At 68.9% G+C, this 108,932-nt stretch carries 113 protein-coding genes (1 of these 113 running past the window's edge); 67 read left to right on the top strand and 46 right to left on the bottom strand.

Annotated elements, in window-relative coordinates:
- Positions 1 to 1,187 carry the 5' portion of a polyhydroxyalkanoate depolymerase gene (locus tag Q333_RS0101070; RefSeq protein WP_029414896.1) on the bottom strand. It extends 94 nt beyond the left edge of the window, so only the first 1,187 of its 1,281 coding nucleotides appear in the window; the start codon lies at positions 1,185 to 1,187; its stop codon lies off the left edge, out of view.
- 86 nt (positions 1,188 to 1,273) lie between these two features.
- A complete protein-coding gene (locus Q333_RS0101065) occupies positions 1,274 to 3,601 on the bottom strand; it encodes a sensor histidine kinase (RefSeq protein WP_029414895.1) in 2,328 nt (775 codons plus the stop codon).
- Positions 3,602 to 3,793: 192 nt separating this feature from the next.
- Between Q333_RS0101065 and obgE the strand changes: the two genes are divergently transcribed.
- A complete protein-coding gene (gene obgE, locus Q333_RS0101060) occupies positions 3,794 to 4,843 on the top strand; it encodes a GTPase ObgE (RefSeq protein ID WP_029414894.1) in 1,050 nt (349 codons plus the stop codon).
- Here the strand turns inward: obgE and Q333_RS16775 are convergent.
- On the bottom strand, positions 4,840 to 5,370 hold the full coding sequence (locus Q333_RS16775; protein WP_051651023.1) for a hypothetical protein: 531 nt from the start codon (positions 5,368 to 5,370) through the stop codon (positions 4,840 to 4,842). The genes obgE and Q333_RS16775 overlap by 4 nt on opposite strands.
- Positions 5,371 to 5,523: 153 nt before the next feature.
- Between Q333_RS16775 and Q333_RS0101050 the strand changes: the two genes are divergently transcribed.
- From Q333_RS0101050 to Q333_RS0101025, 6 genes are all read left to right on the top strand, one after another.
- Positions 5,524 to 6,204, top strand: coding sequence for a nicotinate-nucleotide adenylyltransferase (locus Q333_RS0101050; protein ID WP_029414892.1), 681 nt, complete (start codon positions 5,524 to 5,526; stop codon positions 6,202 to 6,204).
- A 217-nt stretch (positions 6,205 to 6,421) separates the two neighbouring features.
- A complete protein-coding gene (gene rsfS, locus Q333_RS17180) occupies positions 6,422 to 6,847 on the top strand; it encodes a ribosome silencing factor (protein ID WP_407059708.1) in 426 nt (141 codons plus the stop codon).
- 7 nt (positions 6,848 to 6,854) lie between these two features.
- A complete protein-coding gene (rlmH, locus tag Q333_RS0101040) occupies positions 6,855 to 7,319 on the top strand; it encodes a 23S rRNA (pseudouridine(1915)-N(3))-methyltransferase RlmH (protein WP_029414890.1) in 465 nt (154 codons plus the stop codon).
- On the top strand, positions 7,319 to 8,392 hold the full coding sequence (locus tag Q333_RS0101035) for a murein hydrolase activator EnvC family protein (protein ID WP_029414889.1): 1,074 nt from the start codon (positions 7,319 to 7,321) through the stop codon (positions 8,390 to 8,392). The genes rlmH and Q333_RS0101035 overlap by 1 nt, the downstream gene beginning before the upstream one ends.
- A gap of 267 nt (positions 8,393 to 8,659) precedes the next feature.
- Positions 8,660 to 10,030 carry a S41 family peptidase gene (locus tag Q333_RS0101030; RefSeq protein WP_029414888.1) on the top strand — a complete coding sequence of 457 codons (1,371 nt, stop codon included), beginning with the start codon at positions 8,660 to 8,662 and terminating at the stop codon, positions 10,028 to 10,030.
- A gap of 57 nt (positions 10,031 to 10,087) precedes the next feature.
- Positions 10,088 to 11,341, top strand: coding sequence for a UbiH/UbiF/VisC/COQ6 family ubiquinone biosynthesis hydroxylase (locus Q333_RS0101025; protein ID WP_029414887.1), 1,254 nt, complete (start codon positions 10,088 to 10,090; stop codon positions 11,339 to 11,341).
- Between the two features lie 9 nt (positions 11,342 to 11,350).
- Here Q333_RS0101025 and Q333_RS0101020 read toward each other — a convergent pair whose 3' ends face one another.
- Positions 11,351 to 11,545 carry a Trm112 family protein gene (locus tag Q333_RS0101020; protein WP_029414886.1) on the bottom strand — a complete coding sequence of 65 codons (195 nt, stop codon included), beginning with the start codon at positions 11,543 to 11,545 and terminating at the stop codon, positions 11,351 to 11,353.
- Between the two features lie 80 nt (positions 11,546 to 11,625).
- Between Q333_RS0101020 and hisN the strand changes: the two genes are divergently transcribed.
- Entirely contained in the window at positions 11,626 to 12,411 is a 786-nt protein-coding gene (hisN, locus tag Q333_RS0101015) for a histidinol-phosphatase (RefSeq protein ID WP_029414885.1), read from the top strand.
- 3 nt (positions 12,412 to 12,414) lie between these two features.
- Here the strand turns inward: hisN and Q333_RS0101010 are convergent, their stop codons facing one another.
- The 3 genes from Q333_RS0101010 to Q333_RS0101000 all read right to left on the bottom strand — a co-directional run bounded on the left by Q333_RS0101010 (position 12,415) and on the right by Q333_RS0101000 (position 15,241).
- The gene (locus tag Q333_RS0101010) at positions 12,415 to 13,449 is read right to left on the bottom strand and encodes an alpha/beta fold hydrolase (protein WP_029414884.1); all 1,035 of its coding nucleotides are present in this window, start codon (positions 13,447 to 13,449) and stop codon (positions 12,415 to 12,417) included.
- Positions 13,446 to 14,357: a class I SAM-dependent methyltransferase gene (locus tag Q333_RS0101005; protein ID WP_035293468.1), complete on the bottom strand. Its 912-nt coding sequence runs from the start codon at positions 14,355 to 14,357 to the stop codon at positions 13,446 to 13,448. The genes Q333_RS0101010 and Q333_RS0101005 overlap by 4 nt, the downstream gene beginning before the upstream one ends.
- Positions 14,358 to 14,446: 89 nt before the next feature.
- Complete coding sequence (locus Q333_RS0101000; RefSeq protein ID WP_029414882.1) at positions 14,447 to 15,241, bottom strand: class I SAM-dependent methyltransferase; 795 nt, start codon at positions 15,239 to 15,241, stop codon at positions 14,447 to 14,449.
- A gap of 258 nt (positions 15,242 to 15,499) precedes the next feature.
- On the opposite strand from Q333_RS0101000, the gene Q333_RS0100995 reads away from it, so the two are divergent.
- Complete coding sequence (locus Q333_RS0100995; RefSeq protein WP_029414881.1) at positions 15,500 to 15,973, top strand: Hsp20 family protein; 474 nt, start codon at positions 15,500 to 15,502, stop codon at positions 15,971 to 15,973.
- 55 nt (positions 15,974 to 16,028) lie between these two features.
- On the opposite strand, the gene prfA is transcribed toward Q333_RS0100995, so the two are convergent.
- A complete protein-coding gene (prfA, locus tag Q333_RS0100990; RefSeq protein WP_029414880.1) occupies positions 16,029 to 17,096 on the bottom strand; it encodes a peptide chain release factor 1 in 1,068 nt (355 codons plus the stop codon).
- A gap of 181 nt (positions 17,097 to 17,277) precedes the next feature.
- Here prfA and Q333_RS0100985 point away from each other — a divergent pair, with 181 nt between their 5' ends.
- Positions 17,278 to 18,057 (top strand): sulfite exporter TauE/SafE family protein, encoded by a 780-nt coding sequence (locus tag Q333_RS0100985; RefSeq protein ID WP_029414879.1) that lies wholly within the window; start codon positions 17,278 to 17,280, stop codon positions 18,055 to 18,057.
- On the opposite strand, the gene yihA is transcribed toward Q333_RS0100985, so the two are convergent.
- The 4 genes from yihA to rpmH form a co-directional block, all read right to left on the bottom strand.
- A complete protein-coding gene (gene yihA, locus Q333_RS0100980; protein ID WP_029414878.1) occupies positions 18,054 to 18,710 on the bottom strand; it encodes a ribosome biogenesis GTP-binding protein YihA/YsxC in 657 nt (218 codons plus the stop codon). The two genes, Q333_RS0100985 and yihA, sit on opposite strands and share 4 nt — an antisense overlap.
- Positions 18,707 to 20,530 carry a membrane protein insertase YidC gene (gene yidC / locus Q333_RS0100975; RefSeq protein WP_029414877.1) on the bottom strand — a complete coding sequence of 608 codons (1,824 nt, stop codon included), beginning with the start codon at positions 20,528 to 20,530 and terminating at the stop codon, positions 18,707 to 18,709. Before yidC ends, yihA begins: the two co-directional genes overlap by 4 nt.
- 6 nt (positions 20,531 to 20,536) lie before the next feature.
- Positions 20,537 to 20,956: a ribonuclease P protein component gene (locus Q333_RS0100970; protein WP_035293466.1), complete on the bottom strand. Its 420-nt coding sequence runs from the start codon at positions 20,954 to 20,956 to the stop codon at positions 20,537 to 20,539.
- A gap of 161 nt (positions 20,957 to 21,117) precedes the next feature.
- Positions 21,118 to 21,252 (bottom strand): 50S ribosomal protein L34, encoded by a 135-nt coding sequence (gene rpmH, locus Q333_RS0100965; protein ID WP_029414875.1) that lies wholly within the window; start codon positions 21,250 to 21,252, stop codon positions 21,118 to 21,120.
- 140 nt (positions 21,253 to 21,392) lie between these two features.
- Here rpmH and Q333_RS0100960 point away from each other — a divergent pair, with 140 nt between their 5' ends.
- Positions 21,393 to 22,115 carry a TVP38/TMEM64 family protein gene (locus tag Q333_RS0100960; protein WP_029414874.1) on the top strand — a complete coding sequence of 241 codons (723 nt, stop codon included), beginning with the start codon at positions 21,393 to 21,395 and terminating at the stop codon, positions 22,113 to 22,115.
- Positions 22,112 to 23,560, top strand: a complete 1,449-nt coding sequence (locus Q333_RS0100955; protein ID WP_029414873.1) for a sensor histidine kinase — start codon at positions 22,112 to 22,114, stop codon at positions 23,558 to 23,560. The genes Q333_RS0100960 and Q333_RS0100955 overlap by 4 nt, the downstream gene beginning before the upstream one ends.
- A gap of 14 nt (positions 23,561 to 23,574) precedes the next feature.
- Here Q333_RS0100955 and Q333_RS0100950 read toward each other — a convergent pair whose 3' ends face one another.
- Positions 23,575 to 25,074: a phosphomannomutase/phosphoglucomutase gene (locus Q333_RS0100950; RefSeq protein ID WP_029414872.1), complete on the bottom strand. Its 1,500-nt coding sequence runs from the start codon at positions 25,072 to 25,074 to the stop codon at positions 23,575 to 23,577.
- A gap of 155 nt (positions 25,075 to 25,229) precedes the next feature.
- Here Q333_RS0100950 and gpmA point away from each other — a divergent pair, with 155 nt between their 5' ends.
- The 4 genes from gpmA to Q333_RS0100930 all read left to right on the top strand — a co-directional run bounded on the left by gpmA (position 25,230) and on the right by Q333_RS0100930 (position 29,145).
- Positions 25,230 to 25,943: a 2,3-diphosphoglycerate-dependent phosphoglycerate mutase gene (gene gpmA, locus Q333_RS0100945; protein WP_029414871.1), complete on the top strand. Its 714-nt coding sequence runs from the start codon at positions 25,230 to 25,232 to the stop codon at positions 25,941 to 25,943.
- On the top strand, positions 25,940 to 26,563 hold the full coding sequence (gene ribD / locus Q333_RS0100940) for a bifunctional diaminohydroxyphosphoribosylaminopyrimidine deaminase/5-amino-6-(5-phosphoribosylamino)uracil reductase RibD (RefSeq protein WP_029414870.1): 624 nt from the start codon (positions 25,940 to 25,942) through the stop codon (positions 26,561 to 26,563). Before gpmA ends, ribD begins: the two co-directional genes overlap by 4 nt.
- A gap of 63 nt (positions 26,564 to 26,626) precedes the next feature.
- Positions 26,627 to 27,898: a pentapeptide repeat-containing protein gene (locus tag Q333_RS0100935; RefSeq protein WP_029414869.1), complete on the top strand. Its 1,272-nt coding sequence runs from the start codon at positions 26,627 to 26,629 to the stop codon at positions 27,896 to 27,898.
- Positions 27,895 to 29,145 (top strand): pentapeptide repeat-containing protein, encoded by a 1,251-nt coding sequence (locus Q333_RS0100930; protein WP_029414868.1) that lies wholly within the window; start codon positions 27,895 to 27,897, stop codon positions 29,143 to 29,145. The genes Q333_RS0100935 and Q333_RS0100930 overlap by 4 nt, the downstream gene beginning before the upstream one ends.
- 3 nt (positions 29,146 to 29,148) lie before the next feature.
- Here Q333_RS0100930 and greA read toward each other — a convergent pair whose 3' ends face one another.
- On the bottom strand, positions 29,149 to 29,628 hold the full coding sequence (gene greA / locus Q333_RS0100925) for a transcription elongation factor GreA (protein ID WP_029414867.1): 480 nt from the start codon (positions 29,626 to 29,628) through the stop codon (positions 29,149 to 29,151).
- Between the two features lie 64 nt (positions 29,629 to 29,692).
- Between greA and Q333_RS0100920 the strand changes: the two genes are divergently transcribed.
- Both Q333_RS0100920 and Q333_RS0100915 read left to right on the top strand, forming a co-directional pair.
- A complete protein-coding gene (locus Q333_RS0100920) occupies positions 29,693 to 30,922 on the top strand; it encodes a BaiN/RdsA family NAD(P)/FAD-dependent oxidoreductase (protein WP_029414866.1) in 1,230 nt (409 codons plus the stop codon).
- Complete coding sequence (locus Q333_RS0100915) at positions 30,919 to 32,064, top strand: serine hydrolase domain-containing protein (RefSeq protein WP_029414865.1); 1,146 nt, start codon at positions 30,919 to 30,921, stop codon at positions 32,062 to 32,064. Before Q333_RS0100920 ends, Q333_RS0100915 begins: the two co-directional genes overlap by 4 nt.
- Here the strand turns inward: Q333_RS0100915 and rarD are convergent.
- Positions 32,061 to 32,981, bottom strand: coding sequence for an EamA family transporter RarD (gene rarD, locus Q333_RS0100910; RefSeq protein WP_035293463.1), 921 nt, complete (start codon positions 32,979 to 32,981; stop codon positions 32,061 to 32,063). The two genes, Q333_RS0100915 and rarD, sit on opposite strands and share 4 nt — an antisense overlap.
- A gap of 19 nt (positions 32,982 to 33,000) precedes the next feature.
- Positions 33,001 to 34,047 carry an aspartate-semialdehyde dehydrogenase gene (locus tag Q333_RS0100905; RefSeq protein ID WP_029414863.1) on the bottom strand — a complete coding sequence of 349 codons (1,047 nt, stop codon included), beginning with the start codon at positions 34,045 to 34,047 and terminating at the stop codon, positions 33,001 to 33,003.
- A 159-nt stretch (positions 34,048 to 34,206) separates the two neighbouring features.
- On the opposite strand from Q333_RS0100905, the gene zapE reads away from it, so the two are divergent.
- The 4 genes from zapE (at position 34,207) to Q333_RS0100885 (ending at position 37,581) form a co-directional block, all read left to right on the top strand.
- Positions 34,207 to 35,355, top strand: a complete 1,149-nt coding sequence (gene zapE, locus Q333_RS0100900) for a cell division protein ZapE (protein WP_051651022.1) — start codon at positions 34,207 to 34,209, stop codon at positions 35,353 to 35,355.
- A gap of 8 nt (positions 35,356 to 35,363) precedes the next feature.
- Entirely contained in the window at positions 35,364 to 35,903 is a 540-nt protein-coding gene (locus Q333_RS0100895) for a YbjN domain-containing protein (protein WP_029414861.1), read from the top strand.
- A gap of 104 nt (positions 35,904 to 36,007) precedes the next feature.
- Complete coding sequence (phbB, locus tag Q333_RS0100890; protein WP_029414860.1) at positions 36,008 to 36,733, top strand: acetoacetyl-CoA reductase; 726 nt, start codon at positions 36,008 to 36,010, stop codon at positions 36,731 to 36,733.
- Between the two features lie 101 nt (positions 36,734 to 36,834).
- The gene (locus tag Q333_RS0100885) at positions 36,835 to 37,581 is read left to right on the top strand and encodes a DUF4908 domain-containing protein (RefSeq protein ID WP_162175561.1); all 747 of its coding nucleotides are present in this window, start codon (positions 36,835 to 36,837) and stop codon (positions 37,579 to 37,581) included.
- On the opposite strand, the gene Q333_RS0100880 is transcribed toward Q333_RS0100885, so the two are convergent.
- Positions 37,582 to 39,258: a thiamine pyrophosphate-binding protein gene (locus tag Q333_RS0100880; RefSeq protein WP_029414858.1), complete on the bottom strand. Its 1,677-nt coding sequence runs from the start codon at positions 39,256 to 39,258 to the stop codon at positions 37,582 to 37,584. It lies immediately after the preceding gene.
- Positions 39,259 to 39,363: 105 nt separating this feature from the next.
- Here Q333_RS0100880 and Q333_RS0100875 point away from each other — a divergent pair, with 105 nt between their 5' ends.
- Both Q333_RS0100875 and Q333_RS0100870 read left to right on the top strand, forming a co-directional pair.
- A complete protein-coding gene (locus Q333_RS0100875) occupies positions 39,364 to 39,501 on the top strand; it encodes an entericidin A/B family lipoprotein (RefSeq protein ID WP_029414857.1) in 138 nt (45 codons plus the stop codon).
- Positions 39,502 to 39,630: 129 nt separating this feature from the next.
- The gene (locus tag Q333_RS0100870) at positions 39,631 to 40,005 is read left to right on the top strand and encodes a YidB family protein (protein WP_029414856.1); all 375 of its coding nucleotides are present in this window, start codon (positions 39,631 to 39,633) and stop codon (positions 40,003 to 40,005) included.
- Here Q333_RS0100870 and Q333_RS0100865 read toward each other — a convergent pair.
- Entirely contained in the window at positions 40,002 to 40,802 is an 801-nt protein-coding gene (locus Q333_RS0100865; RefSeq protein ID WP_029414855.1) for a potassium channel family protein, read from the bottom strand. The genes Q333_RS0100870 and Q333_RS0100865 overlap by 4 nt on opposite strands.
- A gap of 57 nt (positions 40,803 to 40,859) precedes the next feature.
- Between Q333_RS0100865 and dapF the strand changes: the two genes are divergently transcribed.
- The gene (gene dapF, locus Q333_RS0100860) at positions 40,860 to 41,693 is read left to right on the top strand and encodes a diaminopimelate epimerase (RefSeq protein ID WP_407059706.1); all 834 of its coding nucleotides are present in this window, start codon (positions 40,860 to 40,862) and stop codon (positions 41,691 to 41,693) included.
- Between the two features lie 303 nt (positions 41,694 to 41,996).
- Here the strand turns inward: dapF and purH are convergent, their stop codons facing one another.
- A complete protein-coding gene (purH, locus tag Q333_RS0100855) occupies positions 41,997 to 43,601 on the bottom strand; it encodes a bifunctional phosphoribosylaminoimidazolecarboxamide formyltransferase/IMP cyclohydrolase (RefSeq protein ID WP_029414853.1) in 1,605 nt (534 codons plus the stop codon).
- Between the two features lie 378 nt (positions 43,602 to 43,979).
- Here purH and Q333_RS0100850 point away from each other — a divergent pair, with 378 nt between their 5' ends.
- On the top strand, positions 43,980 to 44,315 hold the full coding sequence (locus tag Q333_RS0100850) for a DUF2794 domain-containing protein (protein ID WP_029414852.1): 336 nt from the start codon (positions 43,980 to 43,982) through the stop codon (positions 44,313 to 44,315).
- Between the two features lie 55 nt (positions 44,316 to 44,370).
- Here Q333_RS0100850 and Q333_RS0100845 read toward each other — a convergent pair whose 3' ends face one another.
- The gene (locus Q333_RS0100845; protein ID WP_029414851.1) at positions 44,371 to 45,117 is read right to left on the bottom strand and encodes a Bax inhibitor-1/YccA family protein; all 747 of its coding nucleotides are present in this window, start codon (positions 45,115 to 45,117) and stop codon (positions 44,371 to 44,373) included.
- Between the two features lie 147 nt (positions 45,118 to 45,264).
- On the opposite strand from Q333_RS0100845, the gene thpR reads away from it, so the two are divergent.
- From thpR to Q333_RS0100815, 5 genes are all read left to right on the top strand, one after another.
- On the top strand, positions 45,265 to 45,801 hold the full coding sequence (gene thpR, locus Q333_RS0100840) for an RNA 2',3'-cyclic phosphodiesterase (protein WP_029414850.1): 537 nt from the start codon (positions 45,265 to 45,267) through the stop codon (positions 45,799 to 45,801).
- On the top strand, positions 45,798 to 46,340 hold the full coding sequence (locus Q333_RS0100835; protein ID WP_029414849.1) for a GNAT family N-acetyltransferase: 543 nt from the start codon (positions 45,798 to 45,800) through the stop codon (positions 46,338 to 46,340). Before thpR ends, Q333_RS0100835 begins: the two co-directional genes overlap by 4 nt.
- 53 nt (positions 46,341 to 46,393) lie before the next feature.
- Positions 46,394 to 46,918: a lipocalin family protein gene (locus tag Q333_RS0100830; protein ID WP_029414848.1), complete on the top strand. Its 525-nt coding sequence runs from the start codon at positions 46,394 to 46,396 to the stop codon at positions 46,916 to 46,918.
- Between the two features lie 45 nt (positions 46,919 to 46,963).
- A complete protein-coding gene (mmcB, locus tag Q333_RS0100825) occupies positions 46,964 to 47,407 on the top strand; it encodes a DNA repair putative endonuclease MmcB (RefSeq protein WP_029414847.1) in 444 nt (147 codons plus the stop codon).
- 263 nt (positions 47,408 to 47,670) lie between these two features.
- Positions 47,671 to 48,468, top strand: coding sequence for a tryptophan 2,3-dioxygenase (locus Q333_RS0100815; protein WP_029414846.1), 798 nt, complete (start codon positions 47,671 to 47,673; stop codon positions 48,466 to 48,468).
- On the opposite strand, the gene Q333_RS0100810 is transcribed toward Q333_RS0100815, so the two are convergent.
- Together Q333_RS0100810 and Q333_RS0100805 are read right to left on the bottom strand one after the other, a co-directional pair.
- Complete coding sequence (locus tag Q333_RS0100810) at positions 48,465 to 48,887, bottom strand: HIT domain-containing protein (RefSeq protein WP_029414845.1); 423 nt, start codon at positions 48,885 to 48,887, stop codon at positions 48,465 to 48,467. The two genes, Q333_RS0100815 and Q333_RS0100810, sit on opposite strands and share 4 nt — an antisense overlap.
- Before the next feature lie 2 nt (positions 48,888 to 48,889).
- Positions 48,890 to 49,777 (bottom strand): SIMPL domain-containing protein, encoded by an 888-nt coding sequence (locus Q333_RS0100805; protein WP_029414844.1) that lies wholly within the window; start codon positions 49,775 to 49,777, stop codon positions 48,890 to 48,892.
- Positions 49,778 to 49,969: 192 nt separating this feature from the next.
- Here Q333_RS0100805 and mdh point away from each other — a divergent pair, with 192 nt between their 5' ends.
- Entirely contained in the window at positions 49,970 to 50,932 is a 963-nt protein-coding gene (gene mdh, locus Q333_RS0100800) for a malate dehydrogenase (RefSeq protein WP_029414843.1), read from the top strand.
- 25 nt (positions 50,933 to 50,957) lie between these two features.
- Here mdh and Q333_RS0100795 read toward each other — a convergent pair whose 3' ends face one another.
- Together Q333_RS0100795 and Q333_RS0100790 are read right to left on the bottom strand one after the other, a co-directional pair.
- Entirely contained in the window at positions 50,958 to 52,016 is a 1,059-nt protein-coding gene (locus Q333_RS0100795; RefSeq protein ID WP_029414842.1) for an NAD(P)-dependent alcohol dehydrogenase, read from the bottom strand.
- Positions 52,017 to 52,094: 78 nt separating this feature from the next.
- Complete coding sequence (locus tag Q333_RS0100790; protein ID WP_029414841.1) at positions 52,095 to 52,850, bottom strand: DUF72 domain-containing protein; 756 nt, start codon at positions 52,848 to 52,850, stop codon at positions 52,095 to 52,097.
- Between the two features lie 100 nt (positions 52,851 to 52,950).
- Here Q333_RS0100790 and Q333_RS0100785 point away from each other — a divergent pair, with 100 nt between their 5' ends.
- The 9 genes from Q333_RS0100785 to Q333_RS0100745 all read left to right on the top strand — a co-directional run bounded on the left by Q333_RS0100785 (position 52,951) and on the right by Q333_RS0100745 (position 61,362).
- Entirely contained in the window at positions 52,951 to 53,850 is a 900-nt protein-coding gene (locus Q333_RS0100785) for a class I SAM-dependent methyltransferase (protein ID WP_029414840.1), read from the top strand.
- A 38-nt stretch (positions 53,851 to 53,888) separates the two neighbouring features.
- The gene (locus Q333_RS0100780) at positions 53,889 to 54,578 is read left to right on the top strand and encodes a pseudouridine synthase (RefSeq protein WP_051651026.1); all 690 of its coding nucleotides are present in this window, start codon (positions 53,889 to 53,891) and stop codon (positions 54,576 to 54,578) included.
- Between the two features lie 47 nt (positions 54,579 to 54,625).
- Positions 54,626 to 55,258, top strand: coding sequence for a phosphoribosylanthranilate isomerase (locus Q333_RS0100775; protein ID WP_029414838.1), 633 nt, complete (start codon positions 54,626 to 54,628; stop codon positions 55,256 to 55,258).
- A gap of 81 nt (positions 55,259 to 55,339) precedes the next feature.
- Positions 55,340 to 56,524, top strand: coding sequence for a tryptophan synthase subunit beta (gene trpB, locus Q333_RS0100770; RefSeq protein WP_407059707.1), 1,185 nt, complete (start codon positions 55,340 to 55,342; stop codon positions 56,522 to 56,524).
- A 2-nt stretch (positions 56,525 to 56,526) separates the two neighbouring features.
- On the top strand, positions 56,527 to 56,961 hold the full coding sequence (locus tag Q333_RS0100765) for a hypothetical protein (RefSeq protein ID WP_051651021.1): 435 nt from the start codon (positions 56,527 to 56,529) through the stop codon (positions 56,959 to 56,961).
- Entirely contained in the window at positions 56,958 to 57,788 is an 831-nt protein-coding gene (gene trpA / locus Q333_RS0100760) for a tryptophan synthase subunit alpha (protein ID WP_029414835.1), read from the top strand. The genes Q333_RS0100765 and trpA overlap by 4 nt, the downstream gene beginning before the upstream one ends.
- A gap of 10 nt (positions 57,789 to 57,798) precedes the next feature.
- Positions 57,799 to 58,698 (top strand): acetyl-CoA carboxylase, carboxyltransferase subunit beta, encoded by a 900-nt coding sequence (gene accD, locus Q333_RS0100755; protein WP_029414834.1) that lies wholly within the window; start codon positions 57,799 to 57,801, stop codon positions 58,696 to 58,698.
- A gap of 4 nt (positions 58,699 to 58,702) precedes the next feature.
- On the top strand, positions 58,703 to 59,980 hold the full coding sequence (locus tag Q333_RS0100750) for a bifunctional folylpolyglutamate synthase/dihydrofolate synthase (RefSeq protein ID WP_029414833.1): 1,278 nt from the start codon (positions 58,703 to 58,705) through the stop codon (positions 59,978 to 59,980).
- Positions 59,981 to 60,222: 242 nt separating this feature from the next.
- The gene (locus Q333_RS0100745; RefSeq protein WP_084175585.1) at positions 60,223 to 61,362 is read left to right on the top strand and encodes a serine hydrolase domain-containing protein; all 1,140 of its coding nucleotides are present in this window, start codon (positions 60,223 to 60,225) and stop codon (positions 61,360 to 61,362) included.
- Between the two features lie 4 nt (positions 61,363 to 61,366).
- On the opposite strand, the gene Q333_RS0100740 is transcribed toward Q333_RS0100745, so the two are convergent.
- A complete protein-coding gene (locus Q333_RS0100740) occupies positions 61,367 to 62,542 on the bottom strand; it encodes an acetyl-CoA C-acetyltransferase (protein ID WP_029414831.1) in 1,176 nt (391 codons plus the stop codon).
- A 180-nt stretch (positions 62,543 to 62,722) separates the two neighbouring features.
- On the opposite strand from Q333_RS0100740, the gene trhA reads away from it, so the two are divergent.
- From trhA to Q333_RS0100725, 3 genes are all read left to right on the top strand, one after another.
- Positions 62,723 to 63,433 (top strand): PAQR family membrane homeostasis protein TrhA, encoded by a 711-nt coding sequence (gene trhA / locus Q333_RS0100735; RefSeq protein WP_029414830.1) that lies wholly within the window; start codon positions 62,723 to 62,725, stop codon positions 63,431 to 63,433.
- 87 nt (positions 63,434 to 63,520) lie between these two features.
- Positions 63,521 to 64,150 (top strand): polyhydroxyalkanoate synthesis repressor PhaR, encoded by a 630-nt coding sequence (gene phaR / locus Q333_RS0100730; protein ID WP_029414829.1) that lies wholly within the window; start codon positions 63,521 to 63,523, stop codon positions 64,148 to 64,150.
- Between the two features lie 3 nt (positions 64,151 to 64,153).
- Complete coding sequence (locus Q333_RS0100725; RefSeq protein WP_029414828.1) at positions 64,154 to 64,516, top strand: hypothetical protein; 363 nt, start codon at positions 64,154 to 64,156, stop codon at positions 64,514 to 64,516.
- Between the two features lie 316 nt (positions 64,517 to 64,832).
- Here the strand turns inward: Q333_RS0100725 and Q333_RS0100715 are convergent, their stop codons facing one another.
- The 5 genes from Q333_RS0100715 to Q333_RS0100690 all read right to left on the bottom strand — a co-directional run bounded on the left by Q333_RS0100715 (position 64,833) and on the right by Q333_RS0100690 (position 66,959).
- Positions 64,833 to 65,525: a rhomboid family intramembrane serine protease gene (locus Q333_RS0100715; protein WP_051651020.1), complete on the bottom strand. Its 693-nt coding sequence runs from the start codon at positions 65,523 to 65,525 to the stop codon at positions 64,833 to 64,835.
- A gap of 78 nt (positions 65,526 to 65,603) precedes the next feature.
- The gene (locus tag Q333_RS0100705) at positions 65,604 to 65,993 is read right to left on the bottom strand and encodes a DUF1801 domain-containing protein (RefSeq protein WP_035293460.1); all 390 of its coding nucleotides are present in this window, start codon (positions 65,991 to 65,993) and stop codon (positions 65,604 to 65,606) included.
- Positions 65,990 to 66,193, bottom strand: coding sequence for a hypothetical protein (locus tag Q333_RS0100700; protein WP_029414825.1), 204 nt, complete (start codon positions 66,191 to 66,193; stop codon positions 65,990 to 65,992). The genes Q333_RS0100705 and Q333_RS0100700 overlap by 4 nt, the downstream gene beginning before the upstream one ends.
- Positions 66,190 to 66,639: an SRPBCC family protein gene (locus Q333_RS0100695; protein WP_245591444.1), complete on the bottom strand. Its 450-nt coding sequence runs from the start codon at positions 66,637 to 66,639 to the stop codon at positions 66,190 to 66,192. The genes Q333_RS0100700 and Q333_RS0100695 overlap by 4 nt, the downstream gene beginning before the upstream one ends.
- A complete protein-coding gene (locus Q333_RS0100690) occupies positions 66,636 to 66,959 on the bottom strand; it encodes an ArsR/SmtB family transcription factor (protein ID WP_029414823.1) in 324 nt (107 codons plus the stop codon). The genes Q333_RS0100695 and Q333_RS0100690 overlap by 4 nt, the downstream gene beginning before the upstream one ends.
- Before the next feature lie 329 nt (positions 66,960 to 67,288).
- Between Q333_RS0100690 and Q333_RS17175 the strand changes: the two genes are divergently transcribed.
- Entirely contained in the window at positions 67,289 to 67,930 is a 642-nt protein-coding gene (locus Q333_RS17175; RefSeq protein ID WP_162175560.1) for a DUF433 domain-containing protein, read from the top strand.
- Positions 67,931 to 67,959: 29 nt separating this feature from the next.
- Positions 67,960 to 68,334 (top strand): DUF5615 family PIN-like protein, encoded by a 375-nt coding sequence (locus tag Q333_RS17485; RefSeq protein WP_157072322.1) that lies wholly within the window; start codon positions 67,960 to 67,962, stop codon positions 68,332 to 68,334.
- Positions 68,335 to 68,346: 12 nt separating this feature from the next.
- On the opposite strand, the gene clpB is transcribed toward Q333_RS17485, so the two are convergent.
- Positions 68,347 to 70,932: an ATP-dependent chaperone ClpB gene (gene clpB, locus Q333_RS0100680; protein WP_029414822.1), complete on the bottom strand. Its 2,586-nt coding sequence runs from the start codon at positions 70,930 to 70,932 to the stop codon at positions 68,347 to 68,349.
- Between the two features lie 418 nt (positions 70,933 to 71,350).
- On the opposite strand from clpB, the gene Q333_RS0100675 reads away from it, so the two are divergent.
- Together Q333_RS0100675 and Q333_RS0100670 are read left to right on the top strand one after the other, a co-directional pair.
- The gene (locus Q333_RS0100675; protein ID WP_029414821.1) at positions 71,351 to 71,995 is read left to right on the top strand and encodes a LysE family translocator; all 645 of its coding nucleotides are present in this window, start codon (positions 71,351 to 71,353) and stop codon (positions 71,993 to 71,995) included.
- 50 nt (positions 71,996 to 72,045) lie between these two features.
- Positions 72,046 to 73,323 carry an ATP-binding protein gene (locus tag Q333_RS0100670; protein ID WP_211249671.1) on the top strand — a complete coding sequence of 426 codons (1,278 nt, stop codon included), beginning with the start codon at positions 72,046 to 72,048 and terminating at the stop codon, positions 73,321 to 73,323.
- A 38-nt stretch (positions 73,324 to 73,361) separates the two neighbouring features.
- Here Q333_RS0100670 and Q333_RS0100665 read toward each other — a convergent pair whose 3' ends face one another.
- The 4 genes from Q333_RS0100665 to phnC are packed head-to-tail and all read right to left on the bottom strand — an operon-like array spanning position 73,362 to position 77,105.
- Positions 73,362 to 74,432: a substrate-binding domain-containing protein gene (locus tag Q333_RS0100665; protein WP_029414819.1), complete on the bottom strand. Its 1,071-nt coding sequence runs from the start codon at positions 74,430 to 74,432 to the stop codon at positions 73,362 to 73,364.
- Positions 74,433 to 74,467: 35 nt separating this feature from the next.
- The gene (gene phnE / locus Q333_RS0100660; protein WP_029414818.1) at positions 74,468 to 75,280 is read right to left on the bottom strand and encodes a phosphonate ABC transporter, permease protein PhnE; all 813 of its coding nucleotides are present in this window, start codon (positions 75,278 to 75,280) and stop codon (positions 74,468 to 74,470) included.
- Entirely contained in the window at positions 75,277 to 76,281 is a 1,005-nt protein-coding gene (gene phnD / locus Q333_RS0100655; RefSeq protein ID WP_029414817.1) for a phosphate/phosphite/phosphonate ABC transporter substrate-binding protein, read from the bottom strand. The genes phnE and phnD overlap by 4 nt, the downstream gene beginning before the upstream one ends.
- Positions 76,278 to 77,105 (bottom strand): phosphonate ABC transporter ATP-binding protein, encoded by an 828-nt coding sequence (gene phnC, locus Q333_RS0100650; protein ID WP_051651019.1) that lies wholly within the window; start codon positions 77,103 to 77,105, stop codon positions 76,278 to 76,280. The genes phnD and phnC overlap by 4 nt, the downstream gene beginning before the upstream one ends.
- A 304-nt stretch (positions 77,106 to 77,409) precedes the next feature.
- Between phnC and Q333_RS0100645 the strand changes: the two genes are divergently transcribed.
- From Q333_RS0100645 to Q333_RS0100635, 3 genes are all read left to right on the top strand, one after another.
- Positions 77,410 to 78,675: a type III PLP-dependent enzyme gene (locus Q333_RS0100645; protein ID WP_029414815.1), complete on the top strand. Its 1,266-nt coding sequence runs from the start codon at positions 77,410 to 77,412 to the stop codon at positions 78,673 to 78,675.
- Between the two features lie 92 nt (positions 78,676 to 78,767).
- Positions 78,768 to 79,190, top strand: coding sequence for a TM2 domain-containing protein (locus Q333_RS0100640; protein WP_051651018.1), 423 nt, complete (start codon positions 78,768 to 78,770; stop codon positions 79,188 to 79,190).
- 115 nt (positions 79,191 to 79,305) lie between these two features.
- Positions 79,306 to 80,364: a 1,9-bis(guanidino)-5-aza-nonane synthase gene (locus Q333_RS0100635; RefSeq protein ID WP_029414813.1), complete on the top strand. Its 1,059-nt coding sequence runs from the start codon at positions 79,306 to 79,308 to the stop codon at positions 80,362 to 80,364.
- A 135-nt stretch (positions 80,365 to 80,499) separates the two neighbouring features.
- Here Q333_RS0100635 and Q333_RS0100630 read toward each other — a convergent pair whose 3' ends face one another.
- Complete coding sequence (locus tag Q333_RS0100630) at positions 80,500 to 81,501, bottom strand: aldo/keto reductase (protein ID WP_029414812.1); 1,002 nt, start codon at positions 81,499 to 81,501, stop codon at positions 80,500 to 80,502.
- A gap of 96 nt (positions 81,502 to 81,597) precedes the next feature.
- On the opposite strand from Q333_RS0100630, the gene Q333_RS0100625 reads away from it, so the two are divergent.
- A complete protein-coding gene (locus Q333_RS0100625; protein WP_029414811.1) occupies positions 81,598 to 82,530 on the top strand; it encodes a LysR family transcriptional regulator in 933 nt (310 codons plus the stop codon).
- On the top strand, positions 82,527 to 82,883 hold the full coding sequence (locus Q333_RS17785) for a hypothetical protein (RefSeq protein ID WP_051651017.1): 357 nt from the start codon (positions 82,527 to 82,529) through the stop codon (positions 82,881 to 82,883). Before Q333_RS0100625 ends, Q333_RS17785 begins: the two co-directional genes overlap by 4 nt.
- 3 nt (positions 82,884 to 82,886) lie before the next feature.
- Here the strand turns inward: Q333_RS17785 and Q333_RS0100615 are convergent, their stop codons facing one another.
- Both Q333_RS0100615 and Q333_RS0100610 read right to left on the bottom strand, forming a co-directional pair.
- Positions 82,887 to 83,738 (bottom strand): HAD family hydrolase, encoded by an 852-nt coding sequence (locus tag Q333_RS0100615; RefSeq protein ID WP_029414809.1) that lies wholly within the window; start codon positions 83,736 to 83,738, stop codon positions 82,887 to 82,889.
- A 135-nt stretch (positions 83,739 to 83,873) separates the two neighbouring features.
- On the bottom strand, positions 83,874 to 84,497 hold the full coding sequence (locus Q333_RS0100610) for an SCO family protein (protein WP_029414808.1): 624 nt from the start codon (positions 84,495 to 84,497) through the stop codon (positions 83,874 to 83,876).
- Here Q333_RS0100610 and Q333_RS0100605 point away from each other — a divergent pair.
- The 9 genes from Q333_RS0100605 to hisS all read left to right on the top strand — a co-directional run bounded on the left by Q333_RS0100605 (position 84,481) and on the right by hisS (position 94,485).
- Positions 84,481 to 86,004, top strand: coding sequence for an ActS/PrrB/RegB family redox-sensitive histidine kinase (locus tag Q333_RS0100605; RefSeq protein WP_157072321.1), 1,524 nt, complete (start codon positions 84,481 to 84,483; stop codon positions 86,002 to 86,004). The genes Q333_RS0100610 and Q333_RS0100605 overlap by 17 nt on opposite strands.
- 85 nt (positions 86,005 to 86,089) lie before the next feature.
- Entirely contained in the window at positions 86,090 to 86,665 is a 576-nt protein-coding gene (locus Q333_RS0100600) for an ActR/PrrA/RegA family redox response regulator transcription factor (RefSeq protein ID WP_029414806.1), read from the top strand.
- Between the two features lie 78 nt (positions 86,666 to 86,743).
- Positions 86,744 to 87,979 carry an NAD-dependent epimerase/dehydratase family protein gene (locus Q333_RS0100595; protein ID WP_029414805.1) on the top strand — a complete coding sequence of 412 codons (1,236 nt, stop codon included), beginning with the start codon at positions 86,744 to 86,746 and terminating at the stop codon, positions 87,977 to 87,979.
- 8 nt (positions 87,980 to 87,987) lie between these two features.
- Positions 87,988 to 88,857 (top strand): Rossmann-fold NAD(P)-binding domain-containing protein, encoded by an 870-nt coding sequence (locus Q333_RS0100590; RefSeq protein WP_035293457.1) that lies wholly within the window; start codon positions 87,988 to 87,990, stop codon positions 88,855 to 88,857.
- Between the two features lie 829 nt (positions 88,858 to 89,686).
- Positions 89,687 to 89,992: a YggT family protein gene (locus Q333_RS0100585; RefSeq protein WP_029414803.1), complete on the top strand. Its 306-nt coding sequence runs from the start codon at positions 89,687 to 89,689 to the stop codon at positions 89,990 to 89,992.
- Positions 89,993 to 90,102: 110 nt separating this feature from the next.
- Entirely contained in the window at positions 90,103 to 90,984 is an 882-nt protein-coding gene (locus tag Q333_RS0100580; RefSeq protein ID WP_029414802.1) for a 3-hydroxybutyryl-CoA dehydrogenase, read from the top strand.
- Positions 90,984 to 91,559, top strand: a complete 576-nt coding sequence (locus tag Q333_RS0100575) for a hypothetical protein (protein ID WP_035293455.1) — start codon at positions 90,984 to 90,986, stop codon at positions 91,557 to 91,559. Before Q333_RS0100580 ends, Q333_RS0100575 begins: the two co-directional genes overlap by 1 nt.
- Before the next feature lie 78 nt (positions 91,560 to 91,637).
- On the top strand, positions 91,638 to 92,873 hold the full coding sequence (locus Q333_RS0100570) for a DUF418 domain-containing protein (protein ID WP_029414800.1): 1,236 nt from the start codon (positions 91,638 to 91,640) through the stop codon (positions 92,871 to 92,873).
- Between the two features lie 112 nt (positions 92,874 to 92,985).
- Entirely contained in the window at positions 92,986 to 94,485 is a 1,500-nt protein-coding gene (gene hisS, locus Q333_RS0100565) for a histidine--tRNA ligase (protein ID WP_029414799.1), read from the top strand.
- A gap of 282 nt (positions 94,486 to 94,767) precedes the next feature.
- On the opposite strand, the gene Q333_RS16765 is transcribed toward hisS, so the two are convergent.
- From Q333_RS16765 to Q333_RS0100540, 5 genes are all read right to left on the bottom strand, one after another.
- Positions 94,768 to 95,403 (bottom strand): hypothetical protein, encoded by a 636-nt coding sequence (locus tag Q333_RS16765; RefSeq protein WP_051651016.1) that lies wholly within the window; start codon positions 95,401 to 95,403, stop codon positions 94,768 to 94,770.
- Between the two features lie 12 nt (positions 95,404 to 95,415).
- On the bottom strand, positions 95,416 to 96,564 hold the full coding sequence (locus tag Q333_RS0100555; protein WP_029414797.1) for a polysaccharide biosynthesis/export family protein: 1,149 nt from the start codon (positions 96,562 to 96,564) through the stop codon (positions 95,416 to 95,418).
- Between the two features lie 74 nt (positions 96,565 to 96,638).
- Positions 96,639 to 97,910, bottom strand: a complete 1,272-nt coding sequence (locus tag Q333_RS0100550) for a glycosyltransferase family 4 protein (RefSeq protein WP_029414796.1) — start codon at positions 97,908 to 97,910, stop codon at positions 96,639 to 96,641.
- Positions 97,907 to 99,313 carry a glycosyltransferase family 4 protein gene (locus Q333_RS0100545; protein WP_211249670.1) on the bottom strand — a complete coding sequence of 469 codons (1,407 nt, stop codon included), beginning with the start codon at positions 99,311 to 99,313 and terminating at the stop codon, positions 97,907 to 97,909. The genes Q333_RS0100550 and Q333_RS0100545 overlap by 4 nt, the downstream gene beginning before the upstream one ends.
- A 110-nt stretch (positions 99,314 to 99,423) precedes the next feature.
- Positions 99,424 to 100,419: a KpsF/GutQ family sugar-phosphate isomerase gene (locus tag Q333_RS0100540; RefSeq protein ID WP_029414794.1), complete on the bottom strand. Its 996-nt coding sequence runs from the start codon at positions 100,417 to 100,419 to the stop codon at positions 99,424 to 99,426.
- Between the two features lie 171 nt (positions 100,420 to 100,590).
- Between Q333_RS0100540 and otsB the strand changes: the two genes are divergently transcribed.
- The 3 genes from otsB (at position 100,591) to Q333_RS0100525 (ending at position 104,627) form a co-directional block, all read left to right on the top strand.
- Positions 100,591 to 101,358: a trehalose-phosphatase gene (gene otsB, locus Q333_RS0100535; RefSeq protein ID WP_051651014.1), complete on the top strand. Its 768-nt coding sequence runs from the start codon at positions 100,591 to 100,593 to the stop codon at positions 101,356 to 101,358.
- Positions 101,355 to 103,148, top strand: coding sequence for a glycoside hydrolase family 15 protein (locus Q333_RS0100530; protein ID WP_029414792.1), 1,794 nt, complete (start codon positions 101,355 to 101,357; stop codon positions 103,146 to 103,148). Before otsB ends, Q333_RS0100530 begins: the two co-directional genes overlap by 4 nt.
- A 66-nt stretch (positions 103,149 to 103,214) precedes the next feature.
- Positions 103,215 to 104,627 (top strand): alpha,alpha-trehalose-phosphate synthase (UDP-forming), encoded by a 1,413-nt coding sequence (locus Q333_RS0100525; protein ID WP_029414791.1) that lies wholly within the window; start codon positions 103,215 to 103,217, stop codon positions 104,625 to 104,627.
- On the opposite strand, the gene Q333_RS0100520 is transcribed toward Q333_RS0100525, so the two are convergent.
- On the bottom strand, positions 104,628 to 105,236 hold the full coding sequence (locus tag Q333_RS0100520; protein WP_029414790.1) for a glutathione S-transferase family protein: 609 nt from the start codon (positions 105,234 to 105,236) through the stop codon (positions 104,628 to 104,630).
- Positions 105,237 to 105,428: 192 nt separating this feature from the next.
- Between Q333_RS0100520 and Q333_RS0100515 the strand changes: the two genes are divergently transcribed.
- A complete protein-coding gene (locus Q333_RS0100515; protein WP_029414789.1) occupies positions 105,429 to 106,139 on the top strand; it encodes a helix-turn-helix transcriptional regulator in 711 nt (236 codons plus the stop codon).
- Here the strand turns inward: Q333_RS0100515 and Q333_RS0100510 are convergent.
- Together Q333_RS0100510 and Q333_RS0100505 are read right to left on the bottom strand one after the other, a co-directional pair.
- The gene (locus Q333_RS0100510; protein ID WP_029414788.1) at positions 106,133 to 107,335 is read right to left on the bottom strand and encodes an acetyl-CoA C-acyltransferase; all 1,203 of its coding nucleotides are present in this window, start codon (positions 107,333 to 107,335) and stop codon (positions 106,133 to 106,135) included. The two genes, Q333_RS0100515 and Q333_RS0100510, sit on opposite strands and share 7 nt — an antisense overlap.
- Before the next feature lie 90 nt (positions 107,336 to 107,425).
- Entirely contained in the window at positions 107,426 to 108,334 is a 909-nt protein-coding gene (locus Q333_RS0100505; RefSeq protein ID WP_029414787.1) for an SDR family NAD(P)-dependent oxidoreductase, read from the bottom strand.
- Positions 108,335 to 108,534: 200 nt separating this feature from the next.
- Between Q333_RS0100505 and Q333_RS0100500 the strand changes: the two genes are divergently transcribed.
- Positions 108,535 to 108,932 (top strand): outer membrane beta-barrel protein (locus tag Q333_RS0100500; protein WP_029414786.1); only part of this gene is annotated, 398 nt, incomplete at its 3' end.

The raw sequence follows: 108,932 nt of genomic DNA, 5'->3' as shown, positions 1-108,932 counted from the left end.
CGCCGCCCGTTGAAGACGCCGTAGTGGCCGACCTCGGGCTGGACGTAAAGCACCCGGCGGTCGTCGGGAATGTTCACACACAGGCCATGCGCCGCCTGGGTCTGGCCGACGCCTGAAATGTCGTCCTTTTCGCCCTCGACCGTCATCAGGCCGATGTCGGTGATCTTCGTCAGATCGACGCGCTGGCCGCGATGCTCGAGCAGGCCGCGCGGCAGAAGGTGCTGCTGGAAAACGATGTCGATGGTTTGGAGATAGAACTCCTCGGTCAAGTCCAGCACCGACAGATATTCGTCGTAGAACTGCTCGTGCTTCTCGACCCCGTCGCCGTCGCCTTTTACCAGGCTGGTGAAATAGTCCCAGTGGGCGTCGGTGTGGCGCTGCTCGTTCATCGACATGAAGCTGTAGAGCTGCACGAAGCCCGGATAGACCTCGCGCCCGAACCCCGGATAGGGCCAGGGCACGGTGTGGATCATGTTCGACTGGAACCAGGTGAAGGGCTTGGCCTCGGCCAGCTGGTTCGTCACCGTCGGCGACAGACGCGCGTCGATCGGCGAGCCCATGAAGGTCATCGACGCGGGCCGGTTCGGATCGTTCTCGGCCGCCATCACCGCGGCGGCGGCCAGAACCGGCGGCCCCGGCTGGCAAACCCCGACGACGTGGGCGCGCGGGCCGATCTGGGCCAGCATCTCACGCACGTGATCGATGTAGTCGTGAAAGTCGAATCGGCCTTCCAGCATCGGCACCTGACGGGCGTTGACCCAGTCGGTAACATAGACGTCGTGGTCCTGAAGGAAGGTCTCGACCGTGCCACGCAGCAGGGTGGCGTAGTGTCCCGACAGCGGCGCCACGATCAGGACGCTGGGCGCCGCGACGGGCTTTCTCGCACGCTTCAGGTCGCCGACATTACGAGCGAAGCGCAGCAGGCGCACCCAGGGGCTTTGCCAGATGACCTGTTCGGTGGTGCGAACCGGATGGCCGTCGACATTGATGACCTCCAGCCCCCAGGCCGGCTTGCCGTAGCGACGGGTCATGCTCTCGAACACCTCGGCCGAGGCGTAGGCCGTGCGCCCTATCGCCGTCTGCGACGCCGGGTTGAAGGGGGACGTCCAGAACCGCCGGGCGAACTGGGCCCCGATCCGGAAAGGCTGCGCCGAGGAATAGGCGAGCTCGTGAAGCGCGTAGAGCATGAAGACCTGTTGTCGGCATTCGCCGGTAGGCGAGAGGGCACCATAGAACGCGCTTCGCTGCAAAAGGATTTATGGGTATTCGCCGCTTACACGGGCCCTTGACCAAGGGCGAGTTCAGGCTCGGCGGCGGCGCCCTTAGTCTCCAGCGGCAGATGCAGGATGAAAGCCGCGCCCTTTCCGGGCTCGCTCTCGACCTCGGCCCAGCCGCCGTGCAACTCCACCAAGGCCTTGACCAGGGCCAGACCCACTCCTGGCCCCCCGCGCTCACGCTTCACGAAGCGGTCGAAGACATGCGCCTGCAGATGGTACGGTATGCCCCGACCGGTGTCCTCGACCCGAATGCGAACCTCGGTGGTGTTGGCTTCGGCCTTCAGGACCACCGCACCGCCTTCGGAAACGGAGCGGGCGGCGTTGTCCAGGAGATGGTCGATCGCTTGCCCTAAACGCCGGGCATCTGCGCGCAGGACCGGTAGGTTGGAGGTAGCCATCGCCTTCAGGCTGGCGCCCCGGCCCTCAATGCGCGGACGATGGCGGACCACGGCCTCGGCGAACAGATCGCGCAGCCGTACGTCGTCTAGGGATAGCTCCATCTCGCCGGCGTCGATCTGGGCCATGTCGAGCACGTCGTCGATTGAGGCCGCCAGCTGACCGGCCGCGACCCGGATGGCACCCGCATGCTGGCGACTGCGTTCCGGCAGATCATCCATCGCTTCAAGCAGTTCGGAATAGCCGACGATGGTCGTGAGCGGCGTGCGCAGCTCGTAGCTGACGGAGCCGACGAACTCCCGCTTCAGCGCCTGGGTTTCCTTCAGTGCTGCCTCACGCTGGGCCAGGGCCTGTTCCAGCTCGCGCCGGGCGGTGACGTCCGAGAAGGCGACCAGGGTGGCCCCGTCCGGCAGGGGCCGGGTCTGCCAGGCGGCGATGCGGTTGTCTGTGGTGCGGCCTTCGCCCGAGACCGGCACGCGGCTTTCGGGATCGGGATCGGCCACACGCGCCTTCAGCTCCAGCCACAGGGCCGCGTCGGGCAAATGGGCCTTCAGAAGGGCGGCGATGGCGTCGAACTCGCCGGCGTCGCGCAGCTGTTCGGCCGACAGCTGCCAGAAGCTCTCGAACGCGTCGTTGTGCAATCTCAGGCGCCCGTCGGAGCCGAACACCGCGACCGCGTCGTTCAACTTGTCCAACGTGGCCGTCTGGACCTGAAGCTGGGCGTTGAACCGGCTCCTCAGATTCAGCTCTCCCGTAATGTCCGAAAACAGCAGAAGGATGCCCCCCAACGGATGCGGCTGGCGCACGACGCGTAGCGTGCGTCCGTCGGGCAGGGACCAGCTCTCATCCGGGGCCACGTCCGCCGAGCCGTAGAACTCCAGCTCGCGCGCCTTCCATCCGGCGTAGTCAACCACCTCGGGCAGCATGCGGCGCTGACGCAGCCGGTCCAGAAGCTCGGCGTGCGTCGGCCGTTCGTCCAGCCAGGCCGCGTCCAGCCCGAACAGGGCCTGGAAGGCTGTGTTGTGGAAGGCCAGCCTTCGCGAGGGGCCGAAGATGGCGACCGCATCGGCCAGATGGTTCAGGGTCTCGTCGTGGGCCTCGACGTGGCGACGCAGCGTGTCGCGCGTCTCCTCCGCCTCCGTGGCGTCCAGGGCGAAGACCAGCACGGGTCCGCCGACACCTCCGATGGGCTCGGCGATGATCTTCCAGGCGCGACGGCGCCCGTCGCCGGGTGTCCAGCGGAATCCCTCCTGCCGGGTCCCGACCCGCCCGGCTTCGGCGGCCAGCTGATCGGCCCCCCGGTCGAAGGACGCCCGACGGCGGCGCGCAGCCTCAAGGCTGTCGCAGCCGGTCTCGTTCATCCATGCCCGGTTGGCCCAGATCAGAGCCCCTTCTCCGTCCAGCACCCAGGCGGGGGACGGCGAGGCTTCGGCGATCAATCCGGCTCCCAGGGAAGGTTCGGCGCTCGCGGGGTCCACGCGTTCGTTCAGTCTCAGCCATGCCACGCCGCCGTCGGTGCGGCCCTCGATCGTCCAGCCGCTTTCGGAATCCCGCGCGCGAAACGGCGTCCCCTCGCCAAGCAGCTGCTCGATCGCCTCGCCGTGGCGCGCATGCAGAGCCTCGGCGATCGCAACCGCCGTCGTCCCCTGGGCGTCTCCCGCCAAGCTCTTTCGCGCCGCGGCGATTTGCGCCTCGCCGCCCAGCAGGATCGGTGTCTCTTCCGGCGTCAGTCCCAGCCGCACCTCGTCGAAGGCCGCCACGGCTCCCAGACCCGCCGCCGCCTGACGCTCGGCGGCGTCGCGAACGGCCTCGGCCGCGTCCAGCCGGGCTCGCGTCTGGGTCTGCAAGCGCCAGGCCCAGGCGCCGACGGCCAGCGCCAGTCCCGCCGCCCCCGCCGCCGCCGCAAATGCGATGTCGGCCTCCGCCATGCCGTCCCGCCCGTTGATGCCGAATCACGACCATAGCGCAGATGGGACGGGGTCGCAGGAGTCCGTCTGTTCTTTCCGTTGTGCTCGTTGTGATGAATCCTTGCCGCCCTCCACGCAGCGGAGCTTCTCGACCAGAGCTCATGCCCCAGCAAAGGAGTCGCCTCCGCCGCAGAACGGTTTAGAACGCCCCCAATGAAGTTCCTCGACCAGGCCAAGATCTACATCCGCTCCGGCAACGGGGGCGGGGGCTCGGTGTCGTTCCGGCGCGAGAAGTTCATTCCCAACGGCGGGCCGGACGGCGGCGACGGCGGCAACGGGGGCCACGTCTGGATCGAGGCGGTCGAGGGCCTGAACACCCTGATCGACTATCGCTACCAGCAGCATTTCAAGGCCGGCACCGGCCACCACGGCCAGGGCCGCCAGATGCACGGTGCCAAGGGCGAGGACGTGGTGCTCAAGGTCCCCGTCGGCACCCAGGTGCTGGACGAGGACAAGGAGACGGTCGTTCTGGACCTGACCGAGGCCGGTCAGCGGGAACTGCTGCTCAGTGGCGGCAACGGCGGCTGGGGCAATGTCCGGTTCAAGGGGCCGGTCAACCAGGCCCCGCGCCACGCCAATCCCGGCCAGGAGGGCCAGGAGCGCTGGATCTGGCTGCGGCTGAAGCTGATCGCGGACATCGGCCTGGCCGGCCTGCCCAACGCCGGCAAGTCGACCTTCCTCGCCGCCGCCAGCGCCGCCCGGCCCAAGATCGCGGACTATCCCTTCACCACCCTGGCCCCCAACCTCGGCATGGTGGATCTGTCGCCCGGCGAACGCTTCGTCATCGCCGACATCCCCGGCCTGATCGAGGGGGCCTCCGAAGGCGCGGGTCTGGGCACGCGGTTCCTGGGCCACGTCGAACGCTCCGCCTCCCTGATCCATCTGGTCGATGGAACCCAGGACGATGTGGCGGGGGCCTGGCGCATCATCCGGGGTGAACTGGACGCCTATGGTGAGGGCTTAGGTGACAAGACCGAGATTCTGGCGCTGAACAAGATCGACGCCCTGACCCCCGAGGCGCGCGAGGAAAAAGCCGCCGAACTGAAGGCCGCGTCAGGCAAGCGACCCATGCTGGTCTCCGGCGTCTCGGGCGAGGGCGTGCCCGAACTGCTCCGCGCCGCCTGGGCCGAGGTCCGCCGGAACCGGGGCGAGATCGACGAGGACGGCGAGGAGCGCATAGCCCCTGGCGGCTGGGCTCCCTAGGCCCTCGTCCACTCCATGATCCAGTTCCAGTCCCAGCTGGCGCCGCCATCCCTCGACACGCCCTGCCGCCAGCGGTGCGAGGTGCCCGTGATCTGGTCCCACAGGCCGCGCACGATCATCGGGCCCTGCTCGTCGGCGGCGGCGGAATCGAACACGCCATCGCCGCCGATGAACCGCCCGGCGACGCCTGCGCCGCCCAGCTTTCCGACCTTTGCGTTCATCCAGTAGTCCAGCCAGACGCCCGCTTCCGGGTCCAGCGTCCGCAGCCCCATGCCCGAGAAATCGCGGACCGGGATACGCAACTCCTCCACGTGCGCCCGTCCGCCCAGGATCGACCAGCAGGTCGCTTCGCCCTCGAACACGTCCCAGTCGCCGGGGGCTTTGAGCCGCCGGTGGGCGATGCGCCAGTTTCCATCCAGCCATGAGAACTGTCCCGGCTCAGCGGGCGTCTGGGTGGCTGCGGGCGCGGCCCCGAGCGCGGTCAGTCCAGCGGCGGCGATCAGCACGTCGCTGGGGTCGGCGGTCATCACGGTCTCTCCCCGTCTGTCAGGGAAAGCAGGCTAGGGCGGGTCTCCTGCCAGCCTCCTGTCAGCAGCATGACCGGCGACACGGTCCATCCGTCGTGTTAGCACGGTGGTTAGCTCCATCGTGAGCATAAGCCCCGCAGCCCCGAGCCCGCCCTGTCCTTCTTCCACGCCGGACCCGCGCCCCAGGCGATCGGACCTCGATCAGGCATCCTCCGCGACGGGCTGAACCTGACCGCCGGCATGGCCGTGGGCCTGTTCGGCGGCTCTTTCAACCCGGCCCACGACGGCCACGCCCATGTCGCCGAGACGGCGCTCCAGCGGCTCGATCTGGACCGAGTCGTCTGGCTGGTTTCGCCGCAGAACCCGCTGAAGGATGCTGGCCAGACCGCGCCGCTCGCCGACCGGATGGCCTCGGCCCGCTCTGTCGCGCCCGGCCCCCGCATGATCGTCTCGGACTTCGAGACCCGCGCCGGCACCCGCTGGACCATCGACACGCTTCGAGCCCTGACGCTGCGCCATCCCGGCGTGCGCTTCGTCTGGCTGATGGGGTCGGACAATCTGGAAAGCTTCCACCGCTGGCGCGGCTGGACCGACATCATGCGGATGATGCCCGTGGCCGTCGTGGCCCGGCCAGGCTCCCTGCTGGAAAGCCGCGCCGCGCCCGCCGCCCGGCGCTTCGCCGGCCATCGCGTCTCGTCGCGCGAGGCGCGTCTGCTGGCCCACATGCAGGCCCCCGCCTGGACCTATCTGCGAGCGCCGCTGAACCCGTCGTCCTCCACGGCGTTGCGGGCTCAGAACCGCGCAGGCGGCGAGGGACCGCGTCCCGAGAGATAGCGCTGCGAACCTGCCCGGGTGACCCTGCGCCCCTTTCATGCTAGAGAGCCGCTTTAGTGATCACTCCCGGAGCCCTCCGCTGACCCCCCCGCCCGCGCACGACGCGCAAAACGACGCCGTTTCCAATACGGCGCATGAGGCCGACCCCATCCAGCCCCTCCACGCCGAGCACGGCGACGAGAGCGCGGCCGAAGACGACGAGTCTTCCGACTATTCCCTGTTCGGCACTGGGTCCGAGGGCAATGAGCCCGACGACGACGACGCCCCCTTCACCCGCGAGGCCCCGCTGCCGGTGGGCTCCACGCCGATTGAACAGGCCGTGCTGGCCAAGCTGGACGAGGACAAGGCCCAGGACATCGTCCTGATCGACCTGAAGGGCAAATCGCCCATGGCCGACACCATGATCGTGGCATCGGGCCGGTCGCACCGCCATGTCGGCGCGCTCGCCGACCACCTGCTGCGCACGCTCAAGGATCACGGCATGGGCCGCGCCAAGGTCGAGGGCCTGCCGCACTGCGACTGGGTGCTGATCGACGCCGGCGACGTGATCGTCCACCTGTTCCGCCCCGAAGTCCGTGTCTTCTACAACATCGAGAAGATCTGGGCCGTCGACAGCGCGCACCGGACCCCCGCCTCGGCCTGAGCCGGGCGTGAAAGTGGCCATCCTCGCCATCGGTCGGGCCGGTCGCGGTCCGGAAGCCGAGCTCGCGGCCGACTACGCCGCCCGCGCGACCGCCGCTGGTCGTCCGCTGGGGCTCGGCCCGCTCGATCTGGTCGATCTTGAACCCCGAAAGCCCGGCAAGGGGCCCGAGGCCGAGCTGATCCTGACGGCGGCCGAAGGTTCGCACCTGATCGCCTGCGACGAACGCGGCAAGACCTATTCCAGCCGCACCTTCGCCGACCACATCGCCCGGCTGCGCGACCGGGGCGAGCGCCGTCTGGTCTTTGCCATCGGCGGGGCGGATGGGCTCGACGCCTCGGTGCTGGCGACCGCCCGGTCCACGCTCGCCTTCGGGCCCCAGACCTGGCCCCATGCACTGGCCCGCGCCATGCTGGCCGAACAACTCTATCGCGCGGTGACGATCCTGGCCGGATCGCCCTATCATCGCGACTGATGAAGCGCCTCGCCATCCTCGCCGCCGTCCTGCTGGCCGCCCTGCCGGCCGCGGCCGCCGTGCAGGAGGATCTGGAGCAGCTCCAGGCCCGCTATCGTGACGAACAGGTGCGCGCGCGGCGCCTGCGCGCCGACGCCGAGGCCGCGCGCGGCGAGATCACCGCGCTGGACCGCGAACTGGCCACGCTGGAAAGCGACGTGGCCTCAGGCGATCAGGAACTGGCGGCGCAGCGCGCGAGACTCGCGCAACTCGGCCGGCGCGAGGCCGCCATCGTGTCGGAGCTGTCCAGGGCGCGCGACAGCCAGATGCGGCTCCTGTCCGCGCTCCAGCTGATGAGCCGCCGCCCACCGCCGCCGCTGCTGATCCCCGCCGATCGCGCCGTGGACACCGTGCGCGCCGCCATCCTGATGACGGCCATGGCCCCGGACCTGCGCGCCCGCGCCGACACGCTCGCCGCCCGCCAGGCCGAGGTCGGCCGCATCCGTCGCCTCGCCGTCCTCTCGTCAGAGCGGCTGCTGACCACCGAAAGCGCGCAGGGCGACCGCCGTGCCGAGATCGAAAGCCTTTCGGCTCGCAGAACCGCCCTTCTGGCCGTGCTGCGCGCCGACGCCGAGCGGGCCGAGCGCGCTGCCCGCACTCTGGAAAACCGGATTCGAGCCCTCGGCGCTACGCCCGTGTCCGCCGCTGCGGAGGCCGACGCCCCGGCCAGTCGCCTGCCCGCCGGTCGCAATCGCCTGACCGCCCCGGTCGCCGGTCCGCCATCCGTCCGCTTCGGTCAGGGCGCGGACGGCGCGCGCTCGCAAGGCTGGCGCTGGACCGCGTCGGGAGGCGTCGCCGCCCCGGCGGGCGGGCGCGTGGATCACGCCGGCCCTCTCAGCGGCTGGGGCGAGGTGGTGATCCTGGATCTGGGCGACGGCTGGCGGGCCGTGGTGGCGGGTCTCGATACGGTCGCGGTCGAACCCGGCCAGAGGGTCGCTGACGGGCAGTCGCTGGGCCGCGCCGAGGCCGGCGGCGAGGTCTATCTGGAACTCCGGCGAAGCGACCGCCCGGTCGATCCGGCGCCATTTTTCTGAACCGGCCTCGCATGCGGCCGGATTTGACGCGGCGATCGGTGATGCTGCGTTTGTCTGCCATATCGACGCGATCCGGTGCCCGGAGTGAGAGAAGTGAGAGTCACTCCAACCCTTTCGCCGGACTCTCATTCGACGGGGGCGGGAATCCCCTTCCCTCCGCCGCGTGACGCTGATTTTATCCACCGGACGCGGGGCCGCCACGATTGATCGCGACGATCCCGCTCCATCCTCCCTCCGTCCGCCCCGGCGGACGCTGAAAGAGACCGAATGCGCAGACTTCTCGTCGCCGGAGCCGCCGTCGCGGCGCTGAGCCTTTCCGCCGCCGCCGTGGCCAGCCAGACGCCCCGGAACGAGACCTTCCGGATGCTCCAGCTGTTCGGCGACACCCTGGCGGTGATCGAACAAGCCTATGTCGTTCCCGTCGACAACAAGAAGCTGATCGAGGCGGCGCTGGCGGGCATGATGACCGCGCTCGACCCGCATTCGAACTACCTCGCGCCGGACGGCTTCGACGACCTTCAGGAGCGGACCTCCGGCGAATACTCCGGCGTCGGCCTGACCATCACCACCGAGGGCGGCCTGGTGAAGGTCATCTCGCCGATGGACGACGGCCCCGCCGCCAAGGCCGGGGTGCAGGCGGGCGACGTCATCTCGGTCATCGACGGCCAGAACGCGGCCGGCCTGACGGTGTCCGAGGTCTCCGAGAAGCTGCGCGGCGCGATCGGCACCTCGGTCAATGTCACCTTCCTGCGCGACGGCTCCGACCCGCTGGAGGTGACCCTGGTGCGCGAGGTCATCACGGTCGACAGCGTCACCGGCCGCATGGAAGGCGACTTCGGCTACCTGCGGGTCGCCACCTTCAACGAGAACACCGGCCGCGAATTGGGCGAGGTCATCGAGCGGCTCAAGTCCCAGAACCCGAACATCCAGGGCTATGTGCTGGACCTGCGCAACAACGGCGGCGGTCTGCTGACAGCCGCCATCGACGTGTCCGACGCCTTCCTGGAACGCGGTGAGATCGTCAGCCAGCGGGGCCGCCGCGCCGATCAGATCGAACGCTACGCCGCCCGCCCCGGCGACCTGTCGGGCGGCCTGCCGATCGTAGTCTTGATCAACTACGGCTCGGCCTCGGCGTCCGAGATCGTGGCCGGCGCCCTTCAGGATCAGGAGCGGGCCACGCTGGTCGGCCTGACCAGCTTCGGCAAGGGCTCGGTCCAGACCGTCATCCCCCTGCGCGGCGGCCAGGACGGAGCGCTCTCGATCACCACGGCGCGCTATTACACGCCGTCGGGTCGCTCGATCCAGAAGATCGGCATCGAGCCGGATCTGGAGGTGGCCCGCACCGAGGCCGAGGCCCGCATCGTCTCCCGCTCCAGCTTCGTCTATTCCGAGGCGGCCTACGCCACGGCGCTGGACGCCTCCATCGGCGCGGAGCGGCGCGGACCGCACACCCCGCGCGAGGCGCCGGGTCCGGACTACGACGAAGACGCCGACTACCAGCTCCAGCGCGCGCTGGACGTGCTCCGCGCCCGGGGCGACCTGACCCACCTCGCCGCCGCGCCCGAGGGGATCGTCGTCACCGATCCGACCGCCCCCGGCATCGAAACGGCCGCGCTGGGAGACACGACGGAGGAGTAGGCTCGCTGCGGCGACGCGGCTCTCGACCCTCTGGCTGCGTCCCTCTAGCGTGTCGGCATGACCGCATCGCAGACCCATGACGTGATCGTCGCCGGCGCTGGCCTCGCGGGGGCGACCTTTGCGCTCGCGGCGGCGAGCGGGGGCCTGAAGGTCGCCCTGATCGATCCGCAGCCGTTCTCGGCCCAGCTGGCCGAGACCTTCGACGGGCGATCGACGGCCATCGCCTGGTCGACCTTCCGGATGCTCGACGCCCTGGGCCTGGGCGAGCGCTTGCGGCCGCACGCCTGCCGCATGGACCGCATTCTGGTGACGGACGGCCGCCGGCCCGGCGCGGCGTCGAAATCAGGCTCGCCCGCCTTCCTGCGCTTCGACGCCGAGGAGGTCGGCGACGCGACCGGCGGCGAACCCCTCGGATACATGGTCGAGAACCGCCGCATCCGCGCGGCCCTGGCCGAGGTGCTGGCCGACAGCACGGTCGAGCTGATGGCCCCGGCCGCCGTCGAGACGGTCGACGGCTCGGGCGCGCGGGCGGTGGTGACGCTGAAGGACGGCCGCGCATTGACCGCGCCGCTGATCGTGGGAGCCGAGGGTCGCGGCTCTCTGGTCAGGAAGGCCGCCGGGATCGAGACGGTCGGCTGGGGCTATGGCCAGTCCGGCGTGGTCGCGACGGTGCGGCTGGACCACGACCACGGCAATGTGGCGCACGAATACTTCCTGCCCGGCGGACCGTTCGCCATCCTGCCCTTGACCGAGCAGCGGGCCAGCCTCGTCTGGACCGAGACGACGAAGGCCGCCGAGGCGCTGCGCGACTGTTCCGACGCCGCCTTCCGCTCGCACCTCATGCGCCGCTTCGGCGAGTTCCTGGGCGAGGCCCGGCCGGAGGGGCCGCGCTTCGTCTACCCGCTGGCTCTGGAGCTGGCGACCAAGCTGACGGGGCCGAGGACGGCCCTGATCGGCGACGCGGCCCACGGGGTGCATCCGGTGGCGGGCCAAGGCCTGAACATGGGATTGAAGGACACCGCCGCCCTGGCCGAGGTCTTGATCGAAGCCGCCCGGCTCGGCGAGGACGTCGGATCGGAGACGGTGCTGGATCGCTACGCCCGCTGGCGGCGCTTCGACATCCTGGCCCTGGCGGCCGGGTTCGACGGCTTCGTGCGGCTGTTTTCCAACGACATCGCGCCGGCCCGGCTGGCCCGCGATCTCGGCATGGCGGCGGTCAACCGCATCGCGCCGCTGCGAAAGGCCTTCATGGGCGAGGCCGGCGGCGCGACAGGCGATCTGCCGAAGCTGCTGCGCGGCGAGCTGGTCTGACGCGCAGCGTCAGTCCAGCTGCCTTGCCTCTTCGGCCAGCATGATCGGCACGCCGTCGCGGATGGGGAAGGCCAGCTTGGCGCCCTTGGAGATGAGCTCGTTGGCGGCGCGGTCGTAGTCCAGTTTGCCGCGCGTGACCGGGCAGACCAGGACCTCCAGCAGGCGGGGATCGACGGAAGCCGGCGTGTGGAAGGCGTCGCTCATTTCGGACCGTGACGTTTGGCGTTCGGGAGCCATCACGATACACGACCGAGCCCCAAGCGCCCAAGCCCCCCGGACCCCGAATGACAGAGTACGAAGCCTTCGCCCTGGAGCTGGCCGCCGAGGCCGCGCGGGTCACCCTGCCGCTGTTCCGCAACGAGGCGGCGGCCGAGAACAAGGCGGGCGAAGGGGCCTTCGATCCCGTGACCGAGGCCGATCGGGGCGCGGAAGCTGCTATCCGCCGCCTGATCGAGACGCGCTATCCCGAACACGGCGTCATCGGCGAGGAGTACGGCGAGGACCGCCCGGACGCAGACCATGTCTGGGTTCTGGACCCGGTCGACGGCACCCGCGCCTTCATCGCCGGCTTGCCGCTGTGGACCACGCTGATCGCCCTGCGACACGCGGGCCGCCCGACCGTGGGCTTGATCGCCCAGCCCTATCTGGACGAGGTCTTCCTGGGCGGGCCGTCGGGCGCGCGGCTGGTGTCGCGTGGCGGCGAGCGGGCGATCCGGGTGCGGGAATGCCCTCGCCTGACCGAGGCGGTGATCGCCACCACCGATCCGGACATCTTCACCGCGCCCGAGTTCGGGGCCTGGACCCAGGTGCGGGCGGCGGCGCGGCTGGCCCGGTTCGGGTGCGATGCCTACGCCTATGCCATGGTGGCGATGGGCCGAATCGACCTGGTGGCCGAGACTGGGCTCAAGGAATGGGACTGGTCGGCGCTGGTGCCGGTGATCGAGGCCGCGGGCGGACAGGTGACGGACTGGACCGGCCAGCCGCCGTCGGGCGATGGGCGCATCATCGCGGTCGGTGATGCGCGGGTGCGCGAGGACGCCCTCGTGGCGTTCAAACGCGGCGTGCGCTGAGGCCTAGGCGGCCGGGGTTTCGGTCGGTTCCGGCGCGGCCAGCGGCGCAAGGTCGTTCACCGGCGAGACGTAGTCGGCCATGGCGTCGAACTCGTTCAGGAAGACCGCGCGCATGTCGTCGGTCTCCATGATGACCTCGTGCTTGGCTCCCGCGACCTCCACATAGCGCCCCCGCCCCAGCCGCTTGGCGGCCCAGCGGTTGGTCTGCTTCCAGACCCGGTCGTCCTCGCCGGACTGGACGATGGTGCAGGGGATCAGCACCGATTTCAGCGCCTTGGGCTTGAGCACGCGTTCGCCGGCATCGAGCGCGAAGGCCAGCCAGCCCCAGGTCGGGCCGCCCACCGCCAGGTGTGGACAGGCGAAAAGCTGTTGCCGCCACAGCTCGTAGCGCGTCTCGTCGGACGTCAGGGCATCCTTCTCGAAGGTGTGGTCGAAAGGATCGTCCGGATCGTCCAGGACGAAGTCGCCCGCCTTGCCGTGACGCACGTTCCAGCGCACCGCCAGCTTGACGGACCACATCGATCGCTTTCCCGTCTTCACCCGCAGCATGGGGCTGGACAGGATGGCCCCGGCGAAACGGCTCTCTCCGGCCTCGAGCGTCAGCAGATTGAGCGCGCCGCCCATCGAATGGCCAACCATCACCCAGGGCTTGGGCGCGCGGGCCTCGAAGGCATCCATCAGGCGCGCATAGTCGTCCAGAAACTCCTCGACCGCGCGGGCGTGACCCTTCAGACGGTCGGGCAGAAGGCGGGCCGACAGGCCCTGTCCACGCCAGTCGTGGGCCAGCACGCACCAGCCGCGCGCCAGGAAGTTGCCGATCAGCTCGAAGTATTTCTCGATCGGCTCGGTGCGGCCAGGCGACAGGACGACGGTGCCCCGCGGCCTGGCCGCCACCAGCGTCGACGGCGTCCAGAAGGCGGCGCGCAGGCGCAGGCCGCCGGCGCCGCGGAACCATTCGCCTTGGCCACCCGGCGGGGCGGCGGCTCCAGGCACGCCCATCAGGGGCGCATTGGCGGCGAAGGCGGCGGCGCGGTTCACTCGGGCTTCCGGAATTTGAGGGTCATGCGGTCGCTCTCGCCGATCTCGCGATACGGCGCGCTGTCGAAGGTCGGGTCGGGCGGCGAGCCGAGCGGTGCCGTCAGCAGGCGCGGCGGCAGGGTCTCGACGCCGAAGGGATGGTCCTTGGTGTCATCAGGGTTGGCGTTGATCTCGGATGCCGCCTCGAAGATGAAGCCGGCCTCGGCCGCCAACTGCTTGACGAAGGCCTCCTGGACATAGCCGTCGGCCGCGGCTGGGTCCTGGTCCTGATCGGGGCCGAGGCGATGCTGCTCGACGCCCAGGATGCCGCGCGGGCGAAGCGCCGCGAAGGCGTCGGCGAAGGCCTTTTCGGCGATGCCCGCGGCCATCCAGGCGTGGATGTTCCGCATGAACAGGACCATGTCGGCGGTGCCGGCCGGCGCGACCGGGCCGGTCGTGGCCCCGAACTGGCTGAACTTGACCTCGCCGTACAGGCGGCGATCGGAGCCGAAGCGCTGTTCGAAGTTGGCGTTGAGCGCCGCCTGGGCCGGGTCGGCGCCGGGCGCGGTCGAGAAGCCCACGGCGTAGTATTCGCCGTCGCCCTCGGCGAGGTACGGCGCGAGGATCTCGGTGTACCAGCCGCTGCCGGGCCAGAAGTCGACGACGGTCATGGATGGCTGCAGTCCGAAAAACCTCAGCGTTTCCAGCGGATGCCGCCAGGTATCGCGCGCCCGGTCGGCCGCGCGCCAAGGTCCAGCGATGGCCCACTCCAACGAGCCCTCGGGGGGTCCGGCGGGGGTTTCGGGATCGGCTTTCTCGGGCTCGCGGTCGCCGCAGGCCGACAGGCCGCCGACGGCGATCAGGCCGCAGGCGGCCAGCATGGCCCGCCGCGACGGTCCCGCTGATCCCGACCGCTTATCGTCCCGCATTCGTCATTCCTGCCCCGGCGCCGCCAGCCCGCGACGCCGTCCCGGAAGCGGTTGGGATAGAGGGCTTCGCTAAGCGCGTCAAAGCTCGATCAGGCGGGCTTTCGGAACCGCAGCGTCATGCGGTCGCTCTCGCCGATGGCGTCGTACTCGGCGCGCTCGGCCTCGGTCAGGGGCGTGGCGCGGTCGTTCGGATTGCCCTCGCGCGGCGCCGAGGTGCGGACCGGCGGCAGGGTCCAGACGCCATAGGGGTGATCCCGATCGTCGCGCGGATTGGCGTTCAGCTCGCTCCTGGCGTCGAGCACGAAGCCGGCCCGTTCCGCCGCGGCGATGATGTAGGCCTCCGAGACGTAGCCGAAGGGGGCGGTGGCGTCGGGGTTCGTGCCCGGCGCGGCGCGGTGCTGTTCGATGGCGAGCACGCCGCCCGGCTTCAGGGCGCCGAAGAAGGCGGCCATGAAGGGGTCGGTCCGACCCGCGCGATGCCAGTTGTGGAAGGCGCGGGCGACCAGGACCAGATCGGCGGTCCCGGCCTCGACGCCCATGCCTTCGCCGGGATTGTTCACCGCGACGTAGCGCCCGCCCGTCTGGGCCAGGTAGGGCTGGAGGATCGCCGACCACCAGCCGGCGCGGCCGGGCTGGATCTCGACCACTGTCGAACCCGGCGTCAGGCCCCAGAAGGTCAGGGCCTCATAGGGGCGCCGCGCGGCGTCGCGGGCCTTGTCGGCGGCGGGACGGGCGTCGGACGCGATCGCGGCCTGAAGCGCGGCGTCTTCCTGCAGCACGGGCGGCGCGGCCGTGAGGGCGTTGGAGCCCGCGGCGGGCAGGGCCTGGGCCGAGGCGGTCGTCGCGGCCAGGACGGCGGCGAGGGCGATCACGGATGCGCGCATGAACAGGGTCTCCCGAAGCGTTGTTGTGGTTGGCGGCGACCATACCCACGACGCTTGATCGGGCAAGTGATGATCCGGCGACGGCCGGGGTCTTGACGCCGCACCGAGGCGCACCATCTGAGCATCCGAGAGCGCCGGTTCCCGGGTTCTCGCGGACGGTTCGGGGCCCAGATCGGGACCGGGCGGTTCGATCCCTACGCCGACCCGGGCCACAAATCGCGGGGCGGCTCCATCTTGCTGACTGATCAGGAGATCGACATGCGTACCATCGACTTGACCCCCCTCTATCGCTCGGCCGTCGGCTTCGACCGCCTGGCCTCCCTGCTGGAAAGCGCCGCGCGCACCAGCCAGGAGAACGGCTGGCCGCCCTACAACATCGAGACGACGGGCGAAAACGCCTACCGCATCGAGATCGCCGTCGCCGGCTTCAAGCCCGACGAGCTGAACATCGAGGTCAAGGAAAACCTGCTGACCGTCACCGGCCGCAAGACGGCCAACGACGACGGCGCGGCAAACCGCACCTATCTGCATCGCGGCCTGGCCGAGCGCGACTTCGAGCGCCGCTTCCAGCTGGCCGACTATGTGATCGTGACCGAGGCCCGCCTCGACAACGGCCTGCTGTCGATCGAGCTGAAGCGCGAGCTGCCCGAGGCGCTGAAGCCCCGGCGCATCGAGATCGCCTCGACCGCGACCGGCCTGATCGAAGGCAAGGCCAAGACCAAGGCGGCGTAACCCGCCGGCGTATCGACGAATGAGAGGGGCGGTCTTTGGGCCGCCCCTTTTTCGTTCAGGCGAACTCGGCTTCCAGATCGGCGAGACGCGCCGCCTGATCCTCGGCGATCAGGGCGTCCAGCAGAGGATCGAGCTCCCCTTCCAGGATCTGCGGCAGGCTGTGCAGCGTCAGGTTGATGCGGTGATCGCTGACCCGGCCTTGCGGGAAGTTGTAGGTTCGGATGCGCTCGGACCGGTCGCCCGACCCGACCTGGGACTTCCGGGCGTCGGATCGCGCCTGATCCTTCTGCTGGCGCTGAAGGTCATACAGGCGGACTCGCAGGTTCTTCATCGCCTTGTCGCGGTTCACGTGCTGGGACTTCTCGGACGACGTCACCACGATGCCCGTCGGCAAATGGGTGATGCGCACGGCGGAGTCGGTCTTGTTGACGTGCTGCCCACCCGAGCCGGAGGCGCGGTAGGTGTCGATGCGGATGTCCTTGTCCTGGATGTCGATCTCGACGTCCTCGACCTCGGGCAGGACGGCGACCGTCGCCGCCGAGGTGTGGATGCGGCCGCCGGCCTCGGTCGCCGGCACGCGCTGGACCCGGTGGACCCCGCTCTCGAACTTCAGCCGGCCGAAGACGCCGTCGCCGGTGACCGTGGCGATGATTTCCTTGTAGCCCCCGGCCTCGCCTTCCGTCGCGCTGTCGATCTCGACCCGCCAGCCGCGCGTAGAGGCGTAGCGCGAGTACATCCGGAAGAGATCGCCCGCGAACAGGGCCGCCTCGTCGCCGCCGGTGCCGGCGCGCACTTCCAGCACGGCGCTCGCGTTCTCGTCGGCGTCGCGCGGGGCCAGCAGCAACGCCACGTCGCGCTCCATGTCCGGCAGGCGCTCAGACAGGATACGCAGCTCCTCCTCCGCCATCGCCGCCATCTCGGGGTCCGAGGCCATGGCCTTCAGGTCCTCGATCTCCGCACGCGCGCGGCCGAGCGCGGTGACGGCGTCGGCCACCGGCTTCATCTCAGCGTGCTCCTTGGACAGACGCACGATCTCCTGACCGTCGGTGGCCGCGCCCATGCGCGCTTCCACCTGATGGAAGCGGTCCAGGACCTGGTCGAGCTTGGACTGGGGCAGGCGCAAAGTGGGCTTGGGCTCCGGTTGAGCGAAGGGCCGGACCCTTATCGCGGGGCATCCCGGCTGTCGATGCGACGGCTGCGGACGGTCACGCTGGATAACATCGCCGTCATCGTCGGTTACCCCTGTCGATCTGGGGCATTAGCTGTGCCGTAGCGCTCGTCACGACCGTCAATCTGGGGGCTGGATGGACACCTTTCTGCTGTTTCTGCTGGTCGGCGCCCTGGCCCAGGCGGTCGATGGTTCGCTGGGCATGGCCTATGGCGTGATCTCGTCGTCGGTGCTTCTGGCGCTGGGGGTTCCGCCCGCTATGGCCTCGGCCAGCGTTCACGGCGCTGAAGTCTTCACCACCGCCGCCTCCGCCAGCTCCCACGTCTGGCACAAGAACGTCGAATGGCGACTGTTCATCCCGCTGGCTGTCGCCGGCGTGATCGGCGGCGTTCTGGGTGCCTATGTGCTGTCCGGTCTCGACGGCGAAGTCATCAAGCCGTTCATCGTGGTCTATCTGGCGGGCATGGGTCTCTACATCCTTTGGAGGGCCGGGCATGACATCGAGCCGCGGCGCATCCGCCAGTGGAAGGTCGCGCCGCTGGGCGTCATCGGCGGCTTTCTAGACGCCATTGGCGGCGGGGGCTGGGGCCCGACCGTCTCCTCGACCATGGTCGGGGCTGGCGCCGAGCCGAGACGCGCCATCGGCACGGTCAACACGGCTGAGTTCTTCCTGACCGTCGCGATCTCCGCGACCTTCGTCTGGGCGCTTGTGACGGGCCACTGGGAAGAGGCGGGCGCGCTGGAGAACCATGCGGCGGCGATCGGCGGCCTGGTCGTCGGCGGCCTTCTGGCGGCCCCCTTCGCGGGCTGGATCACCAAGCGGCTGCCGCGTCGAGCCTTGACCTATGGCGTGGGCGGTCTTCTGGTCCTGCTGGCTGGCTTTCAGGGCCTGCAGCTTGCCGGAGTGGTCGCCTAAATCTGGACGCCCGTCGTTCGCATGATCTCGGCCCGCAGTTCGGGCAGCCCCAGCCCCTTCTCCGCCGAGGTCACCGCCACCGCCGGAAACGCCGCCGGGCGCTTGGAGATGGCCTTCAGCGTCGCCTCGCGCACGGCTTCGCGCTCGTGGGCCTTGATCTTGTCGGCCTTGGTCAGGACGATGTGATAGCTGACGGCGGCGAGGTCGAGCGCGTCCAGCGCCTCGGTGTCGACGCTCTTCAGCCCGTGCCGGCTGTCGATCAGCAGATAGACCCGCTTCAGCGTCACCCGCCCGCGCAGATAGTCCCGGCCCAGGTTCTGGAACTGCTTGACCGTCGACTTCGACGCCTTGGCCCAGCCGTAGCCCGGCAGGTCCACCAGCCGCATCTTTCCGTCCAGGTCGAAGAAGTTGACCTCGCGCGTCCGGCCCGGCTCGTTGGACGCCCGCGCGAGCTTGTGCATGCCGACCAGGCCGTTGATCAGGCTGGACTTGCCGACATTGGACCGGCCGGCGAAGGCGATCTCGGGCAGGTCCGGTTCGGGCAACTGCTCGATCTTGGCGCAGCCCATGACGAAAGTCGCGGGCCGGGCGAACAGCACCCGCGCGGCCTCGATCTCCTCGTCCGAATAGGCGCCGGTCTCGGGCTCCGTCACGCGGGTTTGTTTCTCAGCTTGGCGATGAAGTCGTCGATCGGGTTCTCGGCCCCGAAGCGGTGCATGATGAAGTACTGTTGGGCGATCGACAGCACGTTGTTCCAGGCCCAGTATACCAGCAGACCCGCCGGGAACACCGCCATGATGAAGGTGAAGATCACCGGCATCCAGGCGAAGATCTGGCGCTGCACCGGATCGGGCATGGGCGGGTTCATCGCCTGCTGCAGCCACATGGTGAAGCCGTAGAAGATGGCGAGCACGCTGAGCCCCAGGGTGAAACCGCCGCCCGAGTTGACCAGCAAGCCGCCCAGCAGCGGGATCGAACCCGGATCCCACGGGATCAGGCCGAACAGGGTCCAGATGTTGGTCGGATCGGGCGCCGACAGATCGCGGATCCAGCCGAAGAAGGGCGCATGGCGCATCTCGATGGTGACGAACAGCACCTTATACAGGGCATAGAAGACCGGGATCTGCACCAGGATCGGCAAACAGCCCGCCAGCGGATTGATCTTCTCCCGCTGATACAGCGCCATCGTCTCCTGCTGCTGCTTCTGCGGGTCGTCTTTGAACTGCGTCTTGATCTTCTCCATCTGCGGCTGGAGCTTGCGCATCTTCGACAGGCTCTCGTAGCTCTTGTTCGCCAGCGGGAACATGATGAGCTTGATCGTCAGCGTCAGCAGCAGGATGGCCACGCCGAAGTTGCCGACCAGGCCGGCGAACCAGTGGACCAGCAGGAAGATCGGTCGCGTCAGGAAGAACAGGAAACCCCAGTCGATCGCATAGACGAAGCGCGGCAGGCCCAGCACTTCCTCATAGTCTGCCAGGATCTCGTTGCGCTTTGCGCCGGCGAACAGGCGCTGTTCCTCGGTGATCTGCCGGCCCGGATTGATGGTGCGGGGCTCGCCGAGCAGGCGGGCCTCGCGCATCTGCAGGCCATTGGCGTCGCGCGCGACGAACTCGGCCTCGATCGTCTGGTTCTGCCCGGGGATCAGGGCCGCCAGCCAGTATTTGTCGGTGATGCCCAGCCAGCCGCCGGTGGATTCGAACTCTTCGCGCGGCTTCTTGGTCCAGTCGCCGTACTTCAGCTGGGTGGTCGAGTAGTCGCCGGGTTCGCCGAAGGTGCCGATCCCGCCTTCGTGCAGGATCTGGTTCTTGCCGAGCGTATCGGGCACGCCCTGGCGCTCAATGCGGCCATAGGGGGCGATGACGATCGGCGTCGTGCCCAGGTTGGCGACGGTGTCCCGGAGCGTGAAAAGGTAGTTCTCATCGACCGACACCACGCGGGTGAAGCGCAGACCCTGACCGTTGTCCCAGGTCAGGGTGACCGGCGTCGTCGGCGTCAGGGTCGAGCCGCTGGTCAGCCGCCACAGGGTGTTGGGGCCGGGCACGCCGCCGGCGATGTTCTGTCCGGTCCAGCCGAACTGGGCCAGGAAGGCGTGCTCCATGCCCGCCGGGCGGAACAGCTCCACGGGCGCGGGATCGTCCAGCGTCTCGCGGTAGTCGGTCAGGAACAGGTCGTCGATCCGGCCGCCCTGCAGCGACAGGGAGCCGCGCAGCTTGCCGGTCTGGATCGGCACGCGGGCGACCGTGCCCAGCGCCTGGCCGCGATCCTCGGTGAAGACGGCGGCGGACGGGGCGGGGGCGGCGCCCGGAACTGCCAGGTCGCCGTCGGCGTCGACGGTCTGAGACGCTGCCGCGGCCTCGGCGGCGGCGCGCTGCTGTTCGGCCTGGGGGCCCAGGATGAAGATCTGGTACAGGATCAGGATCACCGCCGTCGCGACGACGAAGATCACCATGTTCCGCGTGTTCTCGTTCTTCATTCGGGGTCAGGCGTCCTGAGCAGGCGGGGGGTCGGAAATGGGGGCGGCCTCGCGCGAACGCGAGGGGTCCGGCGGGCCCGGCTGCGCCAGCCTTGTAAGGGCGGACGCCACATCGTCAAGCAGACGCTCCCAGGGCCGATCCGCCGTGCCCTGCCGGGCAATGAGCACATAGTCGGAGCCGGCGACGCCGTGAACGGGCAACAGGGCGTGTGCGGCCTCGCGCAGGCGGCGCTTGGCGCGGTTCCTGACCACCGCCCCGCCGATCTTGCGGGTGGCGGTGAAGCCCACGCCGATGGCCGGATCGCGGTCGGCGCGATCCAGCCGCTGGATCAGCACGGCGCCGCGCGCCAGGGAAACGCCTTTCGCGGCCGCCAGAAACTGGGGCCGCTTGGTCAGGCGTCGCAATGAGGGGGGATTCTCGTTCATCCCTTCTCCCCTTGCGGGAGAAGGTGGCCCGCAGGGCCGGATGAGGGGTGCAACTCGGTGTCTGACGGGAACGCAAGGCGGATGCATCGTGTCTGCATCCTCGTACCCCTCATCCGACCTCGCTGCGCTCGGCCACCTTCTCCCGCAAGGGGAGAAGGAAATCAGGCCGTCAGGCGCTTGCGGCCCTTGGCGCGGCGGCGGGCGACGATCTTGGCGCCGTTCTTGGTGGCCATCCGCGAACGGAAGCCGTGACGGCGCTTGCGCACGAGTCGCGACGGCTGATAGGTCCGCTTCACGGTCGGCTCCTGTGTTCGAATAGGGTTGCGCGGCCGGACAGGGCGTCCGTCGCGGGAAGGGCGGGCGTATAAGGGCGGGGGCGGCGGCTGTCAACGCCGGTAAGGCCGCCGATCCGGGAGTTGCGGGCGTTGAGACATCCATGAAGCGCCTCTCTCGGTTTCTCCCCCTACTTGCCCTCGCGGCCGTGATCGTCCTGATCTTCTCCATGGGCTGGCATCGCTATCTGTCGCTGGAGACGCTGAAGGTCCACGGCACGGCGCTGCGCGCCTTCACCGCTGACAACTACATCCTCGCGCTGCTGGCCCTCATGGCCCTGTTTGCTGTCCTGACGGCCAGCGTGGTGCCCGGAGTCTTCTTCCTGACCATCACGGCGGGCTATCTGTTTGGGCCCTGGGTCGGTGGTGTGTCGACCGCCATCGCCGCCACCCTGGGCGCCCTCATCGTCTATGGCGTCGCCCGCACGGCGCTGGGCGAGGACCTGCGGCGCCGGGCCGAGGGCGACAAGGGGATGTTCGCCAAGGTCTGCGCCACCATCGACAAGGACACCTTCTGGTATGTGCTGGCGTCCAGGCTGGCGGTGGTGGTGCCGTTCCACATGATCAACGTCGCGGCCGGTCTGATGACGGTCCGGCTCGCGCCCTACATCATCGCCACGGTGATCGGCCTCTTGCCCGCCCACATCATCTACTGCTGGATCGGAGCGCGGCTGAACACCCTGCTGGCCAGCGATCCCAATCCGGACATCCAGGCCCTGTTCGGCCAGTTCTGGGCGCCGATGCTGGGCGTCTTCGTCCTGGCCGTCGTGCTGCCGCTGGCGCTGAAGGCCGTCCAGCGCCGCCTGCCGGGAGCCGCCGCGCCATGAGCCCGCAGGCGCGGCTGTCCGATCTGTTCGAGCGCGCTCGCCGCTGGCGGCCGGCCGCGCCCGACGGCCTGCAGTCGCGCCTGCTGATCCTGACCGTGCTGTTCACCCTGGCGGTCGAGGCGCTGATCCTTTTGCCCAACGCCGCAAACTTCCATGAGACCTGGCTGCAGGACCGGCTCCAGGCCGCCGAACTGGCCTCCGTCGGCGTCGAGGCCCTGCCGTACAACGCCGTCGACCCCGAGACCGCCGATCAGCTGCTGCGCATCGGCGGCGTGTCGGCGGTGGCCATCTCCGACCAGGGCGTCATGAGCCAGCTGCTGCGCGCGCCCGATCTGCCCCGCACGCCCGACTTCATCGACCTGAGGCGCCGGAACACCGGCGCGCGCCTGTGGGAGCCGATGGAGACGCTGATGGGCCACCCGGACCGCTCGATCCGCGTCCGCGCCGCGCCCCGCTATCGCTCCGGCGACTTCATCGACGTGGTCGCGCCGGCGGAACCGCTGAAGCAGGAACTCCAGGCCTTCCTTCTGAACAGCCTTCTTGTGTCGCTGGTCATTTCGGCGGCGGCGGGCGGCCTGCTTTACGCCGGTCTGGCGTTCCTCGTGCTCCGCCCACTTCGCCGCGTGACGCGGTCCATCGAGGGCTTCGCCGCCGACCCGCTCCAGCCCGCGCCCGAACCCTCGGACCGTCAGGACGAGATCGGCAGGGTCGAGCGCGAACTGGCCCGCATGCAGGAAGAGGTGCGTCAATCGCTGAAGTCGCGCGCCCGCCTCGTGGCGCTGGGCGAGGCCGTGGCCAAGATCAACCACGACCTCAGGAACATGCTGACCTCGGCCCAGATGGCGTCCGAGCGTCTCGCCGCCTCGCCCGACCCCCAGGTCGCCAAGGCCCTGCCCCGGCTGGAGCGCGCGCTGGGCCGCGCGGCCGCCCTGGCTCGCAACGTGCTCGACTACGGCAAGTCCGAGGAACCGGCCCCCGTCATCGACCGCCTCGCGCTGGCCCCCGCCGTCACCGCCGCCGCAGAGGACGCCGGGTTGGAACCGACCGGCGTGCGCCTCGCCAGAACCATCCCCGCGCGCTTCTCGATCCGCGCCGACGGCGATCAGCTCCACCGCATCCTGGTCAACCTGATGCGCAACGCCCGCCAGGCCATCGAGGCCGATCCGACGCGCAAGCCGGGCCGTCGCGGCGCGCTCGGCTGCGTCACCGTCTCGGCGTGGGAACAGCCCGGCTGGAGCGTCATCCGCATCATCGACGACGGCCCAGGCATCCCGCCGCGCCTGTCCGAGCGCCTGTTCGAGCCCTTCGTCAGCGGAAGCGGATCGGACGGCACGGGGCTCGGCCTCACCATCTCGCGCGAGCTGGCGGCCAACCACGGCGGCGATCTGCGTCTGGTCGAGACCGGCCCGACCGGCACGACCTTCGAGCTCCGCCTTCCTACCTGACCTACCTGACGGCGTCAGATTTCCTGATTGTAGGCGCCGACCTCGGGATGGCGGGCCAGGCGCGGCTTCACCTCCTCGCGGAACAGGGCGCGCATGTCGTCTTCCGAGCGCATGCTCTCGACCACCACGACCAGCTCCGGCTTGTTGGACGAGGCGCGGACCAGTACCCAGGACCCGTCGTCCAGATGCACGCGAGCGCCGTTGACGGTGATGACCTCGACGATCTTGCGCCCCAGAATCGAGCCGCCTTCCGCGCCGAGCTTCTCGTACTCCGCCACGACTTTGGCCAGCACATCGTACTTCAGCTCGTCGTCGCAATGCGGCGACATGGTCAAGCTGGTCCAGGCGTCGGGAAGCGCCCGCTTCAGTTCAGACAGGCGCTTGCCGGGATTGCGATCCAGCATCTGCAAGACGGCTGCGGCCGCCACGATGCCGTCGTCGTATCCGCGCCCGATCGGGTCCGCGAGGAAGAAGTGGCCGGACTTCTCGAAGCCCGCCAGCGCGCCCAGCTCGGCGGTCTTGCGCTTGATGTAGCTGTGGCCGGTCTTCCAGTAGACTGTCGTCGCCCCATTGGCCGCCAGCACTTCGTCGGTCTTGTAGAGGCCGGTCGACTTCACATCGACCACGAAGGTCGCGTTGGGATGCAGCGCCGACAGGTCGCGCGCCAGCAGCAGCCCGATCTTGTCGGCGAAGATCTCTTCGCCGGTGTCGTCCACCACCCCACAGCGGTCGCCGTCGCCGTCGAAGCCCAAAGCGAGGTCGGCCCCCGTCTCGCGCACCTTCTCGGCCATCTGGACCAGCATGGCGTGGTCTTCGGGGTTGGGGTTGTATTTGGGGAAGCTCCAGTCGAGGTCCGCGTCCATCTCGATCACCTCGGCGCCCATGCGGCGCAGGGCCTCGGGCGCGAAGGCCCCGGCCGTGCCGTTGCCGGTGGCGCAGACCACCTTCAGCGGCCGGCTGAGCTTGATGTCGCCCACGACCTCCTGAAGATATTGCTCGCGGAAGCCCTCGACCCGCTCGATGCGGCCGCCCGGACGCGGCACACCCGTTCCCGACAGCACGATCTCCTTCAGCCGCCCGATCTCGTCGGGGCCGAAGGTGACAGGCGGGTTGGTGCCCATCTTCACGCCGGTCCAGCCGTTCTCGTTGTGGCTGGCCGTGACCATGGCCACACAGGGGGCTTCCAGCGCCAACTGGCCGAAATAGGCCATAGGCGAGAGCGCCAGACCCACGTCCAGCACCTCCATGCCGCCCTCCATCAGGCCGATGGTCAGGGCGTGCTTCACCGTCGAGGAATAGGAGCGGAAGTCGTGACCCACGACGATGCGGGGCTGGACGCCCTGCTCATGGGAAAAGGTGGCGACGGCCAGACCCAGCGCCTGGATGCCCAGCAGGTTGATCTCCTTCTCCAGGATCCAGCGCGCGTCGTATTCGCGGAACCCCGTCGGCTTCACCAGCGGAATGGTCTCGTACTCGAAGGTGTTCGGGACCAGGTCCTGGCGGGGCTTCAGCATGCGGGCGTTCCTCTGCGGCGGGCCTTGGGAAGACCCGGCGCGGTATAGACGGGGGGTCGGAAGGCCACAACAACGCCGCTGGGCGGGGCTGGCTCCCGGCTTGACCCCCGGATGGCCCGCGCCTACCCCGAATGCCTCAGTTTTTCGGAGACCCCATGCCCCGCCTGATCCTGCTGCGTCATGGCCAGAGCCAGTGGAACCTGGAGAACCGCTTCACCGGCTGGGTCGACGTCGACCTGACCGCCGAGGGCGAGGCCCAGGCGCGGCGCGCGGGAGAACTGATCGCCGAAGCGGGCTTTCGTCCGGCGGTGATGTTCACCTCGGTTCTGACGAGGGCGAAACGCACGGGGGCTCTCGCGCTCCAGTCGGCGGGCCTGGCCGGCGTGCCTGTGATCGAGGACTGGCGACTGAACGAGCGCCACTACGGCGGCCTGACGGGGCTGGACAAGGCCGAGACGGCCCGGAAGCACGGCGAGGACCAGGTCAAGGTCTGGCGACGCAGCTACGACATTCCGCCGCCGCCGCTGGAGCCCGGATCGGAATGGGACTTCGAGGGCGACCCCCGCTACGCTGGGCAAGCGATCCCCGACACCGAGAGCCTGAAGACCACGCTCGACCGCGTCCTGCCCTACTGGAACGCCGAGATCGCGCCGCGTCTGGCCGCAGGAGATGACGTCCTGATCGCCGCTCACGGCAACTCGCTGCGCGCCATCGTCAAGCACCTGTTCGACGTGCCCGACGACCGGATCGTCGGCGTCGAGATTCCGACCGGCAATCCGCTGGAGATCGACCTGGACGCCAGCCTCAAGCCGACCGCCGCCCGCTATCTGGACGCCGGTCGCGCCCAGCCCCTGCCTGAGGCCGCATGAGCGCCGAGGACGCCCGCTTCATGGCCCGCGCCATCGATCTGGCGCTGGCCCGCATGGGCGAGACCTGGCCCAATCCGGCGGTGGGCTGCGTGCTGGTCAAGGACGGACAGGTGATCGCCGAGGCCGCCACCGCCCCCGGGGGCCGCCCCCACGCCGAAGAACAGGCGGTCCCCGCCGCCGGCGAGGCCGCGCGCGGCGCGACCGCCTACGTCACCCTCGAGCCCTGCGGCGCGCGGTCGTCGGGCCGCGCCTCCTGCGCCCATTTCCTGGCCGAAGCCGGGGTCGCGCGCGTCGTCGTGGCCGCCCTGGATCCCTCGCCGTTCGCCGCCGGCCGGGGCGCCGAGCGCCTGCGTCAGGCGGGGGTCGAAGTCGAGACCGGTCTGATGGGCGAACAGGCCGCCGTGCTCTCGGAGGGCTTCCTGCACCGTCACGAGACGGGCCGCCCCATGGTCCGCATCAGCGAGGACGGCCAGGGTTTCGACGCCCGCTTCGCCGCCAGCCCCCGCGCCGACCTTGTCACCGAGCTCAAGCGGCTGGGGGAGGCGGGCTACACCCGTCTCTGGACCGGACCGGGCGAACTCGCCGACGCCCTGGCCGAGCAGGGCCTGCTGACGAGCTGAACAGCGTTAGGAATCAGGGTTTCCGAAAACCTTCCTTAAGCGACGCTGTCCCATGATGGGACCATGTCAGCGGTCCAGGAAGGCGTCGTCCGGCGCCGCATCAGCCAGCAGGAGCTCGACGCCATCTGCGCGCGGCACGACCGGCTGTGGCAGGCGCGCCCGGGCGGCGCGCGCGCCGTCTTCGCCTGGATGGACCTGTCGGGCCTCAATCTGAAGGGCCGCAACCTCGCCGACGCCGACTTTTCCGCCGCCTGCCTTATCGGAGCGGACCTGACGGGCGCCCGGCTCGACAACGCGGCCTTCTTCGGGGCCGACATGCAGGATGCGATCCTGGTCGACGCCTCGCTGCGCCGGGCCGATCTGCGCGGGGCCTGCCTGCGCGGCGCGGATCTGTCGGGCGCCGACATGTTCGAAGCCGATCTGAGGGAAGGGGCCATCGCCGCCGCCGACAAGTCGGTTGGTTTCCGTATCGTCGAGGCCCAGAACCGCAGTCCGACGGAGGCCCAGGGCGCATCGCTCGTGGGTGCCAATCTGCAGAGGTCGCGTCTGTCGGGCATCGCGGCCCAGTCCGCCGACTTCTCCGACGCGATCATGAAAGACTGCAAGCTGGTCCGGGCCAATCTCAAAGGTGCCGCCTTCCGTGGTGCCGACCTTGCCGGTGCCGACCTGTCAGGGGCCGACCTGACCGGAGCGGATCTGCGGGACGCGGTGCTGGTGGGGGTGACCTCGGCCATGTGGCGCACCGACGGAGCGAACCTCGAAGGCGCCCTGACCGACACCCGCTCATCCGGCTCCCCGGTCGCCAAGCTGCCCGCCGCCGACATGCTGCATGAGCACGCCGTCTGGTGCGAGACCGGCGGGGCCGAGGGCCAGCCCTCAGTGTTCGACGACGTCGATCTTCGCGCTCTGGGCTCCATCACCGGCCTGAATCTGACCGCTCTCTCGGCCAAACGCGCAGTCTTCTACGGCCTGAACATGGAGGGCGTGCAGCTTCAGGGTGCCCATCTGGAGGGTGCCGATCTGCGCTCGACCAATCTGCGCCGCGCCGACCTGCGGGGTGCCCGTCTGGTCGGTGCCCGGCTGAACGGTGCCGATCTGCGTGAGGCCCAGCTGGGGCCGCTGATGCTCGGACCCGAGCGTCTGCTGCCTGCTGATCTCACCGGGGCCGGGCTGCGGGCCGCCGACCTGTCGGGCGCCGACATCCGCCGGGCGATCCTGGTCCGCGCCGACCTCACACGAGCCGTGCTGCACGGCGTTCAGGCCCGAAACGCCGAGTTCGCCGAGGCGACCCTGACTGGTGTCCGTGGCCTCGAACCGGAGGGGGCGTACGCATGACGATCAACCGCCGCCGCCTCGGTCAGGGCGACTTCGACCTGTTCGCCGCCGCCCACGAACGATTCGTCTCCGGCAGGCCCGGCGGGCGCAAGCTGTCGCTCAAGTTCGTCGACCTGACCGGCGTCAGCATGGCCCACCGAATTCTAGACGACGCCGACTTCTCGGGCTCGGTCCTGCAGGCGTGCAATATGGCCGGGGCGCGGCTGGAGCGGGCCGTGCTCTTTGGTTGCGACCTGCGCGGCGCCGATCTGACCCGGGCGCGACTGGTTCGGGCCGATATCCGAGGGACCTGCCTGCAGGGTGCCGACCTGTCCGAAGCCGACCTGACACAGGCCGACTTCCGCGAAGGCGTCATCGCAGTGCCGCACGAGACCAAGGGCCTCACCGCGGCCCGGCACGAGACCCGGGGTGGCCAGGCCGACGGAGCCCGCTTCTCCGGCGCGACGCTGGACGGTTCGCGGTTCGACGGCATGAGCGCGATGAAGGCCGACTTCACCGACTGTTCCCTCCGCGGCGCCAATCTCAGCGGCGCCAATCTCAAGGACGCAGACCTGTCCGGCGCACAGATGGACGGTGCGGCCGTCGCAGGGGCCAACCTCACCGGGGCGCGGCTGTGCGGGGCCATTCTAAGCGGTGTCGCAATGGACACGGCCAAGCTCGACCGCACCGACACCACGGGCTGTATCCGCGATCCGGACGCTGCCGCCATCGCGCGCGCTGAAGAGCTGTTCCAGATGGCGCTGGACGCCAATGCCTGGGTCGAGAGCGGCGGCGCGCTGGGCGGCGCGGCCATCTTCGACGGCGAGGATCTGCGCCCGCTCGGCGATCGCCTGAAGGGGCTGAAGCTCTCGGCCATGAGCGCCAAGGGGGCCTGTCTCGCCGGCTTGGACCTGCGCGGCCTCGCGCTTCAGGGGGCCAATTTCGAAAACGCCGACCTGCGTGGCGCGCGGCTGTCTCAGGCGGATCTGCGCGGCGCGCGGATGGGCGGGGCGCTCATGACCAAGGCTGATCTGACCGCCGCCGATCTCACCCCGCTGCCTCTCGGGCCCGGCCGGTCGATCCCGGCCAATCTCTCGGGTGCGCGTCTGCGATATGCCGAGCTTCGCCGCACGGATTTCACCAGCGCGGTGATGACGGGCGTGGATCTGTCCGGGGCTGACCTGACGGGCGCCAGTCTGGCGGGCGCCGAGCTGACGGACGCCCGGCTGGATCGGGCGGCGGGACTGCCTCAGGTCGCGGCCGCCTGAGAATCAATCATCGACAGCCGTGATCACCACGGCCTGGCCGGCCACGAGAGCCTCATCGCCCACCTGCTTGCCGATCAGGGCCCGAGCCAGCGGCGAAACATGGCTGACCGAGCCGCTCGCCGGATCGGCCTGGTCCTCGCCGACGATGCGCCACCTCTGGGTGCGGCCGTCCTCGCGTTCGATGGTCACCGAGCCACCGAAGCGGACGCGCCTGTCCGCCGGCAAATCGACCAGTTGTGCGGACGCCCGACGGGCGGACCAGTAGCGCAGATCGCGCGTGGCCCTCGCCATCGCCGTGCGGTCGGCCTCGATCGAGCCCCGGGCTTGGGCCGCTGCGTAGGCCGCGCGCGCCTCGGCGAGCGCTGCCTCGATGGCCGCAAGCCCGTCCGGGGTGACGAGGTTGGGATGGGGCGAGATCGGGCGGTCAGGAAGATCGGCGGCCGTGGCCTCCAGGTCCTCCTCGCGGGTGAAGGCGACGCTCATGGGGCATCAGCGTATGCGCGCGCCCGGCGTTCCGCCGCAAGGCCGGAGCGGCTAAGGGGCGGGGATGAATCCTCCTGATCCCGTCCACGTCATCGGCGCTGGCCCGGCCGGTCTGATGGCCGCAGAGACCTTGGCGACGGGTGGGGCGCGTGTCGTGGTTCACGACCGGATGCCGTCGGTCGGGCGCAAGTTCCTGATGGCGGGGCGCGGCGGGCTGAACCTTACGCATTCCGAGCCGATCGAGGCGTTTGTCCGGCGCTATGGCACGCGAGCCGAGGCCGTCGCGCCCTGGCTGGAGGCTTTTTCTCAGGCCGATCTGATCGTCTGGGCCGAGGGGCTGGGCCAGTCCACCTTCGTCGGATCGTCCGGGCGGGTGTTCCCCAAGGCCATGAAGGCCTCGCCGCTGCTGCGGGCCTGGCTGGCGCGGCTGGCCGAGCTGGGGGTCGAGGTGCGTACGCGGTCGCGCTGGACCGGCTGGGACGGCGATAATCTGGTGTTCGAAACGCTTGACGGCGAACGGCGCGAGGGGTGGGCGGCGACCGTTCTGGCTTTGGGCGGAGCGAGCTGGCCCCGGCTGGGCTCGGACGGGGCGTGGAGGCCCTGGCTGGAGGCGGTAGGGACAGAGGTCGCGTCGCTGGTCCCGGCCAACGCCGGGTTCGACGTGGCCTGGTCGCCGGTGCTGGTCGAACGGTTCGCTGGAGCCGTTCTTAAACCCGCCGTCCTCAGCTTCGAGGGTCGCTCGGTGCGCGGTGAGCTGGTCGTGACGCGCTACGGTGTTGAAGGCGGGGCGGTCTATGCCCTGTCGGCGGCATTGCGGGAGGCCATTGCGCGCGACGGGAGCGCGGTGATGACGGTCGATCTGAGGCCCGATCTGAGCGAGGCGGTGCTTGCCGAGCGGCTGGCGAGGCCGCGTGGCAAGGACAGCCTGACCAACCATCTGAGGAAGGCAGGCGGCCTGTCGCCGGTCGCGGTCACCATGCTGCGCGAGATCGGCGAGGTTCCGGGCAACCTCGAGAAGCTGGCCAAGCGGATCAAGGCGGTGCGGCTGAGACTGACCGGCATCCAGGGGCTGGAGCGGGCCATCTCTTCGGCCGGCGGGGTCCGGTTCGAGAGTCTCAATCCATCGTTGATGCTGCGGTCACGGCCCGGAGTCTTCGTGGCCGGAGAGATGATCGACTGGGAAGCGCCGACGGGCGGCTATCTGCTCCAGGCCAGTCTGGCGTCGGGCGTCGTGGCGGGCCGCGCGGCGCTGGAGTGGCGGGCGTCGCAAACCGGGGCTAGGGAGGGCGCATGACAACCCTGCCCGAGATTTCCGGCGTCTGTCCGGATCGCTTCGCCGCCGTGAAGGACGCCTTCGCCGCCAACTTCGTCGACGCGCCCGACGGGCTGAATGAACAGGGCGCGCGCTTCTCGGCCGTGGTCGAAGGCGAGGCGGTCATCGACATCTGGGCCGGCCACGCCGACGCCGCCGGGACCGTGCCGATGGATGAGCGGACCCTGGTGCCGGTGTTCTCGACCGGCAAGGCGGTGATGGCCATTCTTATGGCGGCGGCGGTCGAGCGCGGCAAGCTGGCCTATGACGAGACGATCGCGGCGCTGTGGCCGGCCTTCGGCGCGAACGGCAAGGACCGGGTGACGGTGGCCCAGTTGCTGTCGCATCAGGCTGGTTTGCCGGGATTTTCCGATCCCGCCGATCCGTCGATCTGGTTCGACCGGCAGGCGGTGCTGGACCGGCTGGCGGCGCAGGCGCCGATGTGGCCGCTGGGGACCGGCTCGGGCTATCATCCGATCACCGTCGGCTATCTGGCCAATGAGGTGTTCCGGCTGGCCGACGGCCGGACCATGGGCCTGGCGCTGGCGGAGGACTTCGCCCGGCCGTTCGGGCTGGACCTGTGGATTGGCCTGCCCCAGGCCGAGCACGGCCGGGTGGCCAGCTTGCGAAAACCCGCCAAGGCCACCGACCTGGGCACGATCGACGCCATCAAGAAAGCCGCCTTCCTAGACAAGGGCTCTGCCCCGGGGGGGCGCGGATCGGCGGAGTGGCGATCCATCGAGATCCCCTCGGCCAATCTTCACGGCACGGCGAAGGATCTGGCGCGCATCCTGGGCGTCATCGCCAACGACGGGATGCTGGAGGGGAGGCGCCTGCTGTCGCCGACGGTAGTCGCCGAGGCCACGCGGGAGCGGGTGGCCGGTCAGGACAAGGTGTTGCCCTTCGTCATGAGCTGGGGGGCGGGGTTCACGAGGAACGCCGGGCTCGACATCTTCGGGCCCAATCCCGACGCCGTGGGTCACTGCGGCTGGGGCGGCAGCTGCGCCTTCGCGGATGGGGCGAAACGGCTGTCGGCCGCCTATGCCATGACGCGGCAGTCGCCCTATCTGATCGGCGATCCCCGGGCGCAACGGTTGATCGGGGCGCTCTACGGCGCGCTCTAGGCTGGCATCGCGGCGTCTTCCGCAGCGCGGCGGGCGGCCCTGGCGCGCAGCAGGCTGCTGACGGCGAAGACGCCCACGCCCAGCCAGATGAAGACGAACGATACGATCCGCAGGGGCGTCAGGGCCTCGCCGGTCGCCACCCCCACGCAGAACTGAAGGGTCGGGGCCAGGAACTGGATGAAACCGAGCGTCGACAGGGGCATCCGTCGGGCCGCGAAGGCGAACAGCGCCAACGGCACGACCGTCCAGGGCCCGTTCAGCACCGCCCAGAACAGGTTCGTCACGTTGTCGAAACCGTGCCCGGCCCCGGTCATCTGTAGCCAGACGACGTAGACAACACCGAACGGTACGAGCATCAGGCACTCGATGAACAGACCGGTCTGGGCCTCGACCGGCACCCGCTTCTTGATGATGCCATAGGCGCCGAAGCTGAAGGCCAGGAACAGGCTGATCCACGGCGGGCGGCCCAGCGCCAGCGCCTGGAACAGGACGCCTATGGCCGCCAGTCCGATCGCGGCCCACCCGATCCGGTCAATCCTTTCCCGAAACAGCCAGAGCCCGACTACCATGTTGAGCAGGGGATTGATGTAGTAGCCGAGACTGGCCTCCAGCGTCGCCTGATGGGTCGCGGCCCAGACGTAGACGCCCCAGTTCAGGGCGATCAGCACGGTCGCCAGCGCGAGCCATCCCAGAGTGCGGGGATTGGCCAGGGCCTCGCGGACCCTTGGCCACTGCCCGGCCAGCAGAACCAGCCCGGCCGCGAACAGCACCGACCAGACCGCGCGATGCCCCAGGATTTCGATGGCCGTGAAGCCGATCGCGCCCTGAGCGATGAACAGCAGGGGCATGAAGCCCCACAGGGTGTAACAGCCCAGCGCCGACAGGAAGGCCGCGCGGGTCGGCGCTGGGGTGCTCATGGCAGGATCGGACCGGTTGTCAGACCGCGATCGACCGATAGCCGCTGCGGGGCTTGATGGTCCCTGTCTCGTCCAGCAACTGCGCGATCTGGACCGCGTTCAGCGCCGCGCCCTTCCTCAGATTGTCCGACACGACCCACAGACTAAGGCCGTTCTCGACGGTGTGATCCTTGCGGATGCGGCTGACATAGACGGCGTGCTCTCCGGCCGCGTCGACCGGGGTGATGTAGCCGTCGTGTTCCTGCTTATCGATGACCAGCACGCCGGGCGCCTCGCGCAGGATGGCGCGAGCCTCGTCGGGGGTGATCGGCCTGTCGAACTCCACCGTCACGGCCTCGGAGTGGCCGACGAAGACCGGCACGCGCACGCAGGTGACCGTCAGCTGGATCGACGGGTCCAGCATCTTGTGGGTCTCGTCCCACATCTTGGCCTCTTCGTCGGTGTAGCCGTCGTCGCGGAACGAGCCGATGAAGGGAATGACGTTAAAGGCGATCTGCTTGGGGAATTTCTTCGGGCTGGCGTCGCCCAGGCCGTAGATGGCCTTGGTCTGGTTCCACAGCTCGTCCATCCCTTCCTTCCCGGCGCCCGAGACGGACTGGTAGGTCGAGACGACAGCGCGCTTGATCCTGGCCGCGTCATGCAAGGGCTTGAGCGCCACCACCAGCTGGGCGGTCGAGCAGTTGGGGTTGGCGATGATGTTCTTCTTGCGGGCATCCTTGATGGCGTCCGGGTTCACCTCGGGCACGATCAGGGGGACGTCGGGGTCCTTCCGGAACGCCGAGGAGTTGTCGATGACGATGGGGCCGGCCTTGCCGATCTTCTCGGACCATTCGCGGCTCACGTCGCCGCCCGCCGACATCAGGACGATGTCGACTTTCGACCAGTCGAAGCTGTCGATGACTTCGCACTTGATGGTCTTGTCCTTCCAGGCGACCTCGACGCCCTTGGACTTGCGCGACGCCACGGCGTGCATCTCGGCCACGGGGAACTCCAGTTCCTCGAGGATGGTCAGCATTTCGCGTCCGACGTTGCCGGTCGCGCCCACGATGGCGACGTTGTAGGCCATAGGAGTCCTTTGGTGCGCTAACGCTTGCGACGCGGTCGCTCGCTACTTGAGCGCGGGTTGGGAGTGCGGAAGCGAACTTCCGTGGTTTCGCATTTATGCCTTCGCGTGTGCGAAGCAACCGCTTTCCTCCGACGAAAGGCCTCGCTAAGCCCGGGCACCATGGGATCCCGCACGCGCGCCGCCTACGACAAACGCATCAAGGACGGGCGTCTGACGGCCGATCCGGCGCAGAAGCAGGCCGTCGACGCCCTGGCGCGGCTGGAGAAGGACCTCGGCAAGCGAGGCCTGTTCGGCGGCGTCCCACAGGTGCGGGGCCTGTACCTGTGGGGGCCGCCGGGACGGGGCAAGTCCATCCTGATGGACCTGTTCTTCGCCTGCGCGCCCGAGACGCGAAAGACCCGTGCCCACTTCCACGCCTTCATGGCCCGCGTTCACGACCTGATCCGGCAGTGGCGCGAGGGCGATAAGCGCGCCCGACAGGCGGTGTTCGGCACCCACAAGGGCGATGACCCCATCGAGCCCGTAGCGAGCCTGATCGCGTCGGAAGCGCGGCTCTTGTGCTTCGATGAGCTGCAGGTGACCGACATCGCTGACGCCATGATCCTGGGTCGGCTGTTCGACGCCCTGTTCGAGCGAAAGGTCGTGGTCTGCATCACCTCAAACCGCGCCCCGGACCTGCTCTACAAGGACGGGATCAATCGACCCCTGTTCGTCCCCTTCATCGACCGCATCGTGGAGCGGTGCGAGGTGATCGAGCTGAAGGGCGCGCGCGACTGGCGGCTGGACCGGATGCGGGCGTCCCGCGTCTGGTACAACGGCGACGGCGAGGCCCGGCGCACGGGCTTCGAGATGCTGTGGGAGGATCTGAGGGGCGAGATGCCGGAATGCCCTGCGACGCTGCACATCCTCGGTCGCACCGTGACGATCCAGCGAACGGCCGGAGGGCTGGCGCGGGCGACGTTCGCGGATCTCTGCGACCGGCCTCTGGGATCGCGGGACTATCTGGCCATCGCCGCGCGCTTCCATACGCTGTTCATCGACGACATTCCCGTGTTGACGCCAGACCGTCGCCAGGCGGCAAACCGGTTCGTGACCTTGATCGACACCCTTTACGAAGCGCGCCGACGCTTGGTGGGCTTCGCCGCCGGAGCTCCCGAGACGCTGTATCCTGCGGGAGATGGCGCGTTTGAGTTCCAGCGGACGGTGTCGCGACTGAACGAAATGCAAGGCGCGCAGTGGCTGGAGCACGCCTCGACGGAGACGGTCGATTCCCCGGTCGCCGCTTCGCCGCAATCGGCGCTAGATTGATGCGACCGATGGCCTGGAAGCCCACCATGAAGCCGACCGCCCTGATCGCCGCCACCCTGATCGCCTTGAGCGCAACGGCCCCCGCCGCCTTGGCTCAGGAGACCACGGCCGCTGCGCCTGCCGGTCGCTGGACCGGCTTGCCTGTCGCGGAGATCACCGGGCGTCTGACGGCGGCCGGTCTGACAGTATCGGAGCCGCAGACGTCGGGCGATCGCATCTATCTGCGGGTCGACGACGGCCCGTTGCGCTGGGTGCTGACGCTGTTCTCCTGCACCAACGGGGCCTGCCCGGACGTGCAGTTCACCGCCGCCTTCACTGGCCCCCAGGCCAATGAGGCCGTGATCGGCCGCTGGAACGGCGAGCGGCGCTTCGTGAAGGCCTTCTACGCCGCGCCCGAGGACGGTTCGACCGGTCCCGGCCAGGCAGTCGCCCAGTATGACGTGCTGCTCAACGAAGGCGGCGGCGCGGCCCAGCTGGACGACCCCATCCAGGTGTGGCGCAGCCTGGCTATCGACCTCGGCCGCACGGTCTCGCCCCAGCAGCCCTGATCACCCTCTCAGGCGACGGGGTGGAGACATCCCGGCCGCGTGCCGCTACACCTCGCATTGAACAGGCCCCGCTCCAGAGGGTCGTCAGGGACAGGGAAACGATCATGGCGCGCGTGGCATTCGTGACCGGGGGCACCCGAGGGATCGGCAAGGCGATCGTCCAGCGGCTGAAGGAAGACGGCATGTCCGTTGCCGCCGGCTATTCCGGCAACACCGAGGCCGCCGAAGCCACGGCCCGGGAGCTGGGCGTTATGGTGGTCAAGGGCAACGTCGGATCCTTTGAGGACTGTCAGCGCGCGGTCGCCGAGGTCGAGGCGGCTTTGGGGCCCATCGACACCCTGGTGAACAACGCCGGCATCACCCGCGACGGCTTCTTCCACAAGATGAGCCACGACCAGTGGTCCGACGTCATCCGCGTGAACATGGACAGCGTGTTCAACATGACACGCCAGGTCATCAACGGCATGCGCGACCGGGGCTTCGGTCGCATCGTCAACATCTCCTCGATCAACGGCCAGAAGGGTCAGATCGGCCAGGCCAACTATTCCGCCGCCAAGGCCGGGATGATTGGCTTCACCAAGGCCCTGGCGCTTGAGAACGCGCGCAAGGGCGTCACCGTCAACTGCATCGCGCCGGGCTATATCGACACCGAGATGGTCGGCGCCATGGACCAGAAGGTGCTGGATTCGATCGTCGCCCAGATCCCTGTGGGTCGCCTCGGCAAGGGCGAAGAGATCGCCGACATGGTGTCCTGGCTGGCCGGCGAGCGTGCCGGATATGTCACAGGCTGCACCCTGTCGCTGAACGGCGGTCAATATCTCGTCGGCTGACGAGCCGTCTGCCCAAAATCCGCCCCGTCAAGGTCGCAACGGTTTCGGCCATGATTTCAGGGCTCAAGGTCGTGAGGGCGAGAACGCCGCTCCCGACGGCGATGGCGTTCGCCGTCGCCGCGACTGTCGTCCTGGGCGGGGTTGCTGTCGCAAAAGCATCGGAGGCCCAGGTTCGCGGCAACGCCCAGGCCGAGCAGAGCCGCAATCTCGCGGTCCGCCCCTCGCGGCCGGGTCATCCCCCCTCCGGGCGCTACCAGTCCGAAGGCGGCGAAGCCTTCATCTTCGACGGCACCGGGGCCCTGCCTCTATTCCGCTTCGAGCGCCGGACCGAGACCTGGGTGCTGCGGCCGACGCCCGCCCCGCGTGGGGACGTCATCTACCGCAACGACGCGGGCTCTCAGGTGCTGCGTTTCGCTCACGGCGGGGGAATGACCCTCTACACGGTCCGCAGCCCGAACGGTTCCCCCGCATCCCTGACCGGTGGCGCCGAAGCCCTGACGCTGCCGACCCTCGGCCCCATCCGGTTGTTCAGCCTGATGAACCAGCGCGGCAGCCTGGTCAGCCAGGCTCTGGGCCGCCTCGTCGTCATCAACCTGACCGGTGAACAATCCGAAGCCCTGATGGTCGACGCTCTGGTCGTGACGACTGACGCCGTCATCCGCATGGCCCGGTCCCCGACCTTCCGCACCCAGCTGGGGGACCTGCGCAGCATCACCTTCGTCGAGGGCAGCCGCGCCTCGGTCAGCTTCCAGCGCGGTGACCTGCGGGTCGTCGTCAATCCCAGCCAGAGCCTCGCGGGCCGGCCCTCATCGTCCAGCATCATCCGCGCCGTCGCCGACGCGGAGTGATCACCCGGCCCTCAGGTCGCTGATCGTGCGGTTCGGCGCGATGTCCTCGGCCGAGGTGATCAGGTGCACCAGCGCGGGAACCCCGCCTGGCCCCGCCGCCTCCCGCGCCGCCCTAAGCGCCGCCGGAAAGTCCTCGGTCCGCTCGCACCGAACGCCGAAGGCTCCGAACGCCTTCGCATAGGCGACGAAGTCCGGGTTCCTCAGGTCCGTCGCGACGACGCGCCCGGGATAGTGCCCCTCCTGATGCATGCGGATGGTGCCATAGGTCCCGTTGTCCACCACGATGACCACGACGTTGATCCCGTGCTGGACTGCGGTGGCCAGCTCCTGCCCCGTCATCAGGAAGTCGCCGTCGCCCGCGACGCAGATCACCTCCCTCTCAGGGTGGATCGACTTGGCCGCGATCGCCGCCGGATAGCCGTAACCCATCGCCCCCGACGTCGGCGCCAGCTGCGTCCGGCACGCCCGATGCCGATAGAAGCGGTGCAGCCAGGCCGCGAAGTTCCCCGCGCCGTTGGTCACGATGGCGTCGGCCCGCAGGGCCTCGCCCAGATGCGCCATGCACTCGGCCATGTTGACCGCACCGGTCACGGGCACCGGCGTCGAGAAGGCCTGATAGTGATCGTGCGCGGCCTTCGCCTGATCGTGCCAGGTCCGACCCGGCTCCAGCGTCGCCAGCGCCTCGGCCGCCCGGCTGTTGTCGGAACACGCGCTCATCAGCGTCGGCCAGACCCGCCCCAGCTCCTCCGGTCCCGGATGGATGTGCACCAGCCGCTCGGCCGTGTGCGCCCGGTCGAAAAGGGTATAGCCCTGCGTCGGGTTCTCCCCCAGCCGCGCGCCCACGGCGATCAGCAGGTCGGCGCCCCTCGCCCGCTTCATCAGCTCCGGATTGCACCCCAGCCCCAGGTCGCCAGCATAGTTCGTTCGCGCATTCGACAGGATGTCCTTCCTCCGAAACGACAGCGCCACCGGCAGGCCCAGCCGCTCGGACCAGTCGCCAATCGCCGCGGCCGCCTCATCGGTCCAGCCTGACCCGCCCAGCACCAGCAACGGCCGTTCGGCCTGCGCCAGCCGCTCGCCCAGCGCGCTCAGAAACGCCGCGTCCAGCCCCGCCCTGGCCGGCTCGACCGCCCGCACAGGCTCCGGCCCGCCCTGCTCATGCAGGATGTCTTCCGGCAGGGCGATGACCACCGGCCCCATCCGCCCCTGCAAGGCGGTCGAGAAGGCCCGCTCCACGATCTCGACCGTCCGTTCCGGGCTCTCGATCTCGGTGGCCCATTTGGCGAGGCCGCCGAACACCTCGCGGTAGTCGACCTCCTGGAACGCCCCGCGCCCCCGGTCCGCCAGCGCGATCTGGCCAACGAACAGGATCATCGGCGTCGAATCCTGATGCGCGGTATGCACCCCGATGGAGGCGTGCGTCGCGCCCGGCCCGCGCGTGACCATGCAGACGCCGGGCCGTCCCGTGAGCTTGCCGTAGGCCTCGGCCATATTGGCGGCCCCTGCCTCATGCCGGCAGGTCACCACCTCGATCTCCGGATGATCGACCAGCGCGTCCAGCACCGCCAGATAGCTTTCGCCCGGCACGCAGAACACCCGCGTCACCCCGTTGATGGCCAGGGTCTCGACGATGCGGCGGGCGGCAGTGCCTGTGGGTTGGGTGCGGCTCTGGGTCATGCCGTCGCCCTAGCAGATCAGGTCGTGGATTGGCGATGGACAGCCCGATGGAACCGGGACACAAGCGTGGCGTTAGGCAAGCTTCGCCATATGGAGGTTTTCACCATGAAGAAGATCGTCACCCTGTCCCTGATCGCCGCCGCGCTCGCGGTCTCGGCCTGCAATACCGTCGCCGGCGTCGGCCGCGACGTCCAGGCCGCCGGCTCAGCCGTCTCGGGCGCCGCCGAGGACGCCCGCAACTAGGCCGGGCCAAGCGTCTGACGCCTGCCAGAAGCCCGCCGCGCCCCGGCGGGCTTTTTCGTGTTCACCACCTTGCGACATGACAGCGTCACCTTGGCAGATCATGCTCGCCCGAGACGCGAGGAGGCGATTATGGGACTGATGGACAGCGTGCTGAACGGCCTGGGCGATCAGGCGGCCGGCGGTCTGGGCGACCTGCTGCAAAGCCAGGGCGGCGTCGCCGGTCTGGCCGAACGCTTCGGCGGCGCGGGTCTCGCCGACACGGTTCAGTCGTGGATCGGCACGGGGGTCAACGCCAACATCAGCCCGGAACAGATCGCTCAGGTTCTGGGCTCCGGACCCATCGCCGACTTCGCCGCGCGTCTGGGTATCTCTCCGGAGCAGGCGTCCGAGACGCTCGCCGGCCTCCTGCCCGAGGCCGTGGACCGCCTGACCCCCGGCGGTCAGCTTCCCAGCGCTGACGGCGGCGGTCTCGCTGACCTGATCGGCGGCTTCATGCGGCGCTAACGCCCCTCGTCCGGGATGCACAGGATGTTGCCGCACGCCTTGCAATGCACGGCGTCCGGATCGTGCACCTGCAGTCCGCAACGTTCACACGGATAGCGGACTTTGTGCGGCCTCAGCAGCGCCTGGCCCAGTCGCACGAACAGGGTCACCCCGGTCAGCATGATAATGATGGAGACGATGCGTCCCCAGGCGCCGGGCAGCAGGATGTCTCCGTAGCCGGTCGTCGTCAGGCTGGTCACCGTGAAGTAGAGGGCGTCGATCCATCCCACCAACCCCTCGGTTCGGCCCAGAAAGGCGCTGTAGACAAAGCCCGTCGCCACGAAGACGAAGGTCACCAGCGCCGCCAGGGCCTTGGTCACCTCCTCCACCTGGGTGTCGTCATAACGCCGCCCGATGGTGCGCCAGAAGAATTCGGAGTTGATCAGGGTCCACAGCCTCAGCACCCGCAGGAAGCCGAGGTTGAACAGCCAGGCCGGGAACAGCAGGGTCGCCAGGATGAACAGATCGACCCAGACGATGGGCTTCTTCAGCCAGTCCTTGAGGTCCGAGTAACACCACGCCCGCGCCGCCAGATCGGCCGCCAGTATCGCCGCGATCACGTAGTCGATCACGTAGAAGGCCAGCGGCTTGTCGCGCAGCAGGGGCGCAGCGATGAAGAAGGCGACGATCAGCAGGTCGACGACCAGAACCCCGATCCGGAACCGCACCGCCGTCTGCGACTGCCCGTGATACAGCGCCCGCAGCCGCGCTCTCAGCCTCAGGCCGGGTTTGTCGTTGGAAGCGTCCGTGGCGGCCATGACCGGGCATAACGCGCGTCGCTCGCGTTCGGAACCGCCCAAGCCTATATGCCGCGCATGAGCGGGCGTCCCTTCGTCAAGATGAACGGCTGCGGCAACGACTTCGTCGTGGTCGACGCGCTGGCGCGCCCCTTCACGCCGGACGCCGATCAGGTGCGCGCCCTGTCGGACCGCCAGACCGGCCAGGGCTTCGACCAGCTGATCGCCATCGAGCCGTCAGAGTCTGGCGGCGCCTTCATGCGCGTCTGGAACGCCGACGGCGGCGCGGTCCAGACCTGCGGAAACGCCCTGCGCTGCGTCGGCTGGATGCTGATGGAGGCCAACGGCGCCGACAGCGTCACGATCGACACGCTCGGAGGCCCGACCGTCGCCCGCCGCGCCGGCCCGAACCGCATCACCGTCGACATGGGTCCCCCCCGGCTGGACTCGACCGAGATCCCGCTCGCCGAAGAGATGGACACCCGGGGCATCGAGCTTCAGATCGGACCCATCGACGCCCCGGTGCTGCACACGCCCGGCGCCGTCTCCATGGGCAATCCGCACGTGGTCTTCTTCACCGACCGGCTGGACGACGCCTTCGTCACCGGCTCCGGCTCCCTGATCGAGCACCACCCCCTGTTCCCCGAGGGCGTCAACGTCGGCTTCGCCCACGTGCTCGCCCCCGACCGCATCCGCCTGCGCGTCTGGGAACGCGGCGCGGGCCTGACGAAAGCGTGTGGAACGGGCGCCTGCGCCGCCCTCGTCGCCTGCGCCCGCCGGGGCCTGACGGGCCGCAGAGCCACCGTCATCGTCGACGGCGGAGAGCTGGAAATCCACTGGGACGAAGCCACCGGCCACGTCCTCATGACCGGGCCCGTCGAGGTCGAACGGACGGGGATGCTGACGGTCTAGCCTGCTGGTCGGCGGCAGTCGCGTGGCGGGACGACGGGGTTCATCACAGCGAGCACAGCGAAGACACAACGGACACAGCGGGACCGAGCGGATATCGATGTCGCCGACCGCTCATCCGAGATAGCGCGGACAAAGCAAAGGCGGCTTCGCCGCCCAACTTGAACGTGACGCCGATCTCGACGGGACCGATCGTCGACCGGGCTACAGCTCGGTATCGTCGTGTCCGTTGTGTCTTCGCTGTGCTCGCTGTGATGAAACCCTTTCGCAGTCCCGCGCATTGGCGAAGGCCGCAAAGTTCACCGGTTAGTGCCGGAACACCCGCACGCCCGTGAACGCCATCGCCAGGTTCAGCTCGTCCGCCGCCGCGATGACCTCCTCGTCGCGGATCGAACCGCCCGGCTGGATGATCGCCGTCGCCCCCGCCTGCGCCGCCTCGATCAGCCCGTCGGCGAAGGGGAAGAAGGCTTCGGACGCGCAAGCCGACCCCTGCGCCAGCGAATGCGCCAGCCCCTTGGCCTCGCCCGCCTCCCGCGCCCGGATCGCGGCGATGCGGGCCGAGTCCCTGCGGTTCATCTGCCCCGCCCCGATGCCCGCCGTCTGGCCGTCCTTGGCGTAGACGATGGCGTTGGACTTGACGTGCTTGGCCACGGTGAAGGCGAACAGCATGTCCTCCACTTCCTGCGGCGTCGGCTGGCGGCGTGTGACGATCTTGAGGTCCTCGGGCTGGATGCGGCTGACGTCCCTCGACTGCACCAGGAAGCCGCCGGCCACCGATCGGAACACCTCGCCCGCCGCCAGAGGATCGGGCAGGCCGTCGGTCAGCAGCAGGCGCAGGTTCTTCTTGGCCGCGAACACCGCGCGCGCCTCCTCGTCGGCGCCCGGCGCGATGACCACCTCGGTGAAGATGTCGGTGATGGCCCGGGCGTCCGCGCCCGTGAGTCCACGGTTGACCGCGATCACCCCGCCGAAGGCCGAGACCGCGTCGCACTCCAGCGCCCTTTGATAGGCGTCGGCAAGATCACGACCTACCGCCACCCCGCACGGATTGGCGTGCTTGACGATGACGCAGGCCGGCGCCTCGAACTCGGCCACCAGCTCATAGGCCGCGTCCGCGTCGGCGATGTTGTTGTAGCCCAGCTCCTTGCCCTGGACCTGCTCGGCCCGTGCCACGCCCGGCCGGGCCTCGCCCGTGCGATAGAAGGCCCCCGTCTGGTGCGGGTTCTCGCCATAGCGCAGCGTCTGGGCCAGCGATCCCGCGACCGACTTGCGCGCCGGGGCCGCGTCCTCGACCTGCTCCGCGAACCAGCTGGACACCGCCGCGTCATAGGCCGCCGTGCGCGCGAAGGCCCGGGCCGCCAGCCGCTTCCGCAGCGCCAGCGAGGTCGCCCCCTCCGCCTTCACCGCCGCCACGATCTCGCCGATGGACGCCGCGTCGACCGCAACGGCGACATAGCCGTGGTTCTTGGCGCCCGAGCGGATCATCGCCGGGCCGCCGATGTCGATGTTCTCGACCGCCGAGGCGAAGTCGCCGCCGGCCGCAATGGTCGACTCGAACGGATAGAGGTCGATCCAGACGATATCGATGGGACCGATGCCGTGCGCCTCCATCGCCGCCTTGTGCTCGGCCGCGTCGCGCACGCCCAGCAGGCCGCCATGCACCACCGGGTGCAGGGTCTTGACCCGTCCGTCCATCATCTCCGGAAAGCCGGTCAGGTCGGCCACGTCCTTCACCGGCAGGCCGAACCCCGCGATCGCCGCCCGCGTCCCGCCGGTCGAGACCAGCTCCACGCCCGCGTCATGCAGAGCGCGCGCCGCCTCTTCCAACCCGGCCTTGTCGGACAGCGAGATCAGCGCCCGGACCGGACGGACGGCGTCGGGCGCGGGCGGAAAGGCGGGGGCGGCGGGCATGGGGATCGTCCGGTCGGGAGGGGAGGGCGCGCGGCCCTTAGCATCCCTCGCGCCGCCCCGTCACCTCGACCCAGCCACCTCGGCCCCGGACAGCAAAACGCCCGCCGCGCCGGGAGGGGGAGGAGGGCGGGCGGGCGTCTCGCTTTGGAGGAAGCGTCGGCCCGGCGGAGCCCTTCATGGAGACATCCAGGGGGGCTGGGGGGGCTGTTCAGGATCCGGGACGCTTCCGAACTCCGTCAGGCCGACAGTGACCTTGTCGGCTCGCCATCTGTCCGCCGAAAGACGGAAACGGGGCCTTTTCGTGACGTCGTGAACGCGGGTTTGCCGACCCGTCACAGCGGGATGGCGTTCACCGCCGATGCGCCTAGATTGAGGAGGATGAGCTTTGAGCCCCTGCCCCCCTCCGGTGCCCCCGCCCAGGTCTTCTTCGACCGGCGCGAGATGGACCAGATCCTGCGGGTCTACGGCCGCATGGTGGCGCAAGGCGAGTGGCGCGACTACGCCATGCTGGGCGGAAAGGACGCCGCCGAGTTCGCCGTCTTCCGCCGCTCGGGCGACGCCCCGGCCTATCGCATCGAAAAACGCCCCTCGCTCCAGACCCGCCAGGGCCAGTGGGCCGTCATCGGCGAAGGCGGCCAGATCCTGCGCCGGGGCCGCGAGCTGGCCCAGGTGCTGCGGGTGTTCGACGCGCGGCGGTTTCAGGTGGTGGAATAAAAAAAGGCCCCGGCGTCTCCACCGGGGCCCCATCTTTTCAGCGCTCGTCCGCGCCCTATTCCCGGTTGCCCATGAAGGCCAGCAGGAATTGGAACAGGTTGACGAAGTTGATGAACAGGCTCAGCGCGCCGAAGCCCGTCGCCACGCCCAGCGCGGCCTGGTCGCCGCCCAGAGCATAGTAGGTCATCTTCAGCCGCTGGGTGTCATAGGCGATCAGACCCGCGAAGATCAGCACGCCCAGGCCCGAGATGATCAGGTAGAAGGTCCCGGACTGCAGGAAGATGTTCACCACCGAGGCGATGATCAGGCCGATCACGCCCATGATCAGGAAGGTGCCCATGCCCGACAGGTCCTTCTTGGTGGTGTAGCCCACCAGGGACAGGCCCCCGAACGCCGCCGCCGTCACGAAGAAGGTCGAGGCAAGGCTGGCGTCCGTATAGCGCAGGAACAGCAGGCCCAGACCCGCGCCGATCGAGGCCACCACGGCCCAGTACAGCATGTTCACGCCGCGCGCCGTCGGGTTCTTCATGAAGAACATCGAGCCGAACAGCAGGACGATGGGCAGGAACTGCACCACCATGCCCAGCACCGTCAGGCCGACGCGGCCATCCGCCGTCTGGGCGAAGAAGAACTGCTGCACCGCCGGCACATTGCCGACGACGTAGGCCAGCACGCCGGCGACGGCGAGGCCGAGCGCCAGCTTGTTGTAGACGCCCAGCATGAAGCTGCGCAGTCCGGCATCCACGGCCATGTCGGCCGAGGCGGGCGCCGGGGTCGAGTAACCGTTTCTGAAGTCGCTCATCGCGAGTGTCGTCTCCATTTGGGGCCCAGGGGAAAGTCCCAGGTCCGAAGTCGGGAATATCGTGCCCGCGCGCATTTTACGCAAGGGAACGGTCGCCGCAGGGCCGCCCGCCTTCCTTCGCAATCCCGTGAGGGCTAGGACCGTTCCATGCTCCGGCTGTTCACCGCGCTCGCCATCCCCTTCGACGTCGCCGAGACGCTCGCGCGCCGCCAGACCGGGCTGCCGGGCGCGCGCTGGCGCACGGCCGAGCAGCTCCATGTCACTCTCGCCTTCTACGGCGAGGTCGACGAACGCACCGCCGACGATCTGGCCGCCGAGCTGTCCCGCATCCCCGGCGGCGCCTTCGACATCGAGCTCAAAGGCGTCGGGGCCTTCGGCGACGCCCATCGCAGCCATGCGATCTGGGCCGGCGTCGAACCCAATGAGCGGCTGAACGTGCTCGCCGGCCGCGGCCGCTCCGCCGCCGAGCGCGCCGGCATTCGGATGGAGCCCCGCGCCTACCGGCCTCACGTCACCCTTGCCTATCTCAAGACCCAGACCGACCCCGCCCGCGTGGGCGCCTGGATCACCAACCACAACCTGCTGCACAGCCCGCCGATCCGCGTCGACCGCTTCGGCCTGTATTCCAGCGTCCTGACCGACGACGGCAGCCACTACGACCTCGAACGCGAGTACCCCCTGTGACGACCGCCCCCGGCCCCACACTGCACACCGACCGCCTGATCCTGCGCCCCACGGCCAGCGAGGACTTCCCGCGCTGGGCCGAGTTCATGGCCCACCCCACCTCGCGCTTCGTCGGCGGCCCCCAGCCGGCCGAGGCCGCCTGGCGCGGTTTCATGGGCATGGCCGGGGCCTGGGCGCTGTCGGGCGTGGCCATGTTCTCGGTCATCGATCGCCAATCCGGCCTGTGGCTGGGCCGCATCGGCCCGTGGACGCCGCTCGGCTGGCCCGGAACCGAGGTCGGCTGGGGCCTGCACCCTGACGCGCAAGGCAAGGGCTACGGGATCGAGGCCGCGACCGCCGCCATCGACTACGCCTTCGATGTGCTCGGCTGGACCGAGGTCATCCACTGCATCGATCCGGACAACACGGGCTCCCAGAACCTGGCTCGGGCGCTCGGCTCGACCAACCTCGGCCCCGCCGTCCTGCCCCCGCCTTTCGAGACCTTCCCCGTCGACCGCTGGGGCCAGTCGCGCGAACAGTGGCGCGCGCAACGAAGCTGAGCCGCAACCCTGTCGAGGTCTCGCCCGTAGCTCCGGCCCAAGGGAGAGACCGAATGATCCGACCGTTGCTCGGCGCGGCCGCCGCCGCCGTCCTGCTGACCTCCGCCGCCCCGGCCCTGGCCCAGGCGACCGCCGTCGACCTCGACCGGTTCGACGGCCGCTGGTTCGAGATCGCCAGGAACCCGAACGGGATGCAGCGCGATTGCAGCCGCGCCCAGATCGACTTCAATCCGTCGAGCACGGGACGCTACGCCATCCTCGTCACCTGTGTCCGTCGTCCCAGCGGCCAGGTCGAGACGCTTCGCGCCACCGCCCGCGTCACCGACACCACCTCCAACGCCAAGTTCCGTTTCAGCTTGGCCGGTCTGCTCAGCTTCGGTGGACTGGCGTCCCAGCAATACTGGGTTTGGGACCATGCCCCGGACTACAGCTGGGCCATCATGGGCCTGCCCGACAAGTCCAGCTGGTGGATCTGGCAGCGCAGCCAGAGCCCCGCCGCCTCCGTCCGCGCCGCCACCTTGGCCCGGGCTCGGGCGCTCGGCTTCGACACGAGCCGGGTCACCCATACGGGAGCCTGACCGGCCCCGCTTGCCGCGAGAACACAAGCGGAACATAGTGGCGGCATGTCCGCCGCCGTCCATCTGGAGCTGGTCTTCAGCCGCCGCGAGACCACGCTCTCGGTCACCCGGGGCGCGGCGCGGCTGCTGGCCGACATGGGCTATGCGCCCCTGCTCGAGGTGGGGTTGCCCAACGGCCGCCGCGCCGACGTCATGGCCCTGGGCCGTAAGGGTGATATCGTCATCTGCGAGGTGAAGTCGGGCGCGGAAGATTACCGCGTAGACCGCAAATGGCCGGAGTATGCCCCCTTCTGCGATGTCTTCTTCTTCGCCGTAGCCCCGGACTTTCCCCAGAGCCTGCTGCCTGATCATCCGGGCCTGATCGTCGCCGACGGTTTCGGTGGCGCGGTGGTCCGTGAGGCTTCGGAAACGCCTCTCGCGGCAGCGAGGCGCAAGGCTCTCACGATTGCTTTCGCCCGTTTGGCGGCCTCACGGACGCTCAGGCTCTGAAGCCTCGTTGCCAACGGCGTTCACAGCAATGCGGCCTGTAAGGCGGCTGGTACGGGTTGGCGCAGGGTGTTCAATCGCTGGCGACGGAGGCCGTACGGGCCGCCGTCGCGGGTCTCGACCCTGTAAAGCGGCAGACGCTGGCCGAGGCGTTCATCGCCCCAGAAGCCGAGAGCGTCTATGGCTTCCTGGCGGCGGGCCGGAGCGCCCCCCGTCCTTGTCGGCTGAACCTTGAGGCCGGTCCGGTATGGGCCGATAGAGGCCCCATGACCGACGCCGCCGACATGACCTACGCCCGCTATCTGGACCTGGACCGGCTGCTGTCGGCCCAGAAGCCGGTCAGCGGCCAGCACGACGAGATGCTCTTCGTCATCATCCACCAGGCCAAGGAGCTGTGGCTCAAGCAGATCCTGCACGAGGTGGCCTTGGCCCAGGGCCTGGTGCGCGCCGGAGACCTGGTTCCGGCCTACAAGAGCCTGGCGCGGGTCAGCCGGATCCAGGCGGTGATGACGCAGAGCTGGGACATCCTGGCCACCATGACGCCCGCCGACTACCTGCGCTTTCGCGGCGTCCTGGGCTCCAGCTCCGGCTTTCAGAGCGACCAGTTCCGGCGGCTGGAGACCATGCTGGGCCTGAAGGATCCCAAGTTCCTGGTCTTTCAGACCGATCGCCCTGACGCCCACGCGGCGCTGTCTCAGGCCCTGGCGTCGCCCAGTCTTTACGACGACACCCTCGCCCAGCTGGCGGCCGTGGGCCTTCCCGTGCCCCAAGCCGTGCTGAATAGGGATGTGTCGCGCCCCTACATCCCGTCGGCCGACGTCGAGGCGGCGTGGCTTGAGGTCTATCGCGACACCGACCGCTGGTGGGCGCTCTATCAGCTGGCGGAAAAGCTGGTCGATCTGGACGACGCCCTGGTCACCTGGCGGCACAAGCATGTGGTGACGGTGGAACGCATCATTGGCCGTCGGCGCGGCACGGGCGGCACCGACGGCGTGGGCTATCTGTCGTCGACGCTGGAGCGCCGCTGTTTTCCCGAGCTGTGGTCGATCCGGACCCAGCTCTAGCGTTCGCCGCCCCGAACCAGTGTGAGGGCCGTTTCTATCTGGTCGTCATTCATCGGCTCGGCCTTGCCTCGCCCCCAGACCGGATCGGGCCAAAGGGGGTCGTCCCGGCGTCGACCGACCACATGGACATGCAGCTGGGCCGTGACGTTGCCGAGCGCGGCGAGGTTCAGCTTGTCCACCGGCCGCCCCGTCGCTTCGCCGAGATCCCGGACCCGTGCCCCGGCTCGCACGATTTCCTCCATCAGCCGGGTCCGGTCATCTGCGGACAGGTGTTCGATCTCTGTCGCGCCCTGAACGCGCGGGATCAGGATCAACCAGGGAAAGCGCGCGTCGGTCTGCATCCGCACATGACAAAGCGGCCAGTCCACGGCGAAGATCGACCTGGCTTCGAAGGCCGGGTCGGGTCGAAAGCCGCTCACGCTCAGTTCAGTCCATAGACGACACAGGCCTGATCGGTCAGCACCTGCAGCGGCGGCTGCAACGCCAGCCGCGCCGCCTCGATCTGCGCCTCGGACGGCGCCTGACCGGGGGCTGGGGGTGGCGGCGGGGGCGGGGGTGCGGGCGGGGCGAACATCCGGCTGCCGGTCACGACGATGTCGGAGTCCACCGTCGTCGCCTGGCCCGCGCCGCCACCGTACGATGGCCAGCCCGCCAGAACATCGGTCTGGCAGGCCCGCCCGGTCGGATCGATGACCCGCACCGACCCCAGGGTCGCCCCGGCATTGCGCGCCGCGTTCTCGGCCCGGGTGCGCGCGTCGCGCATGGCGGCGGCCGCAAGATTGGTCTTGGCGACGTTGTCGGGTTCCAGCTGGAAATAGACCTGGCCGATCGAGGCGGGCTGGGAGGCCACCACCGTCGCATAGACCCGTTCCAGCACCGACACGTCACGCACCTGGACCTGGATCGTGGCGTCGGCGCGATAGCGTTCGATGCGGTCGGCGCGGGTGTTTTCGCGCAGGATGCCGTTCTCGTCGCGGTACTGGTCGTACAGCGGCTGGGTCGAAAGGGTGGTCTCGACCCTCACGGTTTCGGCACCATAGGCCGCCAGCGCCCGGCTGAGCGCGCGGACCTGATCGGCGGCCTCGCGGGAGGCGTCCGCGACGCTGCGGTCGACGGTCTGGAAGCTGGCTGAGAACTGCGCCCGGTTGGCCTGAAGTTCGACCCGGACATAGCCTATGGAGGTGATCACCGGATCGCGCATCCACCAGGGCGCGGGAACATACTGCTGGCCGATCGTGGCGGGCGGCGTTTGTGCGAGGGCAGGGGCGGCGACGGTGGTCATCAGAAGGGCGGCGAGAACGGCGCGCATGGGCGTAACTCCTCATAACTGGAGGCCGAAGCTCGCAGGAGCCCGGCCATCGGTAAACCCCGCTTCCCCCGCTTGCGACCGTGCCTCATGGCGTCTAGACCGCCGCCCGACGATTTCTGACATCGCACCGCAGCAAAGCCCCCGGCCTCAAGCACCGCTCAGCGCGGTCGGCCAACATAGAAGGAGAGACCCATGGCCCGCGCGAAGATCGCCCTCATCGGAGCCGGAATGATCGGCGGGACCCTGGCCCACGTCGCGGCGCGCGAGGCGCTGGGCGACGTCATCCTGTTCGACATCGCCGAAGGCACCCCCCAGGGCAAGGCGCTGGACATCGCCGAGGCCTCGGCCGTCTTCGGCGCCGACGTCGCCCTCAAGGGGGCCAACGACTACGCCGACATCGCGGGCGCCGACGTCTGCATCGTCACGGCGGGCGTGCCGCGCAAGCCCGGCATGAGCCGCGATGATCTGATCGGCATCAACCTGAAGGTCATGAAGGCCGTGGGCGAGGGCATCAAGCAGCACGCGCCGAACGCCTTCGTCATCTGCATCACCAACCCGCTGGACGCGATGGTGTGGGCGCTGCAGAAGTTCTCGGGCCTGCCCAAGGAGAAGGTCGTCGGCATGGCCGGCGTGCTGGATTCGGCCCGCTTCGCCTACTTCCTCGCCGAGAAGACCGGTGTCTCGGTGCAGGACATCCACGCCTGGACGCTCGGCGGTCACGGCGACGACATGGTGCCGATGGTGCGTCACTCGACCGTCGGCGGCCTGCCCCTGCCCGACGCGGTCGCCGCTGGCCTGCTGAGCCAGTCGGACCTGGACGCCATCGTCGATCGCACCCGCAAGGGCGGCGGCGAGATCGTGGCCCTGCTCAAGACCGGTTCGGCCTTCTACGCCCCGGCCGAGAGCGCCATCGCCATGGCAAAATCCTATCTGCTGGACGAGAAGCGCGTCCTGCCCTGCGCCGTCTGGCTGTCGGGCGAATACGGCCTGTCGGACCTCTACGTCGGCGTGCCCGCCCTGCTGGGCGCGGGCGGCGTCGAGAAGATCATCGAGTTCACCACCAACGACGAGGAAAAGGCCATGCTGGCCAAGTCGGTGGCCTCGGTCCAGGGCCTGATCCAGGCCTGCAAGGACATCGACTCCTCGCTGGCCTGATCCGTCTGGGTGGCAGGCGCGGCCTCTACAGCCGCGCCATGTCCAGCACGAAGCGGTAGCGCACGTCCGAGCGGCCCATGCGCTCGTAGGCGGTATTGATCTCGGACGGGGCGATGACCTCGATGTCCGAGGCGATGCGGTGCTGGGCGCAGAAATCCAGCATCTCCTGGGTTTCGCGGATGCCGCCGATCAGGCTGCCGGCGATGCGGCGGCGACGCCACAAGAGCGGCAGGGCGTAGACCGGCAGGCCCTCGGTGGTCAGGCCCAGCATGACCATGGTGCCGTCCCGCGCCAGCAGCTGGATGTGGCTGGCGATCTCGTGCGTGGCCGATACGGTGTTGATGATGAGGTCGAACTTTTCGGCCGCCGCCTGCATCGCTGCGGTGTCGGAGTTGATGAGGAAGTGCTTCGCGCCCATGCGCTCGGCGTCCGCCTTCTTGCGGTCCGAGGTGGACAGGACGGTGACTTCGGCGCCCAGGGCGGCGGCCTGCTTGACCGCCATGTGGCCGAGCCCGCCCAGGCCGATGACGGCGACCTTCGAGCCCGGCCCGATCTTCCATTCCTTCAGCGGGGAATAGGTGGTGATGCCGGCGCACAGCAGGGGCGCGGCGGCGTCCAGCGGGATCGCGTCGGGGATCGACAGGACATAGTTCTGATCGACCGTGATGTGGTCGGAATAGCCGCCCTGGGTGATCTTCTGATTGACGGGGCCGCCCTTGGGATCGGGCGAGCCGTAGGTCTGGGTCATGCCGGGGACGCAGTACTGCTCCTCGCCCTGGCGGCAGGGTTCGCAGACGCGGCAGCTGTCGACCATGCAGCCGACGCCGACGCGGTCGCCGACCTTGAACTTCGTGACGTTCGAGCCGACCGCCGAGACGATCCCCGCCACCTCATGGCCGGGCACGATGGGGTAGCGGGTGTTGCCCAGGTCATTGGCGGCGACGTGCAGGTCGGAGTGACAGACGCCGCAGAACTTGATGTCGATGGCCACGTCGTCCGGGCCGGGGTCGCGGCGCTCGAAGCTGTAGAGCTCCAGCGGCTTGTCTGCGGCGACGGCGGCGAAGGCGCGGGTGGCGATCGGCATGGGCGGGCTCTCGGTTGGCGGAGGACGTGACGGCGTAAATGTGGCCGGGTCGGTCAGGCCGCAACCGGCAGGCCGAGATTAGGCGGAGGCGAGCTTGCCGATCAGGGCCTGGGCCGCCGCCGGATTGCGGACCTTCGCCCCGGCGATGAAGTAGGCAAAGACCTCGCCGCGCTTGGCCCAGGCTTTCGTACGGGCGGCGACGGCGTCGAGCTCGGCCGAGGTCATGCCGGTCGGCTCGTCCTCGCGACTGGACATCAGCCGGGCGTAGGTGAAGTCGGCCGTCGGCTGGTTGATGCGGGGCCACTCGGGAGCCTCGTCGTCCTCGGCGTAGACGATGGCGACCCCGTACTTCGCCGCCAGGTCGAAGAAGGCCGGGGTGTCGAAGGTCGGGTTCCGCACCTCCAGCGCGTGACGCAGGCGCACGCCGTCGCGTTCGCTCGGCAGGAGCTTCAGGAATCCCTCGAAGTCCCCGGCGTCGAACTTCTTCGTGCCCATGAACTGCCAGTTGATCGGGCCGAGCTTGTCGCCCAGCGCCGTCAGGCCCTGGCCCAGGAAGCGGTCCATGGACTCGCCCATGTCGGACAGCACCTTGCGATTGGTGCAGTAGCGGCTGGCCTTGACCGAGAAGACGAAGCCGTCCGGCGTTTCGTCGCGCCACTTCATCCAGCTGTCGGGCTTGAAGGTGGAATAGTAGGTGCCGTTGATCTCGATGGAGGTCAGGGCGCGCGACGCGAACCCCAGCTCCTTCTTCTGGCTGAGCTTGTCCGGATAGAAGACGCCGCGCCACGGTTCATAGGTCCAGCCGCCGACGCCGACGCGAATGGGGTGGGTCATGGGGCGCTCCTTCGGGACTGGGTCGGCACAGCATGTGAAACGAAGGTGGGCCGTGGGCAATGGCTTTCGACAGGAGAGCCTTCGGGGTTAAGAGGTGCCGATGATAACCCTGCTCTACGGCCGCCCGCCGCTGGTGTTCGACCCGCCTGGCAATGCCAACCAGACCTCGCCGCTGATTCCCGGTTCGGCCGCGCTGGAAAGCCTGGCTACTGGCTCGGTAGAGTCCGCGATGATCTATGCCCCGTCGGGGGTATTGGAGCGTCGCTATGTGGTGGCGCAGGCGTTGCGGGTCCTGAAGGTCGGGGGTCGGCTGGACGTTCTGGCACCCAAGGATCGCGGCGGGTCGCGGCTCAAGAAGGAGCTGGAGGGATTCGGCCTGAACTTCACCGAGGCGGCCAAGGCGCACCATCGGCGTTGCATCGCGGTCCGTCCGGAGACGGTCGAGGGCATCGAGGCGGCGATCGCGGCGGGCGGGCCGCAGAAGGTCGAAGGGCTGGACGCCTGGTCCCAGCCGGGCGTGTTCGCCTGGGACCGGATCGATCCGGGCTCGGCCCTGTTGGCGGCCCATGTGCCGGAGCTGAAGGGCGCCGGCATTGACCTGGGCTGCGGATATGGAGCCCTGGCGACGGTGGTGCTGAGGTCGGCAGGCGTGACCGCGCTGCGGCTGGTGGATCTGGACCGGCGCGCGGTCGAGGCGGCCCGGCGCAACATTGAGGATGCGCGCGCGACGTTCGAGTGGGCCGATACGCGGACGCTGGACGACGGCGGCGACCTCGATTTCGTCGTGTCGAACCCACCCTTCCACGACGGCGGGGCCGAGGACCGGCGGCTGGGACAGGCCTTTATCCGCAAGGCCGCCGGCCTGCTCAAGAAGGGCGGAGTGCTGTGGCTCGTGGCGAACCGCCACCTGCCCTATGAGGCCGAGCTGAATACGGCCTTCAAGCGGGTGCGGCCGGTCGCGGACCAGGGCGGCTACAAGCTGTTCGAGGCGGTGAAGTGAAAATCGCTACCACCCGGGTGGACAAGCTGCTGTCGTCGATGGGCTATGGCTCGCGGGCCGAGATCGCGCGGCTGGGCAAGGTCGGTGGGATCGTGCTGGACGGCGTCGATGTGGATGATGTGTCCCGCCGAATCACGGTGACGCCGGACCTGCCAGAGCGGATGCTCATCGACGGGCGGCCCGTCGATCCGCCGCCGGGCCTCGTTCTGATCCTGAACAAGCCGCTGGGCATGACCTGTTCGCACAAGGAGGACGGGGCCTTGGTCTATGACGTCCTGCCCGACCGCTGGCGGCGGAGGGATCCGGCGATCTCGACCATCGGGCGACTGGACAAGCAGACAAGCGGGCTTTTGCTGCTGACTGATGACGGCGACCTGCTGCACCGTGTCATCAGCCCAAAGCGGCATGTGGCCAAGGTCTATCGCGCGACCCTGGCGCGATCTCTGACGGGGATGGAAGGTGCGCTGTTCTCCTCGGGCGACCTGGTGCTGGAGGGCGACGACAAGCCGCTGGCTCCAGCGGTGCTGGAGCCGATCACTCAGACCGAAGCGCGACTGACCGTGACCGAGGGGCGCTATCATCAGGTGCGGCGGATGTTCGCGGCGGTCGGCAATCACGTCGAGGCCCTGCATCGCGAGCGGCTGGGCGGGCTGGCGCTGCCGGGCGATCTGCAGCCGGGCCATTGGCGTCGCGCGACGAGTGACGAAGTCATGGCGATCTTCGCGTGACGGTCAGCGGGATTGACCCGGCGGGACCCGGGCTGCACCTCCCGTGCATGACCCGTGTGAAGATCTGCGGCCTGACCACGGCCTATGCCCTCGATGTCGCGCTGGATCATGGCGCGGCCTTCGTCGGGGCGGTGTTTTTCGCCCGCAGTCCCCGAAACCTCTCGCCGGAGGACGCCCGGCCGTTGTTCGAGAGGGCGCGGGGACGGGCGGCGATCGTGGCGGTGACCGTCGATGCCGCTGACGATGTTCTGGACCGGATCGGCGCGCATCTGAGGCCCGACTTCGTGCAATTGCACGGGCGCGAGACGGTCGCGCGGGCCGCGGAGGTGCGGAGGCTGACCGGAGCGGGGATCATCAAGGTGCTGCCGGTCTCGACGCCAGCCGATCTCGACGGAGCGGCCGAGTGGGAGGATCGCGCCGATCACCTGATGTTCGACGCCAGGCCGCCCGAGGGGTCCGATCTGCCCGGCGGCGTAGGCGCGTCCTTCGAATGGGCGATGATGCGGGGGCGAACGTTCCGTCACGACTGGTTTCTGGCGGGCGGACTGACGCCGCAGAACGCGGCCAAGGCTGCGGCGATCAGCGGCGCGCCCCTGCTGGATGTGTCCTCTGGCGTGGAAAGCGCCCCCGGTGTTAAGGACCCCGCCCGGATCGCGGCCTTCCTGAAGGCCGTGGCCTGACCTTTCCTTCTGGCCGTATTTCGGCCCCTGCGCCGCTCGAGGCTGACGTCCGTGAACGCCATCATTCCCAACCAGTACGCCATGCCCGACGCCGACGGCCGTTTCGGCCCCTATGGCGGGCGCTTCGTGGCCGAGACCCTGATGCCGCTCGTGCTGGAGCTGAACCAGGCCTATGAGGCGACGAAGGGCGATCCGAGTTTCCAGGCCGAGCTGGATGACTTTCTGACCCACTATGTGGGGCGGCCCAGCCCGCTGTATCTGGCCGAACGCCTGACGGCGCACCACGGCGGGGCCAACATCTGGTTCAAGCGCGACGAGCTGAACCACACCGGCGCGCACAAGATCAACAACTGCATGGGCCAGATCCTGCTGGCCATGCGGATGGGCAAGAAGCGGATCATCGCCGAGACCGGCGCGGGCCAGCATGGGGTGGCGACGGCGACCGTCTGCGCGCGCTTCGGCCTGCAATGCGTGGTCTACATGGGCGCGGCGGACGTGGAGCGGCAGTCGCCCAACGTCTTCCGCATGAAGCTGCTGGGCGCCGAGGTCATTCCGGTCACCAGCGGGCGCGGCACGCTGAAGGACGCGATGAACGAGGCCCTGCGCGACTGGGTCACCAATGTGGCCGACACCTATTACCTGATCGGCACGGCGGCGGGGCCGCACCCCTATCCGGCCATGGTCAGGGACTTTCAGTCCGTGATCGGGCGCGAGACCAAGGCCCAGATGCAGGCGCGGCGCGGCAAGCTGCCGGACGCCGTGGTGGCGGCCATTGGCGGCGGCTCGAACGCCATCGGCCTGTTCCACCCCTTCATCGAGGACGCCGGCGTGCGGCTGATCGGGGTCGAGGCGGCGGGGCGCGGCCTGGAGGGGCCGGACCATGCCGCGTCGTTGCAGGGCGGGCGACCCGGGGTGCTGCACGGCAACCGGACCTATCTGCTGCAGGACGAGGACGGGCAGATCCTGGAGGGGCATTCGATCTCGGCGGGGCTGGACTATCCCGGCATCGGGCCGGAGCACGCGTGGTTGAAGGACATCGGCCGGGCCGAGTATCGCGCGGCGACCGATGTCGAGGCGCTGGAGCATTTCCAGCTGTGCTCGAAGCTGGAAGGCATCATTCCGGCGCTGGAGCCCAGCCATGCGCTCGCCCGGATCGGCGAGATCGCGGCCGAGGTGGGCCAGGGCGGCGACGTGGTGCTGAACATGTGCGGGCGGGGCGACAAGGACATCTTCGCCGTGGCGAAGCATCTGGGCGTGGAGTTGTGAGCATGAGCCTTTCGATCCTGATGGCGGCCGTTCTGGCCCAAGCTCAGACCCCGGCCCCGACGCCCGCCGCGCCGCTGGACCTGACCGTCCCGCCCGTGGCCGGTGTGAGCGCCGATCCGACCTGCGCCGGCCGCCCGCCGTTGGCCGCCATCGCCACCTGCGTGGTGACGACCCAGGCGGCGGTCGAAGGAGTGATCGACGCCTGGAGCGCAAGCTTTTCCGAGCAGGGCTGGCTGGCGGCCGGCGGCGATGACAACCGCGTGGTCTACATCCGACGACGGCCCGAGGGCGGCTGCGACGGATTTCAGGTGATGGCCTTCGCAGACGGCACGGTCGCCGCGCCGGCGGCTCCGGCTTACCTGGCGATGGCGGCGATCCCTGGCGACGTCTGCGCCGCCCAGCCGACGACGCCTTCCGCTCCCACTGCGCCGCAATGACCACATCCCGCATCGACGCCCGCTTCGCCGCGCTGAAGGCCGAGGGGCGCGCCGGTTTCGTCGCCTATGTGATGGCGGGCGACCCCTCGCGCGACGAGGCGCTGGAGATCCTGCGCGGCCTGCCCGCCGCCGGAGCCGACATCATCGAACTGGGCTTTCCGTTCAGCGATCCCATGGCCGAGGGGCCGCCGATCCAGCGCGCGGCGCTGCGGGGGCTGAAGGCCGGGCTGACGCTGAAGGGCACGCTGGAGCTGGCGCGGGCGTTCCGGGACGGCGACGCGGATACGCCGCTGATCCTGATGGGCTATCTCAATCCGATCGAATCCTACGGCTATGACGCCTTCGCGGCCGACGCGGCGGCGGCGGGCGTGGACGGGGTGATCGTGGTCGACTGCCCGCCGGAAGAGGCCGATCCCCTGACGGACGCGCTGGACGCGAACCGCCTGTCGCTGATCCGCCTGGCCACGCCGACGTCGGACGACGCGCGGCTGGAGGTCGTGGCGCGGCGGACCTCGGGCTTCGTCTACTATGTCTCGGTCGCGGGCGTGACGGGGGTGAAGGAGGCGCAATCGGCCTCGGTCGCTCCGGCGGTCGAGCGGGTGCGCAGGGCCTCGGGCCTGCCGGTCGCGGTCGGCTTCGGGGTCAAGACGCCGGAGCGCGCCGCCGAGATCGCCCGGGTGTCGGACGCCGTCGTGGCCGGTTCGGTGCTGGTCGATGAGGTGGCCGCCGCTCTGGAGGCCGGTGAACCTGCGGCGCCATGCGTGCTGGCCAAGGTGCGCGGCCTGGCCGAGGCCGTGCGGGGTGCGCGCGTTCCGGAAACCGTCTAAGAGCCCGCCGATGGCCGACAAGACCCCTCCCAAACCTCCCCAGGAAAAGCGCGGCGGCTGGCTGAGCCGCTTCGCGCCCGGCGTGCGCAAGATCGTCAGCCGCCGCGACACGCCCGACAATCTGTGGGTCAAGGACCCGGATTCGGGCGACATGCTCTATCGCCCCGACCTGGAGGCCGCCCTGTGGGTGACGCCGTCCGGCCGGCATATGCGCATCAACGCCAGGCAGCGGCTGGGCTACACCTTCGACGGCGGTGAATTCGAACCGATCGATACGCCGGACGTGCCCGAGGACCCGCTGAAGTTCTCGGACGGCAAGCCCTATCGCGAGCGTCTGGCGGCGGCGAGGAAGGCCACGGGCCAGAAGGACGCTATGGCCATCGGCTATGGCGAGGTCGGCGGCAGCCCCTGCGTGGTCGTGGTGCAGGACTTCACCTTCATGGGCGGGTCGCTGGGCATGGCGGCGGGCGAGGCCTTCATCGCCGCGGCCCGGGCGGCGCTTCAGCGCGGCGTACCGCTGGTGTGCTTCACGGCGGCGGGCGGGGCGCGGATGCAGGAGGGCGCGCTGTCGCTCATGCAGATGGCGCGCACGACGCTGGCGGTGCAGGAGTTGAAGGACGCCCAGCTGCCCTACGTCGTCGTCCTGACCGATCCGACAACCGGCGGGGTGACAGCGTCTTACGCCATGCTGGGCGATGTGCATCTGGCCGAGCCGGGGGCGCTGATCGGCTTCGCCGGACCGCGCGTGATCGAGACCACCATCCGCGAGAAGCTGCCGCCGGGCTTCCAGCGCTCGGAGTATCTGCAGGAAAAGGGCATGGTCGACCGCGTCGTCGCCCGCGCCGACCTGCCCGAGACCCTCGGCCGCATCCTGTCGATGCTGATGGGCGGACGGCGCAAGGCGGCCTGAGGCCGTGGACCCCGTTTCCGCACGCCTGCGCGCGCGTCATCCGCAGAAGATCGACCTGTCGCTGGACCGGATGCGGACGCTGTGCGCCGTCCTGGGCGAGCCGCAGCATCGGCTGCCGCCGGTGATCCATGTGGCGGGAACCAACGGGAAGGGATCGACCGTCGCCTTCCTCCGGGCGATGGCCGAGGCGGCGGGCCTGAAGGTCCATGTCTACACGTCGCCTCATCTGGTGCAGTTCAATGAACGCATCCGACTGGCGGGGCGGCTGATCGAGGACGATCATCTGTCGGCCATCCTGGACCGCATCGAGGCGGTGCGCGGCGTCGAGACCACGGTGTTCGAGAGCACGACGGCCGCCGCCTTCGTGGCCATGAGCGAGACGCCCGCCGACCTGGCCATCGTCGAGGTCGGGCTGGGCGGGACGCTGGACGCGACAAACGTCATCGAGCGGCCGCTGCTGAGCGTCATCACCCCGGTCGACCTGGATCACGCCGAGTTCCTGGGGACCGACATTGGCCAGATCGCCGGCGAGAAGGCGGGCATCCTGAAGGCGGGCGCGCGCGGGATCGTCGCGCGTCAGGCGGAAGCCGCCATGGCGGTGATCGAAGCCAGGGCGCGCGCCATGCAGACGCCCCTGACCGTCATGGGCACGGACTTCGACGCCTGGGCCGAGCGAGGCGGCATGGTGTTCCAGAACACCGAGCGGTTCCTCGATCTGCCCGCGCCCGCGCTGGCGGGGCCGCATCAGGTGGCCAACGCCGGGCTGGCGGCGGCGGTGGCGCTGGAACTCGACTTGCCCGAGACGGCGATCGCGGAAGGCATAGCGGCGGCGCGCTGGCCCGCGCGGATGCAACGGTTGACGGCCGGTCCCTCTGGCGCGACGGCCAGAGCAGCGGACGCCGAGCTCTGGCTGGACGGCGGGCACAATCCGCATGCGGGCCGGGCGCTGGCGGAGGTGCTGGCCGAGCGTCAGGCGCGGGCGCCCCGGCCATTGGCCCTGATCGTCGGCATGCTGGCCAACAAGGACCACGGCGGCTTCTTCGAGGCGCTGAAGGACAGCGGCGCGCATGTCTTCACCGTCGGTTTCGAGGGGGCCGCGGCCGATCCCGAGGCGCTGGCGGCGGTGGCGCGCGGGCACGGCCTGGGCGCCCAGAGCGCGCCGTCGGTGGGCGAGGCTCTGGATCGAGCCATTCGGCTGGGGGCCGGGCGGGTGGTGATCTGCGGGTCGCTGTATCTCGCGGGCGAAGTGCTGGGCGCGGATCGGGCGACCTGGCCGGATTAGGACGACCGCCTTTCAGCTAATGCCGTCATCCTCGGACTTGATCCGAGGATCGGATTGTCAGCGGGCTCGAACAGCAGGATTGGCCCAAACGTTACTGCGACGCGCCTCTGCAGGAGCAGTCTCCACGTCCGATCCTCGGATCAAGTCCGAGGATGACGGAGAGTTCGTAGGCAGCACCAACGTCAAGGACGCTTGACATTTTGACGGCGCGCGGCAGAACCTTCGCCGCAGGAGGTTCCCGCATGATCCGTCGATCCCTGCTCGCCCTGGCCTGCGCACTCGGCCTCGTCGGCCCGGCCGCCGCCCAGACCGTCTCGCCGCTGCCGGCCGATCTGCAGGTGCTGTTCTGGCCCGCCGAGCGGCGCGAGCAGGACCTGCGGCGCATGCCCGAGCTGATCCCTCATGCCCGCATCGAGCCGTCGCCGACGCCGCGCCCCCTGCCGCAGGGCGAGGCGCTGGACTTCGACCCGAGCGCCTTCATGGAGAGCCAGAGGGTGGCCGGCCTGCTGGTCATCCAGGACGGGCGGGTGCGGATGGAGCGTTACGGCCTTGGCCTGACGGCGCAGGACCACTGGGACAGCTTCTCCATGACCAAGTCCCTGACCTCGACCCTGGTCGGGGCGGCGATCGCGGACGGGGCGATCCGAAGCCCCTATGATCTGGTCACCGACTACATCCCCGAGCTGGCGGGCGGGGCCTATGACGGGGTGCAGATCGCCCACGTCCTGACCATGACGTCCGGGGCGCGCTGGAACGAGGACTACGTCGATCCGAACTCCGACGTGGCGCGCTTCTATCTGACGCCGCCCCCGGCCGACATGGACGCGACCGTCGCCTATCTGCACGCCCTGCCGCGCGAGCATCCGCCCGGCGAGCGGTGGCATTACAACACCGGCGAGACCAATCTGATCGGGGTGCTGGTGGCGCGGGCCACGGGGCGGCCGCTGGCGGAGTATCTGAAAGAGAAGGTCTGGGACCCGGCGGGCATGGAAGGACCGGCCTTCTGGATGCTGGACGCGCAGGGCAAGGAGGCGGGCGGCTGCTGCGTCTCGGCGAACCTGAGGGATTGGGGCCGGGTCGGACTGATGGCGCTGGAGCGGGGCGCGGTCCCCGGCGGCCAGATCGCCACGCAGCGCTGGTTCGAGCGGGCGACCGCCCAGATGGTCGACTTCCCCGAGAACGACCGGGGCTATGGCGCTCAATGGTGGACGCGCGCCGATGGCACACAGTTTGAGGCGTCCGGCATCTTCGGCCAGATGATCCACGTCGATCCGGCGCGGAACCTGGTGGTCGTCTTCCTGTCGGCCTGGCCCAGCGCGACCAGCCGCGAACGCTCCGACGAACGGCAGGCGTTTCTCAGGGAGCTGAAGGCCGCGCTCTAGGGTCTCAGACCCGCTCGACGCACATCGCCACGCCCATGCCGCCGCCGATGCACAGGGTGGCCAGGCCCTTCGACAGGCCCTCGCGCTTCAGCTCGTGCAGCAGGGTGGTCAGGATGCGGGCGCCGGACGCGCCGATCGGGTGGCCGATGGCGATGGCGCCGCCGTTGACGTTGACCTTGGCCGGGTCGAGCTCCAGCTCCTGGAGCACGCACAGACTCTGGGCCGCGAAGGCCTCGTTGGACTCCACACGGTCGAGGTCGGCGACGCTCCAGCCGGCCTTCTGAAGGGCCTTCTTCGACGCCGGGATCGGACCCGTGCCCATCACCGCCGGATCGACGCCCGCCGTGGCCCACGACGCGATGCGGGCCAGCGGTTCGAGGCCGCGTGACTTCGCCTCATCCGCCGTCATCAGCACGAGCGCGGCGGCCCCGTCGTTCAGGCCGGACGCATTGGCGGCCGTGACCGTGCCGTCCTTGATGAAGGCAGGCCGCAGCTTTTCCATCGACTCCAGGGTCGCGCCGTGGCGGATGTATTCGTCCTTGTCGACGACCACGTCGCCCTTCTTGCCGGCGATGACGACGGGCGTGATCTCGGCGTCGAACTTGCCGCCGGTCTGCGCCGCCTCGGCCTTGTGCTGGCTGGCGAGCGCGAAAGCGTCCTGGTCGGCGCGAGTGATCTGCCATTTCTCGGCGATGTTCTCGGCCGTCTGGCCCATGTGATAGCCGTTGAAGGCGTCCCACAGGCCGTCCCGGATCATGGTGTCGATCAGCTGCAGGTCGCCCATCTTGTGGCCGCCCCGCAGATACTGGGCGTGCGGCGCCAGGCTCATGCTCTCCTGACCGCCCGCCACCACGACCTTGGCGTCGCCCAGCGCGATCTGCTGATAGCCGATGGCGACGGCGCGAAGGCCGGAGCCGCAGATCTGATTCAGACTCCAGGCGGGCGTTTCCTTCGGAATGCCTGCGCCCATCGCCGCCTGACGCGCTGGCCCCTGACCGGCGGCGGCCTGAAGCACATGGCCCAAAACGACCTCGTCGACGTCGGCTGGATCGACCCCCGCCCGCTCCAGCGCCGCCTTGATCGCGATGCTGCCCAGCTGCGACGCGGGCAGCGACGACAGGGCCCCCAGGAACGAACCCACGGGCGTGCGGGCGGCGGAGACGATGACGACGTCGGTCATGGGCGATCCTTGATCGGAGCTTGACGGGCGGGGAGGCCGTTAGGGGATCGACAAGTTTGCGTGGCGTTTCTGCCGCATCCGGCGGCTTTCGTCACCACCAGCGCGGCCGTTCAGGTGAAAGTCATCGTCTTCGACCAATATGGATGGAACGACAGGCAGAACCGCCGGGTTGAAGCGACCATGCTGGAAGCGATCCGAAGCCACGTCCGCCGCCTCTGCACCCCCGATCAGATCGATCTGGAGGAGCATTACCAGTCGCCCAGCGAACACATTGCCGATTTGGTGGTCCACACCGTGGGCCTGACGCTGGCGGCCGTGGGCGGGATCGTGCTGGCGGTATTGTCGGCGCTGAACGGCGGGGTCGGCGTGGTGATGGCGACGGCCATCTACGCCCTGTGTCTGGTGGCCATGCTGACGGCCTCGACCGTCTACAACCTGACCCGGCCCTGCGCGGCCCGGCCGGTTCTGCGTCGGCTGGACGAGGCGGCCATCTTCCTGATGATCGCGGGCAGCTACACCCCCTTCACGACGCAGCGGTTCGAGGGCTGGTGGGCCATCGGCTTCACCCTGGTGGTCTGGGCGATCGCGTTTGCGGGCGTGGCGGCCAAGCTCGTCTTGCCCCGGATTTCCGACGCCTTCTGGAGTGGGGTCTATGTGGTGTTCGGCTGGATCGCCGTGATCGCGCTCAAGCCCATGATCGACACGGTCCACCCGATCGCGCTCGGCCTGCTTGTGCTCGGCGGCCTGATCTATACGGCGGGCGTCTTCTTCTTCATCTCGCCCAAGCTGAAGTACCGTCGCGCCATCTGGCACGGCTTCGTCGTGGCCGGCGCGGGCGTCCACTGGGCGGCCGTGCTGGTGGGCGTGGTGCTGGCGCCCAACCTGGCCTGAAGACCCCCGCGACACGAAACCGTCATGCCCTCTTTCGCCGGGCGCCGCGCTGCGGGATAAGGGCCACTGCACTGCAGGGATGGAACCGTGGCCGACAGCACCCAGCCGAACGGCAAGGCGAAGGACGGCGAGGCCGTCGTCATCAAGAAGTACGCCAACCGCCGCCTCTACAACACCGCCAGCTCCGCCTACGTCACGCTCGACGACCTCGCCCGCATGGTGCGCGAGGGGACCGATTTCGTGGTCTATGACGCCAAGACCAATGAGGAGCTGACCCGTCAGATCCTGACCCAGATCATCTTCGAGGAAGAGAGCCGGGGGCAGGCGCTGCTGCCCGTCCAGTTCCTGCGCCAGCTGATCGGCTTCTACGGCGGCCAGATGGAAGGCGTCCTGCCCAGCTATCTGCAGATGTCGCTGGAGAATTTCTCGCGCCAGCAGGAGACCTTCCGCGAGCAGATGACCAAGGCCGTCGGCGTCATGCCGGGCGGCATGATGGGCGCGGGCATGATGGAGGCCGCCGCCAAGCAGAACATGGCCATATTCGAACAGGCCATGAAGATGTTCCCGGCCTTCGCGCTGGGCCGCAGCGCGCCGTCGGAGCCGGCGGCCCACGCCGCGCCCGCGCCCGCCGCCAATCCGGCGCTGGATGAGATGCGCCGCCAGATGGACGAGATGCGGGCCCAGATCGAGCGGCTGGCGTCCTCGCGGGGCGCCTAGGCCATGACGCGCGAGGTCGGCCCCATCCCACCGGTCGGCCCGCGCGATCGCCGCGAGACCGAGCGCCGCACCGCCGCCGACCGGCGCGCGGCGGCGCAGGGCGGCAAGGGGCCTGCGTCGGCCTCCACCCTGCCCGTGCGCGTGCAGGAGACGATCGAACCGGCACATCCTGCCGAGGATCATGCGCCTCTCGACCCCGCCGCCGCCTTCGCCGCCCAGCTGATCGGCCAGTCGGGCCAGAAGCGCGGCCTGAAGGGCGGGCCGCCCGTGCTGGACCAGGCGCGCTCGACCTATCTCGGGGCCGAATATTCCGGCGAGAAGGACCGCCGTCCGCCCGCCGGGGTGGTGAGGAAAACCGAGGTCTGACGCCCGGCGATCTGGCCCGGGGCTTGCAGGGACGGGGGCGACCGTCCCTTCGCCTCTCGAGCCTCGCCCATGTTCGTCACCTCCGCCCTCTCGGCCGCCGCCCGCGTCTTCGACATCGCCGTGGTCAGCCTGATCTTCGCCGTGCTGCTGTAGGGCCGGGGCGGTCCCCGAAGACGGGGTACATACGGTGCAAGGAGTGCAGGTAGTCCACGCAGTCCATGCAGTGCATGGAGTCCATGCGGTGACGCCTGGAGAAGGCCGCGATCCCATCGGGGATCACTCTAGCCGAGCTCTACGTCAAGATCGGACGTAGCGTTCAGACGCGCGGCCCCCACGGCCCCATCGGTGGCGGCGGCGGGCGGCGCGGCAGGAACTGGGGGCCGAGCAGGATGCCGAACAGATAGCCGCCCAGATGCCCCTCCCAGGCGATGCCGCCTGGCGCGCCAGTGGCGGCGGCCAGACCGTTGATCAGAAGAACGAGGATGGCGTTCGAGATCGCGAAGTCGCGCGTGACGCGCAGCGCATGGGGCGACCACAGGGCCTTGTCCGGCCCGCCTTCCGGGTCGATGCGGGCGAGCAGGCCCCAGAGCGCGCAGATGGCCCCGGACGCGCCGACCATGGGCAGGGTCTGGTCCAGGTTCATGGCGATGAACAGCCCGGCCGAGGCCAGGCCGCCCAGCACGAAGAACAGCAGATAGCGCACGATCATCGGCAGGCCGCCCCGCCCGCGCCTCATGGCCCGGACCACGATGGGGCTGAAGGTCAGGAGCGCCAGGGTGTTCATGATCAGGTGCGGCAGGCCCGCGTGGCTGACCATGTGGGTCAGGATCGTCTCGTAGCGACCCTCGTTCAGCGCCGGGATCGACAGGGCCCAGGGGATGGGGCCGCCATTGGCGATCTGCCACCCCGCCACGGCGGCGAACAGGGCGCCCAGCAGGTATCCGGGCCACGCGCCGTCACCGGCGCGCGGCCGGTCCGTCAGGCGCGAGAGGGCGGTGGAGCGGGACATGGATCAGCAGATGGTCGGCGCGTGGCGGGGGCGCCAGAGGACGCGCGGTCGCGGCGCGGACGCTTCCCCGCGCGGGGTCTAGCGCGCGCCGGCCAGGTTGTGGGCCACGGCGGCGCGGACGAGGGCGGTCAGTGCGGCGGCGTCGAGCGTCTGGCCTTCGCCCAGGTCGATGGCGCGCCGCGTCGCCCCGGCGTCGTCGAGGTTGAACAGGCCCGCAGGGTCCGGCAGGGCCCCGCCCTGGAAGAAGGTCAGCTTGAGGCGGGTCTTGTAGATTTCGCCCGTGCAGACGATGCCCGCGCGCTCCCACACCGGCACGCCGGAGGGATTGCTCGCCTTGCGCCACTTGATCGTCTCGACGATCTCCGGGTCGGCCGCGCGGATGACGGCGCGCAGTCGCGACAGGGTCTCGCCGCGCCAGTCGCTGATGGCGGCGAGATTGGCGTCGATCTCGGTCGAGGCGTTGGTCACGCGCGCCTCCGCACCAGATAGGGCGCGGCGAACAGCCATGCGCCCGTGCCCATCAGGCCGAACAGGGGAATCAGCGTCACGATCCACAGCCACTGGGCCTGCCAACCGAACGCCAGACCGACCAGGTTGGCCAGCACCAGGACCATGAAGGCCAGCGACAGGGCGCGATGCACGGGGCGGGCCCAGGCGGGTGAGGTCATGTGTCGTCTCCATCGTTCGTCAGAAGGGTGTCGAGGGCCTCCAGCATCTTGGCCCAGCCGAAGCGGGCGCCGCCGGACGCCTGTTTCTGTTCTGGGCGGAAGCCGGTCTGCTCGACCCGCAGATGCGACCCTTCGGCCGTGGGGGTGACGGTGAAGGTCACCACGCTTCGCAGGTCATAGGCGGGGTCCGGGTGGGCGTGGTTCCAGCTGTAGGCCAGCACCCGCCCGGGCTCGATCTCCAGCACCTCGCAGTCGAGCACCCCGCCCCAGTCGCCGGTCAGGGTGAAGCGGTGGCCGACGACCGGCTGGAAGTCGCCGCGCATCAGCCACTCGGCCATCAGGTGCGGCGTCGTCAGGGCGCGCCACAGACGGTCGGGCGAGTGGGCGTAGGCGCGCTCGATCGTCACGGTGCGCAGGTCGGCGGAGGTCGTATCGGCGGGCATCATTGGTCCATCCGGGTCATGAGGTCGTCGAGCGCATCCAGGCGGCCCTCCCAGAAGTCGGTCATTTCGCGGGTCCAGTCCCTCAAGGGGGCCAACGCCTCGGGCCGGGCGCGACAGCGGGTGACCCTTCCCTCGGGCCGCAGCTCGACCAGGCCGGCGCCGCTGAGGATGGCCAGATGCTTGGACACCGCCGGCTGGCTGACGCCCGCGCGCGCCGTCAGGGCCCCCACGGTCTGCTCTCCCTCGCGGCACAGCGCCTCGAACAGGGCGCGGCGGGTCGGATCGCCGAGGGAGCGGAACAGGTCGTCGGGGGCGCGGACCAATACATCACCTTTGGGTTATGGGTTGACGCATAACTGGTGGGTGATGGGTGAGTCAAGCGGTCCCTCTCCAGGAGGGAGAGGGCTTGAGGCTCGCAGAGCGCAGCGATGCGCCGGCCGAAAGGGTGAGGGTCGCCTGCTGGGGTGGACGCACCCCGCGACGGCTCACGCCGACTGCGCCATCCGACCTTCATCCGTCCGCTTTTGGCGTACCGCACGTTTAAGAATTTCGTGCAACACGACCGGCAAGGTGCCACTTTCGGCAAATCACTATGCCAGCGAGGTCCGTCGCAGAGCTGGCCATTCATGCTCAGCTGGAAGGGAGGTCGACGATGTCTAGCGTTATCAGTGCCTTCAGTGCCGAGCAGGCTGAGCGACTGACTGGGCTCTCGGCAGCGCAACTTCGTGAGTGGGACGGAGCAGGTTTTTTCCCACCGTCCTATGCTGCTGCAAACCGTCGGTCGCCTTACAGCCGCGTCTACTCATTTGAGGACATTGTTGGCCTAAGGGTCCTCAGCATCCTTAGAAACACGCATCGGGTGTCCCTGCAGCATCTGAAGACTGTCGCGCGCGAGCTGGCCAATTACGCTCCACGGCCTTGGTCTGAGTTGACCCTCTATGTCCTCAATAAGGAAGTGCACTTCCGCAACCCGAGTGACGGTCTTGTCCAAGGAGCCGTGAGCGGTCAACTCGCTGTTCCTATACAAATTTCGTCCGTGGTCGAAGATGTGAAGGCCCGGGCAGAGAAGCTACGTGAACGCAGCATTTCAAGCGTCGGGCAAGTCGAACGTCATCGCTTTGTTGTTCACAACGAGGCGGTGATCGCCGGCACGCGTATTCCAGTCAGCACGATCCGCAGCTTTTCTGATGCGGGCTATTCCGTGGATGATATCCTTCGGGAGTATCCCTCGCTCACGCGAGAGGATGTAAAGACCGCACTCTCGGCAACCGCCGGTTTGACTCGCGCAGCTTAGGTGCGTCCTAATCGGCATGAATGCGATTCATGCTCGACGAGAATGTGCCGGAAGGAGTTGCAGACACCCTCCGTCGTCTGGGGCATGACGTAATTCGCTCTACGGAAGTCGTTGTACCTGCCTCTCCTGATCAGATAGTCGCGACCGCAGCCCAAGAAGGTGGCTGGATCCTGGTGAGCCACGACCGCGACTTCAAGCGTATCGAGCGTCTATGCTCGGAGGGTCAGCAAGAGCGATTTCCAACGCTGAGCCGATTGCAGCTCTCTTGCCCGGAACCTCTCTCAGCATCACGAGTGGAGATGTTCATTTCAATCGTTGAGGCAGAGTTTGAGCGTGTCCAGCAAATGGAGGACCGGCGTCTGATGATGGACATCGGTGAGCGCCGCATCCGCATCTTTAGGTGAACGACCCTGCTCCTAATGCACCCGCGCCTTCCCGATCTCCAACCCGTCCGCCCCCGCTGACACGGCGATCACCGAGCCGTCCTCCAGCTCGCCGGCCAGCAGCTTCTTCGCCATCGGGTCGACCAGCTCCTTCTGGATGACGCGCTTCAGCGGGCGCGCCCCATAGACCGGGTCGTAGCCCTTGTCGGCGAGCCAGGCCGAGGCGCTGTCGTCAAGCGCCAGCGTCAGGCGGCGGTCGGCCATCAGCTTTTCCAGGCGCTGGAGCTGGATGCGGACGATGCCGGCCATCTGGTCGCGGCCGAGGCGCCGGAACAGGATGATCTCGTCGATGCGGTTCAGGAACTCGGGCCGGAAGTGGGCGCGGACGGCCTCCATGCCGAAGGGGCGGACGGCCTCTACGTCTTCGCCCTCGCCCTGGTCGGCCAGCGCGGCCGAGCCGAGGTTGGAGGTCATGATGATCAGGGTGTTCTTGAAGTCGACCACCCGGCCCTGACCGTCCGTCAGGCGGCCGTCGTCCAGCACCTGCAGCAGGACGTTGAAGACGTCGGGGTGGGCCTTTTCGACCTCGTCGAACAGGACGACCTGATAGGGGCGCCGGCGCACGGCCTCGGTGAGCGCCCCGCCCTCGTCATAGCCGACATAGCCCGGAGGGGCGCCGATCAGGCGGCTGACCGAGTGCTTCTCCATGTATTCGCTCATGTCGATGCGGGTGATGGCCTGGTCGTCGTCGAACAGGAAGGCGGCCAGGGCCTTGGTCAGCTCGGTCTTGCCCACGCCCGTGGGGCCGAGGAACAGGAAGGAGCCGAGCGGGCGGTTGGGGTCGTTCAGGCCGGCGCGGGCGCGGCGGACGGCGTCGGCCACGGCGGCCAGAGCCGCGTCCTGACCCACCACGCGGCCGCGAAGGGCGTCCTCCATTTTAAGCAGCTTCTCGCGCTCGCCCTCCAGCATCTTGTCGACGGGCACGCCGGTCCAGCGGCTGACGACCTGGGCGATCTGTTCGGCGTCGACGACCTCGGGCGTCAGCGAGGCAGCGGCCGCCTCGGCGCTCTCGGCCTCGGCCAGCGACTTCTCGATCTGGGGGATCTGGCCGTAGGCGATCTCCGACGCCCGGGCGAGGTCGCCGTTGCGTTGTGCGCTGGCCAGTTCGGCGCGCAGGCGGTCCAGGGTTTCGCGCAGCTGGGCGCCCTGGCCGACCTTTTCCTTTTCGGCCTTCCAGCGCCGGGTCAGGTCGGCGGACTCGATCTCCAGATCGCTGATCTCGTCCTCGAGCTTTTCGAGGCGCTGGATCGACGCGGCGTCGGTCTCCTTCTTGAGGGCCTCGCGCTCGATCTTGAGCTGGACCAGCCGGCGGTCGATCTCGTCCAGTGCCTCGGGCTTGGAATCGACGGCCATGCGGACGCGCGACCCGGCCTCGTCGATCAGGTCGATGGCCTTGTCAGGCAGGAAGCGGTCGGTGATGTAGCGGTTGGACAGGGTGGCGGCGGCGACGATGGCGCTGTCACTGATGCGCACGCCGTGGTGGACCTCGTACTTCTCCTTCAGGCCGCGCAGGATGGAGACGGTGTCCTCCACCGTCGGTTCGGAGACAAAGACGGGCTGGAAGCGGCGAGCCAGGGCGGCGTCCTTTTCGACGTGCTTGCGGTATTCATCCAGGGTGGTGGCGCCGACGCAGTGCAGCTCGCCGCGGGCGAGCGCGGGTTTCAGCAGGTTGGACGCATCCATGGCGCCGTCCGTCTTTCCGGCGCCGACTAGGGTGTGCATCTCGTCGATGAAGAGGATGATCTGGCCCTCGGCGGCCGTGACCTCGCCCAGCACGGCCTTCAGCCGCTCCTCGAACTCGCCGCGATACTTCGCCCCGGCGATCAGGGCGCCCATGTCGAGCGCCATGACGGTCTTGTCCTTCAGGCTCTCGGGCACGTCGCCGTCGACGATGCGCTTGGCCAGGCCCTCGACAATGGCGGTCTTGCCGACGCCGGGCTCGCCGATCAGGACGGGGTTGTTCTTGGTGCGGCGGGCCAGGACCTGGATGGTGCGGCGGATCTCCTCGTCGCGGCCGATGACGGGGTCGATCTTCTGGTCGCGCGCGGCCTGGGTCAGGTCGCGGGCGTAGCGTTTGAGCGCGTCATAGGCGTCCTCGGCCCCGGCGCTGTCGGCGGTCTTGCCCTTGCGGACATCGGCGACGGCGGCATCCAGTTTGTCGGCGGTGACGCCCGACGCCTTCAGCGCATCGCCGGCCGGGCCGCCCTCGCGCGCGATGGCGGACAGGATGCGTTCGGTGGTGACGAAGGCGTCGCCGTTCTTCTTGGCGGCTTCTTCCGCCTTGGCGAACACGCGGGCGGTGGCGCCGTCGAGATACAGCTGGCTGGTGGCGCTCTCGACCTGGGGGCGCTTTTTCAGAAGGGCTTCGGCCCCCTCGGCGGCCTTGGCGGGGTCGCCCCCGGCGGCGGTGATCAGATTGCGGGCCAGGCCGTCTCGTTCTTCCAGCAGGACCTTGAGCAGGTGCTCGGGCGCGAACTGCTGGTGCTTGCGGGCGAGGGCGAGGGTCTGGGCCGACTGGACGGCCTGTTTGGCGCGGTCGGAATAGAGGTCGAGATTCAAGGCCTATCCCCGTGTGAACAGCGGAAGCTGTCCAGCGCGCCCTCTGATGCAAGCGACGCGCCGGACCGATGCCGATCAGTTGGGTGTGGCGAAGGGGACACACAAGAGGGCAGCGCATCTGCGGGTCGCGAAGGGTTCGTCACAGCGAGCACAAACGAAGGCACGGCGAACACAACGGGACCGAGCGCGTGGCGAAAGCAACGATCATCGGCCTCAGACCTGTTGCAGGAGGAGGGACGCTTCGCGTCGATCCGCGCGGCGGCGAACGCCGCCTTTCAATCACTCCGGCGATTGAATCGAGATGACGCCCCGACCACCCGCTTGGTCTCGCCGTGCCCGTTGCGCCTTCGTTGTGCTCGCTGTGATGAACTTTCCAACCGCAGGACAACGCCGCCGTCGAATGCTCTAGGGTAGGGCCATGCCGCACGACCTCTGGCCCGTCGATCCGTCCGTCGTCCTGCCCTTTCTGGTGGCGGTTCTGCTGATCGAGCTGACGCCGGGGCCGAACATGGGCTGGCTGGCGCTGGTGTCGATGGCGCAGGGGCGGCTGGCGGGACTGGCGGCGGTGGCGGGGGTGACGCTGGGGCTGGCGGTGTGGATGGTGCTGGCGGCCGTCGGGTTGACGTCGGTGCTGCTGGCGTTTCCGGCGTTGTATCAGGCCGTGCGGTGGGCGGGGGTGATCTTCCTGCTCTGGCTGGCATGGGAGGCCTGGGCCGGGGCGGGCAAGGCGGCCGAGGATATGAGCCGCGATCCGGAGAAGCTGCGCGGCCTGTTCCTGCGGGGTCTGACCGGCAATCTGCTGAACCCCAAGGCGGCGGTCTTCTATGTGGCGCTCTTGCCGACCTTCATCCGGCCGGATCACGCCTCGGCGATGGCGCAGGCCCTGACGCTGGGGAGCCTGCACCTGATCGTCAGCGTCCTCGTGCACGGCGCGATCGTGCTGGGCGCGGCGGCGGCCGGGGCGGTTGTCATGCGCCGGCTGCGAGGCCTGTGGGCCGGGCGCGCGATGGCGGCGGGGATCGCGGCGGTGGCCGTCTGGATGGCCTGGGCGACGCGGAGTTGAAGGCACGCGGTTTGCGCGGCGGGGGTTGAACCTGCCTCAGGAGCCTGTCCTTGTCCCGTTTTGAAACGCGCCCCGCGCCGTCCGTCCTGCTGGTCGGCGATGCGCGCATGGCCTTTCCGGTGGCCAAGGCGCTGAATCGGGCCGGCGTTCAGGTGTTCGCGGGCGTGTCGGTGTCGAGCAACTATCTGGAATGGTCGCGGCATCTGGCCGGGTCGTTCCGGCATCCGCCGCTGGAACCCGGCACGGACGAGGCCCTGCCGGTGATCCTGGACTGGCTGGACCGGCGCGGCGGAGTGACCGCGATCCAGCCGGTCAGCGAGGCGGGCTCGCGCCTGATGTCGCGACACCGGTCGGCGTTTCAGGCGCGCGGGCGGCTGATCATGCCGGAACCGGAGACCGTGGCGGCCTGCATGAACAAGACCGGGCTGTTCCGCCTGTGCGAGCGACTGGACGTGGCGCTGGCCCCGTTCCGGCGCGTGGCGAGCCTGGCGGAGGCGCGGGCGGCCGCGCGGGCCCTGGGGTTTCCGGTCATCGTCAAGCCGTCGGTGGTCGATGCCGAACTGTTCAGGAGAAAGGCCCTGATCGTCCCGGACGAGCCGACGCTGGCCGCCCGGATGCCGGTCTGGCCCGACATCCACCCGGAGTTGATCGTTCAGAGATACGTCTCCGGCCCGCGCCACAGCGTGATCTTCAGCGCCGATCGGGGGCGATTGCTGGGCGCGGTCGAGATCCGAGCGGCGCGGACGCACGAGCATGACGGCACGGGCTATACGACCTATGGCGTCACGGTCGCGCCGACGCCGCGCGTGCGCGATGGCGTGGAACGGCTGGTCGAGGCGCTGGACTATTCCTCGACCGGGTGCGCCCAGTTCGTGGTCGATCCGCGCACGGGCGACCTGACCTTCATGGAGATCAATCCGCGCGTCAGCCTGGCGCGGATCGCCGAGCACGCCGGCCTGCCGCACAGCGTCTGGGGGCTGGAGCTGGCGCTGGGTCGGCAGGTCGAAGGCTGGGCCGATCCCTGGTCGGCAAGGACGGGCGTGCGCTACGTCTGGACCAAGGGCGACCTGAACCTCTTGATGACGCGGGTCGCGGATGGGGCGATCGGGCCGGGCGAGGCGGTCGGAAAGCTGGCCCAGATCGGGCTCGACGCCGCGACCTGCGTGCATGCGATCTTCGACCCGCTGGACCCGGCGCCCGCGCTGGGGGTCTATGCCAACCGCTGGATCAAGCGTTGGCGGACCCATCCGGAGTACGAACCCGCCTGGGCGAAGGCTCGCTTTCCCAAGGCGTTGGCGGCCCACGACCTGGACCGCCGCGCCGCCTGACGATCGAACGCGAGCGTGCGACCGCCGTGGAGGCGCCCCTATTCCTCCGGCCGCGTCATAACCGTCAGGTTCGCCGCCACCGCGCGCTGGGCCTCGCGTTCGGCGGCCGGCAGGGGCACCATGCCGCGATCCTGCAGATAGCCGCCCCGGCCGGTCGCGGCCTCGGAGGTGAACTCGATCAGGAAGTCCTGAAGGCCCGGCGTGACGCCGATGTGGGCCTTCTTGACGTAGATGAACATCGAACGGCTGATCGGGTACTGGCCCGAGGCGATCGTATCCAGCGTGGGGGTGACGCCGTTGACGGTCGCAGGCTTCACCTGGCCGAAGTTCTCTTCCAGGAAGGAGTAGCCGAACACCCCGACCGAGCCCGGCGTGCGGGTCAGGGTCTGGACGATGGCGTTGTCGTTCTCGCCGGAATCGACCCAGCCGCCGTCCTCGCGCAGCGTCTGGGCCACGGATTCGAAGCGGTCGGGGTCGCTCTCGGCCAGGGCGGCCAGCGCGGGCAGGGCCTCGGCGGAGGTCAGCATGGCCAGCTCGTTCCAGCTGTCACGGGTGCCCGACGTCGGCGGCGGGCCGTAGACCTGGATTCGCACGTCCGGCAGGCCTGCGCGCACCTGCGCCCAGGTGCGGTTCGGATTGGGGATCAGCTGGCCGTCTGGACCGGGGATTTCCTTGGCCAGCGCCAGATAGAGGTCCGAGCCTTCCAGCACGAAGTCGGCGCCGGAGCGGGCGGTGGCGACGGCCAGGCCGTCATAGCCGATCTTGATCTCGATGATCTCGGTGACGCCGTTCTCGGCGCACTGGTCGAACTCCGACGCCTTCAGGCGGCGAGAGGCATTGGCGATATCGGGCGTCGTGGGTCCCAGGCCCTGGCAGAAGGCCTGGATGCCGCCGCCGGTGCCCAGCGACTCGACGCGGGGCGGCGCGCCGTCGGGGAAATTCCTGCCGAAGTTCTCCGCCACCCGCGTGGCGAAGGGGAAGACGGTCGAGGAGCCCGCCGCCCAGATGCCGTTCCTCTGCTGGCCGCCGGCCTGTCCGCAGGCGGCGACGATCAGGGCCATGGCGGCGGCGCCGGCCACGAACAGGCGGCGGGGCAGGGTCGAGGACATGCAGGCGGCTTTCGAAGGCGACGATTCGGCGACGCTTAAAGCAGACGTTTGCGCATGGCCTGTGACAGCATGTCGATCAGGGTCACGGCGACGACGACGATGATGACGATGGTCGAGACCGAGTTGTAGTCGAAGGCGTTCATGCTGTCGAAAAGCACCTGGCCGATGCCGCCCGCGCCGATCAGGCCCAGCACCGTCGCCGAGCGGCTGTTGGATTCGAAGCGGTAGAGGGCGAAGGAGGTCCACAGCGGCGCCACCTGGGGCACGACGCCCCAGACGATCTCGTGCAGGCCAGACGCGCCGGTGGCGCGCACGCCCTCGACCGGACCCTTGTCGATCGACTCGACCGCTTCGGAGAACAGCTTGGCCAGGACGCCGGTGGTGTTCAGAGTGATAGCGAGCACGCCCGCCAGCGGACCCAGACCGACCGCCACGATGAACAGCAGCGCCATGACGAGGTCCGGCACAGACCGCAGCAGGTTCATGACCCAGCGCACCGGCGTCACCACCCAGATCGGGGCGATGTTCCTCGCCGCCGCCAGGCCCATCGGCACCGCCAGGATCACGGCCAGGAAGGTGCCCCACAGCGCGATCTGGATGGTCAGCCACATCTGTTCGACGAACAGCCGCCAGTTGGTGAAGTCCGGCTGCAGCAGGCCCGCGGCGAAGGTGCGGACGTTGTCGCTGTTGGTCACCAGACGCGACAGGTTGCCGAGGTCGACGTCGCCGATACTGTAGATCAGCACGACGGCCACGCCGCCCCAGATCAGGACGTCGAGCAGCCAGGCGCCGAGGGACTTGGACGGCGGCTTGGGGACGGCGCCGCCGGTTACGCTGGTGTCGATCAAGGCTGGACCTCGCGCAGCGCCCGCAGACGCTCCAGCTCTGCTTGCGCCTCCGCCACGGCGGCGTTGTCGCCCCGCGCGCGGGCCTCCGACAGCTGCTGGTCGGCCACCATCTCGCGGATGGGGTTCAGGTAGCTGTCGTCGGCGGCGCGGAACTGGGAATACTCGAGTCCGGCGAGCACCTGACGCTGACGCTCGGCCTCCACGCCCTCGCCCTGGCCATAGGTCAGGAAGAAGCTGCGGATCTTCTCCTTGGTCGCGGGATCGAGGTCGCCGCGCACCAGGATGCCGCTCTCCGGGATCGGCGGCGACTGCCAGATCTCGGTGATCTGCTCGGCCACCGCCGGGTTCTGGCGGACCAGGAAGACGGTGTTGACGGTGTTGGACGTCGCCACGTCCACCACACCGGTGGCGACCGCGAAGGCGTTGGCCTGATGGTTGGCGGCGCGCACGGTCTTGAAGCACTCCGTCGGATTGATGCCGCGCGGATTGAACAGGAAGGCCAGCGGGGCCAGCGTGCCCGAGGTCGACTGGGCGTCGCCGATGCCGAAATCGAACCGCCGCCCGCAGGCCAGCACCTGATCCAGAGTGATGCCCGAGCCGGTCTTGACGATCAGGGTCGAGCGATAGCTGTCCTGGCCCTCGCGGTTGACGGTGCGGGCGATGACCTCGGCGTCGGCGCGGTCGATGGCCTCCACCGCGGGCTTGGCCGAGAACCAGGCGACCTGGGTCTGGTTGCCGCGCATGGCCTCGACCAGCACGGTGTAGTTGGAGCCGAAGAAGGGCTCGACCGGGATGCCGATGGCCTCCTCCATGTCCGCCAGCAGCGGCTCCCACAGCGGGCCGGCCGAGGCCTGGCCTTCCGCCGACAGGATGGAGAAGGTGATGGTCTCGGGCGCGCCGGTCGCGGCCTTCTCGTCGCCGCCGCCGCAGGCGGACAACGCCAGAAGGGCGGCCGAGGCGGCGACGACGGCCGCGCGGCGGGTGAAGCGGTGAAGGCTCATGCCTTGGTCTCCCAGAAGGCGTCTTCGAATTCGGGGCCGTAGATGTCGATCAGCCGGGCGGTGTCCAGCCCAGTCGACGGGCCGTCGTAGACGACCTTTCCGGCCTTCAGCGCGACCACCCGGTCGCAATAGCGGATGGCGTAATCGACCTGGTGCAGCGTCACGATCACACCCAGCCCGTCGCGCTTGTTCAGCTCGACGAGCAGCTCCATCACCTTGCGCGCCGACACCGGGTCCAGCGAGGCGACCGGCTCGTCGGCCAGGATGGCCTCTGCCCCTTGGACGAGCGCGCGCGCGATCGCGCCGCGCTGCTGTTGCCCACCCGAGAGGGTGTTGGCGCGCTGGGCGGCGTAGTCGGAGACGCCGACGCGATGCAGCGCCTGCATGGCCCGGGTCTTGTCGGCGGACGGCCACAGGCCGAGCGCGCCGCGCCAGCCGGGCAGGCGGCCGAGCGCGCCCAGCATGACGTTGGAGAACAGGCTGAGCCGCCCCACCAGATTGAACTGCTGGAAGATCATGCCCAGCCGGCTGCGCGTGGCCCGCACCGTCCCGGCCACGCGGCCGTTGGACTGCACGGTCTGGCCAAAGACGCTGATCGTTCCCTTGCCGCCGTCGATGGACTGCAGCCCGGTGATGGAACGCAGCAGGGTCGACTTGCCCGATCCCGACGGCCCGATCAGAGCCACCATCTCTCCGCAGGCGACGGACACCGACACCCCGTCCAGCGCCTTGCGCTGACCGAAGGTCTTGGAGACGTCGCGCGCGAGCACCAGGCTGGTCGCAAGGGAGCCGGGCGCGGCGGTGGCTGCGGCGGATGAACTCATGAACTCGCTGACGGCGGCTGATGAACAGGCGCCGAATGCCGCGAGGAGCGCGGTCCGGCAAGTCTTAATGCCACGCGGGCGAGCGATGCGTAAAGCGGGGCGGGAAGGTCACGCCCGCGACGTTGAAAACAAAGACCTTCCGCCATCGGAGCGGAATCCTGTCCACAGGGGCGCGCCGCGAAAAAACCGCTTTACATGACAGTCGCGTGACCCCATATGGCCGCTTCCGGCGGACCCCGTAGGTCTAACCGTTACGCGCTGCTAACGCCGGTCTGGGTTAACAATTAACAGGGGGTTACGTGAATTGCGCACGTACCAGCTTCCCCTGGACCTGGTCCGTGAGCGGCCTCCTGAGCGTCCCGTCGCCCTCGTGCGACCGCGCTCGGTTTCCGTAGCGGCCCGCTGGTTCCAGGATAATCTCAAGGCCGACGTCTTCTATGCAGTGAAGGCCAATCCGTCGCGCTGGGTCATCGAGACCCTGATCGAGGCGGGCGTCACTGGTTTTGACGTCGCATCCCTGGCCGAGATCGAGCTCGTCCGCTCGGTCAGCGCCGATGCGCGCCTGGCCTTCATGCACCCGGTCAAGAGCCGGTCGGCGATCACGCGCGCCTACTTCGACCACGGGGTGCGGACCTTCTCGCTCGACTGCGGGGAGGAGCTTCAGAAGATTCTCGACGCCACGGGCGGCGCGGACGACCTGAACCTGATCGTGCGCATGGCGGTGTCGGCGGACGGCGCGGCCTATACGCTGTCGGGCAAGTTCGGCGTCTCGGCCGATCAGGCCCCGTCGCTGCTGCTCAGCACCCGCCGGGCGGTCAAGGACGGCCTGATGGGCGTGTCGTTCCACGTCGGCAGCCAGTGCATGCGCCCGTCCGCCTATGAGGCCGCCATGGCCCAGGTCGGTCGCGCCATCACCCGCGCGGGCGTCTTCGTCGACATTGTCGATGTGGGCGGCGGCTTTCCTTCCGTCTATCCGGGCATGGTCCCGCCGGACATGAGCGAATACGCCGACGCCATCCATCGCGGCTTCAACGAGATGCCGGTGTCGGAAACGACCGAGCTGTGGTGCGAGCCCGGCCGGGCGCTGGTGGCCGAGAGCTCCTCGGTGCTGGCCCGCGTCGAGCTGCGCAAGGGCGACGCGCTCTATCTGAACGACGGGTCCTATGGCTCGCTGTTCGATGCGACGCATTCGCGCTGGCCCTTCCCGACCAAGCTGGTCCGGGACGGCGAGAGCGCGACCGAGCTGAAGGCGTTCCAGTTCTATGGACCGACCTGCGACTCGATCGACCACATGCCCGGTCCGTTCTGGCTGCCGGCCGACATCCGTGAGGGCGACTTCATCGAGATCGGCATGCTCGGCGCCTATGGGGTGGCGATGTCGACGGGCTTCAATGGCTATGGCGAGCATGAGGTCGCGGCGGTGCAGGACGCCCCGATGGCCTCGCTGTATGGCCTGGCGCCCCGCTCCATCCCGACCGTGCGCACTACGGCGGAAGAGCAGGCCCGAAAGGTCGTCCGCCTGTCGCGCCCCAAGGGCAAGGCGGGCCAGCGCCGGAAGGGTCGCCGGTAAGGTCAGATAGAACGTCAGGTTTCCGGGGCTTGTGAACCGGAGGCGTCGGCGCCACGACTTTCCCGAACGGCATAGCTTGGGGGGAGCCGCAGATGTCCGACGCCCACGGGTCTCACGATCCCGGTCCCAGCATCGACCATGCGTCGAGCGGACCCGACCATTTCCAGATGATGCACGACCAGCGTCATCGGGAGTTCATGGCGTCCGATCCGTCCTACGCCAAGCCGTGGGACGGCAAGCGGACCCTGGTGATCGGTTATGTGCTCTGGCTGTTCCTGGGTTGGGTCGGCGGCCATCGCTTCTATGTCGGCCAGTGGAAATCTGGGCTCGGCATGGCGGCGGCGGGGTTCGTGACCTGGATCATGACCAGCCTGCTCGGGCCCTATCTCGGGGTCCCCATGACGATCTGGTGGATCGTCGACGCCTTTCTGATCCCGGACTGGATCCGGGTGAAGAACGAGGAAAACGCGGCGAGGAAGGCGGCCGAACCGCCGGTTCTCGTCGAAACGGTCTGAACACCGTCACGTTCTTCGACTAGACGACCACCAAGCTACCACAGCGGCCCGTCGCTCCGTCCGGGCCGCTGATGTTTTTGACGACGGGCGCTCAAACCAAAGGGAAACCCTTGCAATGAACGCTCCCGTTCAGTCCAACCAGAAGGCCCAGCTGCTCCAGAACGTCGTGGAGCACATCGACATCACCAGCTTCGACGCGCGTCCGATCATCGATTCGATGCGCAAGATGTCGTTCTCCAGCCGCGACACCGCGCGAGCCTCGGACATCTTCAACATGGCCATCGAGGACGAGACCTGTTCGCCCTGGCTGATCCTGGCGGGCTCCACCTCTGCCGGCGGCTGCATGCATGTGTACCGCGACATGGTGAAGTTCGGCATGATCGACGCCGTGGTCGCCACCGGCGCCTCCATCGTCGACATGGATTTCTTCGAGGCGCTCGGCTTCAAGCACTATCAGGCGGCCGGCCCGGTCGACGACAATGTGCTGCGCGACAACTACATCGACCGCATCTACGACACCTACATCGACGAGGAAGAGCTCCAGGCCTGCGACCACACCATCCTGGAGATCGCCAACCGGCTGGAGCCGCGCGGCTATTCGTCCCGCGAGTTCATCTGGGAGATGGGCAAGTGGCTGTCGGAAGGGAATGCGAAGAAGCAAGGCTCGCTGATCCAGACCGCCTATGAGATGGGCGTGCCGATCTTCTGCCCGGCCTTCGTCGACAGCTCGGCCGGCTTCGGCCTGGTCAAGCACCAGAAGGAGCGGGCCGCCGCCGGCCAGCCCTATATGATGCTGGACGCCATCGCCGACTTCCGCGAACTGACCGACATCAAGATCGCGGCGGGCACGACCGGCCTGTTCATGGTCGGCGGCGGGGTTCCCAAGAACTTCGCCCAGGACACCGTCGTCTGCGCCGAGATCCTCGGCGTCGAGGCCGACATGCACAAGTATGCGGTCCAGATCACGGTCGCCGACGTCCGCGACGGCGCCTGCTCGTCCTCTACGCTCAAGGAAGCCGCGTCCTGGGGCAAGGTTTCGACCACCTATGAGCAGATGGTCTTCGCCGAGGCGACCACAGTCGTTCCCCTGATCGGCTCGGACGCCTACCACCGCGAGGGCTGGAAGAAGCGCGAGCCGCGCCGCTGGCAGAAGCTGTTCGAGAAGGCGGCGTAAGCCGTCGCTCAAGCAGCGAGCCGCCGCGCGGCGAGCGTTAGCGACAACACTTTCGCTCAAGCAGCGAGCGTCCGCGACGCGAGCGTTAGCGATAACAGGCAACGGGGCCGCGAGCGATCGCGGCCCCTTTTCCGTTCACGCCTGCTCGCTGTCCATGAACCGCAGCAGCTGTTCCGGATAGCGGGCGCCGGCGACTGCGTCCTTCGGCACGGCCGCCTCGATCGCCGCGCGGTCTTCCGGCGTCAGAGTCAGGGCGACGGCCCCCAGCGACTCCGCCAGGCGGTCCCGGCGACGCGCCCCGACCAGGGGCACGATGTCCTCGCCTTGCGCCGCCACCCAGGCGACCGCGATCTGGGCCACGGTCACCCCCTTCGCCTCGGCCACGCCGCGCAGGGCCTCGACCAGGGCGAGGTTGCGATCCAGGTTCTCGCCCTGGAAGCGCGGGCTCATGGCGCGGAAGGTGCGGTCGACCGACCGGTCCCTCGACCAGTGGCCGCTGATCAGGCCGCGCGCCAGGACGCCATAGGCCGTGATGCCAATGCCCAGCTCGCGGCAGGTCGGCAGGATCGCCGCCTCGATGCCGCGCGACGCCAGGCTGTATTCGATCTGCAGGTCGGCGATGGGGTGGACGGCGGCGGCCCGGCGGATCGTCTCGGGGCCGACTTCCGACAGACCGATGTGGCGGACGTAGCCCTTCTCGACCAGCTCGGCGATGGCGCCGATGGTGTCCTCGATCGGCACGGCGGGGTCCAGGCGCGAGGGCCGATAGATGTCGATGCGGTCGACGTTCAGTCGCCGAAGCGAATAGGTCACGAAGTTCCTGACCGACTCCGGCCGGCTGTCATAGCCGCGAAAGCCCATGTCGGGATCGCGCAGCGCCCCGAACTTCACGCTGAGCAGGGCCTGTTCGCGCCGCCCCCTCAGGGCCTCGGCGATCAGCATCTCATTGTGGCCCATGCCGTAGAAGTCGCCGGTGTCGAGCAGGGTCACCCCCGCCTCGAGCGCGGCGTGGATCGTGGCGATGCTCTCGTCGCGGTCGGCCGGTCCGTAGAAGTCCGACATGCCCATGCAGCCGAGACCGATCACGGAGACCTCGGGGCCGGTCGCGCCCAGGCGGCGGGTGGGGAGGGTGGTCATGGCGTCGCTCCTCTGAAGTGAGGCCGTCTCACTACGCCTTGCCTCCTTGTTCGATAATCCGGCAATCTCCGCATGAACTGTGCGGATCAGCGAACAATGACGCCGTCCCTCGATGATCTGGCCCTGCTCGCCGCCGTCGCCCGGCACCGGGGCTTTCGCAAGGCCGCGGCCGAGGCGGGGCTGTCGCCGTCGGGCCTGTCCGAGCGCATCCGGGCGCTGGAGGACGCTCTGGGCGCCCGCCTGCTCAACCGCACCACCCGCAGCGTCAGCCCGACGGAGGCTGGCGAGGCGCTCTTGGCCCGCATCGCGCCGGCGTTGGCCGACATCGAGGGCGCGGTCGCCGCGGTCGGCCTGGCCGCCGACGCGCCGGTGGGGCGGCTGCGGATCAATGCGCCGGATGCCGCCGAAATCGCGCTCGGCCCGCTGCTGGGTCCCTTCATGGCGGCCCATCCGGGCGTGTCGATGGAGGTCCTGTTCGACAACGCCTTCACCGAGGTCGTCGCCGACGGTTTCGACGCGGGCGTCCGCTACGGCGAGGCGCTGGCCAGGGACATGATCGCGGTTCCGCTGGGCGGACCCGAACGCTTCGTCCTGGTCGCCGCGCCGTCTCTGATCGCGCGCGTCGGAATGCCCGCCCATCCGGACCAGCTGCGGACCCTGCCCGCCATCCGGCTGCGCCTGCCGGGCGGCCTGATCGCCTGGGAGTTCGAGAAGGCGAGCGAGGTCATCCGCTTCCAGCCGCAGGGGCGTCTGACCGTCACCTCGGCGGACCTCGGCCTGCATGCCGCGCGCGACGGCCTGGGCTTCTTCGCAACCTTCGAGGCCTGGGCGCGGGACGACCTGGCCGCTGGCCGGCTGGTCGCCGTGCTGGACGACTGGCAGCAGCCGTTCGACGGTCCGTTCCTATACTACCCCTCGCGACGTCACCCGCCGCCGGCGCTCAAGGCCTTCGTCGACTTCCTCCGGGCCCGAAGGAGGGAACCGGCCGGGTCCGGCGACGCTTCCTCTGGCGAAGGAGCGATCCGATGACCGACGCCAGACCCGACAGTCCCGAAGCCCGCGAAGCCGACGACATGGGCGAACGCCCGGACCTCGGCCGCAGCCGCGATGCGCTGGTCGAGGCCCTGTCCGGCAGCGACATGGGCTCCGACACACGCGCGGGTTCGATCCGGGGCGGGTCGGCCTCGGGGTCGGACATCGATCCCGATCAGGCCGCGATCAACCAGGCCCTTGCCGACGAGGGCCGCGCCTTCGCCGACCCCCAGTCGCCCTCGGGCGTCGATCCCGACCCCATCGAGAACACCGGCGTGACGCCCGGCGACGGCGATCAGGACCCGGTCGAAGGCAAGCGCGACGACGAGGCCGACGCCGCCACCGGCTGAGCCTCAGACCTCCGCCATCGTCCCGGCGTTGATGGCGATGCGGCCGAGCAGCCCCTTGACGATCAGGTCCAGCGGCTGGCCCTCCCGATAGTCGGCGGCCGCCACGAAGTTCACCCGGTCCTCCGAGATCAGGCCGTAGATCTTCTCCTGGTCGCGCTCGGAGTTGCGGGGATCATAGACCGCGATCGAGAAGCCGCCCTTGGTGTGCATCATCTTCATGGTCGGCACGTCGGTGTCGCCGTCGCCCAGGAAGATCATCCGCTCGAACGGCACCGGCCGATCCTCGTCGGCCATGAACTTGTTGATCTTGTCGTGCTCCCAGTGGTTCAGCACGCCCTTGTTGATGCGGAACAGGTACTGGGTCTTGGTCGTGTAGTTGACGCCCACCGCCGGCCAGATCGCCACGCCGTGGTCGTCATAGGCGAACTTGGAGGCGAAGACGTGCCGGAAGGCCGGCCGGATCGGGCAGCCCTCGATCATCTCCTCCAGCCCGGCCGAGATGATGTAGTGCTCGATCTCCAGGCCATACTTGCGCCCGATCGCGTCGATGCGGTCGAACCAGCCCCGCCCCGTCAGGTCGGACTTCAGCCCGTCGAACAGCTTGACGTCCTCGCCGTGCTCCTTGAGCAGCCGCTTGGTCACGGGCTGGCCGTTCTCCCGCGCCCGCTGCAGCATCAATTGCATGTACATCAGGATGTTGTCGCCGTCGGCGGCGCGCGTCAGCCGGTCCGCCTCGCCCCAGAAGTCGCCGACCCCCATGCCCACCGACGGGATGAAGGTCACTTCCTGCATGTTCCCACGCGCGAGCGTGCCGTCGAAGTCGTAGATCAGGGCGGTCTTGAGCAGGTCGGCCATGCGGCCTCCGAAGTCGGACGGTGGGGATTAGGGATTAGGGATTAGAGCCACCGGGCTCAAGCCGGTCGCAGGTCATGCATGACCGCAAGCGGCCGGTCTCCAATCCCCAATCCCTGATCCCTGATCCGTCTCTCGCTATCCTCGCGCCATCACTCGCCGGACCAGCTCCGCCGACCGCTCCGGTCCGAGATCATGGGCGATGGCGGAGCGGAACCGCCCGTCCGGGCCCATCAGATAGACCGTCAGCGAGTGGTTCATGGTGTAATCCTCGCCCTCGCCGACCTTCTCGTAGAAGGCGCGATAGGCCCGCGCGGCCGCCGCGACCTGCTCCTCCGACCCCGTCAGCCCGATCACGCCGGGCGGGAAGCCGTCCGACGACAGATAGTCCTTGAGCGCCTGGGGCGTGTCGCGCTCCGGATCGATCGAGACGAAGACGATCTGTAGATCGTCCGCCGCGTCGCCCAGCCGCTCGCGCGTGGCCTCCAGCGCCGTCAGCGTCGTGGGGCAGAAGTCGGGGCAGTAGGTGAAGCCAAAGAACACAAGGCTCCATTTGCCATTCAGCAGACTCTGATCCACCGCCTGACCCTCCTTGTTCACCAGTTGGAACGGCCCGCCGACGCTGGGCTGGCCGGTCGCGGTCCCTTCCGCCACGGCCTCGGCGCGCTCCCGACCCGTCACGACGATTACGGTGACGGTGGCGAGGGCCGTGGCGATGGCGATGCAGGCGCCCGCGAACAGCAGGATGGAACGGCGTGGCATCGTGTCTCCGGACGAAGGGGCCGACAGCGGGGCGGGCGCGGTCTATAGACCGGTCGTGAGTTCAAGCGAAGCCAGCCTCTCGTCGCAGCCCCTCGTCGCCCCCGGCGGTCGGCCCGGCCTGCCGCGCCGCAGCCGGGGCCTGAGCCTTCGTACCCTCATCATCCTGCGCTGGCTGGCCATCGCCGGCCAGACGGCGACCGTGATCGTGCTGGTCGCCGGCCTGCACTTCCCCCTGCCGCTGTGGGAGTGCCTGGCGGTCATCTTCGCCAGCGTGGTCGTCAACCTGATCGCCATGTCGCGCCTGCGTCAGGTCGACGGCCGCCTGCCCGACGGCCGGCTGACGGCCATCCACCTCGGCTTCGACATCCTGCAGCTAACGGCTTTGCTCGCCTTCACCGGCGGGCTGGAGAACCCCTTCTGCCTGCTGCTGGTCGCGCCGGTGACGGTCGCGGCGGCGTCACTGCCGGGGCGTCAGGCGCTGTTCCTCGGCCTCTTGGTGCTCATCGCCACCATCGCCCTGTTCTTCTGGTCCATGCCCCTGCCGTGGCAGGCGGGGACCAAGCTGGAGCTGCCGGCGCTCTATCGCTTCGGCATCGGTCTGGCCCTGGTCACCGGCGTCGTCTTCACCGCCGCCTACGCCTGGCGCGTGGCGGCGGAGGCCGAGACGCTGGAACTGGCGCTGGCCACCACCCAGGACGTGCTCCAGCGCGAACAGAGGCTGGCGGCGCTCGGCGGGTTGGCGGCGGCGGCGGCGCACGAACTGGGCACGCCGCTCGCCACCATCCAGGTCGTCGCCAAGGAGCTGCTTCGCGCCTCCCCGCCCGACGGCGCGGTCGCGGAGGACGCCCGCCTGCTGCTCAGCCAGGCCGACCGCTGCCGCGACATCCTGAAACGCCTCTCCACCCGGCCCGAGGACGGCGACCAGCTCTATGTCGATATCGGTCTAAAGGCCCTTCTGAACGAGGTCGTCGAGCCCCACGAGGGCTTCGACATCGCCATCACCGTCTCGGTGGAGACCCCGCCCGGCGTCGAGGAGCCCCGGGTCAAGCGCTTCGCCGAGGTCGTCCACGGCCTGTCCGCCATCGTCGAGAACGCCGCCGACTTCGCCGCCTCCTCCGTGCGGGTCGAGGGCCGCGCGGGCGAGCGCTGGATCACCGTCACGGTCATCGACGACGGGCCCGGCTTCGCGCCCGACATCCTGCCTCGTCTGGGCGAGCCCTATGTGACCTCCCGGCCCAACAGCAAGACCCGCCAGGCCGTGGCCAAGCAGCTCGCCGCCGCCCGCGACGCCAGCCGCAACGTCAAGAAGGGCCGTCCTGTGGTCGCGCCTCCTCTGGCCGAGATCGCGCCCAGCCAGGGCGGCATGGGCCTGGGCTTCTTCATCGCCCGGACGCTCCTGGAACGCACCGGCGGTCAGGTGGCGGTCGGCCACGGCGACGGCGGCCCCGGCGGCAACCGCGGCGCGCGGGTCACCATCCGCTGGCCGCGCGAAGCGCTCGAAGCGTGATAGACTGTCCGAAGGCGACGCATCGCCGCACCGCTTGAAATTCCAGCGGTAACCGCCGACTTCGGCGGCAAGGGAGAACACCGTCATGGCCACCGCCGCCGCCGCCAACCCGTCCGTCGAAGAGCGCATCGCCGCCCTGGAGGATCGCTCGCTCCTCCTGCTGGACGACGATCAGGCCCTGCGCACCCGCCTGGGCCGGGCCCTGGAATCGCGCGGCTTCGAGGTCACGACCGTCTCTTCTGTCGCTGAGGCCAATGAGGCGCTCCGCGCCAAACAGCCCGCCTTCGCGGTTCTGGACATGCGGCTGGAGGACGGCAACGGCCTCAAGGTGGTCGAGACCATCCGTGACCGGCGCGAGGACGCCCGCATCGTCATGCTGACCGGCTACGGCGCGATCGCCACGGCGGTCGCGGCGGTCAAGGCCGGGGCTGTCGACTATCTGTCCAAGCCCGCCGACGCCGACGACGTGGTCAAGGCGCTTCTGGCCACCGGCGACGCGCCCGAGCCGCCCGAGAACCCGATGAGCGCCGACCGGGTCCGCTGGGAGCACATCCAGCGCGTCTATGAGCTCTGCGACCACAATGTCTCTGAGACGGCCCGTCGCCTGGGGATGCACCGTCGGACTCTGCAGCGCATCCTGGCCAAGCGCGCGCCGCGCTAGGAACGACACCACGCCAGGCTTTGCCCTCGCCGCCCGTTCCGCTAGTCAGGACGGAACCAACAAGAGGAAACGGCGACGATGAAGGTTCTGGTTCTGGGCGGCGATGGCTTCTGCGGCTGGCCGACGGCCCTGCATCTGTCGGCGCGCGGCTGGGACGTGGTGATCGTCGACAACCTCAGCCGCCGCAACATCGACAATGAGCTGGAAGTCCAGTCCCTGACCCCGATCCGCCCGATCGGCGAACGTATCGCGGCCTGGAAAGAGGTCTCGGGCAAGGACATCGGCTTCGTCAACATGACCGTCGGCAAGGAGTTCGACCGCCTGGTCGAGCTGATCCGCGCCGAGCGCCCGGACAGCGTCGTCCACTTCGCCGAACAGCGCGCCGCGCCCTATTCGATGAAGTCGGCCCGGCACAAGCTCTACACGGTGGACAACAATCTGAACGCCACCAACCACTTGCTCGCCGCCATCGTCGAGAGCGGGTTGGACGTGCATCTGGCGCATCTCGGGACCATGGGCGTCTATGGCTACACCACCGCCGGCCTGCGCATCCCCGAGGGCTATCTGAAGGTCACGGTCGATACCGACTTCGGCCCGGCCGAGCAGGAGATCCTGTTCCCGCCGAACCCCGGCTCCATCTACCACATGACCAAGACGCAGGACGCGCTCCTGTTCCAGTTCTACGCCAAGAACGACCAGCTGCGGATCACCGACCTGCACCAGGGCATCGTCTGGGGCGCCCAGACCGAGGAAACCCGCCAGGACGAGCGCCTCATCAACCGTTTCGACTACGACGGCGACTACGGCACGGTGCTGAACCGCTTCCTGATGCAGGCGGCGGTCGGCTATCCCCTGACGGTGCATGGCTCGGGCGGCCAGACGCGGGCCTTCATCCACATCCAGGACACGGTGCGCTGCGTCGAGCTCGCCCTGAAGAACCCGCCCAAACGGGGTGACCGGGTCAAGATCCTGAACCAGATGACCGAAAGCCGACGTGTGCGCGACCTCGCCGCCATGGTTGCCGAGATGACCGGCGCCGAAATCCACAACGTCCCCAATCCGCGCCAGGAGGCCGACGAGAACGAGCTGGTCGTCGCCAACGACCAGTTCCGCGACCTGGGGCTGAAGCCCATCACCCTCGCCGAGGGCCTGATGGCCGATGTGACCGGCATCGCCCGCCGCTACGCCGATCGCTGCGACCGGACCAAGATCCCTTGCGTCTCGGCCTGGAACGCGGGCCGGGCCAAAGCGCTGGAGACCGAGCCTGTGCGAGCGGTCGAGACCGCCGCCCCAGCGCGCGCCCGGGCGATCTGATCGAGACCGTGGCCGGCTCCCTCCTCGTCTTCGGCGGCGGCTATGTAGGCGGCCGAGCGGCGGCCGAGGCGATCCGGCGTGGCATGACGGCGGCGGCGACCTCACGCGTTGCCGGGCGACGCGCGGCCTTCGAAGCAGCCGACGTCACAGGCGTGGACCCCGCCGACGAAGCCGCCTTGCAGGCCGCCGTGGCCCAGGCCTCGGCCATCCTCGTCACCGCGCCGCCCGAGGCCACCGGCTGCCCCGGTCTGAAAGCCCTGATTCCGGCCATCGCCGCGAGCGCCGCCTATCCCGACTGGATCGGCTATGTCTCCTCCACCGCCGTCTACGGCGACCGTGACGGCGGCTGGGCCTTCGAGGACGACGAACTGAACGCCTCCTCGCTGGAGGGCGCGCGCCGGGTCCGGGCCGAGGCCGACTGGCTGGACGCCGGGCGTGGCATGGGCCTGACGGTCCATATCTTCCGCCTGCCCGGCATCTACGGCCCCGGCCGCTCGGTGGTGGATCGCCTGCGCGACGGCTCGGCGCGGCTGGTGCGAAAGCCGGGCCAGATCTTCAATCGCATCCACGTCGACGACGCCGTGTCGGGCCTGTTCGCCTCGATGGACCGTCCCAACCCCGGCCGCGCCTACACCCTGGCCGACGACGAGCCCGCTCCGGCCGACGTGGTCATGGAATGGGCCGCCGAGCGGATGGGATTGCCCCGACCACCCGAGGTCTGCTGGACCGACCCCTCGGTCTCGGACGCCATGCGCCGCTTCTACCTGGACTCCAAACGCCTCTCCAACGCCCGCGCCAAGGCCGAGCTCGGCTGGCGTCCGGCCTATCCGAGCTGGCGCGAAGGGATCGAGGCGATCCTTGGCGAAAGCGGGGACTGAAACCTTGCGCCCCTCTCCCTCTGGGAGAGGGAAGTACTCGCGCTGTTTTTCTCAATCATCCAACGACGCCCGGATTTCGGCAATGAATCCAGCGCTCCTCCCGTTTGAGAAGCCCTGAACGCGCCCGCATATCGGGGTGTGTTACCCTCCCTCTCGGTTCCGTCGCCTGGGAAGGGCGCAAGGCCTTGCGAGCTTGTCGCGGCGGAAGCGGTTAGAGCGGGGGCTCCCGAGGTCCAATGACCGGAGGCCGTGAAGAGCGGTCGTCCGGCGTCCGGATCAAGGGGGTGGCGTGGGTTCCCTGTCAGGAGCGAGGGTCCCGGGCTCAAGTAGCCTGGAACCGCGTTCCAGGCGGTAGCCCACCAAAAAGGCGGCAGGCAGAAGACCTGCCGCGTTCAGGGGATCGGCTTTCGCAAGCACGCCGACCTTCCCGCCGGAGGCGTCAGTAGCGGCAAGGCTCTAACAGGGCCGTTGGTCCCCGGTCAGTCGGCTTCGAGCGACGCGGGGCCGTCCGCTTCCGAGCAGACCAGCCGCGCGGAGCAGTCAGCGTTCGCCGAAACACAAATCCATACGGTCTCCGGGCGAAGGCCCGGCTGCTCCGCCCGCCCTTCCCACCCGTTCACAGCGGAAGAGCGATGGCGCATGTCCCCACCCGCTCTCCGCCTCCTGGGCGGAGACAGGCGCCCCGATCCGGGGCGCCAGAGGCGGGCCCGTGACCGCACACTCCGCACAACGCCGACCCTCGCCGCAGCTCCCCTCATCTCCCCGCATTTCCCTTTCCGCCCTGTCTCGCTAGAACCGTCTCACATCTCTCTGTCCTCTGGAGCACCTCATGGGCGTGGCCCTCGTCTGGCTGGTCAACACCGTCATCCAGCTGATGATCTGGTCGATCATCATCTCGGCCATCCTGTCGTGGCTGTTCGCCTTCGACGTCATCAATCACCGCAACCGCTTCGTCAGCCAGGTCGCCGCCTTCTTCGACGCCGTGACCCGGCCGCTGCTCGAGCCCTTCCGCCGGATCATCCCGCCGCTGGGCGGCATCGACATCTCGCCGATCGTTTTGCTGCTGCTGCTCAACTTCGCCCGGATCCTGTTCAACAACTCGGCCGCTGGCCCCCTGATCGCGATCCTGGGGTGACAGTTCGGGACGGCTGTCGCCGCACCGCAACATTCCGCGCTTGCGCCGCTGACGGACGCTTCTAAGGTGCCCGACGCCCGGGCGGAGACGCCGCAGCAGACCACGACCGCATGAGTTCCCAGATCAAATCCGTCGCCGTCATCGGCGCAGGCCAGATGGGCGTCGGCATCGCCCAGACGATCGCGCTGGGCGGCTATCGGGTCAGCCTCTACGATGTCGACGCCAACCGCCTGCCGGTCGCGCTCGGCGTGATCGGCGCCAGCCTCGCGCGGAGTGTGGAGCGCGGTTCCACCACCCAGGCCCAGGCCGATGCGGCCCTCGCCGCCGTCTCCGCCGTGCCGTCACTGGCCGAGGCCGGCAAGGCCGATCTGGTCATTGAGGCGGCGGTCGAGGACGAGGCGGTCAAGAAGGCCGTCTTCGCCGACCTGGTTCCCCACCTGGGGCCTGACACCCTGCTCGCGTCCAACACCTCGTCGATCTCCATCACCCGGCTGGCGTCCTCGACCGATCGGCCCGACCGCTTCATCGGCCTGCACTTCATGAAGCCGGCCCCGGTGATGAAGCTGGTCGAGATCATCCGCGGCATCGCCACATCTGCGGCCACCTATGACGCCGCCGTGGCCTTCGCCGAGAGCCTGGGCAAGACCACCACCAACGCCGAGGACTTCCCCGCCTTCATCGTCAACCGCATCCTGGTGCCGATGATCAACGAGGCGATCTACACCCTGTACGAAGGGGTCGGGAACGTCGCCTCCATCGACAAGGCGCTGAAGCTGGGCGCCAACCACCCCATGGGCCCGCTGGAACTGGCCGACTTCATGGGGCTGGACGTCGTGCTCGCCATCATGAACGTGCTCTACGAGGGCCTCGCGGACTCCAAGTACCGCCCCTGTCCGCTGCTGGTGAAATACGTCGAGGCCGGCTGGCTGGGACGCAAGTCCGGTCGCGGCTTCTACGACTATTCCGGCGAGACGCCGGTGCCGACCCGCTGATGGCCCGCCGCGCGATCCGCCTGGACAGCATCGCGGACCTGCCGGGTCAGACGCGCGTCACCTGGCGGCGCACGCGCCTTGCCATTCCGATCGCTGCGATCGCCGGCATCGCCTGGCCGCCGATCATCCTGACGCTCCTGATCTGGCCGCCCGAGAACTGGATGCCGGGCCGCGACATCGACTGGCGCATCGTGCTCTTGGTGCTCGGCTGCGTCGCCGTGCCCGCCGGGCTGATGGTCATCCGGCGCGAGCGCGACCGGCGAGGTCGGCCCGGCACCCGGCTCGGCATCGTCTGGCGATTCATGCTCTACGGCGGCCTGCTCGCCGCCGCGCTCCAGACGCTGGTCGCGCTCCTCATGGTCATCATCGGCCTCGTGGCGTCCGGCGATGTGCTGCAAGGCGTCGGCGCGACCGAGACCACGCTCCTGATCTACGGCGTCGGCGGCCTGCCCATCGCGGTTCTGGTCGGTGTCTCCTACGCCCTCTGGGCCGGTCTGTGCGCCGCCTTCATCGCCTTCGTGCCGGCGCCGGAAAAGGTCCGCGATCGCCTCGGCCTGATGAGCGATCCCGCCTGACGCCTTACGGCGAATTCAGTTTACGGCCCCTGCGGCCTGTGTAAAGCTCGCTTGTCTATCGCTTTTGGGGGAAAGCACATGGCCATGCCCGCCGTCGAGGCCCAGCCTCTGCCCGCCACCGGGGGTCTCGCCCCCGTCCAGCCCAAGGACCGCATCTTCCAGCTCGACATGCTGCGCGGCTGGGCGATCCTGGGCATTCTGGCGGTCAACGCCATGGCCTTCGCCTGGCCCATCGTCGTCGAGACGGCCACGACCGACCCGTTCAACCACACCGGCGCCGACGCCTGGGGCGCCTGGGTCACCGAGGTCTTCTTCCAGGACAAGTTCCGCACCCTCTTCACCATGCTGTTTGGCGTCTCGATCTTCCTGGTCGGCGGCGAACGGTCGGACGAGGCGCGGGGCAAGCTGCTGCGCAGCCGCCTGCTCTGGCTCGGCGTCTTCGGCCTGATCCACGGGGCCGCCTTCTGGTACGGCGACATCCTGCTGCACTACGCCTACTGCGGCGCCATCATGCTGCTGCTGCGGTCGTGGAGCGCCGGTCGCCTGCTTTGGATCGGCGGATCGATCTCGGCGCTCTGGGCGCTGATCGCCACGGCCGGGCCGCTGGCCATGGGTCTCCTTGGTCCCGAGTTCCAGGAGCAGATGCAGGCCAGCAGTCCGCAGGTGACGATGGAGACGGTCAACGCCGCCGTCGCCGAATACAAGACCTCCTTCGTCGCGCCCTGGATCGAGAACTTCAAGGCCTGGCTGATGCTGGCCATGCTGTCCCTGTTCCTCATCCCGGTCAGCGTGCCCCTGATGATGCTGGGCCTGGGTCTCTACAAGTCCGGCTTCTTCGTCGGCCGGTCGCCGGTGATCCTCTATCTGCTGGTTTTCCTCGCCGCCGCCGCGGTTCTGGCCACCGACGCCTGGGCCAGCCTGCCGGGTCAGGATCCGGCCGCCCTGCCGGTCGCGGGGTTGGATGACGCCGCCGGCGGCATGGCCCCGCTGATCACGCTCGGCTACGCCGCCATGCTGATCCTGCTGACGAAGATGGGTCTGCGGATGATCACCGGCGTCCTGGTCCCGGTCGGGCGGATGGCCTTCACCAACTACCTGACCCAGACCCTCATCATGGCCAGCCTCTTCTACCTGCCGTGGGGGCCTCAGTGGATGGGCGACTACCACCCCGCCGCCCTCTGGACTGTCGTCGGCGCCATCTGGGTCACCCAGCTGATCTGGTCGCCGCTGTGGCTGTCGGTTTTCTCCAACGGCCCGCTGGAATGGGTGTGGCGCTCGCTGACCTACGGCCGGATGGTGCCGATCCGGAAGTAGGGTTTGGAGAAGGGATCAGAGAAAAGGGATTGGATGGGCGACCTCCGCTGTGGCGGCGAAACGCGACCTCTAATCCCTAGTCCCTAATCCCTAATCCCTCTACATCCGCGCCATGACCGACGCCGCGCCTCCCGCCCGCCCCGAAGCCCGCAGCCCCCGGGGCTTCGCCGACCGCCGAGGCCCCGACGTCGCCGCCGAACGCCGCATCGTCGCTCGGGTGACCGAGGTCTACGAACGCTGGGGCTTCGAGCCGCTCGAGACCGGGGCGTTCGAATACGCCGACGCTCTGGGCAAGTTCCTGCCCGACGCCGACCGCCCGAACGAGGGCGTCTTCGCGCTCCAGGACGACGACGACCAGTGGATGGCGCTGCGCTACGACCTGACCGCGCCTCTGGCCCGGTTCGCCGCCCAGAATTGGGAAACCCTGCCCAAGCCCTATAGGCGCTACGCCTTCGGGCCGGTCTGGAGAAATGAGAAGCCCGGCCCCGGCCGCTTCCGCGAGTTCGTCCAGTGCGACGCCGACACCGTCGGCTCCGACCGCCCGGAGGCCGACGCCGAGATCATCGCCATGGCCTGCGAGGGGCTGAAGGCGGCGGGCCTCGCCGAGGGTCAGGCGGTGGTCCGCGTCTCCAACCGTAAGCTGTTCGACGGCCTGTTCGACGCCGGCGGCGTGACCGATCCGGTCCAGCGCCTGACGGCTCTGCGCGCCATCGACAAATACGACCGCCTGGGCTGGGAGGGCGTCGTCGCCCTGCTCGGCGAAGGCCGGCTGGACGAGAGCGGCGACTACACCAAGGGGGCGCGGCTGCCGGGCGCCGTGGCCGACACCATCCGCGCCTTCCTGGGCTCGGCCGGGGAGGGGACGCGCGCGGAGGCGCTGGACGCCATCGCCCGCGTGGGCGGCCTCGGCGCGGCGGGCGAGGCGGCGCTGAACGAGCTGTCCGGCATCGACCGCGCGCTGACGTCCATGGGCGTCGATCAGGCCGCTGTCCGCTTCGACCCGACCATCGTGCGGGGCCTGGAGTATTACACCGGCGCGGTGTTCGAGGCAGAGCTGCTGCTGGAAACGACCGACGACAAGGGTCGCGCCGTTCGCTTTGGCTCCATCGGGGGCGGCGGGCGCTACGACGATCTGGTGGCGCGCTTCACGGGCGAGGCGACGCCCGCGACGGGTTTCTCGTTCGGTGTTTCGCGCCTGGCCTCGGCGCTGCGCGCGGCGGGCCGCAACGAGGCGGCGACGCGCGGGCCGGTGGTGGTCATCGTCTTCGACGAGGCCGACATGCAGCACTACCTCGACGCCGTGGCCGAGTTGCGTCGGGCGGGCATCGCCGCCGAACTCTATCTGGGCCGCGCCGGCATGAAGGCCCAGATGAAGTACGCCGACCGGCGCGGCGCGCCCGCCGCCGTCATGCTGGGCGGAAACGAGATCGCGGCGGGTCAGGTGACGATCAAGGACCTCGACGCCGGTCGCGCTCTGGCCGCCGGTCTGGCCGACAACGAGGCCTGGAAGGCGGCTCGTCCGGGGCAGCAGACGGTGGCGCGCGACGCCCTGGTGCAAACCATTCGCGGCATTATCGAAGATTCTTCGATAACCCGATCTCCTCGCGGATGAGTGATCGACGTTTAGTCATGAAACCGACGGATTACACACGGCCTTTGGTTGACTTGAATCCGTCATGGCGGTGATGTGCTCCCACTCGAACGGCGCGGCGCTGTGAGGCGCAGCCGCTGGACGAAGGCGTTTCGGGGAGGAAACGTCCGCTCCTGAGAGAGCGAGAAAGCCCGCTGCGATGTATCCCCCGCAGCGGGCTTTTTCACGCCTGGAGGTTGGCTGCGCCACCGCTCGCGACGCGGTCGCCTGCTGCTTGAGCGCAGGCCCGATCACTTGAGCCGCCTAGGATTGGCCTGTCGTCCTGCGGCTCTTGCGCGGGGCTCGCGGCTTGGGCGCGGCCTTTGACTTCGCCGCCGGCAGCGCCGCAACGGGCGGCTCGGGCGCGTCATCCTCCGGCGTGGTCAGCTTCAGCCGCGAGGATTCCTTCCACGCCTGTGCGTCCTTCAGCCTCTGCCAGTCGACGCCCAGACGGATGGCGCGCTCGATGTCGTCGCCCGGATCGCCGACCGCGCGGCCCGTCATCCGGTCCTTCAGGTGTCGGCACGCCGAAAGCAGCGCCGAGGCCGCGCGCAGCTCGGCCGAGGCCCCTTCATGACGACCCAGGTCTTCCAGCGTGGCGAACTTCCAGCCCGACTCCGTCGGCCGCTCCAGCACCATGTCCCAGCGGCGGGCGATGTCGACGTCCTCGCCCAGATAGTCCCAGGCGTCGGAAACAGGCCCGCGACGGTAGTGCCCCGGCTTCGTCGGCAGGCCGTGATCGGCATAGACCTTGAGCGCGCTGGCCTCGACCTCGGCCATGGTCGGCAGGCTCGCGGACGCCCGGCGACCGGCCTTCTCCCAGACGTCGGCGACGCGCGCGACGGCCGTCCCGGCGTCCGGGGCGGCCCGTCGGCTGGTCAGCAGGTTGCGCCACGACATGGGGCGATGGCCTCAGTCGTTGTTGAGCGCGTTCGTGACCGAGATGTCGTAGACGACCCGCGAGATCTGCTGCACGAACTCGAAGAACTTGCGCAGCTCCGCCGCCGTGGCGCGCGGGGCGTAGATGGTGTCGTCCGGCTTCACCTCGAACGAACCGGCCGTGAAGAAGCCCGACGCCTCTTCCAGGTTCAGGCGATAGACCACCGGCACGCCCCGCACCGTGGGCGGCTGGGTGACGCCCAGCGCCTGGGCCACCTCGGGCCGTTCGAAGCGGAAGACCAGTACCGAGCGCGCGTTGGCGAAGTTGTCGTTCAGGCCTCCGGCGCGGGCGAGCGCGCTGGCGAGCGTCAATTGACCGGCGGGCATGTCGGCTTCGGCCACCGTGCCGAGCGCGCCGAAGGTCTTGAACCGTCTGGGAACGTAGACGAGGTTGATCTGGTCGCCGCGCTGCAGGCGGATGTTCTCGCCGAAGTTGGTCGTGACGGCGGTGAGCGGGGCCGAGTAGGTCTGGCCGTCCCGGCGAATCTGGACCTCGATGTCCTCGACGGGACGGGCGGCGCCCCCCGTTTCGGCGATCACGTCCAGCAGGGTGTCGGCGTTGACCGACAGGGGCGCGCGGCCCGGCTCCTTGACCTCGCCCAGAACGGTGACGGTGTTGGAGAAGTTCTCCTCGATGGTGACGGTGACCTGCGGGTTGCCGACGCGGCCGGCCAGCGCCCGACGAATGGCGGCCCCGGCCTCGGTGGTGGTCAGACCCGCCACGCGAACGGCGCCGGCGAAGGGCACGGTGACGGTCCCGCCGCGATCCACCGCGACGCTCGGCAGGGCCTGATTGCCCGAACGCACGCCTTGCGACGACGATCCCCCGCCGAACAGGGTGCCGGAGGGTTCGAAGATGGCGATGGACAGGAGGTCGCCCTCGCCGATCACATCGACGCGCTCGGTGCTGGCGGCGGCGGCCAGCGAGCCCAGATAGGGCGCGGCGACCGCGCGGATGCGCTCGGCGGCGGCGTAATCCAGCTCGACGATGGCGTAGTCGGCCCCGTCCACGTCCTCGACCGCGCCCCGGTCGATGGCCCGACCCGACGGCCCGTCGCGGGGCAGGGTGGAGCAGCCGGAGAGAACGGCCGCGAGCGCGAGAGCGAGCAGTTTACGTGTCATGGCGTCCGGGCTTTGCAATCCACGAAGTGATTACCGGCCTTTGCGAAGCGCCGCCAGTCCGATCAGCGGCCCGATCACGCCGCCTGGGCGGGTCGCGCGGTCAGGCCGACGCATTCGGCGACCCGCGCGAAGTGCCGATCCCAGGTGGGCGCGGTATAGGGCGCGCCCTTGGGCGGATGCCGGGTCGCCTTTTCCAGCGCCTTGAGCCAGCCCAGGCCGTCCAGCGGATCGATCAGCTGGGCGTTGGGCACCAGTTCCCTGTGCGCGGGGATGTCCGAGGCGATCAGCGGCACGCCGAGCGCGGAGGCCTCCACCGCCGGCAGGTCGAAGCCCTCGACCGACGACGGCGCGACCAGGGCGCGCGCGCTGGCCATCAGGGTGGCGAGCGCGGAATCGGGCAGGTCCGACGCCTGATGCACCAGACCGCGCAAGGCGGGCGATCGTTCCAGATGGTCCAGCACCGCCTCGTTTTCCCAGCCATAGCGGCCGACGAGCACCAGCTGGGGCGCGGCATCGCCCATCCGCTCCTGCAAACGTCGCCAGATGGTCAGCAGGAAGGCCAGGTTCTTGCGGGCTTCGATGGTGCCGATGTGGACGAAGTAGGGGCGCGGCGTCGGCGCGGCCGGGGGCGCGAGAAAGGTCGGCTCCAGCCCCAGATGCACGGCGTCGATGGGCGGCGGCGTGATGCCTTCCCGTGCCGCGAAAGCGGCCAGCTCCGAGGCCGTGTAGTGGGAGTTCACCAGGATGCGCGAGGCATGACGCAGCGTCGTCATGACCCGGTCCCGGTGCTTGATGTCGTCGCCGGGACGGCAGAATTCGGGATGGGTGATGGGGATCAAGTCATGCAGGAGGATGATGCGCTCGATCCCGCGCGCCTCCAGCCCTCTCAGGATGGACGGGTCGCTGAGACCGGTATGGCCGACGTTGAAGTAGAGGCTGCTGGACGGCAGGTTCTGGATCCACTGAGAGCGGAACAGCTGTTTCAGCACGCGCGTGCGGCGGCCGGGCGTGCGGGACGGGTCTGCCGGCGGCTCGCCGATGACGGACTCCTCGGCCTTGTGACCGCTGGCGAGCGCCGTCATCAGCCGCATCTCGTCTGGCGTCAGCGAGCGTTCGAAGAAGTCGCCGGTCCAGCGCGAGCGCAGCGTCTTGACGCACTTGCGGAACCAGGGCTCGTCGACGGCGACCAGCTGCTCCTGTCGCCCGCGCACCGGCGTCACCGTGACGTCGGGCAGGGACAGCAGCCACTCCGCATAGGCCAGGCAGACGCGGTCGACGCCGGTCGGCGCGGTGCGCTCGGCCCGGCTGAGCAGGCGGCTGGCGTCGAACAGGACGGACCGGGTCACGCCCCGACCTTCGCATAAAGATCGGCGAGCCGCGCCCTGTAGGCCTCGACCGAGAACTTGGCCGCCTGGATGCGACCCCGGGCCTCCAGGTCCAGCCGCAGGGCCTCGTCCTGCTCCAGCGCCCTCAGACCCCGGCTCATGGCGGGCACGTCATAGGGATCCACGCTGATGGCTGCATCTCCAGCCACCTCGGGCAGTGATCCGCCCGTGGAGGTCAGCACGGCGGTGCCGAGCGCCATGGATTCCAGCACCGGCAGGCCGAAGCCTTCGTAAAGCGAGGGGAACAGCGTCGCCCGCGCGCCGCGGATCAGGCTGACCAGCATGGAGAAGGGCAGGTACTCATAGCGGCGGATGCGCTCGGCGCTCGGTCCCTTGTCCGCCAGCACCTGGTTCATCAGAGCTGTTTCCGGTTCGTCCAGCCAGGCGCGGCCCCCGACAACGACCAGCGGGGTGGTGCAGCCCGAGGCGAGGTAGGCCTCGACGATGCGGCCCAGGTTCTTCTTCGGCTCGATCGCGCCGAAATGCAGGAAGTAGTCCTTCCAGCCCAGATCGAAGATCCCTTCCAGCTCTGTCGCCACCTCGGCGTCCGGGCGCGAGGTCAGGCTCGAGGGGAGGTGGACGGCCTGATAGGTGTTGGTGACCCGATCCTCGGACACGCCCAGCATGCGGATGACGTCCTGGCGCGTCGTCTCCGACACTACGGCGATGTGGTCCGCGCGGCGCGCGATGGCGCGGCACAGGGCGAAGTAGGCCGGCTTGTCGTCCAGCGTCGTGTGCGGCAGCCGCAGCGGGATCAGGTCGTGGATGGTGTAGACGTTGGGCACGCCCCGCGCATGCAGCGGCAGGGTCGCGGTCCAGTGCATGATGTCGGGGCGACGGCCGCCCTCGACGTCGAAATCGACCGGAGTTTCCTTACGGTAGGCCGAGAACGACCGGTTGGCGCGGAAGAACAGGTCGTGAGCGGCCCAGAAGGACGAGGCCTGGGGGCGGCCACCGGCGCGGGTTGGCCAGAATACCTCGCCGCTGGGTGTGACGGGCCAGGCCTTGACGCCGTTCCGGCTGGTCAGGGTCTGAAGATAGCGGGCGATCCGGCGATTCTTGCGTGGCCGCTCGGCGTCGACGAGAGCCGTCTCGTTCAGCAGCGGCCGTTTGGACCGTTTGCGGGGCGGGCCGTAGATCACCTGGGTGTCGTAACCCATGCCCCGGACGGTCGAGAGCAGGTTGCGCCCGTAGGTGGCGATCCCCGTGCCCTTGGTCATGGCGATGTTGTAGCCGTCGATGCACAGCGTCGGGCCGGTCGTAGAGACGGGGGACGAAGCACTCAACCCGGTGGGTTCGGCCGCGGCGGTCGTCGAGAACTCCGTGGGGCGCGACGGCTCCCCGACATCCACCGACCTGTCCAACGTAAGCCTTCGACGTGGTTGTTCCGCCTGGCCGGCGCATCGCGGCGCACGGTCAGGCTGGCGGGGTAGACCCTCGCTCCTAGGGGGTCAACCGGCAGGCAACCCGATGATCAGGCGACGTAGCCCGCCTGCATCAGTTCGGCGATGTGGACGATGGCGACGGGACGCCCGTCCTCGACCACGAAGAGGTTGGAAATCTTGTTGGCGGTGAGCAGGTCCACCACGTCGCTCATGCGCTGGTCCGGGCCCACGGTGATGGGCTGGCGGCTCATTATGTCGCCCGCCGTGATGCGCGAGACGTCCTGTGAGAAGGCCCGGCGCACGTCGCCGTCGGTGATCATGCCCGCCAGCGTTTCGTTAGCGTCCAGCACAGCGACCGAGCCTTTTCGCCCGGCCGTGATTGCGGCCACGATCTCGGCGAATGCGGCGTCCATCGCCACGGTCGGCGGCGGGGCGTGATTGTCGCCCATCCACTCGCGCACGCTCTGTAGGCTCATGCCCAGCGAGCCGCCCGGATGGTGCAGGCCGAAATCCGTGGCCGAGAAGCCGCGCCGTTCCATCAGGACCATCGCCAGGGCGTCGCCGAGCGCCAGCGTCATTAGGGTCGAGGTGGTGGGGGCCAGGCCGTTGGGGCAGGCCTCGGCGACGCTCGGCATCACCAGCGATACAGCCGACATGCGGGCCAGGAAGGACGACGCCCGCTGGGTCATGCCGATGACCGGGATGTCGTTCCTCTGGCAGAAGATCAGCGGATCGCGCAGTTCGCGGCTTTCGCCCGAGTTGGAAATGGCCAGCAGCGTCGTGTCGTGGCGCAGCATGCCGAGGTCGCCGTGGCTCATTTCGGCCGGATGGACGAAGAATGCGTTGGTGCCGGTCGATGCGAGCGTCGCGGCGATCTTGTTGCCGATGTGTCCCGACTTGCCCATGCCCGTGACGACGACATAGCCCGGACGCGACAGGATGATCTCGACCGCCCGCACCAGACTGCCGTTGACCGTCCGCTCCAGCGCCTCCAGCGCCTCAATGTTGAGGCGGATCACCGAACGGGCGTGGTCGATCATAGGGCCGGCGGCGTCGCCGGAAGTCGTCTTCGCATCGAGGGGCATGGGCCTTCGGTCTCCTCGCAACAGGCGCGCGGTGTAGACCCAAGCCGCCCGGCTCGACAATCCGTGGCCATGATCGACGGCTGTAACTCGAGTTCATCCGCCCTTCTCAACCTTTGCCGCAGTCGGGCGTTAGGTCGCCGGGCGTACCTGAAGAAACCGCATAGAGAGACCATGCCGCCATCCGCCGGGACCCTGACCCGCACCCTTTTCGCACCGCCGATTCCGGCGACGGGCGGGATCGCCCTCTTCCTGGACCTGGACGGGACGCTGGCACCCCTCGCGTCGACCCCGGACGCGGTGCTGGCCGATCCCCGTCGCACCGAGGTGCTGCGGTCTCTGGATCGGGTTCTGGGCGGCCGGGTGGCGATCGTCAGCGGCCGCACCCTGGAGGAGATCGACCGCATCGCGGGTGGGGCGGCCCACTCCGCTTCCGGGGTGCACGGGCTGGCGCGGCGCCGCCGCGACGGCAGCCTGGACGGGGCCGAGGCCAGCCGACATGTGGCCGAGGCCGTCGCGGCCCTTGAGGTCTTCGCGGCGAACCGTCCCGGCGTCATCGTCGAGGACAAGGGCGTCTCGGCGGGTCTTCATTACCGCCAGTCGCCGGACGCTGAGGCCGCAGCGCGGACGCTGGCGCAACGCCTGTCGGACGAGACGGGACTGGATCTTCAGCCCGGCCACATGGTGCTGGAGCTCAAGACCCCCGGCGCCGACAAGGGCCAGGCGGTCGCCGCCTTCATGGCCGAGCCGCCCTTCACCGGCGCGACGCCGATCATGGTCGGAGACGACCTAACCGACGAGGCCGGGTTCCGCGCCGCGACCGCGCTCGGCGGCTACGGCGTGCTGGTCGGACCGGAACGCGACACCGCCGCCCGGTATAGGCTCGACGATGTGGAGGCGGTCCTGACTTGGCTGGAAGCGATCGCGGAGGCCCGCGCATGACCCCGTCCCGCCGCGACCTTGACCTCGCCCCCATCGGCAACTGCGCCATCTCGGCCCTGATCGACCGTCAGGGTCGCTACGTCTGGGCCTGCGCGCCGCGCGTTGACGGCGATCCGGTCTTCTCGGCCCTGATGGACGGCGACGCGCCTGAGCACGGCTTCTGGTCGCTGGAACTGGAGGGCCAGGTCTCGGCCGAGCAGGCCTATCGCCACAATACGCCCGTCCTGCGCACCGTTCTGACCGCGGCCGACGGCGCGGCGGTCGAGATCATCGACTTCGCCCCGCGCCACAAAAAGCATTCCCGGACCTATCGGCCTCTGGCCTTCGCCCGCATCGTTCGGCCCCTGTCGGGCAGCCCGCGCATCCGCATCCGGCTGCGTCCCTCCGCCGATTGGGGCGCGCGGCAGGCCGAGTGCACCTCCGGCTCTAACCACGTCCGCTATCTGTGCACGGACATCACCCTGCGTCTCACCACCGACTGCCCGGTGTCACATGTGCTGGAGGAGCGGCTATTCCGGCTGGAGCGCCCCCTGACCTTCTTCCTCGGCCCGGACGAGGGCTATGATCAGGAGGTGGGCGCCGGCGTTTCGGCGACGCTGGATCGGACGCTGGCCTATTGGCGCGACTGGGTGCGCACCCTTTACATCCCGCTGGACTATCAGGAGGCGGTGATCCGGGCGGCGATCACGCTCAAGCTCTGCGTCTATGAGGAGACCGGGGCCATCGTCGCCGCCATGACCACCTCGGTGCCGGAGTTCCCAGAGAGCGGGCGCAACTGGGATTACCGCTACTGCTGGATCCGCGACGCCTACTACACGGTGCGCGCCCTGAACCGGCTCGGCGCGGTCGACATCTTGGAGAACTATCTCGTCTATCTGAGGAACCTCGTCGACGCCTCGGCGGGCGGCCATGTCCAGCCGGTCTATGGCGTGGGTTTGGAAGAGGACATCGACGAGCGCATCGTCGACACCGTCGCCGGCTATCGCGGCATGAAGCCGGTCCGCGTCGGCAACCAGGCGCGCGAGCACCTGCAGCACGACGTCTACGGACAGATCGTCCTGCCGCTGGTCCAGAGCTTCTATGATCAGCGCCTGCTCCGCCCCGGCTCGCTCGACGACTTCCATGCGCTGGAGAAGGTCGGCGAGCGCGCCTTCGCCATGCACGACCAGGTTGACGCCGGGCTGTGGGAATTCCGGACGATCGCCCGGGTCCACACCTATTCCTCGGTCATGTGCTGGGCGGCCTGCGACCGCCTGGCCAAGGCGGCGGCGCATCTGGGCCTGAGCGATCGCGCGACGCACTGGACTGAGCGGGCGCAGATCATCCGCCAGCGGATCGAGGCCGAGGCCTTCCTTCCCGACGAAGGCCGCTTCGGCGCCAGCTTCGGCGGTCAGGAGCTGGACGCCTCGCTCCTCCAGCTCGTCGATCTGGGCTTCCTGGAACCCCACGACCCCCGCCAGGTCGCCACCTTCGACGCCATCGAGCGTGATCTGAAGAAGGGACCCTACCTCTTCCGCTACGTCGAGCCCGATGACTTCGGCGAGCCCGAGACCGCTTTCAACTTCTGCACCTTCTGGTTCATCGAGGCGCTGCACCAGAACGGCCGCGACGCCGAGGCGCGCGAAATCTTCGAGCAGATGCTCAGTCGCCGGACGCATGCGGGCCTACTCAGCGAGGACATCGCCATCGAGACGGACGAGCTGTGGGGCAACTACCCCCAGACCTATTCCCTGGTCGGCATCATCAACTGCGCCGTCCTGCTCAGCCGGTCGTGGACCGACGTCCGATGACGGTTCACGCGCCGATCACGCACTTGCGATGGAGCCGAACGGCAGCTTGACCGTTTGAGGCGCGTCATGACCCGCCTGATCGTCGTCTCCAACCGCGTTTCCGCCCCCGTTGACCCCGCCGCCGGCTCCGCCGGGGGCCTTGCGATGGCCCTCTCGGCCGCCCTCCGGAAATACGACGGCCTCTGGTTCGGCTGGTCCGGGGAGACCGTCGAGACCTTCACCGGCGAGCTGACGGTCGAGGACCGTGCCGGCGTCACGGTCAACCTCGTCGACCTCGAGGCCCAGGACGTCGACGAGTACTACAACGGCTACGCCAACAAGACGCTGTGGCCGCTGTTCCACCACCGGGTCGATCTCACGGCCTACGAGCGGTCCTACGGGGAGGGCTATGAGCGGGTGAACCGGCGCTTCGCCGAGACGCTCGCGCCGCTGATCCAGCCCGACGACATCATCTGGGTCCACGACTATCACCTGATCCCGCTCGCCCGGGACCTGCGCCGGCTGGGCGTCACCAACCGGATCGGCTTCTTCCTCCACACCCCCTGGCCGGCGCGCCAGCTGCTGGTGACCCTGCCGCATCATCGCCGGTTGGTGGAGAGCCTGTTCGCCTACGACCTCATCGGCTTTCAGACCCAGGAATGGCTGGACCTATTCCGCGACTACGTCATCTCCGAAGTCCGAGGCGAACTGGCGGGCTACGGCGGGTTGGAGGCGTTCGGGCGTCGGGTCCGGATCGGCACCTTCCCCATCGGCATCGACGTCGACGGGTTCGTGCAGGCTCGCGATTCGCGAGAGGGCGTTCGCACCTATGACCGCATGGCCGCTTCGGCCGCATTCCGCTCCATGATCGTCGGCGTCGATCGTCTCGACTATTCCAAGGGTTTGGAAGAGCGCATGCTCGGCTACGAGCAGTTCCTGCGCGACCATCCCGACCTGCGCGGCGACGTCTTCCTGGTGCAGGTCACGCCGATCAGCCGCGACGAGGTCGATACCTATCAGGACATTCGCGCCCGGCTGGATTCGCTCGCTGGCCGGATCAACGGTGAATACGCCGATATGGATTGGCAGCCGATCCGCTATCTGAACCGCAGCTATCGCCGCGATCAGCTGGCCGGCATCTATCGCGCCGCCCGCGTCTGCCTGGTCACGCCGCTGCGCGACGGCATGAACCTGGTCGCCAAGGAATATGTCTGCGCCCAGAATCCGGAGGATCCCGGCGTCCTGGTCCTGTCGCGTTTCGCCGGAGCCGCCGAACAGATGGGCGAGGCCCTGCTGGTTAATCCCTTCAGCCGCGAGGAGGTCGCCGACGCCATCCACCGCGCCCTGACCATGCCGCTGAAGGAGCGCATCCGGAAATGGCGGTCCCTCATGAAGGTGGTCGAGGACACGGACGTCGGCCTGTGGCGCGACGCCTATGTCGGGGCGCTGAAGTCGGTGGAGATCGCCGGTCAGAACGGCGACCTCCCCCACGCCGCCTGATCAGGCGGCCTGCTCCAGAGCCACCGCGCTGTCCCGCGCCCGCGCACGGGCGTTCGCCGGTCGCGCGACCAGGCGCTCCAGATAACGACTGAACAGGGGGCTGTCGGGCAGCATCAGCCGCACCCAGGCGAGCGTCGATCCGATCATCACGTCCGCCACCGTGAACCGCGCGCCCATCAGGAACGGGCCATTCCATAGGGCCTCCATCAGCCGATCCATCGCCGCCTCATACCGTGCGTCGGAATAGGGATCACTCGCTCCGCCCATCCGCGCGAACAGCGCGGGCTCCAGTTCGCCCGCCGCCCAGGTCAGCCAGGTCAGCAGAGCGCCCCGTTCCGGCGACCCCACCGGCGCGCCGAGACCCGCCTGGGTATGCAGGTCGGTCAGATACAGCGCCACCGCCGCCGATTCCGTGATGAGGGATCCGTCATGGATCAGGGCCGGAACCTTGCCGTCCGGATGCGGATTCTTCGGATCAGCTTCGCCGACCTTCTGACCGTTCCGCCAGGCGATCTCGCAATGGACAACCTCGACGTCGGCCCCAAGCTCCTCGATCAGCCAGAGAATGCGCGATGAGCGGGTTTGGGCAGCATGGAACAGCGTCAGCACGATTGAATCTCCCTCTTCACCGCCCGGAGACCGCCCCCCGACGTCGATGGATTGACTACCGCCACTCTGCTGCCAGCATGCTGTCAGCAGCGGCCGTCTAACGTCGCCTAAGGTCACGGCCAGCCAGGTCCAGGGGAAGGAGACCGCGCTCAAGCAGCGAGGCGCCGCGCGCCGAGCGATAGCGCCACCAAGATGCGCAAAGCCGACCGCCTCTTTCAGATCGTCCAGCTGCTACGGCGCAGCGGCCAGCCGGTGACGGCGGAGGCCATGGCGGCCGAGCTGGAGACCTCCAAACGCAGTGTCTATCGCGACATCGCCGCCCTTATGGGCCAGCGCGTGCCGATCCGGGGCGAGGCGGGTGTGGGCTATGTGCTGGACACGGGCTTCGACATGCCGCCGCTGATGCTGACGTCCGACGAGATCGAGGCGGCGGTGCTGGGCGCCCAGTGGGTCGCCGGCCGGGGCGACCCCGCGCTGGCCCGAGCCGCCCGCGACCTGATCGCCAAGATCGCCGCCACCGTGCCCGAGCGTCTGCGCCCCATGGTGCTGGAGCCCGCTGTCTCCACCCCGCCCGGATGGAACGTGCTCCCCGAAGCCATCGACATGGCGGCGGTGCGGCGCGCCATTCACGGCGCCCGAAAGATCACGCTGCACTACAGAGACGAGAAGGAGGCTGAAAGCCGCCGCACCGTCTGGCCCTTCCAGATCGCCTACCGCGACACCACCCGCATCGTGCTGGCCTGGTGCGAGATGCGGGACGATTTCCGCATGTTCCGCACCGACCGCGTGCTGGACGCGACGGTCCTGGAGGACCGCTATCCGGCACGGCCGGCGCAGCTGAGGGCCAAATGGCGGGCGGAAATGACCGCCCGTTACGGCGACGCCCATGACGGAGGTCAGTAGATCTCGAACAGCCCCGCCGCGCCCATGCCGCCGCCGACGCACATGGTCACGACGCCATACTTGGCTCCGCGCCGCTTGCCCTCGATCAGGACGTGGCCGGTCATGCGCGCGCCCGACATCCCGTAGGGATGGCCGATCGAGATGGCTCCGCCCGAGACGTTCAGCCGGTCCATCGGAATGCCGAGCGTGTCGGCGCAGTAGAGCACCTGCACCGCGAAGGCCTCGTTCAGCTCCCAGAGGCCGATGTCGTCGACCGTCAGGCCGTGGCGCTTCAGGAGCTTGGGCACGGCATAGACCGGGCCGATGCCCATCTCGTCGGGCTCGCAGCCCGCCACCGCCATGCCGCGATAGCCACCCAGCGGCTGCAGGCCCCGCTTCACCGCCTCGCCAGCCTCCATGATGACCGAGGCCGAGGCGCCGTCCGACAGTTGGGACGCATTGCCCGCCGTGATGAACTGGCCGTGCCGGATCTCTTCTCCGCCGCCAAAGACGGGCTTGAGCGTCTGCAGGCCTTCCAGGGTCGTGTCCGGCCGGTTGCCCTCGTCCTTGGACAGCGTGACCTCCTTGGCGGACGTCTGCCCCGTCGCCTTGTCCGCCACCAACATGGTCGTTGTCATCGGCACGATCTCGGCGTCCAGTCGACCTTCAGCTTGGGCGGCGGCGGTGCGCTGCTGGGACTGGAGTGCGTATTCGTCCTGCCGGTCGCGCGAAATGCCGTAGCGGCGCGCCACCACCTCGGCGGTTTCCAGCATCGACATATAGATGTGAGGCGACAGCTTCAGCAGCGCCTCGTCCTTCATGCGGTAGAGGTTCATGTGCTGGTTCTGAACCAGCGAGATGGACTCCAGCCCGCCGCCGACCGCCATCTTCTGCTGGTCGAAGATCACCTGCTTGGCCGCCGTGGCGATGGCCATGAGGCCCGAGGCGCACTGCCGGTCCAGGCTCATGCCCGGAACCGTGGGGGGCAGCCCCGCCGCCAGCGCCACCTGACGGGCCACGTTGGTGCCGGTCCCGCCCTGCTGGAGCGCCGCACCTATGACCACGTCCTCGATCTCGGCCGGATCGACCCCCGCGCGCTGGACGGCGTGACGAACGGCATGCGCGCCCAGCTGCTGGGGCGCGGTGTCGTTGAAGGCCCCGCGATAGGCCCGCCCGATCGGGGTCCGGGCCGTAGAAACGATCACCGCTTCACGCATCATACTCTCCCTGGCTGACGGCTGCGCGTCATTGTCGATTGGTTCGGGTCGAACCTAGGCTCCTGCCGTCACGTCAAGGCAAGCCCCGGCTCAGCCGCCGATGGCCTTCTGAGCCTTGCCCAGCTCGATCATCCCCTGGGCCGCCCCCATCTCGGGCACGATCTCGCCGGTGCGGTCGCTGATTTCGGCGAAGCGGGCGGCGATCTGCTCGGGCGCGTCCTGGCCCACGACCCGAATGCCTTGCGTCAGGGTGACGTAGGCCCGCTCGAACCCGCCGGCGCCCGCGCCCAGGATGCAGCGCGTCGGCGCGTCCTGGCTGACCAGATAGAGCAGGCCCGGCGTCACCAGCTCCGGCCCCAGATGATCCAGCGGGAGCGCCGCGCCCAGATCCTCGGTCATGCGGGTGTGTGCCGTGGGGGCCAGGCAGTTGACCCGGATGTCGTTCTTGGCCCCCTCGATCGACAGGGTCTGCATGAAGCCGACCAGGGCCATCTTGGCCGCGCCGTAGTTCGACTGGCCGAAGTTGCCATACAGCCCCGAGGACGAGGTGGTCATGACGATGCGGCCATAGTTCCGCTCGCGCATGCCGTCCCACGCCGCCTTGGTGCAGTTCACGGCCCCCATCAGGTGCACGTCGACGACGAAGCGGAAGTCCTGCACCTCCATCTTGGCGAAGGTCTTGTCGCGCAGCACGCCGGCGTTGTTCACCAGGATGTCCACCGAGCCCCAGCGGTCGGTCGCCTCGGCGACCATGGCCTTGACGGCCTCGAAGTCGGTGACGGAGGCGCCGTTGGCGATGGCCTCGCCCCCGGCGGCCTGGATTTCGGCGACCACGGCCTCGGCCGGGGACTGGGATCCGCCCGAGCCGTCGCGGGCGACGCCCAGGTCGTTGACGACCACCTTGGCCCCCCGCGCCGCCAGCGCCAGGGCGTGCGCCCGGCCCAGCCCGCCGCCCGCGCCTGTGACGATCGCCACCTTTCCGTCAAACCGAATGGCCATTCGTTCATCTCCCTTGGCTTTGCCTCGCTCTGATAACAGGCGTGATTTCCTCGCCAAGGGGGCGATATGTGTTGAAACGGCGCCACAGTCGCCCTATTCCAAGCTGAAATGAGGAACCAGGGCCCAACTCTGCCGTTCGGCCCGGTGAGCGTCGCGTGTAAGCGTGGCCTTTGGGCATTCAATTCGACATGAGGACTGACATGAAGCTGAAACTTCTCGCCAGCGTCGCGGCAGCGGGGCTCTTCGCCGCTGGTGCTGCTTCGGCTGAGCCGGATGGGTGGTATGGCGCGATTGACGCCGGCTATCACCAGATGGACGACATCAACGCCGAGTCTTCGACGACGGGCGTGAACTGGAACTATGAAGTGAACAACGGCTGGGCGGCGTTTGCGCGTCTTGGCTATCGCTTCAACCCGAACTGGCGTGTGGAGCTCGAGGGCGGTTACCGCTCGGGTGACGTGGGCACGGTTCGTCGGGCCAACAACAATGTTCCGTCGGGTCTGTGCAATGTGACGCCGGCGACGGGCGGCTGCTTCTCGCCGGAAGGCGACATCGAGTCGGTCACCCTGATGGCCAATGTCCTGTACGACATCGGCGG

Source organism: Brevundimonas bacteroides DSM 4726, from assembly GCF_000701445.1.
GTDB classification, from domain to species: domain Bacteria; phylum Pseudomonadota; class Alphaproteobacteria; order Caulobacterales; family Caulobacteraceae; genus Brevundimonas; species Brevundimonas bacteroides.
The sequence above is the reverse complement of the archived record's forward strand: the minus strand, read 5'-3'. Positions and strand labels throughout refer to the sequence as shown.

Bases quoted from the DNA above. Each gene is read 5' to 3' on its own strand.
- Q333_RS0101065 (WP_029414895.1), bottom strand. From the start codon at position 3,601: ATGGCGGAGGCCGACATCGCATTTGCGGCGGCGGCGGGGGCGGCGGGA.
- obgE (WP_029414894.1), top strand. From the start codon at position 3,794: ATGAAGTTCCTCGACCAGGCCAAGATCTACATCCGCTCCGGCAACGGG.
- Q333_RS16775 (WP_051651023.1), bottom strand. From the start codon at position 5,370: ATGACCGCCGACCCCAGCGACGTGCTGATCGCCGCCGCTGGACTGACC.
- Q333_RS0101035 (WP_029414889.1), top strand. From the start codon at position 7,319: ATGAAGCGCCTCGCCATCCTCGCCGCCGTCCTGCTGGCCGCCCTGCCG.
- Q333_RS0101030 (WP_029414888.1), top strand. From the start codon at position 8,660: ATGCGCAGACTTCTCGTCGCCGGAGCCGCCGTCGCGGCGCTGAGCCTT.
- Q333_RS0101025 (WP_029414887.1), top strand. From the start codon at position 10,088: ATGACCGCATCGCAGACCCATGACGTGATCGTCGCCGGCGCTGGCCTC.
- Q333_RS0101020 (WP_029414886.1), bottom strand. From the start codon at position 11,545: ATGAGCGACGCCTTCCACACGCCGGCTTCCGTCGATCCCCGCCTGCTG.
- hisN (WP_029414885.1), top strand. From the start codon at position 11,626: ATGACAGAGTACGAAGCCTTCGCCCTGGAGCTGGCCGCCGAGGCCGCG.
- Q333_RS0101005 (WP_035293468.1), bottom strand. From the start codon at position 14,357: ATGCGGGACGATAAGCGGTCGGGATCAGCGGGACCGTCGCGGCGGGCC.
- Q333_RS0101000 (WP_029414882.1), bottom strand. From the start codon at position 15,241: ATGCGCGCATCCGTGATCGCCCTCGCCGCCGTCCTGGCCGCGACGACC.
- Q333_RS0100995 (WP_029414881.1), top strand. From the start codon at position 15,500: ATGCGTACCATCGACTTGACCCCCCTCTATCGCTCGGCCGTCGGCTTC.
- Q333_RS0100985 (WP_029414879.1), top strand. From the start codon at position 17,278: ATGGACACCTTTCTGCTGTTTCTGCTGGTCGGCGCCCTGGCCCAGGCG.
- yidC (WP_029414877.1), bottom strand. From the start codon at position 20,530: ATGAAGAACGAGAACACGCGGAACATGGTGATCTTCGTCGTCGCGACG.
- Q333_RS0100970 (WP_035293466.1), bottom strand. From the start codon at position 20,956: ATGAACGAGAATCCCCCCTCATTGCGACGCCTGACCAAGCGGCCCCAG.
- Q333_RS0100960 (WP_029414874.1), top strand. From the start codon at position 21,393: ATGAAGCGCCTCTCTCGGTTTCTCCCCCTACTTGCCCTCGCGGCCGTG.
- Q333_RS0100955 (WP_029414873.1), top strand. From the start codon at position 22,112: ATGAGCCCGCAGGCGCGGCTGTCCGATCTGTTCGAGCGCGCTCGCCGC.
- Q333_RS0100950 (WP_029414872.1), bottom strand. From the start codon at position 25,074: ATGCTGAAGCCCCGCCAGGACCTGGTCCCGAACACCTTCGAGTACGAG.
- gpmA (WP_029414871.1), top strand. From the start codon at position 25,230: ATGCCCCGCCTGATCCTGCTGCGTCATGGCCAGAGCCAGTGGAACCTG.
- ribD (WP_029414870.1), top strand. From the start codon at position 25,940: ATGAGCGCCGAGGACGCCCGCTTCATGGCCCGCGCCATCGATCTGGCG.
- Q333_RS0100935 (WP_029414869.1), top strand. From the start codon at position 26,627: ATGTCAGCGGTCCAGGAAGGCGTCGTCCGGCGCCGCATCAGCCAGCAG.
- Q333_RS0100930 (WP_029414868.1), top strand. From the start codon at position 27,895: ATGACGATCAACCGCCGCCGCCTCGGTCAGGGCGACTTCGACCTGTTC.
- greA (WP_029414867.1), bottom strand. From the start codon at position 29,628: ATGAGCGTCGCCTTCACCCGCGAGGAGGACCTGGAGGCCACGGCCGCC.
- Q333_RS0100920 (WP_029414866.1), top strand. From the start codon at position 29,693: ATGAATCCTCCTGATCCCGTCCACGTCATCGGCGCTGGCCCGGCCGGT.
- Q333_RS0100915 (WP_029414865.1), top strand. From the start codon at position 30,919: ATGACAACCCTGCCCGAGATTTCCGGCGTCTGTCCGGATCGCTTCGCC.
- rarD (WP_035293463.1), bottom strand. From the start codon at position 32,981: ATGAGCACCCCAGCGCCGACCCGCGCGGCCTTCCTGTCGGCGCTGGGC.
- Q333_RS0100905 (WP_029414863.1), bottom strand. From the start codon at position 34,047: ATGGCCTACAACGTCGCCATCGTGGGCGCGACCGGCAACGTCGGACGC.
- zapE (WP_051651022.1), top strand. From the start codon at position 34,207: ATGGGATCCCGCACGCGCGCCGCCTACGACAAACGCATCAAGGACGGG.
- Q333_RS0100895 (WP_029414861.1), top strand. From the start codon at position 35,364: ATGGCCTGGAAGCCCACCATGAAGCCGACCGCCCTGATCGCCGCCACC.
- phbB (WP_029414860.1), top strand. From the start codon at position 36,008: ATGGCGCGCGTGGCATTCGTGACCGGGGGCACCCGAGGGATCGGCAAG.
- Q333_RS0100885 (WP_162175561.1), top strand. From the start codon at position 36,835: ATGGCGTTCGCCGTCGCCGCGACTGTCGTCCTGGGCGGGGTTGCTGTC.
- Q333_RS0100880 (WP_029414858.1), bottom strand. From the start codon at position 39,258: ATGACCCAGAGCCGCACCCAACCCACAGGCACTGCCGCCCGCCGCATC.
- Q333_RS0100875 (WP_029414857.1), top strand. From the start codon at position 39,364: ATGAAGAAGATCGTCACCCTGTCCCTGATCGCCGCCGCGCTCGCGGTC.
- Q333_RS0100870 (WP_029414856.1), top strand. From the start codon at position 39,631: ATGGGACTGATGGACAGCGTGCTGAACGGCCTGGGCGATCAGGCGGCC.
- Q333_RS0100865 (WP_029414855.1), bottom strand. From the start codon at position 40,802: ATGGCCGCCACGGACGCTTCCAACGACAAACCCGGCCTGAGGCTGAGA.
- dapF (WP_407059706.1), top strand. From the start codon at position 40,860: ATGAGCGGGCGTCCCTTCGTCAAGATGAACGGCTGCGGCAACGACTTC.
- purH (WP_029414853.1), bottom strand. From the start codon at position 43,601: ATGCCCGCCGCCCCCGCCTTTCCGCCCGCGCCCGACGCCGTCCGTCCG.
- Q333_RS0100850 (WP_029414852.1), top strand. From the start codon at position 43,980: ATGAGCTTTGAGCCCCTGCCCCCCTCCGGTGCCCCCGCCCAGGTCTTC.
- Q333_RS0100845 (WP_029414851.1), bottom strand. From the start codon at position 45,117: ATGAGCGACTTCAGAAACGGTTACTCGACCCCGGCGCCCGCCTCGGCC.
- thpR (WP_029414850.1), top strand. From the start codon at position 45,265: ATGCTCCGGCTGTTCACCGCGCTCGCCATCCCCTTCGACGTCGCCGAG.
- Q333_RS0100830 (WP_029414848.1), top strand. From the start codon at position 46,394: ATGATCCGACCGTTGCTCGGCGCGGCCGCCGCCGCCGTCCTGCTGACC.
- mmcB (WP_029414847.1), top strand. From the start codon at position 46,964: ATGTCCGCCGCCGTCCATCTGGAGCTGGTCTTCAGCCGCCGCGAGACC.
- Q333_RS0100815 (WP_029414846.1), top strand. From the start codon at position 47,671: ATGACCGACGCCGCCGACATGACCTACGCCCGCTATCTGGACCTGGAC.
- Q333_RS0100805 (WP_029414844.1), bottom strand. From the start codon at position 49,777: ATGCGCGCCGTTCTCGCCGCCCTTCTGATGACCACCGTCGCCGCCCCT.
- mdh (WP_029414843.1), top strand. From the start codon at position 49,970: ATGGCCCGCGCGAAGATCGCCCTCATCGGAGCCGGAATGATCGGCGGG.
- Q333_RS0100795 (WP_029414842.1), bottom strand. From the start codon at position 52,016: ATGCCGATCGCCACCCGCGCCTTCGCCGCCGTCGCCGCAGACAAGCCG.
- Q333_RS0100790 (WP_029414841.1), bottom strand. From the start codon at position 52,850: ATGACCCACCCCATTCGCGTCGGCGTCGGCGGCTGGACCTATGAACCG.
- Q333_RS0100785 (WP_029414840.1), top strand. From the start codon at position 52,951: ATGATAACCCTGCTCTACGGCCGCCCGCCGCTGGTGTTCGACCCGCCT.
- Q333_RS0100780 (WP_051651026.1), top strand. From the start codon at position 53,889: ATGGGCTATGGCTCGCGGGCCGAGATCGCGCGGCTGGGCAAGGTCGGT.
- Q333_RS0100775 (WP_029414838.1), top strand. From the start codon at position 54,626: ATGACCCGTGTGAAGATCTGCGGCCTGACCACGGCCTATGCCCTCGAT.
- trpB (WP_407059707.1), top strand. From the start codon at position 55,340: ATGCCCGACGCCGACGGCCGTTTCGGCCCCTATGGCGGGCGCTTCGTG.
- Q333_RS0100765 (WP_051651021.1), top strand. From the start codon at position 56,527: ATGAGCCTTTCGATCCTGATGGCGGCCGTTCTGGCCCAAGCTCAGACC.
- trpA (WP_029414835.1), top strand. From the start codon at position 56,958: ATGACCACATCCCGCATCGACGCCCGCTTCGCCGCGCTGAAGGCCGAG.
- accD (WP_029414834.1), top strand. From the start codon at position 57,799: ATGGCCGACAAGACCCCTCCCAAACCTCCCCAGGAAAAGCGCGGCGGC.
- Q333_RS0100745 (WP_084175585.1), top strand. From the start codon at position 60,223: ATGATCCGTCGATCCCTGCTCGCCCTGGCCTGCGCACTCGGCCTCGTC.
- Q333_RS0100740 (WP_029414831.1), bottom strand. From the start codon at position 62,542: ATGACCGACGTCGTCATCGTCTCCGCCGCCCGCACGCCCGTGGGTTCG.
- trhA (WP_029414830.1), top strand. From the start codon at position 62,723: ATGCTGGAAGCGATCCGAAGCCACGTCCGCCGCCTCTGCACCCCCGAT.
- Q333_RS0100725 (WP_029414828.1), top strand. From the start codon at position 64,154: ATGACGCGCGAGGTCGGCCCCATCCCACCGGTCGGCCCGCGCGATCGC.
- Q333_RS0100715 (WP_051651020.1), bottom strand. From the start codon at position 65,525: ATGTCCCGCTCCACCGCCCTCTCGCGCCTGACGGACCGGCCGCGCGCC.
- Q333_RS0100700 (WP_029414825.1), bottom strand. From the start codon at position 66,193: ATGACCTCACCCGCCTGGGCCCGCCCCGTGCATCGCGCCCTGTCGCTG.
- Q333_RS0100695 (WP_245591444.1), bottom strand. From the start codon at position 66,639: ATGATGCCCGCCGATACGACCTCCGCCGACCTGCGCACCGTGACGATC.
- Q333_RS17175 (WP_162175560.1), top strand. From the start codon at position 67,289: ATGTCTAGCGTTATCAGTGCCTTCAGTGCCGAGCAGGCTGAGCGACTG.
- Q333_RS17485 (WP_157072322.1), top strand. From the start codon at position 67,960: ATGCTCGACGAGAATGTGCCGGAAGGAGTTGCAGACACCCTCCGTCGT.
- Q333_RS0100675 (WP_029414821.1), top strand. From the start codon at position 71,351: ATGCCGCACGACCTCTGGCCCGTCGATCCGTCCGTCGTCCTGCCCTTT.
- Q333_RS0100665 (WP_029414819.1), bottom strand. From the start codon at position 74,432: ATGTCCTCGACCCTGCCCCGCCGCCTGTTCGTGGCCGGCGCCGCCGCC.
- phnD (WP_029414817.1), bottom strand. From the start codon at position 76,281: ATGAGCCTTCACCGCTTCACCCGCCGCGCGGCCGTCGTCGCCGCCTCG.
- phnC (WP_051651019.1), bottom strand. From the start codon at position 77,105: ATGAGTTCATCCGCCGCAGCCACCGCCGCGCCCGGCTCCCTTGCGACC.
- Q333_RS0100640 (WP_051651018.1), top strand. From the start codon at position 78,768: ATGTCCGACGCCCACGGGTCTCACGATCCCGGTCCCAGCATCGACCAT.
- Q333_RS0100635 (WP_029414813.1), top strand. From the start codon at position 79,306: ATGAACGCTCCCGTTCAGTCCAACCAGAAGGCCCAGCTGCTCCAGAAC.
- Q333_RS0100630 (WP_029414812.1), bottom strand. From the start codon at position 81,501: ATGACCACCCTCCCCACCCGCCGCCTGGGCGCGACCGGCCCCGAGGTC.
- Q333_RS0100625 (WP_029414811.1), top strand. From the start codon at position 81,598: ATGACGCCGTCCCTCGATGATCTGGCCCTGCTCGCCGCCGTCGCCCGG.
- Q333_RS17785 (WP_051651017.1), top strand. From the start codon at position 82,527: ATGACCGACGCCAGACCCGACAGTCCCGAAGCCCGCGAAGCCGACGAC.
- Q333_RS0100615 (WP_029414809.1), bottom strand. From the start codon at position 83,738: ATGGCCGACCTGCTCAAGACCGCCCTGATCTACGACTTCGACGGCACG.
- Q333_RS0100605 (WP_157072321.1), top strand. From the start codon at position 84,481: ATGGAACGGCGTGGCATCGTGTCTCCGGACGAAGGGGCCGACAGCGGG.
- Q333_RS0100610 (WP_029414808.1), bottom strand. From the start codon at position 84,497: ATGCCACGCCGTTCCATCCTGCTGTTCGCGGGCGCCTGCATCGCCATC.
- Q333_RS0100600 (WP_029414806.1), top strand. From the start codon at position 86,090: ATGGCCACCGCCGCCGCCGCCAACCCGTCCGTCGAAGAGCGCATCGCC.
- Q333_RS0100595 (WP_029414805.1), top strand. From the start codon at position 86,744: ATGAAGGTTCTGGTTCTGGGCGGCGATGGCTTCTGCGGCTGGCCGACG.
- Q333_RS0100585 (WP_029414803.1), top strand. From the start codon at position 89,687: ATGGGCGTGGCCCTCGTCTGGCTGGTCAACACCGTCATCCAGCTGATG.
- Q333_RS0100580 (WP_029414802.1), top strand. From the start codon at position 90,103: ATGAGTTCCCAGATCAAATCCGTCGCCGTCATCGGCGCAGGCCAGATG.
- Q333_RS0100575 (WP_035293455.1), top strand. From the start codon at position 90,984: ATGGCCCGCCGCGCGATCCGCCTGGACAGCATCGCGGACCTGCCGGGT.
- Q333_RS0100570 (WP_029414800.1), top strand. From the start codon at position 91,638: ATGGCCATGCCCGCCGTCGAGGCCCAGCCTCTGCCCGCCACCGGGGGT.
- hisS (WP_029414799.1), top strand. From the start codon at position 92,986: ATGACCGACGCCGCGCCTCCCGCCCGCCCCGAAGCCCGCAGCCCCCGG.
- Q333_RS16765 (WP_051651016.1), bottom strand. From the start codon at position 95,403: ATGTCGTGGCGCAACCTGCTGACCAGCCGACGGGCCGCCCCGGACGCC.
- Q333_RS0100555 (WP_029414797.1), bottom strand. From the start codon at position 96,564: ATGACACGTAAACTGCTCGCTCTCGCGCTCGCGGCCGTTCTCTCCGGC.
- Q333_RS0100540 (WP_029414794.1), bottom strand. From the start codon at position 100,419: ATGCCCCTCGATGCGAAGACGACTTCCGGCGACGCCGCCGGCCCTATG.
- otsB (WP_051651014.1), top strand. From the start codon at position 100,591: ATGCCGCCATCCGCCGGGACCCTGACCCGCACCCTTTTCGCACCGCCG.
- Q333_RS0100530 (WP_029414792.1), top strand. From the start codon at position 101,355: ATGACCCCGTCCCGCCGCGACCTTGACCTCGCCCCCATCGGCAACTGC.
- Q333_RS0100525 (WP_029414791.1), top strand. From the start codon at position 103,215: ATGACCCGCCTGATCGTCGTCTCCAACCGCGTTTCCGCCCCCGTTGAC.
- Q333_RS0100515 (WP_029414789.1), top strand. From the start codon at position 105,429: ATGCGCAAAGCCGACCGCCTCTTTCAGATCGTCCAGCTGCTACGGCGC.
- Q333_RS0100510 (WP_029414788.1), bottom strand. From the start codon at position 107,335: ATGCGTGAAGCGGTGATCGTTTCTACGGCCCGGACCCCGATCGGGCGG.
- Q333_RS0100505 (WP_029414787.1), bottom strand. From the start codon at position 108,334: ATGGCCATTCGGTTTGACGGAAAGGTGGCGATCGTCACAGGCGCGGGC.